Annotated in this window: 133 protein-coding genes, 1 tRNA gene, 2 pseudogenes, 1 riboswitch and 1 other annotated feature (1 of these 138 only partly in view); of the genes and pseudogenes, 15 read left to right on the forward strand and 121 right to left on the reverse strand. The window is 47.0% G+C overall.

Annotation, left to right across the window (positions count from 1 at the left end; translation table 11 throughout):
• The 46 genes from trpB to GC097_RS04370 form a co-directional block, all read right to left on the reverse strand.
• Nucleotides 1–476, reverse strand: partial view of a tryptophan synthase subunit beta gene (gene trpB / locus GC097_RS04145; RefSeq protein ID WP_171682073.1) — the 5' end (the start) only. Its footprint begins 721 nt before the window's first position; the window shows 476 of its 1,197 coding nt (coding positions 1–476); its start codon is at nucleotides 474–476; the stop codon falls past the left edge of the window.
• Complete coding sequence (locus GC097_RS04150) at nucleotides 473–1,171, reverse strand: phosphoribosylanthranilate isomerase (RefSeq protein WP_171682074.1); 699 nt, start codon at nucleotides 1,169–1,171, stop codon at nucleotides 473–475. Before GC097_RS04150 ends, trpB begins: the two co-directional genes overlap by 4 nt.
• 15 nt (nucleotides 1,172–1,186) lie before the next feature.
• Nucleotides 1,187–1,993 carry an indole-3-glycerol phosphate synthase TrpC gene (trpC, locus tag GC097_RS04155; RefSeq protein ID WP_171682075.1) on the reverse strand — a complete coding sequence of 269 codons (807 nt, stop codon included), beginning with the start codon at nucleotides 1,991–1,993 and terminating at the stop codon, nucleotides 1,187–1,189.
• Nucleotides 1,983–3,023, reverse strand: a complete 1,041-nt coding sequence (gene trpD, locus GC097_RS04160; RefSeq protein ID WP_171682076.1) for an anthranilate phosphoribosyltransferase — start codon at nucleotides 3,021–3,023, stop codon at nucleotides 1,983–1,985. The genes trpC and trpD overlap by 11 nt, the downstream gene beginning before the upstream one ends.
• 28 nt (nucleotides 3,024–3,051) lie before the next feature.
• Nucleotides 3,052–4,599 carry an anthranilate synthase component I gene (gene trpE, locus GC097_RS04165; protein WP_171682077.1) on the reverse strand — a complete coding sequence of 516 codons (1,548 nt, stop codon included), beginning with the start codon at nucleotides 4,597–4,599 and terminating at the stop codon, nucleotides 3,052–3,054.
• 291 nt (nucleotides 4,600–4,890) lie between these two features.
• On the reverse strand, nucleotides 4,891–5,277 hold the full coding sequence (aroH, locus tag GC097_RS04170) for a chorismate mutase (protein WP_171682078.1): 387 nt from the start codon (nucleotides 5,275–5,277) through the stop codon (nucleotides 4,891–4,893).
• 3 nt (nucleotides 5,278–5,280) lie between these two features.
• Complete coding sequence (gene aroB, locus GC097_RS04175; RefSeq protein WP_171682079.1) at nucleotides 5,281–6,375, reverse strand: 3-dehydroquinate synthase; 1,095 nt, start codon at nucleotides 6,373–6,375, stop codon at nucleotides 5,281–5,283.
• A gap of 1 nt (nucleotide 6,376) precedes the next feature.
• Nucleotides 6,377–7,540 (reverse strand): chorismate synthase, encoded by a 1,164-nt coding sequence (gene aroC, locus GC097_RS04180; protein WP_171682080.1) that lies wholly within the window; start codon nucleotides 7,538–7,540, stop codon nucleotides 6,377–6,379.
• A gap of 240 nt (nucleotides 7,541–7,780) precedes the next feature.
• The gene (locus GC097_RS04185; RefSeq protein WP_167053794.1) at nucleotides 7,781–7,945 is read right to left on the reverse strand and encodes a hypothetical protein; all 165 of its coding nucleotides are present in this window, start codon (nucleotides 7,943–7,945) and stop codon (nucleotides 7,781–7,783) included.
• Nucleotides 7,946–8,039: 94 nt separating this feature from the next.
• Nucleotides 8,040–8,825 carry a CheR family methyltransferase gene (locus tag GC097_RS04190; protein ID WP_171682081.1) on the reverse strand — a complete coding sequence of 262 codons (786 nt, stop codon included), beginning with the start codon at nucleotides 8,823–8,825 and terminating at the stop codon, nucleotides 8,040–8,042.
• Between the two features lie 129 nt (nucleotides 8,826–8,954).
• Nucleotides 8,955–9,398 (reverse strand): nucleoside-diphosphate kinase, encoded by a 444-nt coding sequence (gene ndk, locus GC097_RS04195; RefSeq protein WP_171682082.1) that lies wholly within the window; start codon nucleotides 9,396–9,398, stop codon nucleotides 8,955–8,957.
• Between the two features lie 170 nt (nucleotides 9,399–9,568).
• Nucleotides 9,569–10,546: a polyprenyl synthetase family protein gene (locus GC097_RS04200; protein ID WP_171682083.1), complete on the reverse strand. Its 978-nt coding sequence runs from the start codon at nucleotides 10,544–10,546 to the stop codon at nucleotides 9,569–9,571.
• Nucleotides 10,543–11,403: a menaquinone biosynthetic enzyme MqnA/MqnD family protein gene (locus GC097_RS04205; protein ID WP_312875607.1), complete on the reverse strand. Its 861-nt coding sequence runs from the start codon at nucleotides 11,401–11,403 to the stop codon at nucleotides 10,543–10,545. The genes GC097_RS04200 and GC097_RS04205 overlap by 4 nt, the downstream gene beginning before the upstream one ends.
• Complete coding sequence (locus GC097_RS04210; protein WP_171682085.1) at nucleotides 11,393–12,001, reverse strand: UbiX family flavin prenyltransferase; 609 nt, start codon at nucleotides 11,999–12,001, stop codon at nucleotides 11,393–11,395. The genes GC097_RS04205 and GC097_RS04210 overlap by 11 nt, the downstream gene beginning before the upstream one ends.
• Nucleotides 11,998–12,873 carry a UbiA-like polyprenyltransferase gene (locus GC097_RS04215; protein WP_171682086.1) on the reverse strand — a complete coding sequence of 292 codons (876 nt, stop codon included), beginning with the start codon at nucleotides 12,871–12,873 and terminating at the stop codon, nucleotides 11,998–12,000. Before GC097_RS04215 ends, GC097_RS04210 begins: the two co-directional genes overlap by 4 nt.
• 7 nt (nucleotides 12,874–12,880) lie before the next feature.
• On the reverse strand, nucleotides 12,881–13,630 hold the full coding sequence (locus GC097_RS04220; protein ID WP_171682087.1) for a demethylmenaquinone methyltransferase: 750 nt from the start codon (nucleotides 13,628–13,630) through the stop codon (nucleotides 12,881–12,883).
• A 19-nt stretch (nucleotides 13,631–13,649) separates the two neighbouring features.
• Nucleotides 13,650–14,516: a heptaprenyl diphosphate synthase component 1 gene (locus tag GC097_RS04225; RefSeq protein ID WP_171682088.1), complete on the reverse strand. Its 867-nt coding sequence runs from the start codon at nucleotides 14,514–14,516 to the stop codon at nucleotides 13,650–13,652.
• Between the two features lie 98 nt (nucleotides 14,517–14,614).
• Nucleotides 14,615–15,148 (reverse strand): hypothetical protein, encoded by a 534-nt coding sequence (locus GC097_RS04230; protein WP_171682089.1) that lies wholly within the window; start codon nucleotides 15,146–15,148, stop codon nucleotides 14,615–14,617.
• Between the two features lie 124 nt (nucleotides 15,149–15,272).
• A complete protein-coding gene (gene mtrB / locus GC097_RS04235) occupies nucleotides 15,273–15,521 on the reverse strand; it encodes a trp RNA-binding attenuation protein MtrB (RefSeq protein WP_246293933.1) in 249 nt (82 codons plus the stop codon).
• Between the two features lie 75 nt (nucleotides 15,522–15,596).
• The gene (locus tag GC097_RS04240; RefSeq protein ID WP_246293934.1) at nucleotides 15,597–16,523 is read right to left on the reverse strand and encodes a phosphatase PAP2 family protein; all 927 of its coding nucleotides are present in this window, start codon (nucleotides 16,521–16,523) and stop codon (nucleotides 15,597–15,599) included.
• Between the two features lie 92 nt (nucleotides 16,524–16,615).
• Nucleotides 16,616–16,689: transfer RNA gene (locus GC097_RS04245), tRNA-Pro, on the reverse strand.
• 147 nt (nucleotides 16,690–16,836) lie between these two features.
• Nucleotides 16,837–17,109, reverse strand: a complete 273-nt coding sequence (gene hbs / locus GC097_RS04250; RefSeq protein WP_171682090.1) for a non-specific DNA-binding protein Hbs — start codon at nucleotides 17,107–17,109, stop codon at nucleotides 16,837–16,839.
• Nucleotides 17,110–17,356: 247 nt separating this feature from the next.
• Complete coding sequence (spoIVA, locus tag GC097_RS04255; RefSeq protein WP_145655311.1) at nucleotides 17,357–18,835, reverse strand: stage IV sporulation protein A; 1,479 nt, start codon at nucleotides 18,833–18,835, stop codon at nucleotides 17,357–17,359.
• Nucleotides 18,836–19,471: 636 nt separating this feature from the next.
• Nucleotides 19,472–20,227 (reverse strand): YphF family lipoprotein, encoded by a 756-nt coding sequence (locus GC097_RS04260; protein WP_312875608.1) that lies wholly within the window; start codon nucleotides 20,225–20,227, stop codon nucleotides 19,472–19,474.
• A 25-nt stretch (nucleotides 20,228–20,252) separates the two neighbouring features.
• Nucleotides 20,253–20,609, reverse strand: a complete 357-nt coding sequence (locus GC097_RS04265) for a 2Fe-2S iron-sulfur cluster-binding protein (RefSeq protein WP_171682091.1) — start codon at nucleotides 20,607–20,609, stop codon at nucleotides 20,253–20,255.
• A 13-nt stretch (nucleotides 20,610–20,622) separates the two neighbouring features.
• Nucleotides 20,623–21,234: a nucleotidyltransferase family protein gene (locus GC097_RS04270; RefSeq protein ID WP_171682092.1), complete on the reverse strand. Its 612-nt coding sequence runs from the start codon at nucleotides 21,232–21,234 to the stop codon at nucleotides 20,623–20,625.
• 27 nt (nucleotides 21,235–21,261) lie between these two features.
• A complete protein-coding gene (locus GC097_RS04275) occupies nucleotides 21,262–21,555 on the reverse strand; it encodes a 2Fe-2S iron-sulfur cluster-binding protein (protein ID WP_171682093.1) in 294 nt (97 codons plus the stop codon).
• Nucleotides 21,556–21,573: 18 nt separating this feature from the next.
• Nucleotides 21,574–21,753, reverse strand: a complete 180-nt coding sequence (locus GC097_RS04280) for a DUF2768 family protein (RefSeq protein WP_171682094.1) — start codon at nucleotides 21,751–21,753, stop codon at nucleotides 21,574–21,576.
• 103 nt (nucleotides 21,754–21,856) lie between these two features.
• The gene (locus GC097_RS04285) at nucleotides 21,857–22,123 is read right to left on the reverse strand and encodes a stage VI sporulation protein F (protein WP_171682250.1); all 267 of its coding nucleotides are present in this window, start codon (nucleotides 22,121–22,123) and stop codon (nucleotides 21,857–21,859) included.
• Nucleotides 22,124–22,216: 93 nt separating this feature from the next.
• Nucleotides 22,217–23,260: an NAD(P)H-dependent glycerol-3-phosphate dehydrogenase gene (locus GC097_RS04290; protein ID WP_171682095.1), complete on the reverse strand. Its 1,044-nt coding sequence runs from the start codon at nucleotides 23,258–23,260 to the stop codon at nucleotides 22,217–22,219.
• 37 nt (nucleotides 23,261–23,297) lie between these two features.
• Entirely contained in the window at nucleotides 23,298–23,906 is a 609-nt protein-coding gene (plsY, locus tag GC097_RS04295; protein WP_216625632.1) for a glycerol-3-phosphate 1-O-acyltransferase PlsY, read from the reverse strand.
• Between the two features lie 14 nt (nucleotides 23,907–23,920).
• Complete coding sequence (gene der, locus GC097_RS04300; RefSeq protein WP_171682096.1) at nucleotides 23,921–25,246, reverse strand: ribosome biogenesis GTPase Der; 1,326 nt, start codon at nucleotides 25,244–25,246, stop codon at nucleotides 23,921–23,923.
• 130 nt (nucleotides 25,247–25,376) lie between these two features.
• Nucleotides 25,377–25,556 carry a capping complex subunit for YIEGIA gene (locus GC097_RS04305; RefSeq protein ID WP_171682097.1) on the reverse strand — a complete coding sequence of 60 codons (180 nt, stop codon included), beginning with the start codon at nucleotides 25,554–25,556 and terminating at the stop codon, nucleotides 25,377–25,379.
• Between the two features lies 1 nt (nucleotide 25,557).
• Nucleotides 25,558–26,463, reverse strand: a complete 906-nt coding sequence (locus GC097_RS04310; protein WP_171682098.1) for a YIEGIA family protein — start codon at nucleotides 26,461–26,463, stop codon at nucleotides 25,558–25,560.
• The gene (locus GC097_RS04315) at nucleotides 26,463–27,089 is read right to left on the reverse strand and encodes a YphA family membrane protein (protein WP_171682099.1); all 627 of its coding nucleotides are present in this window, start codon (nucleotides 27,087–27,089) and stop codon (nucleotides 26,463–26,465) included. The genes GC097_RS04310 and GC097_RS04315 overlap by 1 nt, the downstream gene beginning before the upstream one ends.
• A gap of 128 nt (nucleotides 27,090–27,217) precedes the next feature.
• On the reverse strand, nucleotides 27,218–28,276 hold the full coding sequence (fni, locus tag GC097_RS04320; RefSeq protein WP_171682100.1) for a type 2 isopentenyl-diphosphate Delta-isomerase: 1,059 nt from the start codon (nucleotides 28,274–28,276) through the stop codon (nucleotides 27,218–27,220).
• Nucleotides 28,277–28,307: 31 nt separating this feature from the next.
• Nucleotides 28,308–29,615 carry a 30S ribosomal protein S1 gene (gene rpsA, locus GC097_RS04325; RefSeq protein WP_171682101.1) on the reverse strand — a complete coding sequence of 436 codons (1,308 nt, stop codon included), beginning with the start codon at nucleotides 29,613–29,615 and terminating at the stop codon, nucleotides 28,308–28,310.
• A gap of 149 nt (nucleotides 29,616–29,764) precedes the next feature.
• On the reverse strand, nucleotides 29,765–30,346 hold the full coding sequence (locus tag GC097_RS04330) for a lysophospholipid acyltransferase family protein (protein WP_171682102.1): 582 nt from the start codon (nucleotides 30,344–30,346) through the stop codon (nucleotides 29,765–29,767).
• 1 nt (nucleotide 30,347) lies between these two features.
• The gene (gene cmk, locus GC097_RS04335; RefSeq protein WP_171682103.1) at nucleotides 30,348–31,031 is read right to left on the reverse strand and encodes a (d)CMP kinase; all 684 of its coding nucleotides are present in this window, start codon (nucleotides 31,029–31,031) and stop codon (nucleotides 30,348–30,350) included.
• A 129-nt stretch (nucleotides 31,032–31,160) separates the two neighbouring features.
• Nucleotides 31,161–31,385, reverse strand: coding sequence for a hypothetical protein (locus GC097_RS04340; RefSeq protein ID WP_171682104.1), 225 nt, complete (start codon nucleotides 31,383–31,385; stop codon nucleotides 31,161–31,163).
• A gap of 108 nt (nucleotides 31,386–31,493) precedes the next feature.
• On the reverse strand, nucleotides 31,494–32,177 hold the full coding sequence (locus tag GC097_RS04345; RefSeq protein WP_312875609.1) for a flagellar brake protein: 684 nt from the start codon (nucleotides 32,175–32,177) through the stop codon (nucleotides 31,494–31,496).
• A 73-nt stretch (nucleotides 32,178–32,250) separates the two neighbouring features.
• The gene (ypeB, locus tag GC097_RS04350; protein ID WP_171682105.1) at nucleotides 32,251–33,624 is read right to left on the reverse strand and encodes a germination protein YpeB; all 1,374 of its coding nucleotides are present in this window, start codon (nucleotides 33,622–33,624) and stop codon (nucleotides 32,251–32,253) included.
• Between the two features lie 108 nt (nucleotides 33,625–33,732).
• Nucleotides 33,733–33,888 (reverse strand): hypothetical protein, encoded by a 156-nt coding sequence (locus GC097_RS04355; protein WP_171682106.1) that lies wholly within the window; start codon nucleotides 33,886–33,888, stop codon nucleotides 33,733–33,735.
• A gap of 70 nt (nucleotides 33,889–33,958) precedes the next feature.
• The gene (gene prsW / locus GC097_RS04360) at nucleotides 33,959–34,654 is read right to left on the reverse strand and encodes a glutamic-type intramembrane protease PrsW (RefSeq protein ID WP_171682253.1); all 696 of its coding nucleotides are present in this window, start codon (nucleotides 34,652–34,654) and stop codon (nucleotides 33,959–33,961) included.
• Nucleotides 34,655–34,897: 243 nt separating this feature from the next.
• Nucleotides 34,898–35,503, reverse strand: coding sequence for a genetic competence negative regulator (locus GC097_RS04365; protein ID WP_171682107.1), 606 nt, complete (start codon nucleotides 35,501–35,503; stop codon nucleotides 34,898–34,900).
• Nucleotides 35,504–35,749: 246 nt separating this feature from the next.
• Nucleotides 35,750–36,082, reverse strand: a complete 333-nt coding sequence (locus GC097_RS04370) for a hypothetical protein (RefSeq protein ID WP_171682108.1) — start codon at nucleotides 36,080–36,082, stop codon at nucleotides 35,750–35,752.
• 163 nt (nucleotides 36,083–36,245) lie between these two features.
• Here GC097_RS04370 and GC097_RS04375 point away from each other — a divergent pair, with 163 nt between their 5' ends.
• The gene (locus GC097_RS04375; RefSeq protein WP_171682109.1) at nucleotides 36,246–37,097 is read left to right on the forward strand and encodes a polysaccharide deacetylase family protein; all 852 of its coding nucleotides are present in this window, start codon (nucleotides 36,246–36,248) and stop codon (nucleotides 37,095–37,097) included.
• A 58-nt stretch (nucleotides 37,098–37,155) separates the two neighbouring features.
• On the opposite strand, the gene GC097_RS04380 is transcribed toward GC097_RS04375, so the two are convergent.
• The 3 genes from GC097_RS04380 to GC097_RS04390 all read right to left on the reverse strand — a co-directional run bounded on the left by GC097_RS04380 (nucleotide 37,156) and on the right by GC097_RS04390 (nucleotide 39,730).
• Nucleotides 37,156–38,814, reverse strand: coding sequence for a stalk domain-containing protein (locus GC097_RS04380; RefSeq protein WP_171682110.1), 1,659 nt, complete (start codon nucleotides 38,812–38,814; stop codon nucleotides 37,156–37,158).
• 104 nt (nucleotides 38,815–38,918) lie between these two features.
• Complete coding sequence (locus GC097_RS04385) at nucleotides 38,919–39,122, reverse strand: hypothetical protein (protein WP_171682111.1); 204 nt, start codon at nucleotides 39,120–39,122, stop codon at nucleotides 38,919–38,921.
• Nucleotides 39,119–39,730 (reverse strand): CPBP family intramembrane glutamic endopeptidase, encoded by a 612-nt coding sequence (locus tag GC097_RS04390; protein ID WP_171682112.1) that lies wholly within the window; start codon nucleotides 39,728–39,730, stop codon nucleotides 39,119–39,121. The genes GC097_RS04385 and GC097_RS04390 overlap by 4 nt, the downstream gene beginning before the upstream one ends.
• 89 nt (nucleotides 39,731–39,819) lie before the next feature.
• Here GC097_RS04390 and GC097_RS04395 point away from each other — a divergent pair, with 89 nt between their 5' ends.
• A complete protein-coding gene (locus GC097_RS04395; protein ID WP_171682113.1) occupies nucleotides 39,820–40,740 on the forward strand; it encodes a hypothetical protein in 921 nt (306 codons plus the stop codon).
• Nucleotides 40,741–40,815: 75 nt separating this feature from the next.
• On the opposite strand, the gene GC097_RS04400 is transcribed toward GC097_RS04395, so the two are convergent.
• Nucleotides 40,816–41,139, reverse strand: coding sequence for a rhodanese-like domain-containing protein (locus GC097_RS04400; protein ID WP_171682114.1), 324 nt, complete (start codon nucleotides 41,137–41,139; stop codon nucleotides 40,816–40,818).
• Between the two features lie 237 nt (nucleotides 41,140–41,376).
• Nucleotides 41,377–41,609: a binding site (T-box leader), on the forward strand.
• Nucleotides 41,610–41,683: 74 nt separating this feature from the next.
• On the opposite strand from GC097_RS04400, the gene serA reads away from it, so the two are divergent.
• Nucleotides 41,684–43,264, forward strand: coding sequence for a phosphoglycerate dehydrogenase (gene serA, locus GC097_RS04405; protein ID WP_171682115.1), 1,581 nt, complete (start codon nucleotides 41,684–41,686; stop codon nucleotides 43,262–43,264).
• A 126-nt stretch (nucleotides 43,265–43,390) separates the two neighbouring features.
• Here the strand turns inward: serA and GC097_RS04410 are convergent, their stop codons facing one another.
• The 20 genes from GC097_RS04410 to GC097_RS04505 all read right to left on the reverse strand — a co-directional run bounded on the left by GC097_RS04410 (nucleotide 43,391) and on the right by GC097_RS04505 (nucleotide 62,267).
• Nucleotides 43,391–45,286: an ATP-binding protein gene (locus GC097_RS04410; RefSeq protein WP_171682116.1), complete on the reverse strand. Its 1,896-nt coding sequence runs from the start codon at nucleotides 45,284–45,286 to the stop codon at nucleotides 43,391–43,393.
• Between the two features lies 1 nt (nucleotide 45,287).
• A complete protein-coding gene (locus tag GC097_RS04415; RefSeq protein ID WP_127451191.1) occupies nucleotides 45,288–46,001 on the reverse strand; it encodes a response regulator transcription factor in 714 nt (237 codons plus the stop codon).
• Nucleotides 46,002–46,039: 38 nt separating this feature from the next.
• On the reverse strand, nucleotides 46,040–47,299 hold the full coding sequence (gene ccsA, locus GC097_RS04420) for a cytochrome c biogenesis protein CcsA (RefSeq protein WP_171682117.1): 1,260 nt from the start codon (nucleotides 47,297–47,299) through the stop codon (nucleotides 46,040–46,042).
• Nucleotides 47,296–48,957 carry a cytochrome c biogenesis protein ResB gene (gene resB / locus GC097_RS04425; RefSeq protein WP_171682118.1) on the reverse strand — a complete coding sequence of 554 codons (1,662 nt, stop codon included), beginning with the start codon at nucleotides 48,955–48,957 and terminating at the stop codon, nucleotides 47,296–47,298. The genes ccsA and resB overlap by 4 nt, the downstream gene beginning before the upstream one ends.
• 34 nt (nucleotides 48,958–48,991) lie before the next feature.
• On the reverse strand, nucleotides 48,992–49,525 hold the full coding sequence (resA, locus tag GC097_RS04430) for a thiol-disulfide oxidoreductase ResA (protein WP_171682119.1): 534 nt from the start codon (nucleotides 49,523–49,525) through the stop codon (nucleotides 48,992–48,994).
• A gap of 86 nt (nucleotides 49,526–49,611) precedes the next feature.
• Nucleotides 49,612–50,358 carry a pseudouridine synthase gene (locus GC097_RS04435; RefSeq protein ID WP_171682120.1) on the reverse strand — a complete coding sequence of 249 codons (747 nt, stop codon included), beginning with the start codon at nucleotides 50,356–50,358 and terminating at the stop codon, nucleotides 49,612–49,614.
• Between the two features lie 61 nt (nucleotides 50,359–50,419).
• The gene (locus GC097_RS04440; protein ID WP_171682121.1) at nucleotides 50,420–50,953 is read right to left on the reverse strand and encodes a spore maturation protein; all 534 of its coding nucleotides are present in this window, start codon (nucleotides 50,951–50,953) and stop codon (nucleotides 50,420–50,422) included.
• Nucleotides 50,954–50,959: 6 nt separating this feature from the next.
• Nucleotides 50,960–51,559 carry a nucleoside recognition domain-containing protein gene (locus GC097_RS04445; RefSeq protein ID WP_171682122.1) on the reverse strand — a complete coding sequence of 200 codons (600 nt, stop codon included), beginning with the start codon at nucleotides 51,557–51,559 and terminating at the stop codon, nucleotides 50,960–50,962.
• Between the two features lie 61 nt (nucleotides 51,560–51,620).
• Nucleotides 51,621–52,814 carry a D-alanyl-D-alanine carboxypeptidase family protein gene (locus GC097_RS04450; RefSeq protein WP_171682123.1) on the reverse strand — a complete coding sequence of 398 codons (1,194 nt, stop codon included), beginning with the start codon at nucleotides 52,812–52,814 and terminating at the stop codon, nucleotides 51,621–51,623.
• A gap of 118 nt (nucleotides 52,815–52,932) precedes the next feature.
• Nucleotides 52,933–53,427 (reverse strand): GerW family sporulation protein, encoded by a 495-nt coding sequence (ytfJ, locus tag GC097_RS04455; protein ID WP_171682124.1) that lies wholly within the window; start codon nucleotides 53,425–53,427, stop codon nucleotides 52,933–52,935.
• A 116-nt stretch (nucleotides 53,428–53,543) separates the two neighbouring features.
• On the reverse strand, nucleotides 53,544–54,245 hold the full coding sequence (locus GC097_RS04460; protein WP_171682125.1) for a DUF2953 domain-containing protein: 702 nt from the start codon (nucleotides 54,243–54,245) through the stop codon (nucleotides 53,544–53,546).
• A 100-nt stretch (nucleotides 54,246–54,345) separates the two neighbouring features.
• Nucleotides 54,346–54,948 (reverse strand): SMC-Scp complex subunit ScpB, encoded by a 603-nt coding sequence (gene scpB / locus GC097_RS04465; protein ID WP_171682126.1) that lies wholly within the window; start codon nucleotides 54,946–54,948, stop codon nucleotides 54,346–54,348.
• Nucleotides 54,932–55,723: a segregation and condensation protein A gene (locus tag GC097_RS04470; RefSeq protein WP_171682127.1), complete on the reverse strand. Its 792-nt coding sequence runs from the start codon at nucleotides 55,721–55,723 to the stop codon at nucleotides 54,932–54,934. Before GC097_RS04470 ends, scpB begins: the two co-directional genes overlap by 17 nt.
• A 15-nt stretch (nucleotides 55,724–55,738) precedes the next feature.
• The gene (locus GC097_RS04475; protein WP_171682128.1) at nucleotides 55,739–56,380 is read right to left on the reverse strand and encodes a site-2 protease family protein; all 642 of its coding nucleotides are present in this window, start codon (nucleotides 56,378–56,380) and stop codon (nucleotides 55,739–55,741) included.
• Nucleotides 56,380–56,850: a 6,7-dimethyl-8-ribityllumazine synthase gene (gene ribH, locus GC097_RS04480; RefSeq protein WP_171682129.1), complete on the reverse strand. Its 471-nt coding sequence runs from the start codon at nucleotides 56,848–56,850 to the stop codon at nucleotides 56,380–56,382. Before ribH ends, GC097_RS04475 begins: the two co-directional genes overlap by 1 nt.
• 50 nt (nucleotides 56,851–56,900) lie before the next feature.
• Nucleotides 56,901–58,127, reverse strand: coding sequence for a bifunctional 3,4-dihydroxy-2-butanone-4-phosphate synthase/GTP cyclohydrolase II (locus GC097_RS04485; RefSeq protein WP_171682130.1), 1,227 nt, complete (start codon nucleotides 58,125–58,127; stop codon nucleotides 56,901–56,903).
• A 32-nt stretch (nucleotides 58,128–58,159) separates the two neighbouring features.
• Nucleotides 58,160–58,831 carry a riboflavin synthase gene (gene ribE / locus GC097_RS04490; RefSeq protein WP_171682131.1) on the reverse strand — a complete coding sequence of 224 codons (672 nt, stop codon included), beginning with the start codon at nucleotides 58,829–58,831 and terminating at the stop codon, nucleotides 58,160–58,162.
• A gap of 16 nt (nucleotides 58,832–58,847) precedes the next feature.
• Entirely contained in the window at nucleotides 58,848–59,957 is a 1,110-nt protein-coding gene (gene ribD / locus GC097_RS04495) for a bifunctional diaminohydroxyphosphoribosylaminopyrimidine deaminase/5-amino-6-(5-phosphoribosylamino)uracil reductase RibD (RefSeq protein WP_171682132.1), read from the reverse strand.
• A gap of 234 nt (nucleotides 59,958–60,191) precedes the next feature.
• Nucleotides 60,192–60,374: riboswitch (FMN riboswitch) on the reverse strand.
• 462 nt (nucleotides 60,375–60,836) lie between these two features.
• Entirely contained in the window at nucleotides 60,837–61,268 is a 432-nt protein-coding gene (locus GC097_RS04500) for a peptidylprolyl isomerase (protein WP_171682133.1), read from the reverse strand.
• Between the two features lie 54 nt (nucleotides 61,269–61,322).
• Nucleotides 61,323–62,267, reverse strand: a complete 945-nt coding sequence (locus GC097_RS04505) for an NADP-dependent oxidoreductase (protein ID WP_171682134.1) — start codon at nucleotides 62,265–62,267, stop codon at nucleotides 61,323–61,325.
• Nucleotides 62,268–62,406: 139 nt separating this feature from the next.
• Here GC097_RS04505 and GC097_RS04510 point away from each other — a divergent pair, with 139 nt between their 5' ends.
• Nucleotides 62,407–63,297, forward strand: a complete 891-nt coding sequence (locus GC097_RS04510; RefSeq protein ID WP_171682135.1) for a LysR family transcriptional regulator — start codon at nucleotides 62,407–62,409, stop codon at nucleotides 63,295–63,297.
• A gap of 365 nt (nucleotides 63,298–63,662) precedes the next feature.
• Here the strand turns inward: GC097_RS04510 and lysA are convergent, their stop codons facing one another.
• The 4 genes from lysA to GC097_RS04530 form a co-directional block, all read right to left on the reverse strand.
• Nucleotides 63,663–64,994 carry a diaminopimelate decarboxylase gene (gene lysA, locus GC097_RS04515; RefSeq protein ID WP_171682136.1) on the reverse strand — a complete coding sequence of 444 codons (1,332 nt, stop codon included), beginning with the start codon at nucleotides 64,992–64,994 and terminating at the stop codon, nucleotides 63,663–63,665.
• A 163-nt stretch (nucleotides 64,995–65,157) separates the two neighbouring features.
• On the reverse strand, nucleotides 65,158–66,645 hold the full coding sequence (locus GC097_RS04520; protein ID WP_171682254.1) for a spore germination protein: 1,488 nt from the start codon (nucleotides 66,643–66,645) through the stop codon (nucleotides 65,158–65,160).
• 147 nt (nucleotides 66,646–66,792) lie between these two features.
• Nucleotides 66,793–67,212, reverse strand: a complete 420-nt coding sequence (locus GC097_RS04525; RefSeq protein ID WP_171682137.1) for a stage V sporulation protein AB — start codon at nucleotides 67,210–67,212, stop codon at nucleotides 66,793–66,795.
• A complete protein-coding gene (locus GC097_RS04530; RefSeq protein WP_171682138.1) occupies nucleotides 67,209–67,844 on the reverse strand; it encodes a stage V sporulation protein AA in 636 nt (211 codons plus the stop codon). Before GC097_RS04530 ends, GC097_RS04525 begins: the two co-directional genes overlap by 4 nt.
• A gap of 182 nt (nucleotides 67,845–68,026) precedes the next feature.
• Between GC097_RS04530 and GC097_RS04535 the strand changes: the two genes are divergently transcribed.
• Nucleotides 68,027–68,236 carry a DUF378 domain-containing protein gene (locus GC097_RS04535; RefSeq protein ID WP_171682139.1) on the forward strand — a complete coding sequence of 70 codons (210 nt, stop codon included), beginning with the start codon at nucleotides 68,027–68,029 and terminating at the stop codon, nucleotides 68,234–68,236.
• 74 nt (nucleotides 68,237–68,310) lie between these two features.
• On the opposite strand, the gene sigF is transcribed toward GC097_RS04535, so the two are convergent.
• The 17 genes from sigF to GC097_RS04620 form a co-directional block, all read right to left on the reverse strand.
• A complete protein-coding gene (sigF, locus tag GC097_RS04540) occupies nucleotides 68,311–69,066 on the reverse strand; it encodes an RNA polymerase sporulation sigma factor SigF (RefSeq protein WP_126141164.1) in 756 nt (251 codons plus the stop codon).
• A gap of 11 nt (nucleotides 69,067–69,077) precedes the next feature.
• Complete coding sequence (spoIIAB, locus tag GC097_RS04545; protein WP_171682140.1) at nucleotides 69,078–69,524, reverse strand: anti-sigma F factor; 447 nt, start codon at nucleotides 69,522–69,524, stop codon at nucleotides 69,078–69,080.
• Nucleotides 69,521–69,874, reverse strand: coding sequence for an anti-sigma F factor antagonist (gene spoIIAA / locus GC097_RS04550; RefSeq protein WP_171682141.1), 354 nt, complete (start codon nucleotides 69,872–69,874; stop codon nucleotides 69,521–69,523). The genes spoIIAB and spoIIAA overlap by 4 nt, the downstream gene beginning before the upstream one ends.
• 171 nt (nucleotides 69,875–70,045) lie before the next feature.
• Nucleotides 70,046–71,227 carry a D-alanyl-D-alanine carboxypeptidase family protein gene (locus GC097_RS04555; protein ID WP_171682142.1) on the reverse strand — a complete coding sequence of 394 codons (1,182 nt, stop codon included), beginning with the start codon at nucleotides 71,225–71,227 and terminating at the stop codon, nucleotides 70,046–70,048.
• 310 nt (nucleotides 71,228–71,537) lie between these two features.
• The gene (locus GC097_RS04560; RefSeq protein ID WP_171682143.1) at nucleotides 71,538–71,741 is read right to left on the reverse strand and encodes a hypothetical protein; all 204 of its coding nucleotides are present in this window, start codon (nucleotides 71,739–71,741) and stop codon (nucleotides 71,538–71,540) included.
• A 279-nt stretch (nucleotides 71,742–72,020) separates the two neighbouring features.
• Complete coding sequence (locus tag GC097_RS04565; protein ID WP_171682144.1) at nucleotides 72,021–73,322, reverse strand: pyrimidine-nucleoside phosphorylase; 1,302 nt, start codon at nucleotides 73,320–73,322, stop codon at nucleotides 72,021–72,023.
• Between the two features lie 83 nt (nucleotides 73,323–73,405).
• Nucleotides 73,406–73,789, reverse strand: a complete 384-nt coding sequence (locus GC097_RS04570; protein WP_171682145.1) for a cupredoxin domain-containing protein — start codon at nucleotides 73,787–73,789, stop codon at nucleotides 73,406–73,408.
• A 215-nt stretch (nucleotides 73,790–74,004) separates the two neighbouring features.
• Nucleotides 74,005–74,859, reverse strand: a complete 855-nt coding sequence (locus tag GC097_RS04575) for a purine-nucleoside phosphorylase (protein WP_171682146.1) — start codon at nucleotides 74,857–74,859, stop codon at nucleotides 74,005–74,007.
• Between the two features lie 18 nt (nucleotides 74,860–74,877).
• A complete protein-coding gene (locus GC097_RS04580; protein WP_171682147.1) occupies nucleotides 74,878–75,705 on the reverse strand; it encodes a purine-nucleoside phosphorylase in 828 nt (275 codons plus the stop codon).
• Between the two features lie 45 nt (nucleotides 75,706–75,750).
• Nucleotides 75,751–76,923 carry a phosphopentomutase gene (deoB, locus tag GC097_RS04585; protein ID WP_171682255.1) on the reverse strand — a complete coding sequence of 391 codons (1,173 nt, stop codon included), beginning with the start codon at nucleotides 76,921–76,923 and terminating at the stop codon, nucleotides 75,751–75,753.
• Nucleotides 76,924–77,033: 110 nt separating this feature from the next.
• Nucleotides 77,034–77,930, reverse strand: coding sequence for a site-specific tyrosine recombinase XerD (gene xerD, locus GC097_RS04590; RefSeq protein ID WP_171682256.1), 897 nt, complete (start codon nucleotides 77,928–77,930; stop codon nucleotides 77,034–77,036).
• A 77-nt stretch (nucleotides 77,931–78,007) separates the two neighbouring features.
• On the reverse strand, nucleotides 78,008–78,247 hold the full coding sequence (locus GC097_RS04595; RefSeq protein WP_171682148.1) for a DUF4227 family protein: 240 nt from the start codon (nucleotides 78,245–78,247) through the stop codon (nucleotides 78,008–78,010).
• A 56-nt stretch (nucleotides 78,248–78,303) separates the two neighbouring features.
• Entirely contained in the window at nucleotides 78,304–79,419 is a 1,116-nt protein-coding gene (ald, locus tag GC097_RS04600; RefSeq protein ID WP_171682257.1) for an alanine dehydrogenase, read from the reverse strand.
• Nucleotides 79,420–79,600: 181 nt separating this feature from the next.
• Entirely contained in the window at nucleotides 79,601–80,086 is a 486-nt protein-coding gene (gene fur, locus GC097_RS04605) for a ferric iron uptake transcriptional regulator (RefSeq protein WP_171682149.1), read from the reverse strand.
• Nucleotides 80,087–80,191: 105 nt separating this feature from the next.
• Nucleotides 80,192–80,833, reverse strand: coding sequence for a stage II sporulation protein M (gene spoIIM, locus GC097_RS04610; protein WP_312875611.1), 642 nt, complete (start codon nucleotides 80,831–80,833; stop codon nucleotides 80,192–80,194).
• A gap of 63 nt (nucleotides 80,834–80,896) precedes the next feature.
• Nucleotides 80,897–82,075, reverse strand: a complete 1,179-nt coding sequence (locus tag GC097_RS04615; protein WP_171682150.1) for an endonuclease Q family protein — start codon at nucleotides 82,073–82,075, stop codon at nucleotides 80,897–80,899.
• A 1-nt stretch (nucleotide 82,076) separates the two neighbouring features.
• The gene (locus GC097_RS04620; protein ID WP_171682151.1) at nucleotides 82,077–82,631 is read right to left on the reverse strand and encodes an NUDIX hydrolase; all 555 of its coding nucleotides are present in this window, start codon (nucleotides 82,629–82,631) and stop codon (nucleotides 82,077–82,079) included.
• Between the two features lie 94 nt (nucleotides 82,632–82,725).
• Between GC097_RS04620 and mciZ the strand changes: the two are divergent.
• Nucleotides 82,726–82,794, forward strand: a pseudogene (gene mciZ / locus GC097_RS35195) (Z-ring formation inhibitor MciZ); the annotation flags it as partial.
• Between the two features lie 31 nt (nucleotides 82,795–82,825).
• Here the strand turns inward: mciZ and GC097_RS04625 are convergent.
• Together GC097_RS04625 and GC097_RS04630 are read right to left on the reverse strand one after the other, a co-directional pair.
• Complete coding sequence (locus GC097_RS04625; protein ID WP_171682152.1) at nucleotides 82,826–83,950, reverse strand: DUF3866 family protein; 1,125 nt, start codon at nucleotides 83,948–83,950, stop codon at nucleotides 82,826–82,828.
• 132 nt (nucleotides 83,951–84,082) lie between these two features.
• The gene (locus GC097_RS04630) at nucleotides 84,083–85,213 is read right to left on the reverse strand and encodes a M20/M25/M40 family metallo-hydrolase (RefSeq protein WP_171682153.1); all 1,131 of its coding nucleotides are present in this window, start codon (nucleotides 85,211–85,213) and stop codon (nucleotides 84,083–84,085) included.
• Between the two features lie 75 nt (nucleotides 85,214–85,288).
• Between GC097_RS04630 and prli42 the strand changes: the two genes are divergently transcribed.
• Nucleotides 85,289–85,393 carry a stressosome-associated protein Prli42 gene (prli42, locus tag GC097_RS34080; RefSeq protein WP_167053655.1) on the forward strand — a complete coding sequence of 35 codons (105 nt, stop codon included), beginning with the start codon at nucleotides 85,289–85,291 and terminating at the stop codon, nucleotides 85,391–85,393.
• 1 nt (nucleotide 85,394) lies between these two features.
• On the opposite strand, the gene GC097_RS04640 is transcribed toward prli42, so the two are convergent.
• From GC097_RS04640 to lpdA, 4 genes are all read right to left on the reverse strand, one after another.
• Nucleotides 85,395–86,756: a dihydrolipoamide acetyltransferase family protein gene (locus GC097_RS04640; protein ID WP_171682154.1), complete on the reverse strand. Its 1,362-nt coding sequence runs from the start codon at nucleotides 86,754–86,756 to the stop codon at nucleotides 85,395–85,397.
• Between the two features lie 69 nt (nucleotides 86,757–86,825).
• Entirely contained in the window at nucleotides 86,826–87,806 is a 981-nt protein-coding gene (locus tag GC097_RS04645) for an alpha-ketoacid dehydrogenase subunit beta (protein WP_171682155.1), read from the reverse strand.
• Nucleotides 87,807–87,809: 3 nt separating this feature from the next.
• Nucleotides 87,810–88,820, reverse strand: coding sequence for a thiamine pyrophosphate-dependent dehydrogenase E1 component subunit alpha (locus GC097_RS04650; RefSeq protein WP_171682156.1), 1,011 nt, complete (start codon nucleotides 88,818–88,820; stop codon nucleotides 87,810–87,812).
• Nucleotides 88,821–88,928: 108 nt separating this feature from the next.
• Nucleotides 88,929–90,353: a dihydrolipoyl dehydrogenase gene (lpdA, locus tag GC097_RS04655; protein WP_171682157.1), complete on the reverse strand. Its 1,425-nt coding sequence runs from the start codon at nucleotides 90,351–90,353 to the stop codon at nucleotides 88,929–88,931.
• A gap of 169 nt (nucleotides 90,354–90,522) precedes the next feature.
• Here lpdA and GC097_RS04660 point away from each other — a divergent pair, with 169 nt between their 5' ends.
• Nucleotides 90,523–90,780, forward strand: coding sequence for a DUF2627 domain-containing protein (locus GC097_RS04660; RefSeq protein ID WP_171682158.1), 258 nt, complete (start codon nucleotides 90,523–90,525; stop codon nucleotides 90,778–90,780).
• Nucleotides 90,781–90,797: 17 nt separating this feature from the next.
• Here the strand turns inward: GC097_RS04660 and GC097_RS04665 are convergent, their stop codons facing one another.
• The 3 genes from GC097_RS04665 to steA are packed head-to-tail and all read right to left on the reverse strand — an operon-like array spanning nucleotide 90,798 to nucleotide 93,540.
• Complete coding sequence (locus GC097_RS04665; protein ID WP_171682159.1) at nucleotides 90,798–91,766, reverse strand: MraY family glycosyltransferase; 969 nt, start codon at nucleotides 91,764–91,766, stop codon at nucleotides 90,798–90,800.
• Entirely contained in the window at nucleotides 91,652–92,383 is a 732-nt protein-coding gene (locus tag GC097_RS04670) for a glycosyltransferase family 2 protein (protein ID WP_171682160.1), read from the reverse strand. The genes GC097_RS04665 and GC097_RS04670 overlap by 115 nt, the downstream gene beginning before the upstream one ends.
• Nucleotides 92,380–93,540, reverse strand: coding sequence for a putative cytokinetic ring protein SteA (gene steA / locus GC097_RS04675; protein ID WP_171682161.1), 1,161 nt, complete (start codon nucleotides 93,538–93,540; stop codon nucleotides 92,380–92,382). The genes GC097_RS04670 and steA overlap by 4 nt, the downstream gene beginning before the upstream one ends.
• Nucleotides 93,541–93,662: 122 nt before the next feature.
• Here steA and GC097_RS04680 point away from each other — a divergent pair, with 122 nt between their 5' ends.
• Complete coding sequence (locus GC097_RS04680; protein WP_171682162.1) at nucleotides 93,663–93,848, forward strand: hypothetical protein; 186 nt, start codon at nucleotides 93,663–93,665, stop codon at nucleotides 93,846–93,848.
• 72 nt (nucleotides 93,849–93,920) lie between these two features.
• On the opposite strand, the gene GC097_RS04685 is transcribed toward GC097_RS04680, so the two are convergent.
• Complete coding sequence (locus GC097_RS04685; protein WP_312875612.1) at nucleotides 93,921–94,109, reverse strand: hypothetical protein; 189 nt, start codon at nucleotides 94,107–94,109, stop codon at nucleotides 93,921–93,923.
• A 115-nt stretch (nucleotides 94,110–94,224) separates the two neighbouring features.
• On the opposite strand from GC097_RS04685, the gene brfA reads away from it, so the two are divergent.
• Complete coding sequence (brfA, locus tag GC097_RS04690; protein ID WP_171682163.1) at nucleotides 94,225–94,440, forward strand: ribosome rescue factor BrfA; 216 nt, start codon at nucleotides 94,225–94,227, stop codon at nucleotides 94,438–94,440.
• Here brfA and GC097_RS04695 read toward each other — a convergent pair.
• Complete coding sequence (locus GC097_RS04695; RefSeq protein ID WP_171682164.1) at nucleotides 94,433–94,672, reverse strand: hypothetical protein; 240 nt, start codon at nucleotides 94,670–94,672, stop codon at nucleotides 94,433–94,435. The two genes, brfA and GC097_RS04695, sit on opposite strands and share 8 nt — an antisense overlap.
• Before the next feature lie 100 nt (nucleotides 94,673–94,772).
• Between GC097_RS04695 and GC097_RS04700 the strand changes: the two genes are divergently transcribed.
• Nucleotides 94,773–95,039, forward strand: coding sequence for a hypothetical protein (locus GC097_RS04700; protein ID WP_127449685.1), 267 nt, complete (start codon nucleotides 94,773–94,775; stop codon nucleotides 95,037–95,039).
• Nucleotides 95,040–95,090: 51 nt separating this feature from the next.
• Here GC097_RS04700 and GC097_RS04705 read toward each other — a convergent pair whose 3' ends face one another.
• The 4 genes from GC097_RS04705 to GC097_RS04720 all read right to left on the reverse strand — a co-directional run bounded on the left by GC097_RS04705 (nucleotide 95,091) and on the right by GC097_RS04720 (nucleotide 98,416).
• Nucleotides 95,091–96,467: a cobyrinic acid a,c-diamide synthase CobB gene (locus tag GC097_RS04705; protein ID WP_216625635.1), complete on the reverse strand. Its 1,377-nt coding sequence runs from the start codon at nucleotides 96,465–96,467 to the stop codon at nucleotides 95,091–95,093.
• Nucleotides 96,468–96,499: 32 nt separating this feature from the next.
• Nucleotides 96,500–96,730, reverse strand: a complete 231-nt coding sequence (locus GC097_RS04710; RefSeq protein ID WP_171682165.1) for a hypothetical protein — start codon at nucleotides 96,728–96,730, stop codon at nucleotides 96,500–96,502.
• 103 nt (nucleotides 96,731–96,833) lie between these two features.
• Complete coding sequence (locus GC097_RS04715) at nucleotides 96,834–97,256, reverse strand: hypothetical protein (protein WP_171682166.1); 423 nt, start codon at nucleotides 97,254–97,256, stop codon at nucleotides 96,834–96,836.
• A gap of 89 nt (nucleotides 97,257–97,345) precedes the next feature.
• Entirely contained in the window at nucleotides 97,346–98,416 is a 1,071-nt protein-coding gene (locus GC097_RS04720; RefSeq protein WP_171682167.1) for an MBL fold metallo-hydrolase, read from the reverse strand.
• Between the two features lie 217 nt (nucleotides 98,417–98,633).
• On the opposite strand from GC097_RS04720, the gene GC097_RS04725 reads away from it, so the two are divergent.
• The gene (locus GC097_RS04725) at nucleotides 98,634–98,726 is read left to right on the forward strand and encodes a YjcZ family sporulation protein (RefSeq protein ID WP_171682168.1); all 93 of its coding nucleotides are present in this window, start codon (nucleotides 98,634–98,636) and stop codon (nucleotides 98,724–98,726) included.
• Between the two features lie 22 nt (nucleotides 98,727–98,748).
• Here the strand turns inward: GC097_RS04725 and GC097_RS04730 are convergent, their stop codons facing one another.
• The 12 genes and pseudogenes from GC097_RS04730 to GC097_RS04785 form a co-directional block, all read right to left on the reverse strand.
• Nucleotides 98,749–98,982: a helix-turn-helix domain-containing protein gene (locus tag GC097_RS04730; protein WP_171682169.1), complete on the reverse strand. Its 234-nt coding sequence runs from the start codon at nucleotides 98,980–98,982 to the stop codon at nucleotides 98,749–98,751.
• Nucleotides 98,983–99,170: 188 nt separating this feature from the next.
• The gene (locus GC097_RS35200) at nucleotides 99,171–99,680 is read right to left on the reverse strand and encodes a DUF2569 family protein (RefSeq protein WP_376768362.1); all 510 of its coding nucleotides are present in this window, start codon (nucleotides 99,678–99,680) and stop codon (nucleotides 99,171–99,173) included.
• A 258-nt stretch (nucleotides 99,681–99,938) separates the two neighbouring features.
• Nucleotides 99,939–100,118, reverse strand: coding sequence for an aspartyl-phosphate phosphatase Spo0E family protein (locus GC097_RS04740; protein ID WP_171682171.1), 180 nt, complete (start codon nucleotides 100,116–100,118; stop codon nucleotides 99,939–99,941).
• Nucleotides 100,119–100,466: 348 nt separating this feature from the next.
• Entirely contained in the window at nucleotides 100,467–101,249 is a 783-nt protein-coding gene (locus GC097_RS04745) for a hypothetical protein (protein WP_171682172.1), read from the reverse strand.
• 96 nt (nucleotides 101,250–101,345) lie between these two features.
• Entirely contained in the window at nucleotides 101,346–101,759 is a 414-nt protein-coding gene (locus tag GC097_RS04750; RefSeq protein WP_171682173.1) for a hypothetical protein, read from the reverse strand.
• 35 nt (nucleotides 101,760–101,794) lie between these two features.
• Nucleotides 101,795–102,248: pseudogene (locus GC097_RS04755) on the reverse strand (VOC family protein).
• Between the two features lie 60 nt (nucleotides 102,249–102,308).
• Nucleotides 102,309–102,713 carry a hypothetical protein gene (locus GC097_RS04760; RefSeq protein ID WP_171682174.1) on the reverse strand — a complete coding sequence of 135 codons (405 nt, stop codon included), beginning with the start codon at nucleotides 102,711–102,713 and terminating at the stop codon, nucleotides 102,309–102,311.
• Between the two features lie 139 nt (nucleotides 102,714–102,852).
• Nucleotides 102,853–103,215 carry a hypothetical protein gene (locus tag GC097_RS04765; protein ID WP_171682175.1) on the reverse strand — a complete coding sequence of 121 codons (363 nt, stop codon included), beginning with the start codon at nucleotides 103,213–103,215 and terminating at the stop codon, nucleotides 102,853–102,855.
• A gap of 60 nt (nucleotides 103,216–103,275) precedes the next feature.
• A complete protein-coding gene (locus GC097_RS04770; RefSeq protein WP_171682176.1) occupies nucleotides 103,276–103,602 on the reverse strand; it encodes a hypothetical protein in 327 nt (108 codons plus the stop codon).
• Nucleotides 103,603–103,793: 191 nt separating this feature from the next.
• Complete coding sequence (locus tag GC097_RS04775; RefSeq protein ID WP_171682177.1) at nucleotides 103,794–104,333, reverse strand: hypothetical protein; 540 nt, start codon at nucleotides 104,331–104,333, stop codon at nucleotides 103,794–103,796.
• A gap of 140 nt (nucleotides 104,334–104,473) precedes the next feature.
• A complete protein-coding gene (locus GC097_RS04780) occupies nucleotides 104,474–105,187 on the reverse strand; it encodes a hypothetical protein (RefSeq protein WP_171682178.1) in 714 nt (237 codons plus the stop codon).
• Between the two features lie 218 nt (nucleotides 105,188–105,405).
• Nucleotides 105,406–105,834, reverse strand: a complete 429-nt coding sequence (locus GC097_RS04785; RefSeq protein WP_376768361.1) for a recombinase family protein — start codon at nucleotides 105,832–105,834, stop codon at nucleotides 105,406–105,408.
• A gap of 444 nt (nucleotides 105,835–106,278) precedes the next feature.
• On the opposite strand from GC097_RS04785, the gene GC097_RS04790 reads away from it, so the two are divergent.
• The gene (locus GC097_RS04790) at nucleotides 106,279–106,824 is read left to right on the forward strand and encodes a recombinase family protein (RefSeq protein WP_171682179.1); all 546 of its coding nucleotides are present in this window, start codon (nucleotides 106,279–106,281) and stop codon (nucleotides 106,822–106,824) included.
• A gap of 32 nt (nucleotides 106,825–106,856) precedes the next feature.
• On the opposite strand, the gene GC097_RS04795 is transcribed toward GC097_RS04790, so the two are convergent.
• Nucleotides 106,857–107,237: a winged helix-turn-helix transcriptional regulator gene (locus tag GC097_RS04795; protein ID WP_171682180.1), complete on the reverse strand. Its 381-nt coding sequence runs from the start codon at nucleotides 107,235–107,237 to the stop codon at nucleotides 106,857–106,859.
• Nucleotides 107,238–107,514: 277 nt separating this feature from the next.
• Here GC097_RS04795 and GC097_RS04800 point away from each other — a divergent pair, with 277 nt between their 5' ends.
• A complete protein-coding gene (locus GC097_RS04800; protein WP_171682181.1) occupies nucleotides 107,515–108,231 on the forward strand; it encodes a 3-ketoacyl-ACP reductase in 717 nt (238 codons plus the stop codon).
• A gap of 969 nt (nucleotides 108,232–109,200) precedes the next feature.
• The gene (locus GC097_RS04805; RefSeq protein WP_171682182.1) at nucleotides 109,201–109,662 is read left to right on the forward strand and encodes a C40 family peptidase; all 462 of its coding nucleotides are present in this window, start codon (nucleotides 109,201–109,203) and stop codon (nucleotides 109,660–109,662) included.
• Between the two features lie 256 nt (nucleotides 109,663–109,918).
• Here the strand turns inward: GC097_RS04805 and GC097_RS04810 are convergent, their stop codons facing one another.
• Complete coding sequence (locus tag GC097_RS04810) at nucleotides 109,919–110,536, reverse strand: restriction endonuclease (RefSeq protein ID WP_171682183.1); 618 nt, start codon at nucleotides 110,534–110,536, stop codon at nucleotides 109,919–109,921.
• Between the two features lie 364 nt (nucleotides 110,537–110,900).
• Nucleotides 110,901–111,704, reverse strand: coding sequence for a sporulation transcription factor Spo0A (gene spo0A / locus GC097_RS04815; RefSeq protein WP_171682184.1), 804 nt, complete (start codon nucleotides 111,702–111,704; stop codon nucleotides 110,901–110,903).
• Nucleotides 111,705–111,755: the final 51 nt, after the last annotated feature.

Genomic DNA, 111,755 nt, shown 5'->3' on the forward strand with positions numbered 1-111,755 from the left:
ACTTCCGAACCAAGCAATTTCATGCGGAATACGTTCAATTGCTGTCTCTTCGTATCTTCTTCTCCCATGAAAACTTTGCATTCAAAACCCATTAAAGCAGCAACCGTTGCCGACGCCACACCGTGCTGTCCTGCGCCAGTCTCCGCAATAATTTTCTTTTTCCCCATCTTTTTCGCAAGAACCGCTTGTCCGATGGTGTTGTTAATTTTGTGAGCGCCCGTATGGTTCAGGTCTTCGCGCTTCAAGTAAATTTTGGCTCCGCCCAGCTGTTCAGATAGACGTTCAGCATAATAGAGCGGCGTGGGTCTGCCTGAATATTGCTTTTGCAAATAACGAACTTCGGCAATAAACTCAGGGTCATCCTTATATCGGTTATAAGCTTCTTCCAGCTCAGTCAATGCATTCATCAGTGTTTCTGGTACGTAACGGCCGCCGAACTTGCCGAATCTGCCGTGCTCATCTGGTACTTGCGTCACTTTCCGGTCACCCTCTCCACAAATTCGGTAATTTTCGCAATATCTTTCACGCCATCCGTCTCTACGCCGCTGGAAACATCTACGCCGTCCGGACGGTAAGCTTCTACGAGTTGATTCACATTATCAGGCTGCAGTCCGCCTGCTACAAGCAGCTTCACGCCTGCTAAGCGAGCCCATTCCTGATAAACGGGAATGCAGTCCCAAGCAAAGGTTTTGCCAGAGCCTCCACCATATACAGGGTCAAAAGTATCCAGCAAAACAGCGTCAACCGATCCGCTATACGGATCTAGCTGCGCAGCTACTTCCGATAAGGAAGGAACTTTATTCTCCGTTTTTGAAATGGAAACCGATTTAAATACTTGAACCCCAAAATGTTCACGCACCCAACTGCAAAATTCAGGAGTCTCCTGGCTGTGCAATTGGACAACATCCAAAGGAGCAGCAGCCAAAATTTCGGTAAGCTGCTCTTTGCTCGGATTGACGAATACCCCTACCGTAAGCGGTATGGATATGCCCCTTGACGCTTCTGTTTTCAAGTACGAAATCAGTTCGCCTGCCTTATCCGGCGTGACTTGGCGCTTGCTTGGGGCAAACACAAATCCGATATGATCGATCGGCAAATTTATGATTGATTTTAGCACTTCAACGCTTTGAAGTCCACAAATTTTTACTGTTGGAAATGTGCCTACAGCCATTCTTCTCGCCTCTTTCTACGCCATATGATTCGTTGCTTTCACTCTGGGTCCCATCAGATCATGAACCGCTTGCTCAACAACGGGCTGACGCATGAAATGTTCGCCGATCAGCACGGCTTGGGAGCCAATTTGCTCGAGATAAGCCATGTCTTGGACAGAGGAAATCCCGCTCTCGCTGACGATTGTTTTCCCTTCCGGGATGAATTGAATCAGCTCTTCCGTCGTTTTCAAATCGGTGACGAACGTTTTTAAATTCCGATTATTGATGCCAATCAACCGGGTTTCCAATTCAAGCGCACGCTCCAGCTCTTCACGGTCATGAACCTCGACAAGCGCATCCAAACCGAGGTCGCTAGCAAGCGACAAATACTGTTTCATTTGATCCGTTGTCAAAATGGCCGCGATGAGCAGGATCGCATCCGCACCAATCAAGCGGGCTTCGTAAATTTGCTTCGGATCGATCGTGAAATCTTTCCGCAGCAATGGGACACGGACAGCTTGCCGGACAGCTTGAAGGTAGTCGTTGCTGCCTTGGAAATACTGCACATCCGTAAGAACCGAGATGCAATCTGCGCCTGCACGCTCATAGGACTCCGCCAGCCGTACCGGATCAAAATCCTCGCGAATCAAACCCTTGGAGGGGGATGCCTTTTTAACTTCGGCGATCAAACCCATCGTGCGATTTTTACGCAGCGTCAACGCCTGTTCAAATCCCAGGCAAGGAGGGAGCTGTGAAATAGCTCTCTCCGCTTCTGCGATGGAAAAGGAGCTCATTTCTTCAACTTCAGCTCGCTTGGTGGCAACAATTTTATCAAGAAACATGGCATAGTTCTCCTGTATATTGGATTAATTCGTTCAATTTTTGTTCTGCACGGCCCGAATCGATCACATCGGCCGCAAACTTAACGCCCTGTTGAAGACTTCCGACTTGACCTGTCACGTAGAAACACGCGGCTGCATTCGCCAGCACAATGTCGCGATGTGGGCCTTTCTCGCCGGCAAAAATATGACGGATAATCTCTGCATTCAAGAGTGCATCACCGCCGCCTACATCCTTAATGCTGTGCGCGCGCAAGCCGAGATCATCTGGCGTGATAACGTAAGTGCCGATCTGGTCCGCTTTCAGCTCCGTCACTTTGGTTGGCGCCGAAATGCTGAATTCATCTAAACCATCATCGCTGGCGACAACCAAAGCGCGTTTCAGCCCTAAAGCCTGCAACGCTTGAGCGAGCAGTTCCGTTTTCGTTCGATCGAATACGCCAAGCACTTGACGATCCGCTCCTGCAGGATTGGTAAGCGGCCCCAGCAGATTGAATACCGTGCGGAACCCGAGCTCCCGGCGCGGAGCAGCCACATGTTTCATGGATTGATGGTACGCTTGCGCAAACATAAAGCAAATGCCCGTTTTGTCCAAACATTTCGCCGCCTGTTCCCCGCTTAGCGTAATTTTCACGCCAAGAGCTTCCAGAACGTCAGCGCTGCCGCTTTTGCTGGACATGGCTCTGTTGCCATGCTTGGCTACGCGTATCCCGCCAGCAGCCGCTACAATGGCCGCCGTCGTAGAGATGTTGAACGTCTCTGCTCCGTCGCCGCCGGTGCCGCAAGTATCCAACAGGTCATGCTGCTGCACCTCTACTTGAATCGCCTTGCTCCGCATCGTTTCCGCAAATCCTGTAATTTCTTCCAGCGTTTCGCCTTTTATGCGAAGCGCCGTCAGAAGACTGCCGATTTGCGCAGGAGACGCAGCCCCCTCCATAATGTCCGACATCACGCCGCGCGCTTCCTCGCGGGACAGATGGCTGCCGCTAATCACCTTGCCGAGCGCTTGCTGTATATGATTAAGTCCACTCATGACGCTAATCCTCCTCTACATCTTTCCCTTAAGAGTTAACAAAGTAATCTTTGTTAATATCGCTTACCGGTCTAGGCTCAGGGCTGAACATCGCTTCAGCCATACGAATCGATTTGAGCAAAGCGGTCGCTTTGTTCACCGTCTCCTGGTACTCACTTTCCGGCACAGAGTCCCAAACAATTCCGGCGCCTGCTTGCACATAGGCTTTGCCATGCTTGAAAACAATGGTGCGGATCGTGATACATGTGTCCAAATTACCCGAGAATCCTAGATAGCCAATGGCTCCCGCATACGTACCGCGCGCCTCTGGCTCCAGCTCAGCAATAATCTCCATCGCTCGCAGTTTCGGTGCTCCAGACACCGTCCCTGCAGGCATGCAGGAAAGAAACGCATCGAAGAAATCTTTGTCCTTCGCAATTTTTCCAGAAACGTTGGAAACAATATGCATAACGTGCGAATAGCGTTCAACATCCATGAAGGTATCACACTTCACCGTTCCGAATTCCGATACACGGCCGATATCGTTACGGCCTAAATCGACCAGCATCAAATGTTCAGCGCGTTCTTTCTCATCGGCAAGCAGTTCTTTTTCAAGCGCCAAGTCCTCTTCAGGCGTTTTGCCGCGAGGTCTTGTTCCGGCGATCGGACGCGTCTCTACTTTCTCCTCTTCGACCCGGACAAGTAATTCCGGCGATGTTCCGACAACGACCTCATCATCCATTTTGAGGACATACATGTAAGGAGATGGGTTCATTGTGCGAAGCACCCGATACACTTGGAGTGGCGAAACAGCCGTTTCCATTTCAAAGCGTTGTGACAGCACGACCTGGAAAATATCGCCGGCACGAATGTATTCCTTCGCTTTGTTGACGTTGGCAATAAACTTATCCTTCGTGATATTGGAGCGAATCTCACCGAGTTCCGGCTCCGAAACAATCGGATTGTGCGTCATCGTTTCCGTTCCGAGCGGACGCTTGATCTTCTCAATCGTCGCGTCGATTTTTTGGCATGTGGCATGATAGGCCTTCACAATATCCGCATCCGTAGCAAAAGGCGGCACATGCACGTTGGCAATTACTTTGATCTGCTGTTTAAAATGATCGAAAACGACGACTTGATCACAAAACATGAATTGAATGTCATTCATTTGCAAGTCATCAATTTGATGAGCAGGCAGCTTCTCATAGTATTGCAGAAGATCGTATCCAAAGAATCCGACAGCACCGCCAGTGAATCGCGGCAAGTCCGCAAGCTGAGGGCTGGAGTAGGATCTTAAGTAAGCCTTCAACACATCGATCGGTTTCTCGTCAGAAACTTTCGTCTCGTTTTGTGTTTCAACGACCGTCTTCCCATGCTTAGCCTTAATCATCAGGAACGGATCGCTTCCAATGAAGGAATATCGGGCCCATTTCACGCCGCCCTCCACACTTTCTAACAGGAACGCACGCTTTTCTTGGTACAAGTGCTGAAACACTCGAATCGGGGTTTCCGTATCTGCTAATAGATGGCGCACCACAGGAATGAGGTTATTATTTTTGGCCAGTCGAATCACTTCTTGAATTTCAGGTGTATACATGGTAACATCCCCTCTCAGCTTGAGAGCCTACCGTCGTTTGCCGAGGTTGCTCCAAACTCTAATTGAATAACAAAAAACCTCTACCGAAGTAGAGGCTGGCTTTTAGTTAAATGTAGAAGATTAAGAAGAGTATGCAAAAAGAAACTTGGGTATGTATGAGAAAACAGACGTCTCCGAATGAGTCGTGTCCATCTCCATACGATCCTTTGTTCTCTTTCTCATCTCATCTGGGCTCTGCTCTACTCAACTAAACTCTGCTCTACTTACCTAAACTCATCTAACTCCACTATACTACCGTGCAGCTTCATTTGTCAATTTAACAATATCAGGACGAAGCGCTTTAGCTTCCTTCAAATAAATATGGTTGATTTCCGCTTGGCTCTTCACTGTGTTGACTTGAACCATGAGACGGATACATTTGGGCAATGAGTTTTCAACCGGAACTTCCAACGAACACATCAACGGAACCAATTCCCAGCCAACCATCGTGCGAATGGCCCGTGCCGGAAATGTCGCCGTAATGTCTTCTGTCACTGTAATAAATACCGAACAAATATCTTCCGGGCGAAAATCATTCGCCTCTACGATGGCACGAAGCAGTTCTCCAGTCGCGGATAAAATTTCTTCCGCTTCATTATGTTCAACCGTCGTCGCACCACGAATTCCCCTACAGAACATCGGTTAACTCTCCCCTTTTAGAAGCTCGACAATTTGTCTGACTTGCTCGACGGTAACATCCTTACGAATTTCAACTTTGCCAATTTCCGTAGGAATGATATAGACCATCGTACCTTCTTTAAATTTCTTATCGTGCATCATCGCGCTCATGATGCTATCCGTGTCCAAATGAGACGGAATGGCGACCGGCAATCCGTATTTCAGGAATAAGCCTTTGGTGACTTGATGGATCTCCTCGGCATATCCGAACTGCTGGGCAAGCTTAGCCGCGCCAACCATCCCAATGGAAATCGCTTCGCCATGCAGCAGCTCACCGTAACCGGCAACAGCTTCCAAGGCGTGACCGATGGTGTGGCCCAAATTTAGAATCGCGCGCAAATCGTTCTCGCGTTCATCTTGGGACACGACGATCGACTTTACTTTACAACCTATGTAAAGCGCGTAACTAAGCGCTTCAGGATCAAGAGACAACAGCTTCTCTGCGTTGTCGTCGCACCACTGTGTGAAAGCCGCGTCCCAGATCAAGCCGTGCTTGATCACTTCGGAGAGGCCCGCTTTCACCTGGCGCGGCGGCAAGGTCAAGAGCAAGTCGATGTCGAAGAGAACGAGCTCGGGCTGGTGGAACGCCCCGATGATGTTCTTCGCCATCGGATGGTTAACGGCTACCTTGCCGCCGACAGAACTGTCGTGGGCAAGTATCGTCGTCGGGATCTGCACGAAGCGGATCCCGCGCATGAAGCTCGCCGCAGCGAAGCCGGCGAGGTCGCCGACCACGCCTCCGCCTAGGGCCACGATCGCAGAGCTGCGATCAAGGCCCGCCCGGAGGGCGTCGGTCACGATTCCCTCGAGCTGCGCGAGGGATTTGGATGTTTCGCCTGCGGGAACGACGCAGGCCGTTGCGGCGAAGCCGCCTTCTTGGAGCAGCGTCATGACGCGCTCCAGGTGCAGCGGAGCCACTTCGCTGTCGGTGACGACGAGCATCGGCGACTTGCGGCTGAGCTTCGCGCGGTCGAACAAAGACGCGATATTGTTCAGAATGCCTTGACCGATATAAATAGGATAAGACCGTTCTCCAAGCTCTACCGTGAGCTCTCTCATATTAGTAGCTCTCCACTTGTTTCAAAAAGTTGTTTAAGTTCGCACGAATCTCCTCGATGGAGTCACCGCCGAATTTATCCAAGAACGCATTCGCAACTTCCCATGCAATCACGTTCTCCATAATGACGCCAGCAGCCGGGACTGCACAAGTGTCTGAACGCTCAACCTGCGCTGTGAACACTTCTTTCGTGTCAATGTCAACGCTTTGCAGCGGCTTGTAAAGCGTAGAGATCGGCTTCATCACGCCGCGAACAACGATTTGCTCGCCTGTCGTCATTCCGCCTTCAAATCCGCCTGCGCGATTCGTTCTGCGTCTAAAGCCGGTTTCCTCTGTATATAAAATTTCATCATGCACATTCGATCCTCTACGCTCAGCAGCTTCGAAGCCAATGCCGAATTCCACGCCTTTGAACGCTTGAATGGAAAGAACCGCTTGCGCAATTTTACCATCCAATTTGCGGTCCCATTGCACGTGGCTGCCAAGTCCTACCGGCACGCCTTCAATGATGACTTCAACGATTCCGCCAAGTGTGTCGCCATCTTCTTTGGCTGCGTCGATAGCCGCGATCATTTTGGCTTCCGCGTCTTTATCCACTACACGCACCGGTGACTCCTCCGTTAAGCGAATGAGCTCATCGATCGGCAGCTCTTGACGCTGTGCTTCCACATCCCCGATACGGATCACTTGCCCGGCAACCTTGATCCCGAACTCCGCCAGCAACTGGCGTGCAACCGCCCCTGTCGCTACGCGCATGGTCGTTTCGCGGGCGCTTGAACGCTCCAAAATGTTGCGCAGATCTTTCTGATTATATTTGAGACCGCCATTCAAATCAGCATGTCCGGGGCGAGGACGGTTCACGCGGCGTTTGCCTTCGCTATCCTCTTCGACCGGCTCAATGCCCATTACGGAAGTCCAATGCTTCCAGTCATTGTTGACAACGACAAGCGCGATCGGAGCGCCTGTTGTTTTGCCATGGCGCACACCGCCTGCAATCGTTGCCGTATCTTTTTCAATCTGCATCCGACGACCGCGGCCATACCCCTTCTGACGTCTATGTAATTGAAAATTCAAATCCTCAAAGTTCAGGGTTACATTACTTGGAAACCCTTCAATAATCGCAGTGAGCTGCGGTCCATGTGTTTCTCCTGCCGTTAAATATCTCACAATCCGTTACCCCCTATAATTTGGTGAATCATTAGCCTATAAGTTCTGGCAAGCTGAACGTATTCCAATAGCAGCTTGCAGTTGCTTCCAAACGCTTTAGCGCTTTGACGCGCGATTATCTTTAAGTCATTATAGTATAGGTACTCTTGTTTGGCAACAGCACAAACGCAAAAACACGCTTTGCCTCTAAGGGATTTTCCCTTAACCGCAAGCGTGTTGGCATCTGCTCAGGAGCATAGGTTACCCGTGCATAGGCTGCTTCTGGACAACTCTCGGAAGTTCTGCCATTTGTGGGTCATTCATCAAGCCCATAATTTGCGACGAATCTACTCCCAAAATTTGCGCACATTCTTGAATGGAGATCATTCCCCTGCGATAAGCGGTAATCACTTTGCGTTTGTCCATAAGAGCCCCCTAAGAGTTTGCTTCAGTTTATTTCTAGATCTAATTAACGTCACTGAGTTATGCTACATCTTAGTATTGGAAAATATGGGATTTCTTATACACCTTTTTTGCGATAAAAGAAAGTATCCGCCGGTTCCAAGTCATATTGCCCTGGGGAGAAAATCTGCTCTGTCGAGCCCACGAACAACAAGCCACCCGGTTTCAACGCTCTTGAAAATTTTTGATACAGCACATGCTTCGCTTCTTCCGTGAAATAGATGATCACATTGCGGCATACAATCAGATCAAATCCGGTATCAAACGAATCGACTAGCAGGTTCTGCTTTTGAAATTTAACTTGCTTCTTCAGCTCATCCGAAACATGATACATCAATTGTTCTTGACGAAAATATTTCTTCACATACTTCTCAGGAACGTCTCTCAGCGAACGATCGAGATAGACCCCTTTACGCGCCTTGTCAAGTGCGCCTTCATCGATATCCGTCGCAAGCAGATGGACATCGTTCAAAGCTCCTTGCTCCGCCAGAATCATCGCTAACGTATATGGCTCCTCGCCGGTTGAACAGGCTGCGCTCCAAACCTTCAACCTGCGATTCTTTTTGAGCATCTCGGGAACAAACCTCGACTCCACAAGCTCCCACCGATTCGGGTTGCGCCAAAACTCGGATACATTGATCGTCATCCGATCCAGAAATTCATAAAAGAGTTCTTTATTTTTCATCATGGCATCAAAAAAAGAGACGAACGTTTGATAGCCACGTTTCATTCGCAATGTTGTCAGACGTCTTTTCATTTGCGCTTCTTTATAAAGAGCAAGATCAATGGACGTATGTTCTTTTACTTTTTTAATAAAAAACAAAAAATCCTGATCTTCTTCCATGCTGCCCACCCGCCTTGGTTATTGTCTAAGTACCATACATTCTTGCAAACCTTGCCAAATTCCTTCAAAACCCGACAAAAAAAAAGAAACCTGCATCCAAAAAGATGACAGGTTCTTAGGTTTTCATAGCTAGATCCACTGTTGAATGACTTTCGTATAGTCAAGGATCTCGTCCTTTTTGAAGAAATTGCCGATTTCGCGTTCAGCGCTTTCCGGTGAATCGGAGCCATGGATAAGATTTAAATTCGTATGTACGGCATAGTCGCCACGGATCGTACCCGGCGCTGCTTCCAGTGAATTCGTTTTGCCAATCAACGTGCGAGATAAAGGAATCACTTGATCCCCCTGCCACACCATTGCGAAAACGGGTCCGGACGTAATAAAATTAACGAGTCTGTCGTAAAAATCTTTTCCTTTATGCTCGGCATAATGAAACTCGGCTTGCTCTCTCGATACCATCGTCAGTTTACTGCCGATTAATTGAAAGCCTTTCTGTTCGAAGCGCTTTACAATCTCACCGATCAATCCACGCTGCACGCCGTCCGGCTTCACCATCAAAAATGTTTTTTCCATATAACGACTTCCTCCTTAGAGTTTTCTTTGGAAAACTTACATCGTAAGCATCTGCTGTGTTTTCTTTAGAAAACTTGCCTCGTAAGCCTATACTCCATAAGGTTAGAGCTATGTACTTCTTCTTAGTTTACACTTTTTGGCATATTTTCTCAAATTGCAGCGATCGCCCCTTAATACGACCGATTGCCGATGAAATGAGCAACCTCGATCAAATCTTTCTTCGCTTGGCCGCCAGGCAGCTTGTCCAAAGAAGCAATCGCTTTATCAAGGTACTTCCGGGACAACGCTTCCGCCTTTTCAATGCCGTCGCTGTTTCGGATCATATCCAGGAACCCGCTCACATCCGTTTGTCCGTCCAATTTATGTATACGTTCTAATTCGGCCAATATCAGCGGCTTCAGAGAAGGATCTTGCAAAGCGTACAGTACGGGAAGCGTGATGTTGCCTTGTTTCACATCTGAACCGGGCGGTTTGCCAATCTGCTTCTCCGTGCCGATCAGATCCAGAATATCATCGCGGATTTGAAACGTCATGCCGATGTTGTAACCGAAGCTGTACAGCTTATTGCAAATCCAATCCGGAGCGTCTGCCGCCATGGCTCCCAATTTGCAGGAAATGGCGATCAGGAGCGCCGTTTTGCGTCTTATTCGCAACAAGTAATCGCGGATCGTTTGTTCGGAATGAAAGAAAAAGCGGATTTGTTCCATTTCGCCGATAGACATTTCCACGATCGCTTTCGACATGATTTGATGTACAGCCGGTTTGTGGATTTGCGTAATGACGCCTAAAGCTTTAGCAAATATGTAGTCTCCCGTAAACATCGCAATCCGGTTGTCCCATTTGGACCGAACCGTTAATTGTCCGCGCCTTGTGTTCGCGTCGTCAATGACATCATCGTGAACAAGCGAGGCCATATGAATGAGCTCCAGCGGCACCGCGACGCACTTCATCGTTTCCAGCCGGTAATGTCCAAACTCGCCGGAGAGCAGTACAAAGACCGGGCGAATACGCTTTCCGCCAGCCTTCAATAAATGGTTGGACGTTTCTCTCAGCATCGCGTGATCGGTATATACGCTTTCTTCGAGCGCTTTTTCAATAGCAGCTATATCTTTTTTCTTTCTTGAATAAATATCGATTAAATTTTTCATTCTGTCACCCGTGCCACTTTAGTCTCAGACCATAAAGCGATACTTACCGGTTTCGGCAGGAAACCAAGCTCATAACAATACTTGTAGTAGGTAGCAAGTCCTTCCCATTGCTCCGTTCCAAAATCATAACATAACGTATGAAAATAATGATGCCAATATGTAGCCGTGCCGCCTACCGAAGCTTGCGCCTCGCTAATCATTTCCTCCGGATTGCGATGTGCTTTCGCTTTACTTGCCATGAACGCCTCAAAAACATCAGCCACCAGTTCCGGGTACATCTCAGCCGTCTCTTTGCGTATCGCCCACACGGCGAAGGAAATCCATTGGCCGGTCCATTTCGCCCATTCTTGCCCAAGATCTGTAATCATATACGTTTTATTGCGCCAGCTCTCTTTGATCGCATCATCGCCAATGAGCAGCGCCCCGTCCGCCCGAGCCATCATGCTATCAACATTCGGATGCGCATACTCATAAGTGGGCTTCCCGCCATAAAATTTCTCAAGAATGATTTTAAGCAAATTCACGGATGTAGCTGAAGTTGTCGGCAGCATAATATGCCCGTTCGCGATTTCGCGGAGCGGCTTTTCATGGAACAATAAAATCGAATTGACTTCTCCATAAGCGCTAACGGACAAATCCGGATACAACAAGTATTTCTCGAAGGATTCCCCGTAGGCAAAGGAAGAAATCGGTCCCATATCAATGTTTCCAGCAGCCATAGCTTGATTCAGTGAAGTTGGAACTTGTTCAATTATGTCCACATCCGAAGTGCTCATAAGCTCCGGAAAATAATAATAGATCGGCCAAACGTTCGTATAGTTGATTCGGCCAATGCGGATTTTCGGGTCAGCGCTCATCATGGTTATCTCCCCATCTTCGGTACAAGGAATGCTCAATCTCCATGCTGTCCAGCACTTTGCCTACCAAAAAATCGACCATCTCTTCTAAAGAGCGCGGACGATTATAAAAGGCGGGCATCGCCGGAAGCATGCGTACGCCCATTCTGGATAAGGTTAGCATGTTTTCTAAATGTATGGCATGTAATGGCGTTTCCCTTGGAACCAGAATTAATTTTCTTCCTTCTTTCAGCATGACATCTGCTGTCCGCTCTAACAAGTTATCTGACGATCCGTGCGCAATGCCGGATAACGTGCCCATTGAGCAAGGGATGACAACCATTCCTTTCGTGCGAAAGGATCCGCTGGCTACGGTCGCTCCTATATCAGCAATAGGATGATAGTCAAACGTGCCTGCTCGTCCGCCAAAGTGCTCCTGGAGCATCTCCTTGCGCTTGCCGGCATTCCAATCCAATTCATCGTGCAGGACTCTCCAGCCGGCCTCCGTAACGATCAGATGTACGTTTAATCCTTGATCCAGCATGACCTGACACAGCCTGACGCCATAAATGGCTCCGCTAGCCCCTGTAATCCCTATCACCCAATTGCCTCTGCTCATAAGTACTGCCTCACAAGCACATCAAGCAGTGTAAATACAAACATCACAAGGCTGAGCACACCGTTCATCGTGAAGAAAGCTGTATTCAGCTTAGATAAATCCTGTGGTGAGACAAGTCGGTGTTCTTTGTACAAAATAAAATACGCAATAACAAGGCCTACCAAATAGAACCAGCTTAAATGTGTGATGAAGAATAAAGTAACGAGTCCTACTGCTGTAAGTACGTGCAAGACACGCGCTGTATTAAGAGCTGCCTTAATGCCAAAGCGGCTCGGCAATGAATGAAGACCTTCGTTGCGGTCGAACTCAGCATCCTGACAAGCATAGATCAGATCAAAGCCGGCACTCCAGCACACAACAGTCAAATAAAATATGATAGAAGCCCATGTGAATTGGCCTGTCACGGCAATCCATCCGCCTAGAGGGGCTAATCCTAATGTCAAGCCGAGTACAAAGTGGCATGTCCATGTGAATCTTTTGGTATAGGAGTAAAAGACAAGAAAAAACACTGCGATTGGCAGCAGTTTCATTGACAATGTACTTAATTTTGAGGTTGCCCAGAAAAGCAATGCAAATGAAATAATAATATAGATAATAACTTGCGGGATGGAAATCAACCCCGCGGGTATTGCGCGATTTTCCGTGCGCGGATTTTTCTTGTCTATCGCTTTATCGATGACTCGGTTTAATGCCATCGCCGCGGTTCTCGCTCCAACCATCGCCAGCGTAATCCAGCCAATCTGTGCCCAACTCGGCAAATGTCCATTTAATACCACGGATCCAAGAATTGCCCCCATGAAAGCAAAAGGCAGTGCAAAAACACTGTGTTCAAACTTAATCATTTCTAGAAAAATTTTTAATTTAGTAAACATATGTGCATTACTCTCCTGATTTCGTATTCCCCTTGGTGCCAATATGCAAGGCTGCGACTCCGCCTGTTAACGGGTAAGCCTGTACATGATCTAATCCTAGGTTCGTAAAAATTGCCGCAAGTTGTTTGTGATCGGGAAAATGGATTAATGATTCCGGCAGCCATTTATACTGCTCATACTTCTGAGCAATCATTTTACCCAAGAAAGGCAGAACGCGTTGGAAATAAAAATAATAGATTGACTTGAAAGGCTGCCAGGTCGGTTTAGAGAGCTCAAGAGACACAACTAGCCCTCCTGGCTTAACGACACGCTGCATTTCACGAATGACCTGCTCCAAATCGGGTACGTTGCGAAGGGCGAATCCGATCGTTGCGTAATCAAACGTGTTGTCGTCAAACGGAAGACTCATTGCATTGCCTTGAATAAGCTCAATCTGCTTTTCCAGGTTAAGCTGCTTAATTTTCTCAGCGCCGTAATCCAGCATGTTTTGGCTGAAATCCAGCCCGACCATCTTACCGGTGCCGCTTGCCCGCGCCAATGAAATCGTCCAGTCGCATGTGCCGCAGCATAAGTCAATGGCGGTTTCCCCCGGCTTCACATTCATCTTCTTCATCGTAAAACTGCGCCACGCTTTATGCCTGCGGAAGCTCAAAATATTGTTCATTAAATCATACTTTGGCGCGATACTTTCGAAGACGGAGTGTACGAACTCTTCTTTGGATTTTTGGTTTTTACCTTGTGGTTTTGTTTTGGTCATATTCATCTGTCAGGTCACCTCAAATTTCTTCCAGCACTTTGGGCTGCTTCGCTAAAAATCGCAGGAACGGCTCTCCTATGTGAAACAGTTCACTTATTAGTTTGTCCGATTCAAGCTGTTGCACCTTCGATTGTAACAGCTTCGTTTGGGAATCCAGCATTTCATACAGCTGCGAAGTGATATGATACTTATGCAGCAGCGTGCGGACTTTGGCTTGATCCGATTCTTCCACTTGCAGCTGCTTCCGCTCATCCTTCGTGCCATGCTGCAAAATGTGCCAGAATCCCCAGCTATCCTTGAAGTTGGCCCCGGACTCCATACGGAAAATCTCTTCAAAGATAACCTCGCACTTCGCATAACTCCTCAGGATCTCAGGCCAAGCTCCATCATATACTTCAGACATGAACTCCGAGAATGACAAAAAAAGCTGAGATTTGATCTCCACCGTTTGGTGAATGTAATCTTCTGCCGATAATTTCAATTGCTTCATTTTCATGTACGTGTTCATCTTGAGTCTGTTGACTTCGCAAATTGCATTCGATAACTGCTTAATCATGTCAATTTGACCGGCTCCGGCGAGGAGATGATAGAAACGGGAGCTGAAATAATCCCCAGCAAGAACTTTTAGCTGTCTGGATCTTGCCGCTTTTTTCTCTTTGAGATCATTCGAGACCGTAACCATATCATGCGTGTCTAGCGCAAGCTGCACAAGTGAGGTTGCTAGCGTATACAACTCACTGGAAGAGCTTAATTTACTATTTCCGTTCAAGAATGCAAACAACAGACGCGTACGCAGCTCCGGGAAATCGGGCAAGTCTGTGTGAATTTGGATCATATCATACTCCGTGTACTGCTTGGCGATCTCTGGGATCCGATAAGAATTCATGCAAAAGCCTCCGTAACCGTGTGCCAAATCTCAAATATGTTGGTCTAAGTTTCAATTCAAATCATTATATCATAACACGTTAACAGAAGCACATCTAATTATAAAGGATATCTTTGCTGCCATTTGGAGGTATACGTGATGCGGAACCGATTCTGCAATTCCTGTTCTAGCTGAATGAGGCTGAGCTCGCTCGCGCTCTTATCCATATCCTTCCCAGATTCACGTTCGGCAACCATGGCAAGGACAAGCTGCGTCGATGCATTGTCTGACACGCCCGAATAATCGATCACTCGCACCCATACTTGATTCACATTCTTGGTTTTCATCAGCATGGTCTGCGCAATCGTGTATAGATCGCGATATACGGAGGTTGAATCGGCGTTTTTGGGCAAACTCAAATCAAGCGACATGCGGGTGCTGCTCAGTTCCACCTTGCGAATCCGCATTTGCAACGGAACTTGCACGAGTAAATCCGGCAAATTATTGTCCGTGACCTGGCCTATACGGTTACTTGGCCAATGATAAGGCGAATTGATCCCAATTGAACTATCCATTTTTGGCAGTAAAGACAAACAAACGGCAATGACAAGAGATATCGTTAACGTCATGACGATGCGCATCGACCATTTCATATCGTATTGCACCTCCTGGCTATTCGGCAAGAGCCAAACGGGCTGTGGAAGCCGATGATTACAAGCTCTATACACCATTGTACAAAGAAAAAAAGCAGGCTATGCCTGCTTTTTCAATAATAAATTATTCTTCTGTATCGACTGTGCCGTATTTCGTAATAATGAGCGCCTTGCCTCTCACTTTAACGGCGGATGTGTGCTCTGTGAACTGGGCGATCATGACCTCGCCTTTGTCCAATTTTTCCGTATGATGAAAGCGTGTGTCTTGACCGCGCGTTAATCCAATCACATGAACACCGTTGTCTTTGGCTTTAATAACGAAATATTCATTGCCGTTTGAATTCGGTTGATTCATTTTGTTCGTATCGTCCATTTCCATCCTCCGTTCTTGCATTACTCCATGTCCATATCTAATGATGCCAAAAAAAGCATCCCCAAGTCAACTAACCTAAATGGAAACTTCGCCTGAGGTTGTCTGTTGTCCCTTTTGATAAAACTGTTTGAATTTAGCAGGCAGTACCCGCTGTGACCCTAAACGAATAAGGAAATCCGATAGTTTCACCGTTCCATAGGCAAACAGCATGCCTGCGAATACGTCAATTAACCAATGAATTTGCAGGTATAGAGTTGAAAAAATGATGGAAGCGCAGTACGTGACCATCATCGTTTTGAAAATACGGTCCTTCTCTCTTAACGCCAGAAGAAGCATCGCAAAAGAGATTGAGGTGTGCATGCTCGGAAAACAGTTCATCGCTGCAACAAGCAATGCGTTCTGATCGGCAAATACGCGGTGCAATAAATCTGGCTGTTTGTTTACGTACCAAACCTCGTGCAGCAAAATCAAGTTATAGAAAGGCAGGATCAGCGGAAATTGCAGCATGTGACCGGATAGTGCGTACGACAGCATTTTTTTGATGCTGCGTGTCCAGAAGCTTCTTACGATACAGATCCATAAAGATAAAACAAATCCGTAATTATAAATCCAAACCATCGCTCTATCCAAAAAAGGAGAGGCGATCCACCTTGCCCAGCGGCCGTTATTCAGTGGAATGGCGTTCATATAATCGTCCCAATGCCAAGGATGGCGGTTGTTTTCAAACATCCAATTGGCGATTTTCCACCAAAAGCCGTTTCCGGTTCCATAGAAATAATAGAATACGCCGAGCAGCGGAATGCCGAAGATAAAAAACCGCTTCCAATCCACGTCAATTTGATCCTTGCGGACACCCAGCAAACAAACTAACAGCAGGATCCAACACTCTTTGCTCCAGTTCCCCACCACGCCAATTCGCCATACTAAGTAAATTGAAGCAATAATACCGAACATCGTCCAATCTTGAGACTTTACCAGCTCGTTCAGTTTCAACTTATTCAAGACTGTTCCCCCTACATCATCTAAGAAAGCTTCTATTGGAACAAGCCTCTTCAAGAGAAAAAGACATCGGACTATCGATGTCTTTTTCATAATCGGAGTAACACGATTCGAACGTGCGACCTCACCCACCCCAAGGGTGCGCGCTACCAGGCTGCGCCATACCCCGTCTGTAGCTCACTTATTCACTTTGTAATTATAGTAGGAGACTTTGGAATTGTAAAGGCATTTTCTGCTAATCATAAATAAAGCCGCGACAGCAAAAAGCGGTCACGGCTTTATTGATATATAACGTTCAATAGTATGTACAACGCAATTATTGAATGCCATCTTTAAGTGCTTTACCAGGTTTGAAAGCTGGAATTTTGCTTGCTGGAATTTCGATTTCATCACCAGTCTGTGGATTGCGTCCTTTACGAGCAGAACGTTCACGAACTTCAAAGTTACCGAATCCAACTAATTGTACTTTATCACCGCTTTGTAGCGCTTCGGAAATTGCTTCAAAAACAGCATCAACTGCTTTTGTTGCATCTTTCTTGGAAAGCTCAGAGGTTTCAGCAACCTTGTTAATCAATTCAGATTTATTCATGCCATTCACCTCCCCCCAAGATTTCTTACTTCCGTTACTTCCTGTTTTCACCGTTTCCTTAGAAAATATACATGAATCAATGAAAAAACGTTGATTTTCTTAGTAAAAATGAACTTCGAAAGCAGACGAATAAACTCATAGTAATATACTACGTCATCAATTTCAAGTATCGATTTCCATTTTATGTGGGTATTTTTGCTATAAAACGACAAAAAACACTCTTTTGAGTGTTTTTTTGTCTACTTTCTTACAAGATAATGGCAATTAAACCGCCGGAGCCTTCGTTAATAATACGGCCAAGCGTTTCCTGCAGCTTATACCGCGCGTTGTCCGGCATTTGGGCCAGCTTGCCTTGAATGCCTTCGCGCACAATGGAATGCAGCGATCTTCCAAAAATATCAGACTCCCAAATTTTGAGCGGGTTATCTTCAAAATCCTGCATCAAATAGCGGACAAGCTCTTCGCTCTGTTTCTCAGTTCCGATGATCGGCGAGAATTCAGACTCGACATCCACGCGAATCATATGGATAGACGGCGCTGTAGCCCGCAGTCGGACCCCGAATCTGGAACCTTGACGGATGAGCTCAGGCTCATCCAGCGCCATTTCAGCAAGCGTAGGAGGCGCAATGCCGTAGCCCGTCGTTTTGACCATTTCCAGCGCTTCAGCGAATTGATCGTATTCTCGTTTCGCATGCGTGAAGTCCTGCATCAGCTGCAGAAGATGATCCTTGCCGCGAATCTCAACGCCGACCACTTCCACCAGGATACGATCATAGAGCTCATCCGGCGCAAAGAGGTCGATCTCGGCAACGCCTTGCCCCATACTGAGTCCGGCCAGCGCCGCCCTATCAATAAACTCATATTCCGCAAACTGGCTGACGACACGATCCACGTCGCGCAAGCGTCTAATATCTTGAACCGTATCGCGTACGGAATTTTCGAATTGCGTACGCAGCCAGTGATTCTCATCCAGAACCATGACCCAGCTCGGCAAATTCACATTTACTTCATGAACAGGGAACTCATAGAGCACTTCGCGCAGAACAGAGACCATTTCTTCTTCGCCTGCACTTGCCACGCTCATCGTTACGACAGGCACGTCATAGCGGCTTTGCAGCTCGCTGCGCAGTTCAAGCGCCGGCTCGCTGTTTGGCTTCTGCGAGTTAATGATGACGATGAAAGGTTTGCCCACTTCTTTCAGCTCATTAATCACTCTTTCTTCTGCAAGCACATAAGAGGAACGAGGAATATCCGAGATCGTGCCATCGGTCGTCACCACGACACCTAACGTGGAATGCTCTTGAATGACCTTGCGCGTTCCGATTTCCGCCGCTTCCTGGAAAGGAATCGGTTCATCGAACCATGGCGTATTGATCATCCGCGGGCCGTTCTCGTCTTCATAGCCTTTGGCGCCATCAACTGCATAACCTACACAATCAACAAGGCGCACATTCACATTCAGCCCTTCGGCCACGGAAATTTGAACCGCCGTATTCGGCACGAACTTTGGCTCCGTTGTCATAATCGTGCGGCCAGCAGCGCTCTGCGGGAGTTCATCGGTAGCCCGGATCCTATCCGCTTCGCTTTGAATGTTCGGAAGCACTACAGATTCCACAAAACGCTTTATAAAGGTTGATTTGCCTGTACGGACTGCTCCAACAACCCCTAGGTAAATGTCCCCTCCCGTTCGTTCTGCAATGTCCTTAAAGATATCCACTTTCTCCAAGAGAATCCCTCCTACAGTTTGGTCGTCAACTGACTTTGAGACGGTAACAATTGACTACTCGTACATTCATTTGGACTAGTAAGAAATATATGTACTTTCGATAGAAATATGATAGATGCGCCATATCTTTTTTTTGCAGCTCATATTTATTAAGCACATATATGGCTTTCCTCACCACATTGAAAAAATATATGATTGCAGCGGCGGTGATATTCTGAAAATTAAAAAAAGCGTGCTCCTTAAGTGACTTATTAAAATGAAAAAGGAGTTAAGCCGCTTGTACGTGCTTAACTCCATTGTATTTGGCCTCTATATACTGCGGCCTTTAGTTAGGTTGTGGAAACCCCTCGGGCATTGTGTTTGTGGGAACTATGATCCTCTATTTTCGATAAAATCAACATTTCTGCAAACTGAAGAGAACTACGATCCCCTATTTGATGTAAATTGGACAAAATAGAAGTTTTTCAATGCTATTAAGACCCTGTAGTTCCGTCTGCAGCCTAAAACAGTCCATTTTGCTCAAATAGCGCCTGTAGTTCCCTCCAGCTAGATCATGCGTGCCTCTCGGCACGCCTATACACAAAAAAACTGCCCCTCCGGCATCTACGATGGCTTTGGGACAGTCTTGGTATCTTATTAAGGCGAAACCTGAGGAAGAGGCTGATTATTCTGCCAATGATAAGCAAAGCTGCGTATAGGAACGAAATACGATTTGCTCACAAGAATCTCTCGCAAATCCTCCTCCGGTTTTAACGAACCGGCTAAACCCTGATCTTGGATATACTTCATAATATCCATTGCGTAGTCAATTGCTACATCACCCGTTTGCTTATTCACCAAGTAGGTTACGAGGTTTTGGCGATTGTACACCGACTTGATTTCAGGCGCTTTCATCCCTAGTTTATTGAAATCGACATAATCAAACGCTTCATTGATCGCAATTCCGGGAGGCAATTTCCCATCATGGCTCGCTTTGTAATCATTTATTTTCTTCTGGACATCCTCGACACTTTGATACGCCGATAGATCCATCAATTTCACGGTCGGTTTCGTTTCGGCATCCACGAGGACATAGATAAAGATGCCTCCGCTTTCGAAAGCATTCGCCGGTACCGCGCTTAAATAGTTCGCTTTTTTCAATTTTGCAAAATCAATGACATACTTCTCATAGAGAGGCGTTGACATATCACTATTTTTTATCGGCAGAACACCGCTTTTCTCGTGGAAAAGATCGACAGCTTGCTGCACAACGGTTATAAACTCAGCAGGGTTGATTTGATTCTCCTTGCGCAATTCCTTAGGATAAGCGCACCCACTTAGCACCAGAACCAAACTAATTGCTATAGCTATACCTATCCATCTGCCTTGTATAAGGCTTGTACCTCTATTCACGCTTCCATCATCCTATCTATATGCTTTAAAATAAATCGTCATCTCCATCCGTTTGCCTCGCAAGCTGAGCGCGAATAGCCGCCTTTAACGGGTCCTCCGGTATCGTTACCTGCACGGCACCTGTCACACGAGCCTGACAGGCAAGGCGGAAGCCTTCATCCGCTTGCGATCCGAGCTTCAAACGCTCATTCACATTCATTGGCGCGAGTCCTTTGGAGCCGGGATCGTTTACTTTCACTTTGCACATCAGACAAGCTGCTTTGCCACCGCAGCGCGTACGAATGTTAACTCTCGCCTTTCGGCCGGCATCCAGCAAGGTTGTGCCCGGCCTAACGCTTATTTTTTTGTCGTCCGGATAAAAATGCACTTCCGGTCCATTCATCAGGATCACCTACTTATCTGCCATCATCCGGGACGTTACGGCGAATCGAATCTATTAAACACTCAAGTTTTCTTTGGAAATCTAGTCCCCAACGATTCCTTTGCAATAACACATGCAAGGTCTGCATGTGCCTTTCCGGAGAAGCCAACATCGTTCTATAAATAGCCTCATATCGATCAGGCCGATCACGCAATAGGTTAAAGATAAGTTCATGCGCCAGCGGCATGACTTTCACTTCTTGCTTACCTATATCAGCCAAATGACTATGGTGCTCCCATAGAAACCCTACTTCCACTTGATATGCAGAATCAAGCGCTTGAACTTTGAAATCTCCTACCACTTCAACCATATCTCCATGAATCTGATAATGGCTCAAGATGGAAGCATACATCACGGTTTGACTTAACACAGGCGTGTCTACGGAGTAATCTTGCAAAGACGTATGTATCCCGGCCACATCGCTCAGGTCTACATAAATATCCAGATCTCTCGGGCTTCTTCCGATATCTACGTTTTGCATAAGCAGTCCACAGCTGCCACCGATGAGCCATCGTACGCTAGGGGCTTGCAATAATTGTGTATGAATGGTCGTAATCGTTGGTACTAACGGTTCCAGCAGGACCAAGTTGCCCACACCTTTCAGGCAGATTTTTTAGAAATAAGGCTTATGCGTGACGGAAATCGCGCCGGATTGCTTCACGATGCACTGACAAGCCAGCCGGTACCCCTGTTCAATCTCCTCAGGCTCCAGACGGCTCTCCTCTTCGTCAGAAGGCAGAGAAAGCAGATCCCGGCCTTCCGCTATATAACAGCGGCACCGGGCACATGTCCCGCGCGTACACGAGAACCCCCACTCTACGTCATTTTTAAGCGCATGGTCTAAAATACTTAAGCCTGTTACCGGCTCCATCGTTTTCTGAGTTTTACGCGTTTTTAATTCCAACATCGATGACTTCCCTCCATGTTAAAACAATGATAGCAGCATATAGAGCAAAATCGGTACAAACAGGAAAAAGGCAACGGTCGAAAGAACGACGCGAATCCAGCCTTGCGTACGCGTTCTCGCATACGAAATCAACAATGAAGCGACAACCATCAGGCCAATCGCCACAAAAGACGCCCACATTTTGTCCAAACTTGACATATTTTTAACTCCTTATGTATATATCTTTAAAATTAATCACCAGTAAGTATAGCATAGGATGAGAAAAAAAGCATAAAGGGCAGCAAGCTCCCCTTCATGCTTTTTATTTTTTGCCCATCATCATGTTCATAAGCTGCTGCATGTTATTGGTGTCCAGTTTCGAGCTTTTAACAGCCTGGATGATATCGTTGACCGTTTCTTCGGATACCTTCACATTTACTAGCCCGGAGACTTGTTTGATCAGCTGACGAAGCTGAGTCTCACTTTGCAGTGTAGAAGGTTTAACACCGCTGGCAATTCTCTCAATATCTTTAGGTGTAACGGATTTACCCGTTTTTTTCTTTACCACATTCAATACGTCCTTGGACATATCTTTGTTTGCCAAATGCGCCGCCTCCCATACCTGATATAAACTAAAAAGCTTATACGGTATAGTATGAATGCGGCTAGAATGTGGTGTAGGCTACTTCAGCACATTTGTAACGGCACCTGTAGCCACTTCTTCGATCTCGTGAGTTCTGACGCGTCCCATAAGGTCCTGAGCGGCAATCTGAGGCGATTTCCCATCGAAAAGCACCTTATACAGCTCATCGGTAATCGGCATCGTCACTTCATATCGGCGCGATAATTCGTAAGCGGCTTTCGTCGTTTTCACGCCTTCGACGACCATCCCCATCTCTTGAAGCACTTCTTCCAGCGGAGTGCCCTTCGCGAGTTTATTGCCGGCACGCCAATTTCGACTATGTTGACTTGTACATGTCACAATCAGATCGCCAATTCCGGCTAATCCGGCAAAAGTCAATGGACTAGCCCCCATACTAGCGCCTAAGCGTGCGATCTCTGCCAGTCCTCTCGTGAGAAGCGCAGCTTTTGCATTATCGCCAAAGCCAAGACCGTCTGTCAGTCCTGCACCGAGCGCGATGATGTTTTTGAGGGCACCGCCAACTTCGACACCGGCAACATCCGGGTTCGTATATACACGGAAATAGGAGTTAATCATTAAATCCTGTGCAGCCTCTGCCGCCTCAAGGTCTTGTGCCGCGACAACGACCGTTGTCGGACATTTCCGGATTACTTCTTCGGCATGGCTAGGACCCGAGAGCACTACAAACCTACTCGCATCCGCTTCCGGCAGCTCATCTGCCAGAACTTCCGTCATTCGTTTGAGGGTTCCGGTTTCAAACCCTTTGGTTGCATGAATAACCAAAGCATCCTTTTTCAAATAAGGTCGCATGAGAGCCGCTACCTCACGCATCCCGGATGAAGGGACGACCATAATGATCGCGTCTGCCCCTTCAACCGCCTCCTGCAGCGAGTTTGTCGCCACAATGAGCGGCGATAGTTCCACATCTTGGAGAAAACGGCTGTTCCGGTGCTGTTCGTTGATCTCTTGCACTTGCGACGCATTGCGGGACCATAACAGCACCTGCTTCCCATTATCCGCCAGTACCGAGGCGAGTGCCGTTCCCCAGCTGCCGGCTACCAGAACCGATACTTTATTTGACATGGTTACCTCCTAAACGTTTGGCATGGGACAAATCGGGCTATGCCCTTTTTTGCCCCAGCTTGTTCTCTTTTCCCTGGATCAGCTTCACAATATTCGTACGGTGCCTCATAAAGGCAAACGCGCACAGCAAAATGCTAATCCACAAAACAGGTAAAGGCCGATCCATTCCCCAAATAAGAAAAGGTAAAAGTGCGGTTAACACAAGGGAACCGAGCGATACAAACCGAGTTATGGCAATAATGGCGATGGCAGTCAGTCCTGCGATTAACGTTGGGATGAAGCACAGCGTGGCCATTACGCCGATCGTAGTGGCAATGCCTTTGCCGCCACGGAAACCGTAATACACCGGCCAATTGTGTCCAATGATGGCAGCAAGTCCGCATAGTACGCAAACCCAGATGTCATCGGGACCGGGAGCTGCCCAGATGCCGAGGCAAACGGCAGCGACTCCCTTCAAGCCATCCAAGATCAGTACGAGGATGGCCGGGCCCTTGCCCAGAACGCGGAGCGTATTGGTCGCCCCCGCATTGCCGCTGCCGTGTTTGCGGATATCGATGCCTTTGAACCATTTTCCAAATAAATAACTAAAGCTTATGGCCCCTAATAAATAACCCGCTATGATTGTTATTATGGAAATTGAAAGCAAGCTGCAACATCTCCTTATTCTTTGTCCGAAGTCTTTCTGCGGCTTAAGATACGAATCGGGGTTCCTTCAAAACCGAAGGCTGCACGAATCTTATTATCCAAATACCGTTCATATGAAAAGTGCATGAGCTCAGGCTCATTCACAAAGAGCACAAAGACAGGAGGCTTCACCGCAACTTGCGTGACGTAGTTAATCCGCAGGCGCTTGCCTTTATCCGTCGGAGGCGGATTGTAAGCTACCGCATCGGAAATAACATCATTCAACACATGCGTTTGAACACGAAGGGCATGATTCTCTGCCACTTGAACGACAACCGGCAACAGCTTATGCAAGCGCTGCGTTGTTTTCGCCGATACAAAGACAATCGGAGCGTAGCTCAAGAACAAGAAATGATCACGGATCGTCTGTGTAAAATGCTGCATGGTCTTATCGTCTTTCTCCACGATATCCCATTTATTTACGACAATGACAACCGCTTTTCCTGCTTCATGCGCATAGCCCGCAATGTGCTTGTCCTGATCAATAATGCCTTCTTGACCATCGATAACAACGAGCACAACGTCTGCGCGTTCTATCGCTTTCATCGCGCGCATCACGCTATATTTCTCCGTGTTCTCGTAAACTTTGCCTCTCTTCCGCATACCAGCGGTATCGATGATGACAAACTTTTGATCGTCGCGCTCAAATGGCGTATCAATCGCATCGCGCGTCGTGCCGGCAACATCGCTTACAATAACCCGCTCTTCTCCGAGAATCGCATTCGTCATGGACGACTTGCCGACATTCGGACGGCCGATCAGAGCAAATTTAATGACTTCATCTCCGTATTCATCGTCCTTCTTGTCAGGGAAAAGCCCGCACACAACTTCTAGCAAATCTCCGATTCCGATACCATGAGACCCTGAAATGCCAACTGGATCTCCAAATCCTAAAGAATAGAACTCATAGATATCATCTTGACGCGCCAGGTTATCTACTTTGTTTACCGCAAGCACGACCGGCTTCTTAGAACGGAACAGCAGTTGAGCCACTTCTTCGTCCGACGGGGTTACTCCCGCTTTGGCATCTACCATGAAAACAATAACATCCGCCTCTTCGATCGCAAGCTCGGCCTGCACACGAACGGATTTGAGGATGGCATCCTCACCGTCAATTTCAATACCGCCTGTATCAATCACGCTGAATGACGTATTCAGCCATTCTCCCACACCATAGAGTCGATCACGTGTTACACCCGGTTTATCTTCCACAATCGCCATACGATCGCCAACGATCCGATTGAAAATAGTGGATTTGCCGACATTCGGTCGGCCGACAATTGCAAGTACTGGTCTAGCCAATTCTCATTCACTCCTCCTGATTCCATGATCAGCCATGGAAAAATACGCAACTTACATCATAACAAAAAAGACACGGATTGGCTAATCTCTTTTGAGACTTTGCCAAATTGATCGCTGCATACCCACCGCACTAGGTATGTTTGACCAAAATCATCGTGCCATTTTTCAAATCATGCGCGTTCGCATCCAATATCTTTTCCAAGGAAAAAGAAACTTTTTGCAGATCCTCTTCCTGATCCACGACAAAAATTGGAGCGCCGCCGCCAACCCGTTCCTTCGTCATTGTCACGACAGCAACGATTTGCGTCATTTTAAGCCTCCTTTTCTTTATTGACAGCTGCCTCGGACGGCATGCGTACAGCACTTTCCAGTACAGGAATTCGATGCAGGCCGACAAACGTCTTATTCGCATCCTTCTCTTGAGGCAGGAGAAGCAATCCAAGCGTTCCGGTGTTCATATCCAGCTTGGCCATTGGCCTCAACGAGGGCTCGCCATCATCTCGGTACACGCCAAATAACGTAGAGATATCATGAAGAATAGCCTGTCTTTGGCCCAGATTTGCCAAGGTTACGCGAACGTTGCGATTTTTCGGTTTAACCAGAAAACCAATGCCATGCTCTTGAATCTTGCTGCGGGTGTCTTCCAGCCCCACATTCATGATATAGATGTGACCGACAAACAGATCAGGTCCTTCCATCCGGATTGGTACGAGTTCTATCTCCGCGATATCCCCCAACTTTTTGCCTGATTTAAAAAAGTTGGCAATCCAAATGGAAATAATTCCGGCTAAAGCCCCCCAGTACCAAGCGAATAAAATACTAAATAGAGAAGCAAGGAAGGACGTGAATATGACGAGGTAATTTCTCCCCTCGAATACCATGGCGATGCCTTCGATATAAGCCGCTCCTCTGGGAACAAGCTCCAGCTCATCAACCTTCGTTAAGCTTTGTCTTTCCATATTGCGAACATCCCGAAACTGCTGCGCGGCCAACGATAAAAACGTAACCGCCGTATAGTTTTTTTCAAGCAAAGCAGGCACAGCTACCGCCCCCAAGCCGGCGGCAATGACGCCAAGGGAAATATGTATGATTTTTCCATGCGGGTAAGTCGGGTATTGCCTGTAGTCTGTCCTGAGCATATTGAGCCGCGCTGCTATCCCAAAAACAACACCTACGACGATACCTATCGTATACCGGTGCGAATACAACCAGTCCATTACTTTCTCCAGCCTCCTTTTCGCTCCATCCAGCTGCGTATCAGGCTTCGACAACCGTTATAAGCCGATTGCAGAATAATCGTCATCGTTCGAGCCGTGAAGACAGAAAGCCACCATTGGTCTTGAAATGTCGAATGCCCGAGATGATGGTAGCCGGCTACGGGATGAATGCCCGCCAAATACATATCGCCAAGCAAGTAGCCGATCGAAATCGCGGCAATTTGCTCCAAAGCATTCCGCTGCAATAGAACGGCCAGAATGGCGAGCAGTATGGCAACATCCCAATCTGAATTCCGCACAATGAGAATCGGATCCATCTCCAGCAGCTGCTGCAGCAAGAAATGAAGCGAACCCAGCAGAAGCCCGATCGAAAGCAAATGAAGCTTATGTATGAAGCCTTGGGTTACGTGAAGAATAGCGATGCTCATGAGAAAAATAAGGACATAGACGAGTTGAATATGCACTTGTTTAATCGTTATGGAAAAGTTCGAACCTATCAACCACAGGGCAAAAAAAAGAAGCATGCCTTTATGCGATATACTTCTGATGTACAGTTCCTTCCATCCGCTGGCAAACAAGATCAACGTGATGCAAAGGAGAATGAGAGACAAATAACCGGAGTTCATAATCTGACCACCCTAGGCTGCATAAGCTAGCTGATGACGCGAATCATCGCTTGCCTGCGGATCTTCAGGCTTCCGCTCTGTACTGATGAGGGAAGCACTACCTGATCCTTAGTATGGCAATCTTTCGATTATTTACTCCGATTGGTTCTATCTGCGTATGAAGTTAAATTTATCCCGCGGGCGCGGCACCATTCTGCTGTTTCTCCCAGAATGACGACCGGGCATTGTCCTAATGCCTTTATCGTCGGGGCGCCTAACGCTGTCATAATTAAAATAAGTCCTTGATGAAGCTCGTCTGCAAAATGATGCATGCTTTCCGCGCCTTGCTCGCGCAGCACTCTCAAAAACGCTCCCGCCATACCGACGGCCGAGGCGCCAAGAACAAGCGCTTTGGCTGCTTCCAAAGCATTCGTAATGCCTCCCGAGGCGATCACTGCGCCTTGCTGATACACCGACAACGACTCCAGCAGCGAGATGCTGGTCGGCGTGCCCCAATCGTTCAGCCACTCCATCGCGGCTGGACGTCTTGCATTCTCAATGGCGGCGAAATTCGTGCCGCCCGAGCCGCCGACATCCAGGATACGGACGCCAATCTCCTGCAATTGCTTGGCATTATCCTTCAGGATGCCGAAGCCGACTTCCTTGACGATGACCGGCACCTGAACATGCCGGACAATCGCTTCAATTCGTTTCAGCATGCCAACGAAGTTGCGATCCCCTTCCGGCATGATCAATTCCTGCATAACATTCAAATGTATTTGCAGTGCATTAGCTTCAATCATCTCTATTGCCCTAACCGCTTGATCCACGGTAGCCTCGCTGCCTAAATTCGCGAACACGATCCCTTTAGGGTTCTCGCGCCGCACAACTTGGTAACTTGATGCTACCTCGCTGTTCTTTATAGCAGACATTTGGGAGCCGACAGCCATCGCCATCCCCTTCTCCCGCGCCATAATGGCTAGTTCGCGGTTGATGCTCTCTGTCTCCTGGGCGCCACCGGTCATGGCATTAATTAAAATCGGCGAGCTCATAATGAGATCGCCGATTTCAGTCGTTAATGACATATGATCCGTTGAAGTCTCAGGCAGACAGTTATGCACAAGCTTGATATCCGACAGCCCTTGCTGTCTAGATTGACCAAGCTCCAGCGCGTAATGGACATGCTCCATTTTGCGTGAGATGCGCATTCCTATGGTCCTCCTAAAATCCAAGTATCAATTATTTTTTAAATTTGGAAAGTTTGTCGCCAAAACGCTCGCCAAGAGTCATGGATAGACCTTGGTTGCTTAAGGACACGTTCTCGTTGCCAGCGATCTCTTTTTGATGACTAGCGCTGTTACCGCGATCACGATCGCCTCTTGGTTGTCTTTCTCTTTCTGGCTTGCCAGCGGATGGAGCAGCTGCAGCAGGAGCTTCCGGAGCTTCTTCTGTTTCTTTGATGCTTAGGCTAACGCGTTTCTCGGACGCATTGATTTCCAAGATTTTCACTTGAACTTCTTGGCCTTCTTTCAATACTTCGTGAGGCGTGCCAATGTGACGGTGTGCAATTTGGGAAATGTGCACAAGACCTTCAACACCAGGAGCTACTTCAACGAATGCGCCGAAAGCGGCAAGACGTTTCACTGTACCTGTTACGATATCGCCAGCTTTGAAATCATTTTCCACATTGGACCATGGGCCTGCTTGTGTAGCCTTGATGCTAAGGCTGATTTTATCGTTGGAAGGATCAAGTTTAAGGATTTGCACTTTCACTTTGTCGCCTTCTTTGACAACGTCGGAAGCTTGCTCAACATGGTGCCAAGCCAGCTCGGAAATGTGCACAAGGCCATCGATACCGCCGATGTCAATGAACGCGCCGAATTGTGTCAAGCGTTGAACCGTACCGTCAAGTACTTGTCCTACTTGCAGACCTTCGATGATTTTCTTTTTGTTCGCTTCGAACTCTTCATCCAATACATCTTTTTGGGAAAGGATGACTTTGTTTTTCTCGCGATCGATTTCTTTCACACGAAGACGCAATGTGCGGCCTTTGTAAGAAGAGAAGTCTTCAACGAATTGACGCTCAACCATGGATGCCGGTACGAAACCGCGCACGCCGATATCAACAACCAAACCGCCTTTGACAACTTCAGCTACGGAAGCTTCGATAATTTCTTTGCTTTCCAGTTGACCTTGCAGGGTTTCCCATGCTTTCTCGCTATCCACAACACGCTTGGATAGTACCAAAGTTTCTTTGGCATCGTTGATAGAAACAACTTTCAATTCTACTTCTTGTCCAAGCTGAACTGCTTGACCCGCATCGTCTAAGCTAACGGAAGACAATTCGCGCACCGGGATGACACCATCGTATTTGTAACCGATATCCACGAAGGCTTGATCTGCATCTACCTTAACGATTTTGCCTTTTACGGTAGCGCCTTTCTTCAGCACAGCAACATTGTTCATGGCATGCTCCGCTTCTGCTTGCGATACGGCTGTTTCTTGAGCTTCTTGCGTTTGATCTTGAACTTTTACTTCATCTGACATGAGATTAGCCTCCTCTAATTACAACCAACAAGAAATAATTTATAAGTCACAAAGCAGTATGTAAGCTTCTACTCTGTTTCAAACAAAACAATAGTATCATTCGCTTTAAAGATAGTATAATTCCAAGCTTTCATTTCCATACATTTGGCTTATGTCTTGCTATATGTACGGTGCAAGCGGCGAATTTCTTTCATAATGGCTTCAGTCGCAAGCTCCAAATCTTCGGAACTGGCTCCCGCATAAGCGCTAAGATCAAGCGGTTTGCCATACACGATGGTCATGCGGCGGAATAAGGAATAATTGCCGACAATCGCAACGGGCACGACCGCAGCGCCGGATTTCAATGCAAGCGAGGCAGCGCCCTTCTTGCCCATTCCCCCCGCGTTATTGCGCGAACCCTCCGGGAAAACGCCTAACATATTCCCGTCACGGAGCAATTGCACCGCCAGACGGATTGAATCTCTGCTCACGCCTCCGCGTTTGACGGGAAAGGCGCCTACTTTCGAAATGACAGAGCCCAAAACAGGAATATTAAACAGCTCTGCTTTCGCCATAAAGTGTACCATACGTTTAAGCGGAGTTCCTAATAATGGCGGATCCAATAAACTTGTATGATTGCCGCATAGCACTACTGCGCCATGTTTAGGGACATTCTCCATGCCGATGGCACGCATTCGGAAAAATAAGGTGAAAAAGCAGCGAAACAAGGCCCTGCCGATGCGATACAGCATCTTATTTGCCACCTCCGACTTTGTTTTTACAAAGCCCAAGTATCTCGTCAACAACTTCTTCGATCGTCATAGAGGTACTGTCCATTAACACAGCGTCATGAGCGCGCCTGAGCGGAGAAATCTCTCGATTCTGGTCCAACTGGTCCCTGCGGGCGATGTCCTGTTCAAGCTCGGAGAGTGTCAGCGTACAAGTACCGTTGTTCTGCATCTCCTTGAAACGCCGTTCTGCACGTTCTTTCACACTTGCTGTCAGGAACACCTTGATTTCTGCATCCGGCATGACATGGGTGCCAATATCTCGGCCATCCATGACGACACCTTTGGATATCGCCATTTGTTTCTGAAGCGCGACCAGCAGCTGGCGTATCGCGCCATAACTAGCGATTTGGGAAACATGGTCTGTAATCGCTGTGGTACGAATAGCTTTCGTCACATCGACACCATCAACGTAAACCTGTTGCCCTTCTTCTCCAGGTACGAGCTCAATTTGCATACGTTCCGCCAAAGCAGCCACTTCTGTTTCTTGATCAGGTAGCAGCCCCTCTTGCTGTACTTTCCATGTTACTGCCCTATACATGGCTCCTGTATCCACGTAAATGAATCCAAGTGCTCCGGCTACAAGCCGAGCGATGGTACTTTTACCGGCTCCAGCAGGTCCATCAATGGCAATATTGAACTTATCCAAGCTGCTGTTCCTCCCAACGATACCTTACGAACAAAAAAGCAGGCACTGCCTGCTAATCGATTCAAATTATACCACACTACCTAGGCATATGCAAAACTTGGACGCATAATAGATTGCATCAAGACGTGCTTAATAGCGCTCCCCCTTCCCATTCTGAGGCGTCATGTAAGGCTTTCCTTCAAGCGGCTCCACACGCGTAAAATGCTTGCGAATGTAGGGAATTTGGAGAAGCAGCTGCACGCAAATAAGCACAATAATACAGAAGAATGTAGTGCGAATTATCACCTTCTCAACCTTTGCGGAAAAGAGGATAAACAATTGCTCGTAGGACTTCGCTTCCCGATCGTTGGACATGAGCGTTCACCTGCTCGAATAGGCATTTTGTCTGGTAGTATACCCATACGAGCGGACTCTCATGCTTACAAGCAGAGAGACTTTTGATTTCGTCAAAAGATCCCTATATTATCTTTTCCGGAAATCCATTTGGCGTTCGAAACAAAAACGAATTAATTTCTGGCGCTCCCGATCGAGAATGTCAACAAATCTGAGCATAGCAAGCTGCTTGCCGGTTTCCAAATGCTTGACGCGCACTATCTCGCCGCTAAAAGAAATATGCTCAATATTGCCATTCTTAAATGGAACCAGCAGCCAACAGGAAATAGCCATGTTCACGCCGAGCGGAATTTGCCCGTCATAAACAAAGGAAATCCCGCCGCCGCCGACATCGTCAGTTACGCCGATAAATTGAATCTGGTCCGACACTTTGACTGCGATTTCAAGTTCAGCCGGCACCCTCAGAAAACTTCTGCGCTGAACTTGCGTAATGGCTTCAGATTCAGGCTTGTGTAGCTCAATCAGGCGAATGACATCTTCACGATAGCCGGTGACAGACGTGGTGAAGTAATGCTTCACACCACCTTGACCGACATAATAAGTGTTAAGCTCATCGCCGTAATACAACTTCTTAAGTCTGCCCGTCTGCTCATTCATCGGAATTTCAATCACAATGGAAAGATCCGTCACATCCGCAATTCTGGATCTGTACTCGATTTTGGATTCTTCATCATCGATACTGTTTACTTGTATATGTAAAATTTGGTTAACCTTGGGCAGCAATTCCTGCACCTCCGAAACATAATATGACACAATTATACCACGCCCCTCTCATTTGAATAGCAAAAAAAAGAAGCCGGCTCCAAACCCGCTTCTCTTCCTGGCTCTATTTTGCCGCTCCGGCGGCTGCTTCTGCTTGATCTGGGCGAATAGTCTCGATTTTCTCCTCGATGCCCAAATCGCTATTGACGTATACCCGGTACATCGTATTGTTCATTTTCCCGATAAATTCGTGGCAGAGAACCTCTTCATCCAGCTCATTTTTAATGATGGCCAACGTTTCGCCCGTTACTTTCATATTCGGACTTAACTGCTTGCGTGCTTCAGCCGCAGTAATTTTGGGCTGTCCGATATTGCGCTGTACTTGGCCGTAAATATAATCGCCTGCTTGAAGCCCAAGCACTTCCAACGTGTCCAGAGCAACCTTAACGCTGATTTGTTGAGGATACACGATTACGTCCTTCTCGCGTTTAGCGAAAATGATATTTGCGATATTTTGATACTGGTCATAACTTACGGCGCTCATGTCCTTATATTCATGTTGATCCAAAAACTCATTCGCGATATCCCGTGCTTGCCGGAGATCGAATTTCGACGTTTTGACATCCCGCGGTTTCATAAAATAAATCAATTGGCCGCCTTTTTTCGTATAGTCCATCTGCACCTGATCGGAGCCGCCTTTGCCGCCTGGAATGACAACGCTATAGCTTTGATTTTCGGGCGCATTGCCGCCGTTTTCTACAACCTGCATATTCGAGGTATCGCTTTGTCCCAAAAATTGTGCGGCTTTTTGCTTAATTTGCTCAGCGGTCATGTCATTGTCTGACAACATGCTAATTTTATTTTTGGACAATGAACTCATGCTGCCCGGGCCCCAATTCAACTCTTCATAGGCGCCTACTTTTTTGTCCACGGAGGAGAAGCCGTCGATAATGGCGTTGTCGTGATTTTCTTTTTCCGAAGCCAATGCCAGCTCAACGTCCATCCATCGCAAATTGTTCGTCATTACCTTGTCCTGAACACCCCTGATTTCCTTCGTAATCTCAGCGGAGTGATCGTAAAGCGCGCTTAGCGTTTTCATTTCGGTTTCCGTCAAAGGCTGCTTGGCCATGTCGCGAACGGACATCCGGTAAGAATAATTAGCCATATTCGCTAAAAAATCCCCTGTTTTATTAAATGGCAGCATCGTTAACGGAAGCTGTGTGATGTCGCTTTGCGCCTGACTGGTCAGCCGCCACACATTCACCAGCCCTTTCCGGTAAGAAGGTTCCGATACGCTGTTTACTGCAAGTGTGTTTCCAAGCTCCGTATGCAGCTTATCCATATGGAAAGAGAGATCGTGGAACGCCCGCTGGTATTGGTTCTCTGCTTTGATCAAAATCGTATTTTTCTCCTGATGCTCCAAATACCCCCAAACCGAGGCGCCGATCAAGGCAAGCAAAAGAAAAGGAAACATGACAATACTCAATCTTTTATACACGTGCATACTCCTTTCATTCCCTAACTTGCGCTTAGTTTCTGCTCGGAAAGACAGGTTTATACAAGATTGACAACAAAAAGAGGCCTATTCTTAAAGAATGGCCCCTCATTATTCATCGGTCTCTATTTCAAAATCATGCTCGTTACTGCAAATACATTGCCTAAATCCTGTTTCAATCTTGCCTTTTTCTTTTTTGCCTTTGAGCACGAACTTCTCTCCGCACTGCCGGCAGCGAATCTTCACTTTCACACGTGTTATGGACATGTACACCCTCCCGGTAGTTCCAAGCCTATCATGCCAGGAATCGCCATCTATACTGTCCAGTATTGCCAAATTAACTCATTTTAATCTTCTCTTCTGCTGCCGCAACACGCAGCGGAGAATGCGCATTCGCGCGGTCAACCCGCCAAATCGTACGAATCCAGAGAAATGTCATGACCGGTATCATGACCCATATCCAATTCGATTTAAATATAAGCAGGATGTAGTCGAACAGCCCATGCCAGAAAATCGGGAGCAGGAGCGAGAACCAGAGATACTTTTGCATTTTGTTTGGTACGAACTTGGCTTTTCCCAAATAATAACCCATCATGACGCCGAAGAGCGCATGCGCCGATACTGGCAGCAGAGCACGGATCATGAGGGCGGAGAAAGAACTTGCATGCAGGAAAGCGTAGATGATATTTTCTAATGTCGCGAAACCCAAGCTTACCGAAACCGCGTATACAATCCCGTCATATGGCTCATCAAAGGCTGGATGCCTTAATATTAAATGATACAGGACGAACCATTTCAGGAACTCCTCAATACCGCCTGACAGAAGAAAGGAGGTGATGAAAGTCCCCTCGCCCACCTCTTGAATTAAGGCGTTTTGAAGCACCATCGTGGGATATACGAGCAGCACACCGAACAAGAACATGCGGATAACCAAATGGATTGGTTCCGTTTCGTAGCGGTCCTTTAGATAAAAGTAGGCAAGCAGTGAGAGTCCTGGGGCTACGGCTGCAAGAACAATCGGCAATATTTGCAAATGCGGCTCCCCCTTTTGGCGATAAATCATGAAATATCGTCAGATACTTTCATGTCATCTTACATTATAGACATTTTCAAACGACTTATCTATGATTTATTCGGTGAACAGGTGCGATCATGATGGAAAACGAGTGTAATATTGCCTATTGTCCTTTTTGGACAATAAAAAAAGCATCAACAAAAACGAATGTTTTTGAAGATGCTTGTTTCATTCAACAACAGAAAACTAAGAAGATGGCCTTTATTTAAAGTGCTGACATAGCACTTTTACCGCGTCGTCGGCAATAATCGTCTTCCCATACTCCTCAAGCACCGCTTGTGTAACGGAAGCCGCTTCTCCGAATTCAGACAGAACCGCGATTAACGCTTGGTACTTCGTATCTTCAAGGTCAACAGGTTCAAGTTGCAAAATATATTTCCCTTTGTACGAATAAAGGGTGCCGCCTTCTATGAGAAGCGGATTAATTACTTTAGAGAGACGCAGCAGGTCTTCAAAATCACGGAACGCATAGGAGACTAAATCGCTTTGTTCAAGCGTTACTTCCATCTCGTAGACTTCTTCAGCTTCATGATCGTCATATGCGTCTGAATTCGCATACAAGTCAAGCTTTCCTCTGGTTACAATAACAACCATTCCTTGTGCCGGCAGCGCGAACACTTCGACAGCAAGAGGGCCGGACGGGTCAAATCCGAGCTCTGAATATGCTTGATCCATCATTTCACTGAATAAATCGTGTACTTTGGGAATTTCTCTCCACATGTCGTCCTTTTGAATACCGCGTTCAGTTAAGTCATCGAATGTTAGGAAAATCCGTATCTTATCCTGACTTAAGCGTTCTATTTTCATGATAGGATCCTCCTTTGAGCTTCCCTACCGGAAAGCTTGCATCGAAAGCATGGTCATCTTATTAAAACAGAATATGATGAAAAAACAAAAATGTGAACCTTGAACAACGAATTGGACAAGTATTCTTTTACGTTTTCACCTACCATGTTAACACTAATTGATTGCAATTGCACGCGCAAGTTATGTATAAATAGAAAAAGCACAGCCGGCCCCGTGGGTTTGCCTGACTGTGCCTGTAGCGAGCTTTTACTGAATTGACGATGTATTTTCCTTATTGGCTTCCAAAATCTCGCTAACGGTCACTCGCAAATGCGGATCTTCTTTGACGATTTTTTCCACTTGATTCAGTCCGCCGCCGGCGCTTGCGCCACTATTTGTGCTGCTACTAGAAAAGTTTCTAACGGTCTTGTCACTGGATGATTTGCTCGCGAAAGTATCCTTCGCTTTATCCATTACTTTCCCCATCGATTCACTAGACGAGCTGAAGGCGGAGAATAACATTGATTTGCTTTTGCGGTTTAAATAGATGACAGCTGCAGCTCCCGCAATGCCACCTAACAAAAATGTGCCTATTCTCATTGGGTCTCCCTCCATGTAAATTTAGTATGAATCCTTCATAGGTTGTGCGAGTTGCTTAGAGGGCATACGTTCATTCGGGAGGAAAACAAAGGAGATATGTTCTCGGTGAAATGTGGTACTATATGTAGAGAGCAAGAAGTTAAACTGTCCGAGGAGAACGAACATGACGAACAAAGCCAGTTTCCTGTTGATCAGCATGATGATATTTTTAGCGGCCTGCAGTCAGAGCCAATCGGCCAAAAGCCCTATTGCTACCGCAAGTGCAACACCGAATTCAGCCGAGGTGTCGACGCCGAGCCCTGCTCCTTCGGCAGCACCTACGCAAGCTCCTACGCCAGTTCCCACTCCTGAGCCGACAAAGCCGGCTGAGGTGAAGAAGGACTATCATATGAACAAAAATTATGATATCGTCCCGAATGACCCGAACGGAAACAAGAAAGTCGTTCTTCTAACTTTTGATGACGGACCGAAAGAACAAGCAATGAATCAATCCTTAATCGATATTCTCAAAAAACATAACGCAAAAGCGATTTTCTTTATGAACGGCTATCGGATCAAACATAAGCCTGAGCTCGTTAAACTCGTTCATGACAGCGGCAATATCATCGGCAACCATGCCTGGGACCACGATAATATGAAAGACATGACCAATGCCAAAATTGATCAGCAAGTGGACGATGTCCAAAAAATCATTAAAGAATTAACCGGGCAAGCTCCGCAATTTTTCCGGCCGCCTTTTGGGTCGGGCAACGACTACTTGAAAGCCAAAGTGAAAGAGAACAAGATGCTCTATATGACATGGTCAAACGGTTCATTAGACTGGGAAATGACGAACCAAAAAAACGATTCCGGCAAAGTTATCGAAAATGTCATGAAGCAGCTGCACGGCGGCAGCAATATTCTTATGCATGAACTGCCTTGGACGGTCAAGGCATTAGACTCGCTGCTTACACAGCTTGAGGAAAAAGGATATTCTTTCGTCGATCCGAATGCGATCGAGCTTGAGATGAGATAACCAAAAAGAGCTTTGCGAGACCCCTCCTTATCCGGAAGGTCTTGCAAAGCTCTTACTTTTAATAACTGATATTTACCGTTCTTGTACTTTCCACGTAGCTTACTTTCGCGCCAAGCGTCTCAGACAACAAACGAACTGGAATCATCGTTGTCTCGTTAATCAGCTTTGCCGCCGCATCCGTTTGATACTCCACGCCATTCAAGCTGTAGGCATTACGGTTAGTGTAGAACATAACCGTCGCATCTTTCTTCTTATAAACCGCGGCCTTTTGTTTGTCGTCCCACTCCACGGTTGCTCCGAGAGCCGCGGCGAGATCTCTGATATAGAGGTACGAAGTTCCCTCTTGAATATACGGTTTTTGTTTCATTGGATAAGGTAGAAGATCCAAAACATATTTATCTCCGTCTAAGCCAAATGAAACGAGATGATTTCGGTTTAGTCCGAAATTGCTCATTTGCAGCGTGTAGGTTGCCGCATCTTGATGCAGCTTGAGTACGCCTAATCCAGCACGAGGCTCGGTGCGGAACGACCATTCCTTCGTATACGGCCTCTTAGTCCCATCCTCCATCGTTGCCGTTAGTTTGATTTTAGCTTTATACGTCGTGTCCAACTCTAATGGCTTCGCCGGCATAATAATAACTTCCGTGTCCAGGTGATCATCCTGCCCGGGCTCATTCTTCAACAAGCTCACTGGTTTTCCGAACTCGTCCTCTAATTTTGCCTCATCCAAGCTTACTTTCTTCACACCCGGTCCATAAATGGAAGCCATAATCGGATAGCCGACAGGATATTCCGCTCCAGAGTGATTGCGAATCGGGTCAGGCGACTCATGCCCGTCAAAAACAGTAGGCACATATACATCGTTGCTTCCCGGGGAGACGACCAGTTCCGGCGCAATCCCGTCTGAGAACCCGAATTCAATGACATGATAAGGTCCTTCCCGGTATACACCTACTTCCACTAGTCCTGGCACCATGAAGGGCGCTCGATGATAAGGCGCGTCAAACAAACTGTCGATTGCTTCAACCAGCGTCGTTGGGTTGTAAGCCACATCCTCGGCAGTCGCCTTGACGTAACCTATATATTGCGCCCGTTCTTTTAAAGATTTGCCGATATAGCCGGGCAGCGAGGGATCTTCATCGTGCAAGGACACCGAAGTTTTAATCGGATCGATCTTGTTTTGCGACAAATATTGGGCATGCTTCTGAGCTGCTGTATTCAAGGCATCGCTAAACTTCACCTTCGGCAAACCCAGCTTTGCCCGGTAATCGTTGATCGCCTGCAAGCCTTCCTGCTGTTCTTTGGTTGTCTCCGACGACAGCGTTACGGCATTGTTGACAACTGTAAATTTCCAAGTAATCTGAACAGGCTCATACCCGCTGAAACTAAACATTAAACGCGCTGAGTATGTCCCTGACGCCATGTCCGCTTGGGGCCGGTACACATATTTAACAGAAACAGGATCGTAATTAGCTTTCACTTCCTGCTCATTGACATACAAATGATAGCTTTCCGGCGTCATGCCTTCGCTTAGCTCTAGATTTACCCCGATTTCCGGGCGTGAAAGTCCCACATTTCCTTGCGGATATGTCAAATAACCGTAAGACAACGCGTACGACGGCTTCGCCGACCAAATCACACTCGATAACAAAACAAAAAGGATAGCGATTATTTTTAAAGCTGCAGCCCATTTCTTTGGTGATTGAATCACATTCATTGCGAAAAATCCTCCTATAACAAAGTGTCCAGAAAATAAAAGAAGCTATGAATCTATCATAGCTTCTCGAATTCGTTTATACAACTTTGCTCCATTGAGAGATTTTATGTGTAGTACTTGATCCCCCACACCGTCAAACTAATGACAAGAATAATAAACAACCACAGCAATGTGACATAAAAGATATGGGTCCATTTTCCCCGTTCAGAGGGATGCACCTCGTTCCGCGGCGGTAAGTAGGTGTCATCTTCCTCCCTTTCAATTGGCTTTCGCTGTGAACGAGAAGGCAATTTCTCTCCTGCATTCATGTGCTCTGTTCTTCCTCCTCCTTGCTGAACCGAAGTATGCAGCCCATGACGAAATCAATGATAAAGTGGGCGATAATCGGCGTCCAAAGGCTTCCTGTTTGTATATAAATCCAGCCAAGGCCATAACTAATGCTGAACACCATTCCGGTCATGAGCCAGTGCTGCAAATATCGGATATGGATCGCCGCGAACAAAATACTAGTCCAATAAGGTCCCAAAGCATGCTGGATGGCTCCCCGGAACAGTACTTCCTCACACACGGCAACAATGAATGAAATGAGCGCGATATGCCAGAGCGGGCGCTTTCCAAAAATCATCTCATTAATGCCGCCGTCATCCGACACTTCTTTGGGCACCCAACGCGAGATCAGCATATCGATCCCGAGTACGGCCAATGCAAATACAGTTCCCCAAATCGGTATTTTCCAACCGCCTTGAAAAGTGAACATAGAAATAATCTTGTGATTGCTCTGAAAAAAAATGATAATGATTCCGATAATAAGCGTAAGCACTTGGGTTATGTACAGATTGAGCAGTAAAGTTCGGTCATTCAGATCATTCACATCGACTTTTCCGAAGCGGATATTCTTAAAATCGAATTTTTTCATGGATGCAGCCTCTTTCCTCGCATATTCCCTTTTATACCTATTTCACCTATACTAAGTTAAAAGAAAAAGAGAGAATAAGGAGCTTGATTATGGATAAGCGTCTTACCCGCACTGATTATTTATTTGCCCTCATGTTTATCTTTATGCTTGTTTGTATACTCGGCGCCTTCTTCTACGGATTGAAAATCGGCCAGGAAAAATCGGACCAGAAGTACGAGAAAATCTTACATGCTGACAAGGCGGTCACCCAAGAGTTGGGAGCCTATGACCAACAAGTTCTCGTTTCTTATTACCATACCATCTTTTTGCCCTTTAGGGAATTTCAGAATAAATGGTTTGAATTGATGAGTCAAATCGAGCTTGGCCACTCCACCGTCGACGCCTCAGCGGTGCTGAAAGAATTGTACAAGCTGGCCGATGAGAAATATGGCGCTCTGCAAAGCAAAAATATGCCGGCGTCCTCACCGCTCCTCGTGCAATCGCATCAAGGATATCTCAAAAGTTTAAAGCTCTTTGCAGATACGCTTAAAAGTTATCAAAGCAAAGCCAATAGCCTTAGCGCACCTCAACTGCTCGATGCTATCCAGAAAGATGCGTATATCCTAGAGGCGAAGACCCAGGCACTGACGGCACAAAAAAACTACTTCGATTCCATCGTCGCTTGGAACGGTACGATCGATCCCGACATTGAGTATTTCGATCCGGCCAACAATGCCAACCTGGATCAATGGCGCGCAATGAACTTGAATGTCAAGAATCAATATATCACGGCAAAGCTTTTGAAAAACAAATCATTCTCTCCTTTTTACCCGCAGGATATGACGATTCGCATTGACGAATTTATCGCGTCCGGGCAAGCCAAGAAAATGAGTGTCAACGATGTGAGTCAAACGATGGACCTCCTGCTTAATACGAACGCAGTGCGATCCGGCGATTTTGTGAAAGGCAAAGCAAAATGGTATCCGAATGAGCAGCTTCCGCAGCTCCCTTTTTTCTCGGATATCAATTAATCCCGTTATTGGAATAGGTAAAGGAGTTAAGCGACCCAAGTTGCTTAACTCCTATTTTTGTTTTAGAAATCACTCTCAGTCGTACTGAAAACCGCGCAGCATCGCAACCGCGGCCATGCCGCCATCCACATTAATGACGCGCTCAATGCCGTTCTCCTGTAAATACTCGGCAACACGGTAGCTTCGCACGCCATGCGCGCATACGAGATAAATATCCCGGTCCTCCGGCAGTTCGCCTAAACGATGGGGGATTTGCCCCATCGGAATAAGCGTTGCTTCGTCCAAATGATAATACTCCCATTCATGCGGTTCTCTTACATCAATGATCACACTATCCTTCAAAGCTTGTCCTTCCAAGGCTTCCATAAATTTCTGCGGATGAATACTGGATATGTCCATGATGGCCTTCCTTCCTCGCCTGCTGCTAAAGCAATTCTTATTTATTCAGTACAATAGCGAAAAACCAGCCAAAATACAAGCAAAAAGAGCATTGCTTTCTAAGCTTCCTTGCTTTAGAATAAACAAAAATGCTTGCGGTCCCTGTCAAAAATGACTTTCATGTAAAATTGATGAAAATGGTTCGACATGTATTGACACGATTTCAACCGCATGGTAATCTAATGAAAATTCTATCACAGTAAAGCGTTGACGGAGCCAAGCAAGTAAAGTAGTTTTCAGAGAGCCGATGGTTGGTGTGAATCGGTAACGAACATTTTGCGGAGCACTCCAGAGTTATTGCATTGAATATAAGTAGATGCAGTCGGAACAGGAACACGTTACAGTTCCAGGTCGCAAGACCGATTGAGGCTTCCCGTGCGAATGGGCAGCGAACTAGGGTGGTACCACGAAAGCAATCTCTCGTCCCTTTGGAAATAGACATACGTGTCTCTTCCGGAGGGTTGGGAGTTTTTTTTATGTTCATATTCTAAGGAGGGTTCGAATGATGTACAAAGTTCTAGTATCCGATCCAATTAGTGACATGGGAATTCAAATGCTTTATGATGCAGCTGATGTTGAAGTGGTTAAACAAACCGGTCTATCCGAAGATGAGCTAGTTTCCATCATAAGCGAATATGACGCACTCCTGGTTCGCAGCCAAACCAAAGTAACAGAGAAAATCATGAACGCGGCGGCTAAGCTTAAAGTCATCGGCCGCGCAGGTGTCGGCGTCGACAATATCGATCTGGAAGCAGCGACGAAACGCGGTATTATCGTCATCAACGCACCAGACGGCAATACAATCGCAACTTGCGAGCTTACTTTTGCCATGATGATGTCCACAGCCCGTATGATCCCTCAAGCGTATAAGAAAACAGTCGGCGGCGAATGGGACCGTAAATTCATCGGCGTTGAGCTTCGCAACAAAACACTTGGTATTCTCGGTATGGGACGTATCGGAAGCGAAGTGGCGAAACGCGCGAAAGTTTTCGGCATGGAAGTTATCGGCTATGACCCGTTCTTGACCGAAGAGCGTGCCGAGAAACTCGGCGTTACGCTTGGAACGGTGAATGAAATCGTAGCGAAAGCTGATTTTATCACGGTTCACACACCGCTAACACCTGAAACGCGCCACTTGATTTCCAAACCGCAATTCGAAATCATGAAACCCGGCATGCGCCTGATCAACTGTGCACGCGGCGGTATCATTGACGAGATGGCCATGGTTGAAGCGATCGAACAAGGTATCGTAGCCGGCGCTGCTTTCGACGTATTCGAAGTAGAGCCTCCTCAGAACGATCACCCGTTCTTGAACAATCCTAAAGTCATCGTAACGCCTCACCTTGGTGCTTCTACCATTGAAGCGCAAGAAAACGTAGCGATTGACGTTTCTGAAGAAGTTCTTCATATTCTGCGCAATGAACCGTTCAAAAATGCGGTCAACTTGCCGCCGGTACCGGCTAATGTGTTGAACAAACTTCAACCGTACTTTGGACTCGGTGAAAAAATCGGCTCCATCCTCGGTCAAATCTCACAAGGCGCCGTCTATGAAATTGTTGTCAACTATGCCGGGGATCTGATTGATGTAGATACAAGTCCTCTGACTCGTTACATTGTAAAAGGTGTCTTCGAGAACCAACTGGAAGGCATTAACATCGTGAACGCCATGCACTTGGCCAAATCGCGCGATGTGAACATCGTTGTTCAGAAGTCCAACACATCAAGCTCCTTTACAAACCTTGTGACCGTTACGGTAAAAACGAAACAAGAAGAAAAAACGCTTGCCGGTACACTGCTTGCCGGTTACGGAGAGCGTATCGTTCGGATCGATCAATATCCGGTTGACTTCTCGGCGGAAGGGAATCTCCTGCTTATCTCCCATAACGACAAACCAGGTATTATCGGTCGCGTCGGAACGCTTCTGGGAAGCAACAATGTTAACATTGCTACAATGCAAGTAGGACGTAAAGTGATCGGCGGTTCCGCCATCATGGTTCTGACAATCGACAAATCCGCTCCTGCTGAAGTGCTGGCCGAACTGGCGACACAAGCCGAAATCGTAAATGTTCGAGCACTTACGGTGTAATTCGCACTTGCTAAGGTACAAAGTGTTTCACGAACAACAAGATTTTGTCTGAATATTCTACAAAATGAAAGGCGATTGCTGTGAGATTTCATAGCAATCGCCTCTTTTTGTGTCGAAATTGTGACATTACTGGGGCTCGCAAGGGAGCAGCAATGTGAATGTCGTTCCTTGTCCCACCATGCTTTGGGCCGTAATAACCCCGTAATGCGCTTCTACGATGTTTCTCACAATCGCGAGACCCAATCCCGTGCCTCCGGACGAACCGCGCGTACGGGCTTTATCCGCTTTGTAGAAACGTTCAAAGATGAACGGCAAGTCGTCGGCAGGTATCCCCTGCCCTTGGTCGGATACCTCAATGCGAATCGCCGGCTTATTCTTATATACAGCCGGCTCCGCCTTCATGGCAATACTGGCCCCTGAGGCCGTATGCCGGAAAGCATTGTCGAGCAGGTTCGTCAGCACCTGCTCCAACCGATCCTCATCCCCTCGTTCGAGGGTGAGGGGCTCATCCGGCAGCGACACGCTCAGCGCGATGCCGCGCTCTTTGGCCAGCACCGCGAATTTGCGGTGCATGCGCTTCACCAGGGAGTCGACTTCGACCTCCCTGAACACCAGCTCGAGATGGCCGGCTTCCATCCGCGCCAGATCGAGCAGGTCACGGACGAGACGCCCCATGCGGAGCGACTCGTCGTGGATGACCTGCACAAGCTCCATGCGCTCCTCCGGCGTGGAGGGGATATCGTCCAGCAGGGCTTCGCTGTAGCCCTGCAGCATCGAAATCGGCGTGCGGAGCTCATGCGACACGTTAGCCACGAAATCTTTGCGGAGCTTATCGAGAAGCTCCTCCTCCGTGACATTCCGGAGCACAGCCACCGCTCCGCGCACTTCCTCGCTATGCTCGCTCATATATAACGGCGTCATGGCGACAGACCATACGCCGCTCTGGACGTGCAGCTTGGTGGCGGCTTCCGCGGACTCGTCCACAACCGCTTCAAAGAGCGGAATGAGCGGCACCGGGATCGGGATCGAAAACGGATTGGTGTAGCTCGTTAATCCCCAATCGCCGAGCGCTGTATCCGGTTTGCGGTAGCGCTTGGTCTCCTCATCATCCTCCGACCATTCGATCGAGTTCCACTCCTGCACAATTTTCTCGCCCTGCGTATTGGTGAGCATAACCGATCCGTTTGCATCCAAGGTGATGACCGCATCGGTCATACTGTGCAATATGCTGGATAAATGTTCCTTCTCCTGAGAAAGCGCACGGATGCTTTCCTGCATTTTCTCCCCCATATGATTGAAGGTTTTGGCCAGCTCGCCGATTTCATCCTTGGATACAATAGGCACCCTGGTTCCATATTCACCCATCGTGATGAAGTCTGCTGCTTTTTTCAACTGCTGCAGCGGCCTCGTAATCCGCGAGAACAAGAAGAAGGCAAAGAAGGTTGTCATCAAAAAGCCTACGATGGACACATAGATAAACAATCTGAGCATGTACGACTGCGTTGCTTCGAGCGACTGCAAGGATTGGTAAATCAGGGTTGCCCCGACAATAGTGCCCTGCAGACTTTTCAACGGTACAGCTACAACCAGATACTCTTCTCCAGTCTTTAATCGTCCTAATTTGGACTTGTTAATCGGTTTTCCGATGGTTTCACCTGCAAATACGCGTTGCAGCTCTGCATCCGTATAAAAGTCAGTGGCATGGAAACCACTTAGTGGACTTCCTTGTGTAGATGGCATGGTGATTTCCTGCAGATCCTTCGAGATGACCTGCATTTTGGCATCCTGGAAACTTAACAGTTCGTTGCTCAATTGATAAAACTGCTCATTATACATATGATGAGAAGCTTCATCCGAAAAGTTCCTGGCCAACTTCTCCATGTTCGCGGTTTGATCCTTCGCTTGCGAGAAATAATTTTCCATATAATTCACAAGAAAAAGACCTAGTATGAGCAGTACAACCCCAACTAGGCCAATAATTGTCAACCAAAGCTTACCTACGACGCTTCTGAATATAAACACGTTATTTAGGCACCTCTAGCTTATAGCCTACTCCCCATACCGTCGTAATCATAGCTGCAGCATCCGGGGAAACTTTGTTTAATTTTTCACGGAGTCTTTTGACATGCGTATCCACGGTCCGTAAATCTCCAAAAAACTCATAGTTCCAAACATCCTTCAAAAGTTCCTCGCGCGAGAATACTTTATCCGGCGATACAGCCAGGTAATGCAGCAGTTCGTATTCTTTCGGAGTCAGCGCAACTTCCTGTCCGCCTGCCGTTACCCGATGGGCGTCATGTTCAATGATCAAATTTGGAAATACAATATTGTTGCTGGAGCTGGCATCCTTCGACAAATAAGCGGTTGCCGATGAACGGCGCAAAATCGCTTTCACCCGGTAAATGACTTCACGAGGCGAGAACGGCTTCACAACATAGTCATCCGCCCCAACTTCAAACCCGCTAACACGGTTCGTCTCTTCTCCTTTGGCCGTCAGCATGATAACCGGCGTTGACTTCACCTGACGAAGACGCGCGCAAACTTCAATCCCGTCAATACCCGGGAGCATGACATCGAGCAGCACTAAATCATAGTCTGTTTCTGTCGCCATGCGCAGGGCATTCTCACCGTCTTCCGCCTCTTCAATGATATAGCCCTCTTTCTCCAAGTACATGCGGAGCAATCGGCGAATTCGTTCTTCATCATCAACTACGAGTATGCTGGCTTTCATTTCCATGGAGCTTCACATCCTTATCTGAATTAAGTTCGATTGAGTTATACACCTGCATAGGAGTGCAGCCCTGCGATAACAAGGTTTACCCCGACTAACGTAAACATAACCACTATAAATCCGATAACGGTTAACCAAGCTGATTTCTTGCCCTGCCATCCCTTGGATAGGCGAAGATGTAAGAATACCGCATAGAACAACCAAGTAATCAAGGCCCATACTTCTTTGGGATCCCAGCCCCAGAAACGTCCCCACGCTTCCTGCGCCCAAATCATCGCAAAGATCAACGCGCCTAAGGTGAAAATCGGGTAGCCGATCGCAATCGCCCGGTAGCTGATTTCATCGAGATCCTCTGGGTCCATGCCTTTCACGATAGGCCCGATTGAAGCGCCTAATGGTTTGCGGGCGACCAATCGTGCGAGCCAATACAGCACAAGTCCTCCGATAATGGACCAAATCACGGTGTTCAGTTTACGACCTGCGCTCGCGCCTTCCATCCAGGACGGTGCCGTAAACAGCGGTTCCTTCATGCCCAAGAACGGCTTCATTTCCTCAAGCTTCGTACCGTATGGCTTCACAATAGGAGGCAGTACATACGTTTCGTTTTGAATGCTCGTTTGCTGTTGTCCTTGCGTATCCATGACAGTGACTTCTTTGGAGAAAACGGCTTTATAGCCTGTGCCGTTGAATGTAAAAATCGAAGCAATAAAGGCAACCAGCATGAGTATGAAAAAGAGGGTGAGCTCTACGCCTCTTTGCTCGCGTTTATCTGCTTTGGAAGTGCCTTTATAATCCACCGTACGCATAAGATACATAAGTCCGCCAGCGAAGCCGACTCCAAAGAATGCTTCACCCGTTGCTGCTGTCGTTACGTGAATTTTCAGCCAGTAACTTTGCAGTGCCGGAATCAATGGCTGAACCTCGCTCGGGAAGACTGAGGCGTAAGCAATGATAATAAAACCGATCGGCAGTGCGAACACGCCAAGCACAGGCGTACGATAAATGAGGTAGACGATCAAGAAAGCGAGCATGATCATCATTCCCAGGAAGGTCATGAATTCGTACATATTAGAAGTTGGAATATGGTTGCCTTCCGCCCATCTGGTAAAGAAGAACGTTACTTGACAGGCAAACCCGAATACGGAAGTTAGGAAGGCAACAAAGCCCCATCTCTTCTGATGCTGCTCCGGATCCCGGTTGCTCCACTTTTTCCCTGTAATCGAGAGGACAAAAAGCAGAAATGCTGCCAGGTATACAAAAAACGCTATAAGTAAAAAGGTGCTGCTGACTGAATTGACATTCACCCCTGGTTCCCTCCATTGTCTAATGATTTCGGCGATACTTCGATGTTATTTTTCTTTAAGGCTGCTGCAACTTCATTGCGCAAGCCGAACCAGTTTTTATTCGTATGGCCGCCTAACGTAAGCTTGCCTTCGTCAATACGAATCCAAATACGACGGTGCTGCCAATAAAAGCCCATAATGACCCCGATCATAAATATGGCGGAGCCAACCCAAATGTAAGGCATTGCTTTATCGATACGAATGTTCAAGTAAGTTGTGTAGTTGGCAAACTGCACGCCTTCCATAGATCCGACGGCCAACTTCAGCTTCTGGCTAAGCGGTCCGTTGATCGTATCTTGAGAGAACGCTTCTTTATCGATTTGTCTTGGGAAATACAAGTACGGTTCGCCGTTTGCAGCAAGTCCAGGCCCTGTAATGCTGAAAATAAACGCCGGAGCTTTCGGTTCATTCGACTTGGAGACAGGTTGTCCCTTCTCTAACCCGAACTCAGGGAAGAACCCTTTTAAGGTCAACTTATAGGGGCCGACTTGATAAACGTCCTTGGGATTATTCATCGGCAAATCGAAACTGCCATACGTTTCGCCCGTTGCGGGATTGCTCAATGTCGGTTTAACCGAGATCAGCAGCGGTGTGGATTTATAATCGAATTGATACGCTTGCAAACCTTTGTAATCCATAGGGTGATTCACCAGAATATTAGCTTTGTGCACTTCTTCCAAGACGGGCTCTTTCGTGGAATCGTCACAATTCGCCGAACAATGATACAAGACAGCCTGAGTTTCATACGTTTTTGGAACGATTTGCCCCTTTGACTTAATGCTTTCAGGCAAATCCTTATCGTCGTAGAACTCCAGCGAGAATTTTTCATTTTTAATAAAATAGGAAGTATGTGGGATAGCCTTGGTTTCGCCTTCCAAAATGCCCATATACTCATCCATATGCCAGCCGGGAATGCTTCTCATCAAAACGCCAATCAGAAAAATAATAAGCCCAATGTGGTTAATGTACGGACCCCAACGGCTAAAACGGTATTTCTCGGCAAGCAGCGCCGTGCCATCCTTATGTATGCGGTAATTTTTCTTGCGTAAAAGCACGCCAAGCTTATCGGTCCACTCCGTTTCATCGGTTCCTGGTGACAAATCAGTCACCAGAGTCACCTTTTGCCGAGTCAAGAAGTTGATATGCTTGCGGATTTGCTGCTTGGATAAAGCCCGGTAGAGCGGCAATACCCGATCCAGACTGCAGATGACCAGCGAAGTTCCGATCATAAACAGCAGGGTGATGAACCACCATGAGTTGAACGTGTGAGATAAGCCGAGAAAGTGATAAATCGTTCCGAGCTTCCCGTACGTTTCCGAATAATACTGCGCTGGATCCATATCCAAGAACGTATTCTCTTGTGGGTAAATGGTTCCTACCGCAGATGCAAGCAGCGTAAAAATAATAATCCATACCGCTATTTTAACCGAGGAAAAGAAATTCCAGACTTTGTCTAAAATAGAGGGGTTTGATTTCTGTGAGCGGCGGGCCATACCGTCGTAGCGCATTTCGAGTATATCTCTGCCATCCGTATCGATCAGCGGATTCCCGCAGGATTCACAGAGCGTAGTTCCTGTGGGATTCTGATGCCCACAATCGCATTTGGTGTTGTAGAACATGATGACCTCCTGAAAACTCTAAGCATTCAACCATTTAGGACTTGCCGGCAAGCTTGGAAAGCGTTTCATCGATAAAAGATTCTGTCATTTGGCCGATTTTTTTCACAGCTACTTTACCGTCCGTTCCGATGAAGAAGGTCGTCGGATAATCCATGACGCCATATTGCTTCCGTACAACTTCCTTCGCATCCAGCAGAACTGGCATGTTTAAGTTATACTGATCCATGAAGCTCTGCACGGTCACTTTATTTTTGTCGACGTTGACTTCAAGAAAAATAACGCCTTGCTTGCTCCATTTGTCATACTGCTTTTGCAGCGCAGGCATTTCTTCCTTGCACGGCGGGCAAAAAGTACCCCAGAAATTAATCAAAATCGGTTTACCTTTGTATTCCGAAAGCTCATGCGTCTTGCCATCTAAACCGACTAATGAGAAATTTGTCGCTTTGTCGCCAACTTGAGGATATTTTTTACTGTCCGAAGCCGACAAATTCGTAATAATGGTAAATACGCCAATAATAAGCACGATCGCGAAAATCCCGATCTGTACCCATTTTTTTCTCGCACCCACGGTTAATCACCTTCACTTTTTCTTTAGCTATGTTAGTTTTTTCACATAGGGTAATACCTTTATTATAACGAAAAGAAGGCCAATTCTTATTGGCCTTTTTGAACGTTATGTGTCTTGAGAGCCTCGTTCCTAAGCTCTTCAACCTCTTTTGGCGTCAAGTGGCGATACTTCGCTCTTGGCAGACCGGTAAGAAAGATTGGACCGAATTTAATCCGTTTCAATCTGATCACGGGGAAGGAAATCGCCTCGAACATCCGTCTGACCTGCCGGTTCCTGCCTTCGTAGATCGTGATCTGAATGATGGACTCATTCTTCTCTAAATTCACGTCGGCATACTCAACCTCAGCTGGGGCTGTCATCCCGTCTTCTAACTGTATGCCCGTTTTGAGCTTATCTAATAACGTTCCGTGCGGCACCCCTTTGACCGTTGCTTGATACGTCTTCGGTACGTGATGCTTCGGATGCGTGAGCAAATGCGCAAATTCACCGTCATTCGTTAAAATGAGCAAACCTTCCGTATCATAATCCAATCGACCGACTGGGTACACACGCTCTTTAATTCCTGGCAAGAAGTCTGTTACGACTTTACGTCCCTCAGGGTCCGTCGCGCTTGTAATGACACCCTTCGGTTTATGTAAAATGACATAAATCTTCTTCTGTTGGCCGATAGCTCGTCCATCGACTTTTATTTCATCTTCAGCCGGATTTACCTTAACGCCAAGCGTGGTGACAACTTCACCGTTCACTTGCACACGTCCGGCAAGGATGATTTCCTCACATTTCCGGCGGGATGCGACACCCGCTTCTGCTAATACCTTTTGCAGTCTTTCCATTATCCGCTTTCACCTCAAGTTAATGATAACGGAGTTGACCGTAAATCACAAGAGCGCCCCCTCAGGTAAACACCAAATAACAGATGACAATGGATGCGACGAAGCCGACGAGATCCGAAATCAGCCCTACTTTCAGCGCATAACCCGCCTTCCGTATGCCGATCGCGCCGAAATATACCGTAATCACATATAACGTTGTGTCCGTGCTGCCTTGAACGGTCGATGCGATCCGGCCAATCATTGAATCCGGACCAAACTGTTCGATCAGATCTGTTGTAAAAGCTAGGGAGCCCGCTCCTGTAATCGGCCTTAAAATCGCGAGCGGAAGCACTTCGGTAGGTACTCCGATGCTTTCAAAGAAGGGGCGCATCCAGCCGATCAACAGATCCATCGCTCCCGATGCGCGAAATACAGAAATAGCTACCATCATCCCGACCAGATGGGGAATGATTTTAATCGCTGTATCAAAGCCCTCCTTGGCTCCGTCGACGAACGATTCGTAGACAGGCACTTTCCGGTAAGCTGCATATAAAGGGATGAAAACGATCATGACCGGGATGGCCCAAGATGAGATGAGTGAAACGAAGGCATACATGCGTAATCATCCTTTCAAAGGAGGGATGGGAGAGCGTGACCTTCGGTACCATCGATCCACAAAAATAGCGACAGCTGTCGAGATGATCGTTGCAATCAACGTCGTGCCCACGATTTCCGCGGGGTTGACCGAATTGTAATTCATCCTTATGGCAATCAGAGTCGTCGGGATTAACGTAATGCTGGATGTATTTAAGGCTAGCAGCGTACACATTGCTGTGCTTGCGGTATCTTTATCTGCATTCAACTTTTGCAGTTCCTGCATCGCTTTGATGCCCATCGGCGTTGCTGCGTTGCCAAGACCGAGAATGTTTGCGCTCATGTTCGACATGATATAGCCGATCGCCGGATGGTTTTTGGGGACGCTCGGAAATAGAAATCGTACCGCCGGCTGCAGCAATCTGGCAAGCTTGCTCAAAATGCCCGCATCCTCTGCCATCCGCATCATGCCCATCCAAAACACAAGGACGCTAATCAATCCAAAGCAGACCGTCACGCCGCTCTTAGCGCCATCGAAAGCAGCTTGCGTTACCGTTTCGACATTCCCGTTCAAAGCAGCAACGACGAAGCCGATGACAATAAAAAATAACCATATCCAATTCACCATTCCGAGGGCCTCCTTCTCATTTTGCTAGAGTGGCATCATCAGCATCCTAAGTGTGAGTCCTCTAGTCCGCCCACTTTGATTTAGAGATCGAAAACAGCTCCTGTACCAACATCCGGCAAACCAAGCTGTATTGTGACAACAGCGTTTCTTGATAAGGTTTTCCTTCCTGGAAGGAGAATGCGGACTTGCTCTGTGCCTGCAGCAGCGGACTCGATTTATCGTAAATCGGCACCGTTTGAATCAGATTCTGCTGGAGCGAATACTGCAAGGTCCCCCGCTCCGCCAGCCGGTAGTCCGTAGATGCAGGATCGACTAGCGTCACCTTATGAGTCAGCTTCGCCGCTTCACCATCCGCTAACGGATACGTAAACGTTCTGCCCGCCACCCACGGCGTTCCCTCGACGGCATCGCCTTTCTTGACAATCGTTTGCAAGGGGAAATAGGTAAACCCATACTGGAGCAGCCTCGCATGATCCGCCCAATCGTCGCCATCATTGAGCGTGACGACAGCCAATTGCTGCCCGTTTCTCGTCGCCGAGGACACAAGGCACCGTTTAGCCAACTTCGTATAGCCCGTCTTCACGCCATCGGCTCCTTCGAAAAGAGAGAGCATCTTGTTTTTGTTCAGCCACGAATAGTCCCAGGCTTCATTCGGATTCGGCACCTTTTTCAGCTTGGTGGATACAATTTCTTTAAACACAGGATTTTTAAGTGCATAAGCCGTCAGCTTCGCCATATCATTGGGACTGGAACGGTGGCCTTCCCCTTCATCGAGACCTGACGGATTCGTAAAATGCGAATGATCCATGCCAAGCATGCGCGCCTTCTCATTCATCAAATATACGAAGCCTTCCACGCTTCCACCAACATATTCAGCAATCGCTGTCGCCGCGTCATTCCCTGAGCGAAGCATTAAGCCGTACAACATATCGTGCAGCCGCATCTCTTCTCCCAGCTTGAGATAAATCGATGAGCCTTCTTTGCCAAAAGCCGTTTTGCTGACCTTCACTTTATCGTTCAATTTCCCTTGTTCAATCGCGATAATCGCGGTCATGATTTTGGTCAAGGAAGCAATCCGCATAGGCGTGTCCCCTTTTTCGCTATAGAGAATACGTCCGGATTCTACATCAATAAGCGAGGCGCCAACCGCGTTGGTATGTATGCCGGGAGGCGCGGCTTCCACTTGCGCCCAAGGTGCTAGCAACAGACTAATGAGTGCACTGCACATCATGATGAACCTGACACTTTTCTTCATCGTTATCCCCCTACGTACCTAATAGACAAGACGAAACTTTGTACAAGTATATGCTTATGAAACGGGGATATGTCCAAATAGAAAAAGCTGCCATAAAGGCAGCTCCAACGAAAACTCGCTATACGATGAAATTTTGATTCTCAATATTCGTAACATTATTGCCGCTAGGTGTTCCGACTGTGCTCGTCTTCGTATTAAAACCTTTTATCATACTTTGAATTCTGTCTACTACTTGCGGGGCAGAATCGATGAGGCGTTCAATAATATGCGTTTGATTGTCGAGTGGAACAACCTTCACGCCATTTTTGCCTACGACGAGGAAGGCGATAGGCGTGATTGATACCCCGCCGCCGCTGCCCCCGCCGAACGGAAGTGACACTTTCGCATTCAGCGCGTCATTTTTGCCCACTGAGCTGCCATCAATTTCAATTTCGGAATCAGTAACAAATTCGCTGCCTCCTGCGGCAAATCCGAATCCTACTTTGGAAATCGGCATAATGACGCTGCCATCCGGCGTTTCAACCGGGTCGCCGACAATCGTGTTCACGTCGACCATTTCTTTAATATTTTCCATGGCGACTTTCATGAGACCTTGAATCGGGTGTTCTGACATGATAATATTCCTCCTTCGCGTTTTTCGCCATTCAAAACTGGCATCGGAAGCTTAAACGTCTATGACCAATATTGGTTCTTTTTTAGAGTACCCTTAGAGGAATATCGTTATGTACATCACGAAGCGGTTTTCAGCTTTGATCTTGCTTTAAGGAATATTTGGATCCATATTCGAAGGCCGCCTTTTACTTTAGCCGCCCTGGCTATCAGACTGACGCTTGCCAACACTACGTACCACACCCGAATACGTCCTGCAAAACGCACTTCCGTTGAGAAATGCTTCTCATTAAACTGAGGAATCACGTCCACCCGCGGAGTTGCCTTCACCTGCACATAACGCATCGTAAAACCAAGAAGGGATGATTTAATCCCCCAAATCGCTCCCGTCGTGATTGCCGTTTCCGGTGCATCGCCAACTCCAACGCGCGTGATCCATTTCAGCTCCGTACATTCGATCTTGGCTAAGGTCTTTTTCATCCATTCATACAGTTTGACGGTATGTACAAGAGCTTCTCTTGCCTGTTTATAAAAAAGGATCACTTTATCTTTCGTAATATGATCTTTGCTTTCATCTCTAAGTTTGGCATAGGTGTCGCTCAAAATTTCGGATTTGATCAAGATCCCTTTGGTGAACCCTCTGAATTGGATAATGGGAATGACGTAACGATAACGGATGATTCCAAATAACGCACGAAACTCCACAGTTAGTGTGTCATTATCTTTCACACGGGAGAAATAAAATTCTCCCCGAATATAGCTGACCGCCACCAAGATAATGGCAAGGATGACGACGAGAAGCACGAGCCCTACCCATAACAACCCCATTCTCCCCCTTAACAAAAAAACTCCACTGCGAGAAGTAATCTTCCGGCAGATGGAGTTAGTATGAGCTAATTTAGGAAATGAAATGCATTTTGCATTACTCGTTTTCTTCCGACACATCATCCAAAGTAATCTGCTTCTGATCCCCGCCGATCCGGTCAAATAACATGCGGGTTTCTTCCTCCAGATCAAAATTCCCCTGAAAATCAGCCGAGTCCGGCAGTTCCTGAATGGAGCTGAGGCCGAAGTATTCTAGAAATTGCTTGGACGTTCCGTACAAGATCGGTTTCCCGACTGCATCTGCGCGCCCGACTTCCAGAATTAAGTCTTTTCCTGTCAGGGTCGCCAAAGCCCGGTCACATTTTACACCGCGTATTTCTTCAATTTCTACTCTAGTAATCGGCTGTTTATAAGCAACAATGGACAAAGTCTCAAGTGCAGCTTGAGAGAGCGATGAACGTGATGGCGTATAGGCGAGACGTTCGAAATAAGGCGCATGTTCAGCCAAAGTCGTTAGCTGGTACGCACCGGCCACCTCGACAATCTGAACCCCTCTGCCCTTGCGTTTAAATTCAGTTCGCATATCTTTCAGCAAATCACGAACCAAATACAAATCAAGCTCCATAACCTCAGCAATTTGCTTGGCATCCAATCCTTCGTCACCAGAGGCAAAAAGCAGTCCTTCAATAATTGATTTCATCTGTGGAAAATTGAGCGTCAATGTCGGAAACCTCCTCTTTCGCTTGAATGACGATATCTTCAAATAGTTGATATTGATAGCAAACGACTTTTTTCATTTTCATTAATTCGAGAATGGCCAGAAACGTGACGACAACTTCTTCCCGCGTCATCTCATAATCGAACAACTTGGAGAAAAGCAGTTTGCCGCCCTTTAATTTAAGCAAGTCAACAACCTCTCTGATCCGGTCTTTGACGGAAATTTCATCTCTTCGAATTCTAGTAACGATATTGCGGTTGGCCAGCTTCCGCAGCGTTCGCTGAAAAGCGAATAACAAATCGGCCACATCCAGCCCTTCGACAGGGTTCTCCTGCACATGGGGCAGGAACGGCGTCAAATCCTCAGGCTCACGCGTATAAACCATGCTGCGCTCTACTTCTTTATCTCTTAACATATCGGCAATAGACTTGTATTTCCGGTACTCAATGAGTTTGGCAACAAGCTCTGCACGAGGATCAAACTCGTCTTCCATATCGTCAAAATATTCATCAAATTCAATAACAGGCGGCTTAGGCAGCAGCATTTTGCTCTTGATGGAAAGAAGCGTGGCAGCCATGACAAGAAATTCACTTGTAATCTCCAGCTCCAACTCCTGCATCGCTTGTACATACGCTAAGTACTGATCTGTAATTTCTTTGACTGGAATATTATAAATGTCAAGTTCATTTTTATCGATAAGATGAAGCAACAGATCAAGGGGGCCTTCAAAAGCTTCTAACTTATAGGTAACTTTCATTTATTCTCCCCCTTGTCATAGTGAAAATATATTCATAACAAACTGCGCGGCTAACGGATAAATATGCTCCAACGCCCATTGGCCGATAGGTGTAATCATTAGAACGATAACCAGAATAAGTGCATAAAGCTGATTGCGGTCCATCCAACGTTTATTTGTAGAAGGAACAAGGCCTTTCAGTATATACCAACCATCGAGCGGATACAGTGGCAATATATGTATAAAACAAATCATGAGATTAACAATGACGCCGTACTGCAAATAGACTCGCCACTGTTCAACAACGATCGACTCGGATGCTCCTCCTGCCATCAAGGAAGGAAGAAAGAAATAGAGCCACCAGAAGAACAAAGCGAGCAGCAGATTAATAAAAGGACCGACTGCAAACACAAGTGTATTATACAGCCTAGGCCTCTTAAAATTCAAAGCCTCAACCGGCATTTTCTTCGACCAGCCATACGGTCCGAAAACAATCATAGCCAACCCCAAGGCATCTAAATGTACCAAGGGGTTAAGCGATAATCGTTTGCCGTCCCGGGCCGTCCGGTCTCCGAGCAGCCAAGCGGCTCCTGCATGCGCTGCATCATGGAGCGTCATAGCGATCAGGAAAGCGACCAGCCTGGGCAGCAGTGTTTCCAGATGATAATAAGAAAGCATTATGAAGTGAATTGCTTCGTCAAATTAGCCATTTCAATCGCCGTTACTGCCGCTTCCCAGCCTTTGTTTCCAGCTTTCGTACCTGCGCGCTCAACGGCTTGTTCGATGGAATCCGTCGTCAGTACGCCAAAAATCGTAGGTACGCCCGTTTTCAGGTTAATCGCAGACACGCCTTTTGCAACTTCGCTGCACACGTAGTCAAAGTGAGGCGTTGATCCACGAATTACGGCGCCAAGGGTAATCACAGCGTCATACTTCCCGCTTTCCGCCATTTTTTGAGCGATGAGAGGAAGTTCGAATGCGCCCGGTACCCAAGCGATATCCACTTCATTGTCTTGTACGCCGTGACGTTTTAGAGCGTCTTGTGCGCCGCCAAGCAATTTGGATGTAATAAATTCATTGAATCGGCCTACGACAATACCATATTTTAAATTCTGCGATACTAAATGTCCTTCATAAATTGTAGCCATGTTAGGATTCTCCCTTTCTATATGAAAACAGTTCTTTGTGTGATACTCTTTTAGATCCCGCTGCCGGAATCGTGGAAACTCAGCATATGGCCAAGCTTTTGCTTTTTTGTTTGCAAATAATTCAGATTGTCCGCTTTGCTGTCCATTTGAATCGGAACGCGTTCAACGACTTCAAGGCCGTAACCTTCCAGCCCTTTAATTTTACGCGGGTTATTCGTCAAAAGGCGAAGCTGCGTAATGCCCAGATCTTTCAAAATTTGCGCGCCAATTCCGTAATCACGAAGATCCGGAGCGAAGCCAAGCTTAATATTCGCCTCTACGGTGTCGAATCCCTGCTCCTGAAGCGCATATGCTTTCAATTTGTTGATTAAACCGATTCCGCGGCCTTCCTGACGCATATATAATAATACACCATTGCCCTCTTCATCAATCTGTTTTAATGCGGCATCGAGCTGCGGTCCGCAATCACAGCGGTGGGAATGGAAGACATCTCCCGTCAAACACTCCGAATGAACGCGTACCAAAGTTGGTTTAGAAGGGTCAATTTCGCCTTTAACAAGGGCGACATGCTCTTTATTATCAAGCTGATTCGTATAGGCTATCGCTTTAAAGGTGCCGAAATCCGTAGGAAGCTTAATCTCGACTTCGCGCTCAACCAGCTTTTCCTGCTGATTGCGATAGTGAATCAAATCTTGAATCGTAATGATGCACAAATCATGTTTCTGCGCGATTTCCATGAGATCCGGAACCCGGGCCATCGTGCCGTCTTCCTTAATGACTTCGCAGATGACAGCTGCTGGATAGGAACCGCATAGAACAGCTAAATCAACAGCTGCTTCCGTATGTCCAGCCCGGCGGAGTACGCCGCCTTTTTTGGCAATCAACGGAAAAATGTGGCCAGGTCTGCGGAAATCCTGCGGTTTCGTTTGGGGATCGATCAAACCCATCACCGTTCGTGAACGCTCATGCGCGGAAATTCCTGTGCTTGTGTCTACATGATCCACAGAAACCGTAAAGGCGGTGCCATGATAATCCGTATTTTGGGCAACCATCGGCGGCAGATCGAGCTCCCTTGCCCGCTCTTCCGTAATCGGCGTGCAGACGAGCCCGCGGCCTTCCTTAATCATGAAGTTGATGACTTCCGGCGTCGATTTATCCGCCAGTGCGATGAAATCACCTTCGTTCTCACGATCTTCATCGTCCACCGCAATGATGACTTTCCCTAAACTGAGATCCTTCAATGCCTCTTCAATGGTACTGAATCGTATTTGTGTCATATTCACCTCTCCTAAGAAAAACAGACTTCCTTCTACATAAAGCCATGATCAGCCAAAAAGCTCGCCGATAACGCACTCTGCTTTTTGCCACTGCCTTCCGATGCTTCAGCAGGACCGAACTTTAACAGTCGCTCCATATATTTTCCCAGAACGTCGCATTCCATGTTGACCGTATCCCCTGCTTTTTTATCATGCAGAACGGTTTGAGCGAGCGTATGCGGGATAATCGAAACCGCTACGTCACGTTCCGTGACATCGACTACGGTTAGCGAGATGCCATCGATCGTGATCGATCCGCCACCGATAATATATCGGAAAATGTTTTTGTTTTCCGGTTCGAACCGGTAAACCACCGCATTTTCTTCAGGTATGCGGGAAAGGATCGTAGCCGTAGCATCCACGTGACCTTGCACAATATGACCGCCGAACCGGCCGTTCGCAGCCATGGCCCGCTCCAAATTCACACGGGTGCCGGCTTGCAGCTTGCGCAGGTTCGTCTTCCGGTAAGTTTCCGGCATAACGTCTACGGAGAAGGAGTCGCTATCAAAGGAAATGACCGTCAGACAGACGCCATTCACCGCGATGCTGTCTCCCAAATGAACATCTTCGAGCACTTTCCTCGCACCGATGGTTAACACCATCGCTTGACCTGCGCTATGAATGCGGCGCATGTGGCCGATTTCTTCAATAATGCCGGTAAACATGACAGCCCTCCATTCGTCAGCTCTTATACACCGGATAGCCGGTTATGCACACATCCGGTCCGAATTGCTCGACCTTTAGCCGGTCGAGCGTAATTGCATCATCCATCTTCGCGAAGCCTTCGAAGGAGATGTTCCCCGGTGCTGCCTGCCCGCCGCCGATAATTTTCGGCGCAAACATCAGCACCAGCTTATCCAACAGGCGCCGCTCCAGCATGGCGCCATTGAGCCTGCCTCCACCCTCCAGGAGGATGGAGCCGATCTCGCGCTCGCCGAGCTGCCGCATGGCGAGCGTCAGGTCCACCTGCGGGCCGTCCCCGCAGGTGAGGACCGTGATGCCGCGCGCTTCCAGCGCGGCACGCCGCTCTGCGGGCGCCTGTGCGGTCGCGAGCAGGATCGTCGGCTGAAGATCCTGCTCCGTGAGCACCCGGGCGCCCAGCGGGACTCGCAAGCGCGAGTCCGCGACGATCCGTACCGGCTGCACAGCCGGTACGTCGCCGCGCGCGCTTAAGAGCGGATCGTCGGCGATGACGGTGTCGACGCCGACCATGATCCCCTGATGCCGATGGCGCAGGGTATGCACAAAAGCGCGCGATGCAGGCGACGTGATCCACTTGCTGTCGCCTGTTCTCGAAGCGATCCGGCCATCCAGCGTGCTGGCCGTCTTCATCGTCACGAAGGGCAGGCGCGTGACGATATATTTATTGAAAGCCTCGTTCATCTCCGAGGCTTCCTCCGCCAGCAGCCCGACGGATACGTCGAGGCCATGCGCACGCAGCTTGGCGATGCCGCTGCCCGCAACCTGCGGGTTCGGGTCGGTGCCGGCAACGACGACGCGGATGACGCCCGCTTCGATGAGACGGTCGCTGCAGGGTGGCGTCTTGCCGAAGTGACTGCATGGCTCCAGTGTGACGTAAGCTGTGCTGCCCCGGGCTTCTTCGCCGGCCATCTGCAAGGCAAGAACCTCAGCATGGCCATGTCCGCGCTTGAGATGCGCCCCCATCCCAACGATGCGTCCTTCTTTCACCAGAACGCAACCTACAACAGGATTAATCCCTGTTTGACCAAGAGCGCTCCCGGCCATCTGCAGAGCAAGCCTCATATAAGCTTCATCATTCAAGACATGCATGTATGTTCACCGCCTTCCCAAGCCCAGTTGAAATAGAATGCAAAAAGACCCCTCCGCATATCGGATAGGGGCCAGAGATTGTTTAGGTAGCACGAATAAGCTTCTGCCATCCAAACTTGCTGCATTTTTGATCAAATCAAACAAGCACGGCGAATTTGTGCTAAAGCACAGACCTGCCGAATTTTTGTTCTCGTGAAAAAATGAACAAGTATGCACAGCGAATCTCACGTTCGCGTTTTCCTTCTCCCATCCAGACTATACTGTCGGTCCCGGACTCTCACCGGGTCAGCCGTAGCGAAGCTGTATATCAGGTACCGCTAGCTTCAAAACGGGTCACGGACTAATCGTCAGCAGGCAAATAAGCCTGGCTGTCGAATCACCGCCGGTGTGGAATTTCACCACGCCCCGAAGGTTTGCACACATATGAAAAGTAACTTATGAAAAATTTATCACTCAGTCATCGAAAAAGCAAGGTCTTTTTTGTCTATGGACCGGCATAAGCAAGCAAAACCGTAGGAGAAGTTCACCCTGACGGTCGTTTTTAGGTTTGACGAACTCCGAGTACCCAACACGTTGCAAGTAGTCTCCTACTGGCTCTCATTGGACGAATTCCAATGTAAACGCCTTGATCACGTGCTATTTGTTCATTTCGTTGGATGTAATCCAGCACGAGCCGCTAAAAAGGCGCTAAAACCGACAAAATTCATCACTCCGTTGGATTTTGTCCATGTGATTGGCATTTAAGCATCCCAAATCGCCTGTTCGTTGGAAATCATCCAACGCGCCTGAGGCTCCTCTGGCGTAGCTCCCCTTAGCCCAACATGAATAGGGGGTAAGCTTCGCTTACCCCCTAAAACATATAAATTCTATTTCAAAAAATTATACTTCTACAACTTCAACTTTTTCCATCAAATCTCTGCCTTTGAAAGCATCGACCAGTTCCATACCTTTGGAAACTTTACCGAAAACGGTATGTTGTCCGTCAAGGTGAGGCTGCGGTTGGTAAGCAATGTAGAATTGGCTTCCACCTGTATTTCTGCCGGCATGAGCCATAGCTAAGGAGCCGCGCTCATGTTTGTTCGGGTTGATTTCACAGTTGATTTGGTAGCCTGGGCCACCAGTTCCTGTGCCGGATGGACAACCGCCTTGTGCGACGAATCCTGGAATTACGCGATGAAAAACAAGTCCGTTGTAGAAACCGGAGTTTGCTAATTTTTCAAAGTTGGCAACCGTGTTAGGCGCGTCTTGTTCGAAAAGATCGATAAGAACTTCGCCACCGCCTGCTAGTTTAATTTTTGCTTGTTTGGCCATTGTGGTCCACTCCTTTAGACAATAATACCTTATTCTACTATGAAAACATTCATTTCACAAACTCGGCTGAATTTCCAGGACAATTCTTCCCTGCCCGTGGCCGGTTTGACTGCGGAGCTGCGCCTCCGAAGCAGCGTGAAGTGGATAAGTGTGACCGATGACTGCTTTCAAACTCCCTGCTGCCATCAGCTGTGCGATTTCCTCCATCGTCTCGGATGTCAGCAAAGCATTCGAAAATTCAGCCCGAATCCCCAAATCCCTTGCTTTTTCTTGAGAGGGCTGCCCGGCTATGGAGAGGAGCATACCGCCTTTTTTTACTACATCATAAGAACGCTCTAGTGTTTCACCGCCAACTGTATCTAAAACTAGATCCATACCCTCAGCGAAATCTTCAAATCTATTCGAAGTATAATCAATAACCTCTGCAGCTCCCAATGACTTAACCCGCTCAACATTTGCCGTGCTGCAAGTCCCTATAACATGAGCTCCTTTCCACGCTGCCAACTGAACCGCGAACGAGCCTACGCCGCCGGCTGCTCCATGAATCAGTACCCGCTGATCTTTGTGCAAGTTCCCATTGTTAAATAAAGCTTGCCAGGCTGTTGTGGCCCCACCGGATATCGTTGCCGCTTCTGCGAAGCTAATGCCGGAAAGTTTGACCGCTAACCGTTCGACGTCTGTGATGATGTACTCGGCATATGCGCCATTGGAGCTGCGACCGAACACTTCTTGCCCCTTCCGAAACTTCGTGACATGCGCACCCACTTCTTCAATCACACCCGCAATAGCCGACCCTGGAATATACGGGAACGTCGTTGGGCGCATTTGCTTGAACAATCCTTGACGTATTTTCCATTCGATAGGCAGCACGCCAGCCGCATGTACACGCACGAGCACTTCCTTATCCCCAGGCGTCGGTCGATCCATCGTCTCCACTTGCAGCACTTCAGGCCCGCCATACTGATGCACCATAATTCCTTTTATCTTCAAGCTGTCCATTTAGGGGGTCCCCTCTCTCGTTTATAGCTGGGTTGCAACCTGTTTTCCTCCATTGTAGAATGTATTTTACATAAAATAAAATATATCTTTTTGTATATATACATAACTTCAAGTATATGAATGAGAGGGGATTATAAGGATGGAACTGCTGCAGCTTTATTATTTTCAGGTCGTTGCCAAGCTTGAGCATATGACGAAAGCGGCTGAGATGCTGCGAATCGCGCAGCCGGCTCTCAGTAAAACCATCTCACGCCTGGAGGCTGACTTGGGAGCTCCTTTGTTTGACCGTCAAGGCAGACAAATCAAACTGAATGCTTATGGCAAAGTCTTTTTAGCTAAAGTGAACGCAGCTCTTGGTTTGTTGGAAGAAGGCAAACGTGAGGTGGCAGACTTGGCAGGACTCGAGCATGGGCAGGTTTATATTGCTACTACCGCGATCAACCGTTTCTCCGATCTCTTTGGTTCTTTCGCGTCTACGCATGCTGCAGCAAATTTTAAACTGACCCAAACAACCTCCGAAGAGTCTAAAATGCAGCTGCTTCTCAGTGGAGAAGTGGACTTCGCGATCACGTATTGCTTGCCTGCGGACTTTAAAAGCCAAGGAATAGCGAGCATTCCCTTTCTGACGGAGCAAATATGGCTAGCCGTTCCACCCGGTCACCGGCTGGTAGGCCGCGAGAGCATACATTTGCATGAAGCTGCCAGCGATGCGTTTATCGTCATGAAAGAAGGACATCGTTTCCGTCAAAAAACGGATGCCTTGTGTCAACAAGCCGGATTTACACCGAAAATCATTTGCGATGTGAATGACTTTTCAGCTATTAGCGGCCTTGTTCAAGCTGGGATGGGCGTTTCCTTAGTCACTTCCGCACCCTCGCCGCGAAAAGACAGCACGCCCCACCTGCTTCGCATACATGAGCCGGTAAGCGAACGCACCTTTCAGCTTGCCTGGTTGCAGAATCGATACTTATCGCGTGCGGCGCAAGCTTTTCGCGATTATGTCACCGCTTTTTTTCCGGATAACAAGTAAGGAAGTTGAAATTGAACAGCCAGTTGGCGGATGCCGATTTTTTAACACTGCGATCTTGTTCTCGGCTACCTTATGGGAACTACAGGACGCTATTTCAGCCATATGGGGTGAATCATGGAGCTTGGGGGAACTACAAGGCCTTATTTGCCCACAAAGCCCTTCAACATAGCTTGAAATCGGGAAATAACGGATCACTGTTCCCTCTATTTCGCCAAACGGCAGTTTTCAATGTTAATAGAGGACTATAGTTCCACTCATGCAAGCACTGCATAGAAATTGAACAAAAAAGAGACTATCCCCCAGGTCATTCCTGACCAAAAGAGACAGCCCCTATTCCGATTCAGCCCGGAAATCCGGGCTTTTATCTATACCGTATTACTCACATGTTTCATTCTGGCTGGAATCAAATCGTTGCCGACGATGTTATCGAACGTTTCCCGTTTCACGACAAGGTCGCTTTGACCTTCGCTCACAAAAACAACACCTGGACGGCGGATACGGTTATAGTTGCTAGCCATCGCATAGTTGTAAGCACCTGTACATGATACGGCAAGCACATCGCCTGTGTTCACTTGCGGCAGCTTCAGGTCCCAGATGAGCATATCGCCGCTTTCACAGCATTTGCCGGCAATGGACACGACTTCAGTCGGTTCCTCTGTCGCACGGTTTGCGAGCATCGCTTCATACACCGCCTCGTACAAAGCAGGACGCGGGTTATCCGTCATTCCGCCATCGACGGAGACGTATTTGCGCACGCCGGGAATTTCTTTCGCCGTTCCCACCGTGTATAGCGTTGTTCCTGCATCGCCGACAATGCTGCGGCCCGGCTCCACCCAAATCTCTGGCAGCGGATACTCGTTTTGTCCGAAATTCTCTTTGATCGCATCTGTTATTGCCTTCACATAGACGGATACCGGCAGCGGCGTATCTTCGCTCACATAGCGGATACCGAAGCCGCCGCCAAGGTTGATTACCTTGAATGTGACGCCGATTTCTTGGCGAACTTGAACGGCTAAGCCGGCCATTTTCTCAGCAGCCAGGCGGAAGCCCTCTACTTCGAAAATTTGCGAACCGATGTGGGAATGAATGCCCAGAAGCTCCAGGTTGCTTAGCTGAGAAGCTTCTTCAATCGCACGGAATGCCGAGCCGTTGCCAAGGTCGAAACCGAACTTGGAATCCGTCTGGCCTGTAGAAATATATTCATGCGTATGCGCCTCAACGCCAGGCGTGATGCGCAGTAAAATTTTCACCTTCTGGCGCTTCTCGCCGGCAATGGCGTTCAACATTTGAAGCTCGATAAAGTTATCTACGACGAAGCAGCCGATTTTCGCATCAATGGCCATTTCGATTTCATCGATTGTTTTGTTATTGCCGTGAAAATGAATCCGGTCGGCCGGGAATCCGGCTTGAAGAGCCGTATATAACTCGCCGTCGGAAACGACATCAAGGGACATTCCCTCTTCTTCCACAATGCGGCACATGGCCATTACACAGAACGCTTTACTGGCGTAAGCCACTTGGAATTTCAACCCGGATGCTTTGAACGCATCAACGAACTCGCGGCAGCGTTCACGCACGAGCGCTTCATCAAACACATATAACGGCGTGCCATATTCGGCAACCAGCTTCGTTGCATCGACACCACCGATTTCAAGGTGACCTTGACCGTTTATTTTACTTGTACCATGCAAATACATAGCTTCATTTCCCCCTCACCCTGAACCTGCTGCTACACCTTTCCGCTCTAACGGCCGAATGTGCATTACTATTTAAAGTACCATAGGAAAAGCGCATTTGACAATATCCTTCCTGCCTGTAATCGTAAAAAGGACAAGAAGAATCCCTTGTCCTTTGCATGGATTACGGTTTGGGTTGACGCGTGCCGTCAATCGGTTTTGTAAGGCTTAAACGCGTTTTGGCTGCCAGTACCGGCCGGCGAACAAGGATAGAGAAGAAACTTTTGGCGTTAAACGGTATCATCGGCCACATGTACGGCGCATTGTAGGATTTTCTTGTCGCCAGCAAGATCAGCCACAGGGTCGATCCGATGATAAAGCCGGGGACATGGAAAATCGCGACAGCCAAGAGCAAACCCAGCCGGATGATGCGGTTGGCGAGACTCAATTCATAGCTTGGCGTAGCAAACATCCCAATAGACGCCAGAGCCAGATACAGGATAACTTCATTAATGAACAACCCTGTCTTGACTGCGATATCGCCTACCAAAATCGCCGCCACCAAACCCATTGCAGTGGCCAGCGGGGTCGGGGTATGGACCGCGGCCATCCTCATCAAATCGATCCCGATATCGGCAATAAGAAATTGGACGAGCAGCGGAAGGTTCCCTTCTTTCTGCGGCCCGAGGAATTCTAAACCTGCCGGCTTCAGGGAGGGATCCATCACCATCATAAACCATAGCGGGAGCAAGAAGATGGAAGACATGATGCCGGCAAAGCGCACCCACCTTAAATAGGTGCCGATGAACGGCGTTTGCCGGTATTCCTCGGCATGCTGCACATGGTGGAAGAAAGTCGTAGGCAAAATCATGACGCTCGGAGAAGTGTCTACGAACAGACAGACGTGACCTTCCAATAGATGCGCGGAGACAACGTCGGGACGCTCCGAATACCGTACCATCGGATACGGGTTCCAACCTTTGTTGACGATAGCTTCCTCCAACTGTTTTTCCGCCAGCGGGAGTCCGTCAATCTTGACTTCGCTTATTTTTTCCTTTATGGCATCCACCAGATCTGCGTTTGCGATATCATTGATATATCCGATACAGACGTCCGTTTTGGTCCGTTTGCCGATTTGCATAATTTCAAGCTTCAACCGCTCGTCTCGCACTCTTCGCCTGACAAGTGTCACGTTCAAGAGCAAGGTTTCCACGAAACCGTCCCGTGAGCCGCGTACGACCCGTTCCAAATCAGGCTCGCCTATCGATCGAACCGGATAGCTCTTGACATCGACGGCAAGTGCTGTCGTCTCTCCTTCAATGAAGAAGGCTGTGCCTCCCATCAAAACCTGCCCTACGATTTCGGACATTTTTTTGTAGGACTTCACTTGAATATGGGGGATTAGCTTCTCCATGAAAGTTTCAAGCGTACGGTGCGTTACGCTCTCCTCGCTGGCGTAAGAGAGACGTGTCAAAATATCGGTTAGAACCGTATCCTTGGCGAATCCATTGCAAAAGAAGACCCCCACCCGCTTAGAGCCGAACACCATTTCTCTAAACACAAGATCGAAGCTGCGGTTAAGGCCGACGCGCTCCTCCAGTACTCTTTTTAATTCTGGCAAATTATCGGGGATCTCTTCCTGAATCTTCAATTCCTTTTCCTCAGGAGTCATATCCGTAACGGGATTATACTCGGATAAATTCCCCTCTTCATCGATCGCTAGTTTATCCAGATTTTCCTTAGATTCGTTTGCATCGTCTTTTTCGTTGTCATGTCCGGTTTTCACAATTACTTTCACGCCGTGCGCCCCCTTCAAGCCTTAATAAAACAACCACTCAAACAAGGATCCAAACACTTTCCCGAAAATCATCGCCATAAGCAGCAAAATCATATAGGAACCCATGCCCACCCTTTTGGCGAGGATCGGCAGCACATTAATGATTTCGGTGAGTGCAGCCGCCAGCATACCGACAAAACAACCGGCAAACAATCCGACAAAGGCTGCTCCCATCGGGAAGAGATGTATTTTCGCATCGCTAAAATCAACCCATGTAAACAAAAGTGAGCCCAAGACAACGGCCGCTTCATAGGCACGTATCTTGGAGAATGAACGCGTGATTTGCGCAAGCCGGGGTATGATATCCAGCACGACAAGGAACGCGACCATACCGCTCCCGACGGCAATCCCTCCGGCTAATCCGATAAAAGCGATCAAAAGGACTTCCCCTAGGAAAGTCATCCCTTCGACTCCCTTTCCTCGTGAATTTTCATATACTCTTCCGTGATCACATAATGGTTGACATTTTCTTGGTACATGAACATTTCCACTTCCAGCGGACTTGGTTCTTCATTAAATTTCTTTTTAAACAAATGATTAAAGAAAATGACCATCCCTACACCGATGCCAAGCGAATACGGAATTTGCAGAATGAGAGGATGTTCTACCTTTTTGCCCGTCATCAGCTCATAGATCCTTTGATGAACCTCCATCATGGACACATCCGCATGGAAATTCATAATTGCCAGCCCCGAACCAATGAACAATAAGAGCCACACCAAACCAATCAGCACAGGGCTCACTTTTTTATAATCAGAATAAATTTCAAGGAGCACATGGGGTTCGCCAAAATGTTCAATTTGCAGTTCCGGGTAGATCGCCTTCACTTTTCGTACAATCAGCATCATATCAATCAGGACGCGATTGCCATCCTCCTGCTGCGGCTTATGAATAATCAGCTGATTCAATGCTGTTTCATATTCAGGCTCCACAAATACTTGAGCGATATGTCGAAGCTGTACGACGCTTCCCTTGCGAACGCGGGCTCTTCGTCTGAGCCGGATATACAATTGCGGAGCTCCAGTCTTCACCATGGCATGGGCTCACTCCCTTCAATAGGTACGGGTATCATCCATGTATAGGGGTAGTATGCAAAATGTTTCCTCCCCATAATCGCCTGCTCCAATGGTAAATTCTCCAGGAATAAAGCTGCCCTCCTATTGGCATAGTAAGAAATGAATACCGATAACTTATTCCATATAAAGAAGGTGATAACATGGCAAAACTGGCGTTAACACTAGTTATTATTGGTGCGCTGAATTGGCTTTTAGTTGGGCTCTTCGAATGGGATTTAGTTTCAGCTTTACTGGGTGGGGATTCCCATCGGGAATCTTCGGTTTTAAGTCGCATCATCTATACCATTGTCGGCTTATGCGGAGTTTACTGCGTAAGATTCTACTCCGACACCCGATATTCGGCCAGATAGATGCGTAGGACAATAAAGAAAGCCGCCATACCCAGCAGATTCATGGGTAAATAGCGGCTCTTTTTCATGTTTAATTATTGGGCAATCTGATCTTTAATCGATTGTAAAATCTTCTTTTCCAACCGCGATACTTGAACTTGGGAAATGCCCAGCCTGCTGGCTACCTCAGACTGTGTCTGATCCCGGAAATAGCGGAGGTACACAATGAGTCGTTCTCGCTCAGAAAGCGTTCCGATAGCCTCGTTAAGCGCAAGCTTCTCGAACCATTTTTCACCGGTTTCATCGGAGATTTGATCCATTAACGTGATCGGGTCTCCGTCATTCTCGAAGACGGTCTCGTGAATCGATGAAAGCGGCTTATTGGCTTCCTGCGCGAAAACAACTTCCTCCGCCGTGATCATAAGCTCTTCTGCCACCTCTTTAATCGTAGGAAGCCTGCCAAGCCGTTTGGATAACTCGTCCTTCGTCTTACGAATCTTATTGGCCAGTTCTTTGAGCGAACGGCTAACTTTGAGTGTTCCGTCATCCCGAAGGAAGCGCTGGATCTCGCCGATAATCATCGGCACCGCATAGGTTGAAAACTTCACATCATAGGACAGATCGAATTTATCAACGGATTTCAGTAATCCGATGCAACCGATCTGGAACAAATCTTCGGCTTCGTATCCCCGGTTCAAAAAGCGTTGAACCACAGACCAGACCAAGCGGATATTGCAGCTGACGAGTGTTTCTCTGGCGAGTCCATCTCCGGATTGGCTGAGGGCGATTAACCGTTTGACTTCCGAATCGTCTAAATAACTGTGAGAAGCATGCTTCAGATCGACATCCATAGATCAAACCCCTAATTGTATAAAGCTTTTTTAGATTCAATTCGCTTCAACATGTTTATTTTGGTTCCGATTCCGACGGCCGTCACAACTTCCACTTCGTCCATGAAATTTTCCATAATCGTGAATCCCATTCCGGAGCGTTCGAGTTCCGGCTTGGATGTGTAGAGAGGCTGTTTCGCTTGTTCCAAATCATCAATGCCTGAACCCTTGTCCTCAATCGTAATTCGGACCACGTCATCATCAATTTTCGTAGTAATGGTTATTACACCATCCGGTTTATTGTTATAACCATGAATAATCGAATTCGTCACAGCCTCGGATACAACCGTTTTGATATCGGTTAATTCATTCAAAGTTGGATCTAATTGCGATACGAAAGCAGCAACAGCTACACGCGCAAAGGCTTCATTCTCCGAACGACTGGCAAACTGAAGTGTCATAAAGTTCGGCTCGCTCATAGTGCAACCTCCAGACTGGACATTGCATTACGCTCGTTATCCTGTATCGATACGATTTTGAACATGCCGGAAAGCTCAAACAAGCGGTAGACTGCAGGTGAAACGTCACAAACGACCATCTTGCCGCCTTTGCTCGTAATTTGCTTATAGCGACCGAGAATGACGCCTAGGCCTGAGCTGTCCATGAAAGAAAGATCCTTCAAACTCAGGATCACGTGATGCGTATGCTCTTTGGCAATCGCTTCCTCCATCCTTGCCTTCACAACATCGGCAGTATGGTGATCCAGCTCGCCTTTCAATCTAACAATCAGCGCTCTTCGGCCTTGCTCGAATTCAATTTGCAGGCTCAACCTGTTCACTCCCCTCAGCTGAGAGACTTTGAGCTAACACTCAAAGATCTCTATAGTAAGTCATGAGACTTATGTTTCTACAACTGAGTTGGGAACTCCTGCCCCCCGACAAAACTAGAAGAAAACCGCTAAAACTAGAAGAAAAGTGTGATTATTCGCGGAATCTCACCCTTAATCCGTATGGAACATGTGTGACGTAGTCCGTTTGAAAAGCATCCACCATGACGCTTTATCTACGGCAACTGGGGACTCCAGCGGATACTCGCTTAGCACAGCATCGCCGCTGTAAACAACAATTTTGCCGATTGGCTGGCCCAATGAAATTGGCGCTCGCAAGTTTGTATCCAGCTGCAGCTCATGTCGAATGTTATCCGTAGCCGTTCCCTTTTTCATCAAAATACTGTAATTTTGCTTCGCAACTAACGGAACTGTCGAAACCTGCCCCTTATTTACTGTGAAATTTCCGAGGCTATCGCCTGATTTGAATAAAGGATAGTTCATATATTGGGCAAAAGCGTAGTCAAACAGCTTCGTAACCTCAGCGTTCCGCGTTTTGGTGTTCGGTTCTCCAAGCACCACGGCCACGACACGCAAATTATCCCGTTTGGCCGTTGCCGATAAACAGAACTTCGCTTCGCTTGTGTATCCCGTTTTGAGGCCATCTGCACCGCTGTAGAAACGCACAAGCTTATTCGTATTCACCAACCAGAACGGTTTTGGCGAATCTTTTCGCAGATAGTCCTGATAAACGCCTGTAAATTTCGTAATCTCTTCATGTTTAAGCAGTTCTCTGGACATGACAGCAATATCGTTTGCTGTTGTATAGTGATTAGCGACTGGCAGTCCGTTACAGTTTGAAAAATGTGTGTTTTTCATACCTAACTGCTGCGCGCGCTCGTTCATCATTTGCACAAAATTTTCCTCGGATCCTGCAATTTTCTCCGCCATAGCCACGGAAGCGTCATTGCCGGAAGCCATTGCAATACCTTTCAGCATTTCTTGGACCGTCATTTCTTCGCCTGGCTCCAGAAAAATTTGCGAGCCGCCCATGGAGGCCGCGTACTCGCTGACACGAACTTTCTCATCCATTTTAATATTGCCTTTGTCAATGGCTTCCATGATTAACAGCATCGTCATAATCTTCGTAATACTAGCTGGCGGGAGCTTGGTATCCTTGTTTTTTTCAGCGATGACCGTCCCCGTATCCGCATCCATCAAAACCGCAGACTGCGCATTCGGCGTTAAATCCACCATCGGCGCTTTCTTCTCTTCCGCATAAGCTGCCGGTAAGATCAGCATCGCACATAACTGTAAACAGATTAAACTGAATAGCCCTTTTTTTCTAATAGCCATTGTACCCCTCCTGTGAGATATGAAGTGAAATCCAGATGCTTGCAGCTTGAATGACTGCTAATCAGTGTTGACGATTTTCCTTCAAAATATTCCAAAGCAAGGAAATAAAGCATAAACAAAAAATGCAAACTCAGGTGTGCCAACTTAACGCTGAAAAACAAGCTGAAAATAGCTAGTTCTGCCTGAGCTAAGGCTATATAAGAGCGTTAATTTTACAGCGCACACGCTGATGCAGGTCCTCATCCCTCGCCAAGCGGTATATCCGCTGCGGGGCCGGTTTTTCACCCACGAGACGTCCTTTTCGGACGTCTCACTGCAGTTCCAGGCCATCTCGGCTACCGAGAAGGCCTTTTTCGCCTTCTCGCGCGGCATATCCGCAGCGCGGCCGGCTTTCGGCCCACGAGACGTCCTTTTCGGACGTCTCACTGCAGTTCCAGACCATCTCGGCTACCGAGAGGGCCTTTTTTGCCTTCTCGCGCTGCATCCCCCGCTGCGCGGCCAGCTTTTCACCCACGAGACGTCCTTTTCGGACGTCTCGCTGCAGTTCCAGACCATCTCGGCTACCGAGAGGGCCTTTTTCGACTTCTCGCGCAGCACATCCCGCCGCGGGGCCGGCTTTTCACCCACGAGACGTCCTTTTCGGACGTCTCGCTACAGTTCCTGGCCATCGCGGCTACCGAGAGGGCCTTTTCCGCCTTCTCGCACGGCATATCCCGCTGCGCCCATTCTTATATGCAAAAAAGCTATCCCAAAGGTCAGAATGACCTGAGAGATAGCTCCATTTAGCAGATATTTAAACAATCACATCATAAATCAATTGTACGGGAGCAGGCTTGCCAGACTCAATGCGATAAGCCCCTTGGATCATGGTGGTAACTTCCGCTACATTCTCCCGATTCGCATGAATGGTGCAGATGGATTCACCGGCTTTGACAGCGTCGCCGATTTTCTTATTCAGCGTGAGTCCTACTGCATAGTCGATCTGATCTTCTTTCTTGGCGCGTCCCGCTCCGAGAAGCATGGCGGCAATCCCGATTTGTTCCGCGTCAATCTGATTGACATAGCCTTCCTGCTCCGCCGGCACCTCGAAATGATACGCAGCGGTCGGCAGCAGTTCCGGCTGATCCACCACATTCGGATCGCCTCCCTGACTCGCCACAAAACGTTTGAACGTGTCCAGCGCCTTCCCTGTCATCACAATGTTGCGAACAGCTTCCTGCGCCTTGTCAAAGCTCTCAAAAACTTTACCGAGGAGCGACATATAGGCCGCTACAGAAATCGCGACTTCCGTCAGCTCCTTGTCGCCGGTGCCGCGCAGCACCTCGATGGATTCGCGGATTTCATTCGCGTTGCCGATTTCGCGCCCGAGCGGCTGCTCCATATCCGTGATCATCGCAATCGTGTTGCGGTTCAATTTGACGCCGATATCGACCATGGTGCGGGCAAGCACTCTTGCGTCTTCCACGGTTTTCATGAAAGCGCCTGAACCGATCTTCACATCAAGGACGATCGCATCGGCGCCGGAAGCAATCTTTTTGCTCATAATGGAGCTGGCAATCAGCGGAATAGAATCAACCGTTGCGGTTACATCCCGGAGGGCGTACATCTTCTTATCCGCCGGAGCCAAGTTGCCGCTCTGACCGACGATAGCGATTTTATTCGTGTTCACAGCGGTAATAAAATCTTCTTTCGACAACTCGATCTGAAAGCCCGGAATGGATTCCAGCTTATCTACGGTTCCGCCCGTATGGCCAAGGCCCCTGCCTGACATCTTGGCAACAGGAACACCGAGAGAGGCCACGATTGGTCCAACAATCAGGCTAATTTTGTCGCCTACCCCGCCCGTGGAGTGCTTATCTACTTTGATGCCGGAAATCTCCGATAAATCGATCATTTCTCCTGAGCCTGCCATAGCCATCGTAAGCGCGGAAATCTCTTCGCTGGTCATGCCATTGAAGAAAATGGCCATTAACAGCGATGACATTTGATAATCCGGAATATCTCCTTTTGTGTAGCCATTTACGATAAAGTTGATCTCTTGCTCAGTTAACACTTCACCCGACCGTTTCTTATGTATTAGATCTACCATTCTCATTACAAATTCCTCCCAAGCATTATCATCATGATAGAAATCGAAAAAAGGGAGCTGCCAGAGCCCCCTTAGAACTATTATTCCGTTTATTGAACTACTAATTTTGCTTTCATCTTAGCATGGCCTTCGCCGCATGGAAGTATGCAATCAATCTCATATTCTCCGGGCTTGTCAAACGTAATTTCTTTGGATGGGTTTTCTTTATCCAACTTGATATCCAGTCCTTTGATTTCGATAGCGTGTACGCCTTCTTTCAAAGACAAGGAAACTTTCGTAGGCTCACCCTTTTTGATCGTGTAGTCAGTTGAATCAAATTGCCAGTTGGAAGCGGCAATCTTAAGCTGTTGCATCTTGCTGCCGGCTGCCTCTGCTGCTTTCGCGTCTTGGCGTTCAGAGATATCTTGAAAAAGGACTCCCAGCCCCAATGCGCCCGCAAGTATAAATAACACAAAGAAAATCCACTTTTGCATGCATATCCCCCTCATAATGTGTTCACTTCATCTATTCTACCTAACATCGCGAGACAATCCCATACAGGTTTAGTGGCAAATCTTTGAATATTTTGTGACGGAATTGTGAATGCCCCTTCGTAAAAACATCCCCCTTACCGGGGGATATTCTTCTTACTATTTCCCATCGTACCGCAAATTACACACCATTCCGCCTGTACCGAATTTGGAAGCCTCTATCCCAACTGCACTTCGCGCACAAAGGCTTTGACCAAAGCGATAAACTTCGGCTTCGTCCGATTCGCAACCGCTACAACCTGCTCATGCGTGAGCGGCTCCAGCTCCTCGCCGACCGCCATATCTGTAATGCAGGAGATTCCCAGCACCTTAAGTCCTGTATGACGCGCTGCAATAACTTCACCCACTGTAGACATGCCAATAGCATCTCCGCCAATTCGAGCGAGCATCGTCAGTTCAGCCGGCGTACAATACGTTGGTCCTGTAATGCCCGCATAAACGCCTTCCTGCAGCTTCAGCGGCACGCCATCCTCGCCTACAACCGTTTCTGCCAGCTTATGAGCCAACGCCCGGTATTCGCGGTTATACGCTTCGGACATATCCGGGAAACGAACGCCCAGCTCGCTGTGGTTAGGTCCGATTAGCGGGTTATCGCCCGTCATGTTGAGATGGTCGCTAATGACCATAAGATCGCCGGCTTTAAAACCGCGATTCATACCGCCTGCCGCGTTCGTCATCACGACGGTTTGAACGCCGATGGCTTTCATGACATAGACAGGGAATACGACTTTTTTCATATCATAGCCTTCGTAGTAATGAAAACGTCCCTGCATCACGATGACTTGCTTGCCTTCTAATGTGCCTGCGACAAAGCGTCCTTCGTGCCCTTCCACTGTAGAAACAGGGAAATGCGGCACATCGCTGTAATCAATCGCAATCGGATTTTCCACTTGATTGGCCATATCGCCAAGACCCGAGCCCAATACAAGGCCGATAGCCGGCGCGACATTGCCTAGTTTTTGCTTAATAAACGCTGCAGCTTCATTAATTTTCTCTATGTAAGTCATTTCCATGGTGATCTCCTCTTCTAATTAAATAGCCTCAATAATGCCCAGGACTAGTTTCAAAAACTTTGGTTTTACTTGCTCTGTCGTCTCCATCACTTCGGCATGGGAGAGCGGCTGATCCAAAATACCGGATGCCATATTGGAAATGCAGGAGAAGCCCAGCACTTCAATTCCCGCATGACGGGCAACGATGACCTCAGGAACTGTGGACATACCGACGGAGTCTCCGCCTAATGTACGGAACATGCGAATCTCAGCAGGGGTTTCATAGTTAGGTCCAAGCAGACCGACATAAACGCCTTCTTGCAGTTTAAAATCTTGGGAAGCCGCCACCTCATGCGCCAATTTGCGCAGACGTTTGCTGTAAGCTTCCGACATATCCGGGAAACGCACGCCCAGCGCAGCGTCATTCGGTCCGGTCAGCGGATTGCGGTAAGTCAAATTCAAATGATCGCTGATCACCATCAAATCGCCGACTTGATAGGACTCGTTAATTCCGCCCGCAGCGTTCGTAACGATTAACGTTTCTACGCCTAATTCTTTCATCACGCGAACCGGGAAAGAAACAGTTTCAGCGCCATAGCCTTCATAAGCATGGAAGCGGCCTTTCATGACTAATACCTGTTTGCCTTTAATTGTACCGACAACCAGCTCTCCGGCATGGCCTTCTACCGTGGATACCGGAAAATGCGGAATGCGCGAATAATCAACGACGATCGGCTGCTCAATAAGATCAGCAAGAACACCAAGGCCTGAACCTAGAATGAGTCCGATTTGCGGTTTGATATTCGTTTCCTTCGAAATAAAGGCGGCCGCCTCTTGAATCTTTTGAATCATGGATGTTTCTGACATTTGAAAATTCCTCCTAAGCTAATTGCTAATTTGCTTCCGTCCTGTTTATTTTAAAAGATGCAAGAAACTTTCCCCTTGCTCGGTAGGCTTCACACCGAAATTATCGGCAATCGTAGCCCCAAGATCGGCGAACGTACCGCGAATACCCAAAGAAACAGGCTTCTCAAAGCTCGGGCTGTACAATAAAATGGGCACGTACTCGCGCGTATGATCCGTTCCCGGATGTACGGGGTCATTGCCATGGTCAGCCGTCAGAATCAGCAGATCTTTCGGACCGAGCGTCGATTTAAGTTGAGGCACGAAGCTGTCGAACTCTTCTAGCGCACGGCCGTAGCCCTCAGGGTCCCGGCGATGGCCATATAAGGAATCAAAATCCACCAGGTTCGTAAAAGCCAGCCCTTTGAACGGCTCGCCGAGCACCTCGATGGTTTTGTGAATGCCGTCTAAATTGCTTTTTGTCGAAGAAGCTTTCGTGACGCCTTCGCCATCAAAGATATCGTTGATTTTGCCGATAGCGATCACATCGAATCCGGCATCTTTCAAATGATTCATCACGGTCGGAGCCGGCGGCTTCACAGCATAATCATGCCGGTTCGGCGTGCGTTTGAAAGCACCCGGCTCGCCAAGGTACGGCCTTGCAATGACGCGGCCAACGGCAAACTCGCCTTGGGTCAAACGTCTCGCGATTTCACAAGCGCGATACAGCTCTTCCAGCGGAATCACATCTTCATGCGCCGCTAATTGGAACACGCTGTCAGCAGATGTGTAAACAATCCAAGCTCCTGTTTTCATCTGCTCTTCGCCGAGCTCATCTAAGATTTCTGTCCCGGAGGCCGGTTTATTGCCAATGACCTTGCGCCCCGTCTCCTGCTCGAATTGCGAAATCAGTGCTTCCGGAAACCCATCCGGATATACGTTAAATGGCGTAGAAATACGAAGCCCCATCAATTCCCAGTGCCCTGTCATCGTATCTTTTCCAACCGATACTTCGGCCATTTTGCCATAATAAGCTTCCGGCGCCTCAGCTGCTGGAATTCCTTTTATCTCTGCTATGCTTCCCAGACCCATACGCTGCAAGTTAGGCAGCGAGAATCCGCTAACCCGCTCAGCAATATGTCCAAGCGTGTGGCTGCCTGTGTCGCCAAATTCCTTCGCATCCGGTAATTCGCCGATGCCTACGCTATCCAATACGATTAAACCTATTCGTTCAAAGCGCACGATTGTCCCCCCAAAATGTTTCTCAATGTTATCCACCCCTGATTATCGCATTTCTGCTCTATGAATGCAAAACAGCAGCTTCTCCTTTTGGAAAATGCCGCTGTCATCCTTTACATATTCGCTCTCGGATGAGCGCGATCGTAAACATCCTTCATTTTGAGCTTGGTGACTTGCACATACATCTGGGTGGATGATATATCGGAATGCCCCAACATTTCCTGTACGGATCTCAAATCCGCACCATTTTCAATCAAATGGGCGGCAAAAGAGTGCCGTAAGGCATGAGGAGTAATCTCGCTTGCAATATTCAGCTCAGCAGCATATCTTTTTAAAATTTTCCAAAAGCCCTGTCTCGTCATCCTCGTTCCCAAATGTCCGATAAATAAGGCCTCTTCATCCGCCGACTTTTTCAGCAATTTCTTGCGATCTTTGTATATATAGGCGGTTAAACACCGGATGGCAATGGAACTAAGCGGTATGTTGCGCTCTTTATTCCCTTTTCCCATGCAGCGAATGAAGCCGAGCTGCAAATAAACGTCCTCTACGTTCAGAGAGATTAGTTCGGTGACGCGGATTCCCGTGCCATACAGCAGCTCCAGCATCGCTTTATCCCGCGAGCCGCTTACAAGCTCGGACTCAGGGGCATCCAGCAGTTTGCCAACCTCTTCAACGGAAAGCACTTTAGGCAGCTTTCTTTCCAGCTTGGGCGCTTCAACGTAAAGAGACGGATCTGAATCCACCAGCCGCTCTTTCACCAGATACTGGTAAAAGGCCCGTATTGAAACCAGATTCCGGGACAAGGTTGCCGAGGCACGGCCAAGCGATTTCAACTGGGACAGGTATCCCGCGATGTTGGTTTTGCTTGTTTCCTTCCATGTTGTAACGCCTTGGCGCTGCAAATATTCCGTAAATTGCTGCAGGTCTCTTGTATAAGATTCCAGCGTGTTCTTGGATAGTCCGCGTTCTACCGATAAAAACCGGATGAAGGATTGCAGATCAACCGTCATCATGCTATTTGGCCCCTTCGTTATCATGCCATCTTTCTACCTTTTAGCATTCAACGGTCCAATCTCGAACTCCTCTTTTATTCGCCATACCAATAAAATAAACGCAGCCTGTCGCTCATTTTGCCTGACTCCGGAAGCACGGAACGCTCATTCTGTCCAAACACTTTCACGGAATTGCCTGTTGGCGTACGGTACCGGTTCACAGGCTCGATCCAGCCGGAAAGCACTAGCATCACTTGATATAAGACAACGGTCAACGTCATGAAAAGCAGCATAAAGCGTAAACGAACAATTAATTTGCGATAGGAAAATATCATTGGCCAGCCCCATTTCTGTCCTTTCTTTAGGACAGGATATGAGGCTCAGGCCCCTATTATGACAAATCGGACAACTTCACATATGGCTGTCCAAGCGCTTCTGCTACCGCAGGATGCGTAACGCTGCCTTGGTACGTATTTACCCCCAATTGCAAAGCGTAATTGGCTGCGATCGCTTCTGTTAATCCTTTATTGGCAAGCTCCAGCGCATAGGGCAGCGTTACATTGGTTAAAGCCAGCGTCGAGGTTCGGGGAACCGCGCCCGGCATATTCGCTACGGCATAATGCACGACGCCGTGCTTCTCATACGTAGGGCTGCTGTGTGTGGTTACACGGTCGATCGTTTCGATCGAGCCTCCTTGATCCACCGCGACATCAACGATGACAGCGCCTGGCTTCATGGTTTTGACCATCGCTTCCGTCACTAGTCTAGGAGCTCGCGCTCCCGGGATCAGAACGGCCCCGATCAAGAGATCCGCTTTCGCCGCGGCGCTTGCTATATTAAAAGGGTTCGACATTAAGGTATTCAATCGGCCGCCGAAAATATCGTCCAAAGCACGCATCCGATCCGCGCTCCGTTCGATAATAACGACATTGGCGCCGAGGCCAAGCGCCATTTTGGCCGCATTGGTGCCTACAATGCCGCCGCCGAGAATCACCACATTGGCAGGCGGAACGCCGGGGACGCCGCCCAATAAAATACCGCGCCCGCCATAAAACTTCTCCAGAAAGTGCGCGCCGATCTGGACCGACATGCGACCCGCAACCTCGCTCATTGGCGTGAGCAGCGGAAGCGATCCACTCGGCAGCTGAATCGTTTCGTAGGCAATCCCCGTTACCTTCTTGCTAAGCAAATGCTCCGTTAAGTCGCCAGCCGCAGCCAAATGCAAATACGTGAACAGCAGCTGCCCTTCACGGAAATAGCCATACTCGGCCGGAAGCGGTTCCTTCACCTTCATGATCATTTCGCTGCGGGCCCACACCTCAGCTGCTTCCGGAATGAGAACGACGCCTTCCTTGGCGTAGTCCTCATCGCTGAATCCGCTGCCGGTGCCAGCGCCGGTTTCCACCAGCACTTGATGCCCGGCCGCCAGAAGCATACTGGCTCCGCCGGGCGTCAGGGCGACGCGGTTTTCGTTATTTTTGATTTCCTTCGGGACGCCGATCACGATCGATTGCTGAGTCATTCGCGTCTACCTTCTTTCTCCTGAACGTTAGTCATAATGTACCCATGCTTCCAGTCCAATTATGTGAAAGGAGATTCTTCTTTCTACTTATCCAGTATATGAAAACAAAGCAAAAATGCCTGTACGCACAATCTGTGGCACAGGCATTTTCTTTGTATAAACAGCTCTATTCAGACGCTGTTATTTTGGATTTGTCCAATGAGTCCGGTTTCCCTCGTTCGTTGCAGCGATAGCATATACCCTGAAAATCAAGTCGATGATCTAACACTTGAAAATGAAAATTCTGATCCAGCCTTTCTTCCAAAGGTCCGAGCCAGTCTTCCATAATTTCATCTACGCTCCCGCATTGAACGCAGATTAAGTGATGGTGGTGGTGACGCGTGCTGTCATCCCGCAAATCGTAACGGGCTACACCGTCGCCAAAATTCATTTTCTCCAAGACATGCAGCTCGCTAAGAAGCTCTAATGTTCGGTAGACGGTTGCCAGACCGATCTCCGGAGCTTTGTCTTTGACAAGCATAAACACATCTTCGGCGCTTAAATGATCTTGTTCATTTTCTAAGAGTACGCGTACAGTCGCTTCCCGTTGAGGGGTAAGCTTGTACCCTTGGGATTGCAACTGCTGCTTAATTTTCTCAATCCTTGCTTCCATGTGCCTCCCCCTCAGAAAGGTGGGCATCCAAGCCCAATTTTAGCCACTCTTTTCATTATAGGGGGAGCTTGCTGACAAAGTCAAACAGAAACATGTTGATTCGTGTCAACCATAGAGCGGAACGAGCATCGGCGTGACCCATTTCATCATTAATTGCGACATATATCCCTCCCAAAGCGCTGCGCCTAGCAGGAAGACAGCCATTACAAGGGTCAATGTTGTAAACCGCATAAAAGGCTGGTACATGTTGCCATTCCGGCTCATAAAGCGATTTTTGATCATATAGATAGAAAATGACATCGCAGCAACACTACAAAAGAGAATCGCCGGAATGACAATCAAATTTTGCGGCGCCACAGAAACGAGTGCGAACAGCATGCCCTTCCAGGACATTTGCTGGACGAGATATCCAACGGTAAAGCCGATCAGCACTCCCTTGAGAAAATCAAGGACCAGAATGAGCGGCAGTCCAATTACGGACAGTCCAAACAGCCAGATCAGCAAAATCCATTTCATATGCATGCCAAAAGCTTGAACGAACGACTGCCTGCTGTCAAACTCGGCACCATCGTTGACTTCCTGAAAGAAGCTGCCCAAATGCCTCGTCATTTCTTGCTTTTGTTCCAAGGAAAGCGCCCCTACCATTACAGCGCCGAACACAACACCAATGAGAAAGAGCACGGAGACGAATATAAATAGCGGCAAATTGTCCTTCATATATTGTTTCATCGTTAGGTTCCTATTCACTCCCGCAGCTCCTTCCTTGTAAATAACCTCTACAAAGACAAGCTTATGAGAGAGCGCCGGAAACTATGAACGATTTTTCACTTTACCGTATCTTCCTCCGCCTCCAACCTCTAAAGAAAGCGTACCTTCACGCGCACTGACAAGGCAGGCAGCAATTTCTTCTCCCACCTCGCGCGCAAGTTCTTCCTGCGACGTGCGATGCAGCACATTCATTTCCGTACCAAAGCGCCCCAGCAATTGATTCAGCTTCTTAGGGCCAAGCCCCGGGATAAACTCCAGCGGCACTTGAAAATGATAGGGCGGACGATAGGAAGGCAAATACGGCGCCTCACGATCCGCCAAATCCAAGATCCGGTCCATGACGCCTCTGACGATTTTATTGCTGCCGCAATCTGCGCAGCGCTCCACCGTGCCCTTCGCGTCATCGAGTACCGCTTCGCATAAGGAGCAATACGTTCGGTGGTATTTGCCTAGCCGGGGATTTAGCCCGTAGTTCGCCGCTATGCCCCGCCCTTCTTGGCGATGCAGCGCTTTTACGAGCTCTTCGTAAGTAGGAGCAGCTAAACGCATCTCGTTATACTCACGCCCTATTTTACCCAGGGAATGGGCATCTGAATTGGTCACGAACGTAAATGGATCCAACTCTGAAATCAAACCGGCCATCTCAGAATCGGAGCTCAGCCCGAGCTCTACGGCAGAGATGCCTTCCAAGTCAAGCAGATGTTCCATCTTGCTTGACGCGCTGCCGTACACGCTTTTGTGAGGCGTGAAAATATGAGCTGGAATGAGGATGCCCCCTCTTCCCAGCACCTCTTCCTGAAGCACTCGCGCAGGCACATAGATACGCTGGGAGCTAAGCTCCACATTTTTCATGTGGCCCTTCATCCATTTCGTAAACCCCTGCATCGTGTCCAGATTCGGCATATAGGCCAGCAAATGCGCAGGTCCCATACCCGGCTCCCTGACTTCAATCTCGCTGCCCAGCAGGATGGTTGTATCCCGGTAGCCAATGCCTCCGCCAGCCTGCTCCACCATCTCCCCCCGGTCCAGATACGTCATGATATCGTCTTGCACGGAAGGGGAGTGGCAGTCGATAATGCCGATGATCTCCATCCCTTTTCGAACAGCCGCTTCATGGGCAATATTGAAAAAAGTGAGATTATTCGCGGCGCTAATCTTCACGGCTTGGCCGCTCTCCGTTCGTCCTATGTGAATATGAAGATCTGCGTAGTAAGACTTCATCTCAAATCTCGCCCGTTAACCGGTATAGCTGCCATGCATAGACTGCCATAATGGTTTTCGCATCGCTAATACGCCCGTCACGCATGTATTGCTTCGCTTGCTCCAGCGTGATGGCTTCACATTCCAAAAACTCATCCTCATCCGGATGGGCATTCCCTTTAATCAAATTTTCGGCGATGTACAAATGGATAATTTCGTCCGCAAACCCAGGAGACGTAGAGAAGGAGCTGACCAACCTCACATGCTCGGAACGGTATCCCGTCTCTTCCTCCAACTCGCGCAAGGCGGCTTTCAGAGGTTCTTCGCCCTTATCCAGCTTGCCTGCAGGAATCTCGACTTGGCTTTTCTCCAGCGGCTTACGGTACTGTTCCACGACGATCATTTTATCCCCGATTAAAGGGATGACCGCCACCGCTCCCGGGTGCTTCACAATTTCTCTTGTTGCCGTCTCCCCGTTTGGCAGCGTAACGGTATCTACCTGTAGGGAAATAACTCTCCCTTTAAAAATGGACTCCGACTTGACAGTGACCTCTTCAAATTTCTTGTGAACGGACATATAAGCACCTCAACGATTCAAAATGGAATAACTTGTCCAGCTTTTGCATATCGATCATTATATCAAATTTTAACCGGAAAAGAGGAAGATCGATATGAAGAGCTATGTGACAGATCGTCAAATTCGCCTTGTAGGCAAAGCATGGGAAATCAAACGCCAGCTCAAGCTCATGCTGCAGCAAGGCGGTCAGCACATCACATTGATGGATTATGCAGCCGGATTGCACAATCCACAGCAGCGCAAACTCCCTGGAAGTAAGCAGGATCCTGCCATAATCCCCTTCCCATCGAGGTGATCGGCTGCGGATAGGAAGCAAAGGCTTCCGCTATCTCCTCCGGCAAGACAGCAGGCATCAGCATCATCTGATGGCGCTCCAGCGTATTCGCCTGCTCTTCAATTACGGCGTATTCGTCTCCCACCAACTGCGGCAAAGGCAAAATAGCCGGGCATCTCGCTGCGAGACCAAGCGCAGTTAACGTATGATGGCTGATCCCCCGGTGACGGGACCGAGGATCGGCAAAAGAAATGCGCGGGATCACAACCGGAATCCCTCCCAGTGCGTGTACGGCATTGACCAGCTCGCCGATTTCAATGCCGGAATAACCATACCGCGTCCCTGTCCCTACAATCCCCGGACCCATCGTTACCATGCAAAGCTCCGCTTCGGCCGCATGCTTAGCGGCGATTAAAGCGCTAAACTTGTTCACAGCCTCCAGTTTGCCACCATACGCCTGACCATAAGTAATAGTGCTCTGAAGCCACCTTATCTCCTCCAACTGAGCGATATGCTGACTCCAAGCAAGCGGGAGCGCTCCTCCATCCGTCATAATATAAGCCAAATTCATTGACGGCATTGACGGCTGTTTCCGCCGCTGCTCGCGATACCGCAGCCAGCTCACCGCCGCAGGCAGCATACTATGCAATTCCCCAAGCAAAACAGGCATGCCCTCCAAAGTCTTCTCTTCTTGAAAAACAGAATGAAAAAGGCTGCTCTCTTCTTCCACAGCCATCACACTCCGCTGCAACGGGGTATATTTGAGTTTCATCACGTGACCGCTTGATGGTCGGCTTGCGAATGCATGCTCGCTATCATACAAATGCGAAGGCAGCACGATGTGATAGCCTCCTGAGCCTAATCCCAGCTCCTCGGCAGTTACATTTACAACAACACAGTCTCCGGGATGAAGCAAGGGGGAGGTATCGGTATAATGGACGGCACGCTTCTCCTCGCCACTGCCGCTCATTTCAACGCATACAACCTGCAGACCCTCCCTGACGGAAATAATGCTCCTCACCGTTCCAGCTTCCCGCTTCATCATCCCCGCTCCTCCTTTTGAACTCGCCTACTTGCAGGATATGTGGAAGAACGCCGAATTAAACTCCCTTTTGCCAATAAAAAAACCGACTAGCATGCCACCATTCGGGCATGAACTAATCGGTTGTCATACATATTATACGTTTGCAGCTTCCTTCACAAGCGCAACGACCAATTCAGCCGTTTTGACCAAATCACTGATCGCAATATGTTCTTTCGTCGTATGAATCTCATGATAGCCAACAGCCAAATTCACTGTCGGAATCCCCATCCCGTTGAAAATATTCGCATCGCTGCCGCCGCCGGAGTGGAATGTGCGAGCTGTCAGCCCTAATGTGGACAAAGCTCTGGACGTCAGCTGCACGATAGGTGCGGAATCGTCATGCATGTAGGAAGCATATACGATGTCTGCGTTAAACTCGCAAGTCGTTCCGGCGTCTGCCGCCGCCGACTCGCACGCTTCTTTCATCGCAGCGATTTGCGCTTCCAGCTTGTGCTGCACGATACTCCGAGCTTCCGCTTCCATTCTCACTTTGTCGCAAACGACATTAAGCGGACCTACACCGGAGAAACTGCCGATATTCGCTGTAGTTTCACTGTCGATTCGACCGAGCGACATGCGCGAAACAGCTTTGCTTGCGACTTGGATGGCACTGATGCCATCTTCCGGATTTACGCCGGCGTGAGCCGATTTGCCATGGAAAATAATTTCAATTTCCGCACGGCCAGGGGCAGCGGTAGCAATATCGCCGATGGCGCCGTTGGAATCCAGCGCAAAGCCGAACTCAGCTTCCATAACGCTGCGATCCATGGCACGAGCGCCTTTCAGACCGCTTTCCTCGCCAGCCGTAATAACGAACTGTATGCGGCCATGAGGAATATTTTGTTCTTTGAGCACTTGGATGCCCTCGATCATAGCTGCGATTCCGGCTTTGTCGTCGCTGCCCAGAATCGTTGTTCCGTCGCTGCGGATGTAGCCGTCATCACCGATTTGCGGCTTAATTCCTTTACCGGGAGCTACCGTATCCATATGCGACGTAAAGAAAATCGTCGGAATCGCGGCATTGCTGTCCGTCGCTTCCAGCGTACAAATCAAATTCCCTGATCCGTGACCGCTTTTGGCCATCGAATCATCTTCGACAACCGTTAAGCCTAAACGGGTGAATTTCTCTTTCAGAACGACACAAATTTCTTGCTCGAAACGAGTCTCGCTGTCTACTTGGACAAGCGAAATGAATTCTTCCACCAAACGAGTTTGCTGAATCATGCACTTTCCTCCGATGCTCTGTATGGGTTACAATAAAGTCGTACAAGCTTTTTTACGATAAAGGAGTGACTTTTCGTGTTACAGAATAGACGTTGGTTTAAAGTCGTGATTTACGTAATGCTGATCACAATGCTTCTCTCAAGCCTATTGTTTACTGCCGGATTATTTTTTGATTCCTAGTTTAATAAATTTTCGTATCCGCATTATAGCTTTCTAGATTTTCTTTGACTCTCTGCAGGAACCTTCCGCAGATGACACCGTCCAGAATCCGGTGATCCAGCGACAAACACAGGTTAACCATGGAGCGGACAGCGATCATATCTTGAATAACGACAGGCTTCTTCACAATCGATTCGAAGGTCACAATCGCTGCTTGCGGGTAGTTGATGATCGGATAAGACAGAATCGAACCGAAGGAGCCTGTATTATTAACGGTGAACGTTCCGCCCACCATATCATTCAACGACAATTTGCCGGCACGTGTCTTCTTCGTCAATTCATCAATTTCCCTGGCCAGTCCGGCGATATTCTTTTGATCCGCTTTTTTGATCACCGGCGTCATAACCGAATCTTCCGTTCCTACGGATAGGGAGATGTTAATATCGCGTTTCACGATGATTTTATCTACCGCCCACACCGAGTTGATGATCGGATAATCCTTAATCGCATTGACCACCGCTTTCAGCATGAAAGCCAAGTACGTTAAATTAATGCCCTCGCGGCGCATGAAGTCGTCCTTCACTTTATTCCGCAGAACCACTAGATTCGTTACGTCCACTTCAATCATCGTCCAAGCGTGCGGAATTTCCGTCACACTTTGCTTCATACGGGAAGCGATGGCATTACGGATTGGCGTTACGTCGATGAAATGTTCATGCCGCGAATCCAATGAATGGCCTTCCGCTTCAATCAGCGGCGTTTGCGGATTCGCAGACAAATGGATGCCGGAGCTGCGAACCGGCAGATTGATCGGCTGCGCTTCCGCTTGCGGAGCAGGCACACTGCTTATGGTTGCCTCCCGGGCTGCAGGTTGATTCGTATGTACAGCTGCTGGAGCTACGCTTGATCCGCCTCCTGCAAGGTACTGCTCGACATCCTTACGGGTGATTCTACCGCCGAGACCCGTACCTGCAACGCGTGACAGGTCGACATTGTTGTCCTGCGCAAGCCGCTGAACAGCTGGCGAGTAACGACCGCGCATGCTTTGGTCGGCGCCTTCCGGTGCAAACGCACCCGCGCTGCTGGCCGTTTCTGCTGCTGAAGTAGGCGAACCAGCAGCCGCACCCGCAGACTCTTCGATCAAGCAAATCGCCTCGCCGACAGCCGCCGTTTCTCCTTCGCCGACAATGATTTTCACCAGTCGGCCTTCAATCGGAGAAGGCATCTCCGTATTCACTTTCTCTGTAAAAAGCTCACAAATTACGTCATATTGCTCGATATAATCGCCAGGCTTCTTAAGCCATTTGCCGATTGTAGCCGAAACGAGGCTCTCCGCCAGATGGGGAACTGTAACCTCAGTAAGTCGACCGTTCGTTTGGTTCATGGGTGTACCTCCTAAGTTCAGGAAATGATCAATGGCTTGAAATCAGACCAAAGGAATTTATGAAATGGATTAAAACATGGCAAGCTGTCGCATAGCTTCCTTCAGCTTATCGCTATTGAGCAGGAAGAACTTCTCCATAGGAGGATTGCTTCCCACGGCCGGAACGTCCGGCCCGCAAAGTCTGGCAATCGGCGCATCGAGTTCAAAAAGCAGCTCTTCCGCGATGATGGCAGACACTTCAGCGCCAACCCCGCCTGTTTTGTTATCTTCATGCGCGATGAGCACTTTGCCCGTTTTTCTTGCTGCTTCCAGTATCGCTTCTTTGTCCAGAGGCTGAAGGGAACGCAGGTCGAGCACGTGGCAAGAGATACCTTCCTTCGCAAGTTCCTCCGCTGCTTGCAGCGCAAAGTTCACGACCATCCCATAGGCGATGACGGTAATATCTGTGCCCTGGCGCTTCACGTCAGCTTTGCCGATTGGCACGATGTAATCCTCTTCCGGCACATCGGCAGACAGTGCCAGATAAGCCTTCTTGTGCTCAAAGAAGAGCACAGGATCCGCATCGCGGATCGCTGCTTTGAGCAGCCCCTTTGCATCATACGGATTCGAAGGGGCAACGATCTTCAGGCCCGGCGTACCGAAGAACACCGATTCCGGACACTGGGAATGGTACAAGGCGCCTGCGCCGGTCGCACCGTAAGGCGCACGAATTACAATCGGGCAAGACCAGTCATTATTGGAGCGATAGCGGATTTTCGCCGCTTCGCTTAATATTTGATTCGTCGCCGGGAAAATGAAATCGGCGAATTGAATTTCGGCAATCGGCTTCATGCCGTACATGGCAGCGCCAATAGCTACGCCGACGATTGCGGATTCCGCAAGCGGCGTATCCAGCACGCGGTCTTCGCCAAAAAGATCGCGCAGCCCTTTGGTGGTGTTCAAGACACCGCCTTTGCCGACATCTTCTCCAAGAACGAAGACATTGTCGTCGTCTTGCATTTCCTCCTGCATCGCAGAGCGGATTGCTTCCAAATAAGTAATGACTGCCATATTTTAGTTGTCATCTCCTTCTGCGTAAACGTGGCGAAGCGTATCTTCCGGCTTCGGATAAGGAGCCTGATCCGCATACTTCGTTGCTTCGTTGATCTCTTGCTTGAGCTGTTCCTGAAGTTCCTGATCCTGCTCCTCGCTCCAAAGGCCGCATGCCATTAAATACTCTTTAAATTTCACAATGCCGTCCTTCTGACGGTTTTCCTCAACTTCTTCTTTGGTCCGGTACAGCATGTCATCATCCGAAGTGGAGTGCGGCATTAGACGGTAGGACATCATTTCGATCAACGTCGGTCCTTCTCCGCGAGCGGCCCGGTCTCTTGCTTCCTTCGTAACGCGGTACATTTCCAAGACATCGCTGCCGTCGACTTGCACGCCTGGGAAGCCATATCCCAGCGCACGATCTGAAATTTTGCCGGCCACTTGTTTGTGCAGCGGAACAGAGATCGCATATTGATTATTTTCGCATACAAAAATGACAGGCAGCTTATGTACACCGGCGAAATTACAGCCTTCGTGGAAGTCCCCTTGGTTGCTGGAGCCTTCACCGAAGGAAACATACGTAACGAAATCTTGTTTTTTCATTTTTGCGGCAAGGGCGATGCCTGCGGCATGCGGAACTTGTGTCGTTACCGGAGAAGACCCTGTCACGACATGATTTTTGCGGTCGCCGAAATGTCCGGCCATCTGTCTGCCGCCGCTGTTGACGTCCTCAGCTTTGCAAAAAATGGCAAGCATTAAATCCTTCACCGTCATACCAACCGCAAGAACAAACGCATAATCACGATAATAAGGCAGGAAATAATCCTTCTGCGCTTCCATAGCGAAAGCCATTCCTACTTGACCTGCATATTGACCCATTCCTGAGACGTGGAACGGGATTTTGCCCGCACGCTGAAGCATAAAAGCCCGCTCATCGTATTTAGCCGCAAGACACATGACTCTATACATTCGAATAACGACTTCGTCGGATAACCCTAATGTTCTATGCTTATAAAGCTGACCAATGGACATGGAGGTTGCCTCCTTAAAGATAGTTTGAGTTTTCTAATATTATTACCTGGTCCTAAGACTTGACTCTATAAGCTTATTATAAACGCAAACGCGTATGATTACAATTTTTTATCCGCTAATCGCAATTCCGTCCACAGCAAGCATCGCTTCCCCTAAAGCTTCAGACAATGTAGGGTGTGGATGAATCGTTTGTCCCACTTCCCAAGGCGTTGCGTTCAGTACCTGAGCCAGAGCGGCCTCGGAAATGGAATTCGTCACGTGCGGCCCGATCATATGAACCCCGAGAATGTCATTCGTCTCACTGTCCGCAATCACTTTGACAAAGCCGTCGGTATCGCCATAAACGAGCGCTTTCCCGATCGCTTTAAAGCTGAACTTGCCGACTTTCACTTGATGTCCGAGCTCAAGCGCTTGCTGTTCCGTATAGCCTACGCTCGCAATTTCAGGTCTCGTATACGTACATTTAGAAACGAGGTGCGCGTGCAGCTCATGAGGCGTTTGGCCTGCGATATGTTCAGAAGCCAATATGCCTTCATGCCCGGCCATATGCGCCAGCATCAATCCGCCAATCACATCGCCAACGGCGTAAATGTGGGATTCGGTTGTTTGCATGAAGCGATTCACGCGAATGACGCCTTTGTCCACTTTAATATCGGTATTCTCGAGTCCGATGCCTTCAATATTCGCTTCCCGGCCAACAGAAACAAGCACTTTTTCCGCTTGCAGCTCTACGATTTCACCCTGCTTGTCCGCTTGCAAGGCAACCGTTCCTTCCGCCACTTTGACGGAATCAGGAAGCACTTTCGCGCCGGTCACCAAGTGAATGCCCCGCTTTTTGAACAAGCGTTCCAGTTCTTTGGAGACATCCGCGTCTTCCAGGCTTACGAGCCGCTTTTCATATTCAACGATGGTCACTTCGACACCGAAATCACGCAGCATGGAAGCCCATTCCACACCGATGACACCGCCTCCGATGATGATGATCGACTTCGGAAGCTCTTGCATGCGCAGCGCATCTTCGCTCGTCATAATGTGCGTGCCGTCAATCGTAAGTCCCGGTAAGCTGCGCGGTCTGGAGCCTGTTGCGATGATTAAGTTGTCCGAAAGCAGCGTATCGATGTCCCCATCCTCCTTCTCAACGGAAACCGCTCCGCTGCGCGGAGAGAAAATGGATGGACCGATAATGCGGCCATTCCCCTTATGTACGGTAATTTTATTTTTCTTCATAAGGAACTGCAGCCCTTGATGCAGTTGATCGACAATGCGCTGCTTGCGTGCCAGCACATTCTCAAAGTTGAGTTCAAGCGAGCCTGACGTGATCCCGTATTCCTCGCTCTTCTTCATCGTGGCGTACACTTCTGCGCTCCGAAGCAAAGCTTTGCTCGGAATACAGCCTTGGTGCAAACATGTGCCCCCCAGCTTGTCCCTTTCCACGACAGCAACCGTTTTTCCAAGCTGGGCAGCACGAACAGCAGCAGTGTAACCGCCGATCCCTCCGCCTAAAACAACGACATCATATCTATGTTCACTCATTATATGTTTCCTCCTTATGAACTCTCAGTACCTTCATATGTATACGCATGTCTCTACTATATTACCCTTTTTTGAATGGGAAATCATAGTCTTATTTGTGAATTAGACAGTCTAACCGATTCAGAGTATGATGATAGAAAAACATGATTCTTAGATGTAAGGAGCAGCTATGAAAGCAACATTTTACCGATTTATCGCCATTCTTCTACTCGTTATTCCCGGTTTGACGGCAACCTACGGATTTCTCTCCATGAAAGACGCTTTTTTCGCACAATTCGATACGGGCGGCCACATCTTGTGGGGAAAATTTTTTCTAGGCTTTATACTTTTTCTAATAGGTGTTGCCTTTATTGGGGGATGGACCTTTTTCCGTGACCGCAAAAGAAACTATGTGGCCCCCCGTTTTAAAGCAAAACGGCGCAAATAAGCCGGACCCTCAATCGCTCAAGTCCGGCCTAGGCGGTCTAGCCAATTTAGAAATCGGTTCCGCTCAATCATGGCGGTAATGGAACTTACTTCAGCCTGTTGATGCAAAAAAACGAGCACAGCGATCATAAAGCATTGCATCTCCCATGGCAGGGTCATGATCACGGCGTAGCCAAGCGTAAACCCAAGCAGGTTCGCTCCGGCATCGCCGAGCATGCCCCTTCCCCGGACGTCCGTCCGGTATATCAAAAAACCGCCTATGCACACTGGCCATATTGGAAACAACCAACCGCCCCCCGTAAAGAGCAAGTCGAGCAGCGCAACCGTCAGCACACCAGTGAAAAAAAACTTGAACGAACGCCCCGGGCGCACATCCAGCAAATTCAAGGCATTCGTCATCAGCATAAGCAAAATCAGTTGTCCCCCCAGCCACCAGCTGGGGGTTTGCTCGCTCTGGACGGACAGCACCAACCAGCCGGCGGCCGTCGCGATGCCTACCGCCTTGACGGCCCCCATGGAGAAAACCTTCGATTCCTTCCAGTACCGATAATGTCCTCTCAGCCCTTTTACCTCTTTGCTCCCGATTAAATCGTCCGTCCAGCCAAGCAAGAAAATAATGGTAGCAGCAAGCGTAAACAACCGATGATTCGTCTCCGGCAAGTTGAGTAGCGAAGGCGAGATTATCCCCACCCATTCATTTATTCGCAGCGCCGATTGCAAAATAAGCTCCTGCAGCCATAGAAGCAGCCACAGTACGCTTCCCACTCCACGGGGAACCTTATAGCCTGCATAGTTGGCTTCTACTTGACCGTGGCCCTCCAGGAATCTATGAACTTGCGGCAGCAGCCACCGCCCTGCCGCTGCAAGCAAGATCAGATCGAGGATCGATCCGACGAATACCATACCGGCTTCCTCTCCCTCCAGCGAGATAGCAGCGTCATGCCAACCGCGGCAAACTGCTTGCCGCGGTGCACGAACCCGTGCCAATCCCGCCCCGTCTCCCGGTGCGTGATCGGCACGTCCAGCTCAACGATGCGCAGGCCGCGCCGCGCCGCATCGATGGTCAGCGCGACTTCCACGCCGAAGCCGCGCCGAAGCTTCCCAAGCTCCCGCAGCCGGTCCGCGCGCACCGCGCGCTGTCCGGACAAGGGAGCTTCGGTCTCGTAGCCGCTGAGCCGGCGGATGCCGCGGCGGGCTAAGCCCTTCACCAAGCCGAAGCCTGCTTTGGTTCGGGATGGCGGCAGCTTCGCGATCGCCATGTCCGCTTCGCTCCGCAGCAGCGGCTCGATGAGCACAAGCGCCTCGCCGGCCGTGGCCTGCAGATCGGCGTCCAGAAAGAGCAGCAGATCGCCTCTGGCCTCGGCGATGCCCGACTGCATAGCCGCCCCTTTCCCGCAGCGGCGGCTATGCTTGATCAGCTTGTCCGCCCACGGCCAAGCGACCTCATACGTGTTGTCCCTGCTGCCGTCGTCCACCACGATAATTTCAAACCTCATAGCCGGACTCCACAGTAAGTCTGCTTGCTCTTGCAAATATCGAAGCGTATCCTCAATATGTCCCCCTTCATTCCAAGCTGGAATAATAATGGATAAGTACGGCTTCATCCTTCACCTCCGAGCTTCCACACCACATGAGCCACCCGCTTCACGATCCAATGCAGCTGAAATAAGCCCAATGCGATAAAAAAAAGCGAGAGAAAAAGCGTTGTACCTGCCTCTTTCGTCCATCCCTGCCGCTTATACAGGAGGCCAATGCTCTTAATATCCACGAGTCGCGCCCCAATTTTCATTCGCACAAGCAGCGTGCTCCCCATGCCTGCTCTTCCTTTTTCCAGAAAATCAATCATGTGCGTGCGCGCGCCAACTGTAACCAGCACTTCGCACCGTTTTTCATACGCCAATAAAAGCGCCGCATCCTCGCTTGTTCCAAAACACGGAAGCACGTGGGCTCTCAGTCCCAACGCATTCGTGCGCAATAACCCCGGAGCTTCTCCATCGGCATACGCATGCACGACTAGTTCCGCGCCACAGGCGAGCGCTTTATCCGTTACGCTGTCCATATCGCCAATAATCAGATGAGGCCGGTAGCCGCATTCCAGCAGGGCATCTGCGCCCCCATCCACACCGATAAGAATCGGTTTGACTTCGGCGATATAAGCTTTGGCGGCAAGCAAATCCTTTTTGTACCCTTTTCCTCTTGAGACAATCAATACATGCTTATCCGTCAAATCCGTTTGAAGGAACACCTGCGGCAGCGGCTCCATGATGGCGTGCATGTCGCGCATAGCGTAAGTCAACGTGTTTTCGATAAATTGCTCCATCAGCTTCGTCGTCCGCTCATTTGCAAGCTGCTGCATGCCGAGCCACTTCTCGCGCGTAAAAGAGCTGCAAGGAATCTCCCGATCCCCCAAGAAGATCCGGTCCTCATAAACGGCAATTTCCGCGTTGGTCGTAAAACTTTCGAATGCGGCTGCATCCGCTTCCCAAATCGGAATCTGCTGCTGAAGGAGCATGAGGGGGCCGTGGGTCGGGTATGCGCCGCTCATCGTTTCTTGACAATTAATAACAGCTTTTACTTTCTGGTCGATAAGCTCTTGAGCGGCTACTTCATCGAGGTCGCGATGCTGGAGAACGACAATGCGGCCAGGGGGTAAATCACGAAGCAGTACTTTCGTAATCGCCCCTACGCTAATCTTCCCTTTGCAGAGCGGCAGCGGCTTAGAGGAAAACAAGGACAGCGAGGACCAGTTCAAGATAGACACCGACTTTCCTTTCGTCTATAGATGGTTGTATTTTGTCCTTCCCCATGAAATTCTATGTATATTTTACCAAGCTAATGGCAAGCCTTGAGATTATATCCTTGTGGAAAGGAGAGACACCATCCATGGAGCTAAACATGAGTGCAGAAGAAGTGCTGGGCCAAATTGTGCAGCTTCACAACACAGGGGAATCGCTTACTAAAAAAAATGTGAAGAAACTGCATCCTGATCTGATGAAAAACGCCCTGTATTATTACCCAAGCTGGGAGCACGCCTTGCAAAAGACCGGAGTAGGTACTATTGTTCACTAAACATACATAGAGCATACAAATGAAAAAGCTCCGAAGGCGTACAGCCTTATCGGAGCTCTTTTTTTATTGCCGCTATTCATCGATAACTTCCCATTCCACCTGAATCATCCGGTCGACCCAAGTGCGGATTTTAATTTCAATGGCGCTCTCTATTTCCTCGTCTGTCATCTCACCAAGCTTATGCTCAGCAATTTCCAGCACATCCCGCTTAACCGTTTCCCCGTCAACTCCTAATTGAATGCTGATACGCAACTCACTCACCCTTTTCTGTCAAAGCATCGTTAAATTTATAAGAAAACTTTCCATTGCGGCCGATCTCTTGAATATCTAAAATAGAGAGTGTAATCCATCTTCCAAATGAAATGAGGAACGCCACATGTCCAAATCGCAAGCGCAAAAACTGCGGCAGCGCCATTTACGGGAAGGCAAGCCTGATCCCGCAACGTATCGTTTAAACTGGAACGGAGTGAATCCCGTCTCTAAGAAGACCCCAAGTTTGAAAGAACTGCAAGCCAAACAACAAAATAAACATAAATCAAGGAATTCGAACCATTGGCATGGGGACGATTCCTTTTTTCATGCTGCTATTTGATGATAATGCCCTGCTCGGCCGCATAATGAATTAAGGCTTCTTTCTCATGGGAATGGAAGTTGTACTTGCAATCAAACCCGTTGAAAAACAACTTCCACTCCAAAACCTCTCCGTTATTATCCACAGCCAACTCGGCTACGTACAAGGAATCAGGCTCATCTTCAAATTGCAGACCTATATGGAGCTGTATCTGCCCATCCGTTTTTTGCTGCTCACAATAATCGATAATCACGTAAAAGGCCTCCTATTGAATAAAATCTTTTTTATTTATATAATATACTAACGCGCCCAAGCTAATAAAGATAAGGGCATGCTTTTAGGAGGAATTTCAAATGGCTTATGATCCGCAAGTAGTAGATGCAACAATTGTTAGTGATAATAAAAAAAATGGTCTGTTCGAAGTCGTTGTGTCGTTGAAAGACCGTAACAAATGCCGTCTATTCTTTGAAAGAGACTCCGAAACCGGCATCGGCAGAGTTACCGATTTGAACAGATTGATGAAAGAACCTTGCCCGATCTGCCGCAAAGATTACCTCTGCAACTGTTTAGACCGTTATAAAGAATCCATTGCAGATCAAGCTCTAACACTCATAAAATAATACATGAAGCAAAATGGTTGGACAGGAGGTATCCTGACCAACCATTTTGCTTTATGTGCGTTTATACCGCTCGCAAGCGTGAATCCAATTGCTGACAATCCCCGGATTCGAGGCAAAATGCAAATGCGTGTAGCCCGCTACAAGATTGCCTTTGGCATAACCCTCCTCGCTCACACCCAATCTGCCCTGGGATTGAAAAGCAGCCGGTATCTCCGCTCCCTCTCTAGCTTGGAACGTGGAATAATGGAACTCATGACCCCGAGCTTGATCTCCCGCTGCGAGTAAATAGTTGTCGTTGCTTGTTACTTCACGGTATCCCAGCGCAGCTAACTTCTTCTGCATGATGACCTTGCCGGGAACAATGCCTACCATGCTGAAGCTGTTTCCTGTTGTATCTACAATTTGCTCCGTTAAATACATGAAGCCGCCGCATTCCGCAAAAGTCGGCAGGCCTTCCGCGATGCGGCTGCGAAAAGATGCTTTGACCTTCTCATCTCTGCTTAGCCGCTCCGCAAACTCCTCCGGAAATCCGCCTCCAATATATAATCCGTCCGCATCTGCGGGGACTTCCTCACCTGCAAGCGGCGAGAAGAATATGCATTTTGCGCCTCCAGCTTTCAGCAGCTCCAAGTTTTCAGGATAATAAAAGTGAAAAGCGGCATCTTTGGCGACAGCAATCTTGACGCGCTTTGGCGATGATTCGGAAGTGCCGGCAAACAACACCTGACGACTTTCAACAGGCGGTGCCACCGCTACTGTAAGCAACTGATCCAAATCCACATGAGCGGCCGCTTGATCGGCCAACCGGTCAAAAAAAGGCTGCAGCTCGCCTCGCTCGATCGAAGGCACGAGCCCTAAGTGCCTCTCCGGAACTTCGATTCCCTCATCGCGCGGCATATATCCGAGGACAGGAATTCCGCATTCCTGCTCGATCGCTTGCTTCACCATCTTGTAATGCCCTTCGCTGCCGGGGCGATTGGCAATGACTCCGACGATGTTGTCCTCTTGCCCGAATTGCTGAAAGCCTTTGACAATGGCTGCCACACTTCTTGCCATGCTCGCGACATTCAGGATGAGGATGACCGGCGCGCCCAGAATACGGCCAATATCCGCCGTACTCCCCTCATCGGTCAGCGGATCTTTGCCATCGAACATGCCCATGACACCTTCGATAATCGAAATGTCGGAGCCGCTGCTGCCGCGAACAAACAGCTCTTTGACACCTTCCCGGCCAATCATCCATGAATCCAAATTGCGGGAAGGTCTCCCGGTAACGGCCGTATGATAGGTCGGATCAATATAATCGGGGCCGCACTTGAAGCCCTGCACCGATAGTCCCCTCTTTTGCAATGCGGCCATAATCCCGATCGTTAACGTTGTTTTGCCGACACCGCTGCCGGTTCCGGCAATAACGATTCTACGCTCCATTCCGATCCCCCCAGCAAATGCTTGTCACGCACTTATTCATAGATTGCCCTATATAGCCCTTCTAGCAAACTTTGATAGCTGCTAGATTCATAAGTTATCTCAGAGAATGAGACATGAATCACTTTGTTGCTTGTCCTGACTACAAAAAAGCTATCCTCCGAGCGTTCCGGATCGATATAAGTATAGCACTCAAGCAAGCTGCTTCCCGTTTTTTGACGTAAAAAATCAGTAGCTTCCGCACTAGCATTTGCATATTTAGGCATGTATGTCTTCCTCTCAATTTTATTCATCTCATCTTGAAAAGAGGCTGTCCAACAAGTCATACAAATGACTGTGGACAGGCCTCCCATGTATAACCCTTATTCATTATAATCGCGTCTTGTTTCTCTTTAGAGCCAGATAACCGCCTAGCAGCGAAACCGGGACAATGGCAAAAAAGCCGACAAGCTCATACCATAATGGAACACCGGTGTTTCTTAACATCGAATCAAACCCGATCGCCGCGCCAATGACACCGATGCATGCCGCATTAAAATATTCAGCTCGCTTTGCAACTCTAGCCGCAACATATCCGCCAAGAAAAGACCAGAACAGGCCTATGACCAAAAACAACAAGATCAGTCCTGTGTTCGAATACAGTGCATTTACATCCTGCTCACTCACCGGGCTATTTCCGAAATATAAACTGCCGAATACCGCCGTCGATACGAGTGTACCCAAATTATCAACGGCTACTCCGAGCAGCACGCCCAGAAAATGAAATTTTCTTCCACTTTTTTGCTCAACCATAAATTATTCTTCTCTCCTGATTCCTTATCTAGATCCCTACCCATCATATCATGCAGATAAGCCAGTATCCAGTTTCTGCTATTCCCCCGCTATTTCCACCAGGCTGCGGTCGGAATTTGCTCTGCATGAACAGTCACAGTTTGACCGATTTTCGGCGTTGCAATGCGGACATGATGCAGGCTTGCCGCTTTTGCCGCGCGCTCCACCGGATCAAACCAGTCGTGCACCGCTAAGGTGAATGCTCCCCAATGAATTGGAATAAGCAGCTTGCCTTTGACATCCATATGAGCTTGTACGGTCTCTTCAGGCTGCATATGAATATCTGCCCAACGCATGTCGTATTGGCCGCATTCCATCAACGTCACGTCGAAGGGACCGTATTTCTGCCCAATCGCTTTGAAATGAGGCGAATACCCGCTGTCCCCACTGAAAAAAACGCTTGACTCCATGCCTTTAATCACCCACGAGCACCATAGCGTAGCTCCGCGATCGGTCAAGCTTCTTCCTGAAAAATGCGTAGCAGGCGTACACGCAAATGTTAGGCCATCATACGCAAACTCATCCCACCAATCGTACTCAGCGATCTTCTCGGGAGGGACTCCCCACCTCTCCAAGTGGCCTCCAACTCCAAGCGGGACCAGAAACTTATTTACTTTATTTTTAATTTTCATTATTGAACCATAATCCAAATGATCGTAGTGATCATGAGACAGCACGACGGCGTCGATGACAGGCAGCTGCGCAATCTCAAAAGGCAAACCGCCGCTGTACCTCCCCTTCCCGAACCAAGGGAATGGCGACGCTGCTCTGCCAAACATCGGATCAAGCAAGAGCGCTTTGCCATCGATCATCAGCAAAGACGCCGAATGTCCGAACCACGTAACCCGCGTTTGGGAAGCCTTTTGCAAAATAGGGGCATCCATCGTTAACGGCTTCCTTGGACGACGGTTCGGGCTGCTCTTCGCGAAATCCCGCAGAATGCTTAGCGTCGTTTTTAAGCCCATGTCCATCATCGTCGGCACAGGATTTTGAAATTTCCCTTGAACAAACTGTGGGGATCGGGATAAGGCCTGCTGCCTTACTTTGGAAGGTCTTCGCCCGAAAACCGGATATGCATACATAAATAGAACAATCACAACAGCAAGCCCTACAATAATCATGAATGAAAGTAACAACTTCTTCGCAGCCTCCAAGCGTAACCTTACGGTGATTAAAATGATTTGACTAGATGTATAACGTAAAACTACAGAGGTTGGTTCCAATTTTTTTATTCAATCGGGACACTAGCACAATCTATCATTTCGCCCAAACATTATTGAAAAATAGTCATATGCTATCTTGAAACACAAACCAATTCTCTGTTGGAGGTTGATTAGAATGAGTTATGGTACTGGTGGGTACACTTCTTCGGCAGCAATTTTGGTACTTTTCATTTTGCTGGTAATCATCACAAGCGCATTTGTGTGGTAATTTAACTGTACGGAAGGGCTACCTATCCGATAGGTAGTCCTTCTGCATTTGGAATCAATTCATATAAATCCTTTACTTCACATCCCAGGGAGTCAGCAATACATATCGCCGTTTTCAGCGGCATAATTCTTTTATTTTCCATAAAATCGTTCAGCCTCTCCGGCTTATAGCGAAGGGCTTGGGCTAGTTCATCCAATGTCATACCCGAATTTTGTAAACGCTCTCTTAGCAAACATCTGCCTAGTTCATATTTCATTTTTGATAATTCCTCCAGCATTCGTAGTTGGTGTAATACATAATAAAACCCAATAAACCAAAGCGGTTATTGGGTCAACCAGCGCGATAAATTCGTTATACTACAACACGATTATCCCCTATCCCTTAAAAACCTATCCTTTATTAAAATACGGAGACAGTTGTATTGGTATATTTACTTTTTGAAACTTAATGGACAAACGTTTGCTTTACCCGCTTTGACATTAGGAAGTAGCATACCCATAGTCCAATCCAAATTACCTTGACTGATACACCTGTCATAAGAGAACTTTGAATAGCACTCTCATATGACATAAAAAAATTAACGCCAAATGGAATTAAATTTAGAATTTCTAAGCCAACAATGACCTTTGGAGCATATTTTTTCTTTCTACAGATCAATATTAGAGTAGCTATCAGACAAATTAAATGCATTACGTTGTATGAGCTTAAAAATACTAGTTGTTTCGTCCATTCAACATTCGATATGCCAGCTCGGATAATTAGATAATACGAATAACAGATTAAGAATACAGAGATTATGCATGTTGCATTGTAAAATAGCAGCCATCCTCTTATTGGTATTGAATCAATGCTATTCTCACTATTAAATTCAAATTCCACAATTTCATTCTGACATTCAGGACAATGCTTATATCCTGACTCAACTTTCGCTTCACACCAAGGGCATTCAATCATATGTGATTTCTTCAAGTTGTAACCTCACTCTCAATGTTAAAGCCAACCTTATTAGAAGCATTCTTGTATTTCTTAACGTCTCTAGCGTACAAAACATAAGTATCTGCTAAAATATCTCCAATTCTTTTCTTGTCCTTTTGTCAAATTCCTTTATATCCCATCATTATACAATAAAATCAACATAAAAAAGCTACCCTTTTACGGCTAGCTTCCTAGTATTCATACTGCCATCAAGCTATATGTGTCATATTCCTAACACTAACTAATTAGCTTCATTTTGAGATTTTTCAGTAAATACTTTTGATAAACTAAAATATAGCGATCCAAGAGTTGACTAACTTTAACAACTTTTTCATGTGTAAGACTTCCGTGAATCCATGCCTGTTCAATCATCTCGGAACGTAAAGCTTCGATTTTTGCTTGAAGGGTTGATTCCATATTATCATTCTCCATTCAATGAGAAGTTTTTCGTAAAGTATCTAATAGAGAAATATTAGCATGATTTTATTAGGAAAATATTAGAAGATCATTTAGATTAATGAATTTATTCAGCAAGATGTTAGGCAAGGCATGTTTGGTATCGTGCAAATTGTTTTGTGAAATTCTTGCTTTGGCAAAATAAAAACCCAATAAACCAAAAAGGTTTACTGGGTGAGTTGTGAAATGTTTATAGGCTTCCAAACAAGTCTATCGGTTTTATCCCTTACCACAAAAATATGACTAAATCACAGTTACTTCTTACAAGCTACTCCATCTCCATCTTTACTTTTACAATCTTGGATACCACTATCTAATTTCTTGTCCTCTTAAATACCCATCTGGAATTTTTATTCTTAGAGTAGGGGGGAAATTGCGATTAAAAGCTATTAAACAACCTAATGATGTAACAACTGATAATATGCACATGGAAAATAGACCCTGCTTATTCCCTAAAAATTGTGGTATGATTCCTGTAAATATATACATTAAATACAATAATAATGAACCTATTAACAACAGTATAGCCGCGTATTGTAAACTTATTTGTCCATTTAAAAAGAAAATTTCCCCACATTTTCTTAAACCCTCTTTTTTTATTCCAATAACTGATCCTTTACTACTCTCAGTCATCTTAGGAGATTTATGATATACCTGAATCCATACACCATCATTAGGATTTAAATAATCAAATGAAATATATATTATATGATTTTTTTCTACGATACATTGAAAATTATTTGCTTCATTAGTTTTTTTAAATATTGTCACATCAATAATCTCTGTATTAGGAGCACACTCTATTCTTAAGCGATCCGCTACAGATACATCAGATCCCTTAATTACTTGATTACCTGAGTTCCAAATAACGTAAAAAGTTCTTCTAATATCATTGACTCTATTACCCTTGAATAATAACGGATTATTAATACTCATTTTCCTATGAATATAGAAAGGGAACGTAATACGTTGATAGGAAATGTGCTTTCTTCCAGAAAAATAATAACTAACAATAGTAGCAAATAATGCACCAAAAATAAAACTCACAAAACCTTTATCAAAAAAATGAATCGCCATTTCAAAAAAGGTCATTATAAATCCCCTAAAATCACTCTTAAATGTTCTCAACTTATAGCAATTCTAGATGTCTTGACTTACATAAACTTCTCTTTTAATGAAACCTATATATCATAACAATAATTGATCTTTATATTTCATTTTCAATTGCTCAGGAAATTGATTATAAATATGTAATGGTATTCCACACGCGCTCTTTAATGCTATTTCTTGACCATCTTGATATTTGTCAACAAACTCCCAGTAAGCAATAAATACATCATCTTCGTGTATAAATTCCATCCACCCATCAGCAACAGATTCATCATTAGCATTAAAAACCATGATACTAGAGAAGTTCTCTACCTCACCATCTAAGTATTTGGTTCTATGCCCTTCTATACAGCAATCAGACCAATCAAATCGATATTCACTTTGAATTATTCCATACCACTTCAAGTCCTCAATTAACTGCCTTTCTACTTCTGATTTCAATTTAATGCCCATGCAGTCAGCAAAACTTAAATTTGTATAATCTGGTTTCACCTGACTTCCTCCTACTCATAAATTCCATGTTTTACTTAGATATTTCTTTTGTCTTCCCACTCATTTAAATACATAGATTGAATTTCCTGAGATGAATCAAGTTCGACAGGGCAAATAAACTCGATTGAATTTCCATCTGGGTCATGAAAGTAAATAGCGGCATGAGCATGTGGTGGATTTGCTAATATAATTGGTCCAGTTGGTTTAAACCCAAACTCTCCACGTACTACCCTTTTCTTCCAGCCACTTCTTTGCTTGCTTAATCCCATCATAGTCCACTTGAAATGCAATATGTCTTAACGGTGGATGATATGGGGTATTAACTTCTTCTCCTTCCCATAACCCTAACCAGCTTTTTCCTTTTTCTATCCAGAAAAATGTAACCTTTTTACCCACATGTGCAAGTTCTAATCCGATATTTTGATAAAAATCAATAGAAAGTTTTATATCCTTTACTGGCAAATGGGCTTCGTACAGACCTTTAATCATAAAACCAATCCCCCTTATCAATGAACTAAGATAAAATTGCTCTTTTATCTGTTCTTTGCATTAGTCCCACCAAGCGTATAAATTTCCTTTCATTTCAAACTCATTAGGTCTAGTGCAGAACTCAACAAAGTCTTGTTTCAATGTCATTGTTACATGTGATTTGGGTACAAAAAGCGTATCTAATGACACACGATAATCTCTACGCAAAGGGCTAGTAGCATAGCCTTTAGCTAATACCCTAGGGTATTTGGTCATAAAGTTAAATATTTTTTCTATGCTAGGAGAACTATTATGGCTTTCATCTGGATCAATGAATCTATCATCAACTAACTGTTTTAAGATACCAATGTTAATGAAATCAAACTTTCTAACACTTTTGAATCCACTTCCTACTTCCCATTCACCAGAGATACCTAACAGTTTATCTCTTTCCTCATAATTCATATTGTAAATGAAGTCCCCCATAACATTGTCCTCCACAATCTACAAAAATCATTCTTTGCTATCAGCGGCTCACCATAGGCTACATGAAAATCTGATAGATTGGTTAATATACGACATGCACCAGTTTTAGCTTTTATGTCCGCTGCTAAAATTCGCTCCCTTAGTCGAAACTTCTATTCATATATAATCCAGTCCATTCTTCAGAACACCAAAAGCCTTCTCCACCTGTTGATACATTATAGTAACCGTAGAAAGGATGTAGTTCTGATATTTGTATTTTGTAAGCATGACCTGATTCAAGAAATTCATATAACTGGTCTACTCCATGTTCCTTTAACAGCATTATAATACGACCAAGCTTACTACTATCATCCACAATATAATCTGCATCAAAAGCAATAAGGTCACTTCTTTTGCACTTTGATAATGGATACCAGTAATGTCGCAAATTTATGTCCCATGTATTCTCCATTTTCTTTCTCAATTCTATAGAAACTTCGTCAGGAATCTGCTCTTTTTCCAATTGAACCTCCTTTAAGACTGTGAATCAATCCATGTTTTAGTTCTTCCTGCGTCTAATCAGTTAGCTTAAGTCAAATGTAGTCCAGCCAACGTCAAGAATTTTCATTTGTAAGTCCCTGAAATGTTTTTGTGCATAAAAATTAGTAAACTCAATTTTGGTGAAAGGTCTTGTGAAAAATTCGAAATAGCATGGTTTCCCACAAATATCCCGTTGACCTACACACTTACTCTTATTGCGAAATTCCGCCACTTCATCTTCTGACCAATTCTTTTTCCTTTTGTTATACATTACCCAGTTTTCATTACACTCTTTAAAATCAATGAACTTAGTCATACTGTAACTATCAACAAAAGTGATACCAGTTGACGTTACCTCTACAATTTTCAAAACCTTCCCTCCATCCTTGTTGAACATAACAGTCCTTTATCAAATCGTGAATTTATCGCTCAAGTATTATTTGATCTCTCTAAATATGTCTTTCCATGAGGACTAAACTCTCAGAGCCATTGGTAAGTTTGATTATTACTATTTCAAGTGATCTTCTTAAAAATTGAATATCTTTTTGTCATGATCTATATTTAATAAAGTCTCTTGTAAGCATCCTCTCCTCTTAACGAAGAAATAATAGTCCATAAAATGAAGTGAAAATTATATTTCAAAAGAATTTTTTTGTTCATTGAATCAAAAATCTTCGTTTTTTCGTTAAGTCCAGCTAGTTGATCTAAAATGCACCAGAAAAGTTCAATCTCTGAAGTTCTCTGCATATTTCCTTTCCAATCCTCGTGATAATCAAAGTATCTTACATTATGAAAAGCTGATATGACCTGAGGAGTGCCATACATAAGATTATCAGTTATATGTTTAAGTATTTTTTCTTTAATCACACTGACATCTATACCATTCTTTATATCGTGCGATCTTCTGAATACTGTTTCTACGTCAAGATAAACGTATAAGTCAAAAAGAATAGGTGCATACATCTTTTGATATACTTCTTTATTATACTTAATATTTTCACGCTTCTTAGTAAACCAATGAGAAATAATTTGAGCAACTACTGCAGCGGTAAATGCAACAGATGCAGTTATTATTGAAGTCATATAAGGAATACTATTCATTTTTAGACTCAATCCACCCTTTTATTAAATCAAACTAACAAGTCCAGACGAACACTTAAGTATTGAAGCGACCTTTCAGTGAACATTAGATAAAAAGCTTAAGTTATATTGATCTCCCTTTCATTTGATCAAGAAAACCACTATTCACTAAAGTAATTGTTATTGAGTAATTCATCCCTCATGGCATTTATATGTTGTGTATAGCCATACATGGTGTCAGTATATACATCAGTTAACAAAAAGCATGGGAAATTCTGATTAAGAGTAGCAGCCATATTCATGAATCCAAAGCAAGTATCAGCAATAAACCATAATCTTTGCTTTGTTACTTCTTTGGGTTCAATGTCAAAAAAATGAAATGTGAATTTGCCATCTACTAATGTTGAGTTCAGTACAGTAGGCAAAAAGTTGCCATGCGCAAGAGTATCGCTAATTGTGTCCTTCCTGATTTTTAAACTATCAGCAAAACTAGGTGATTGTTCTTTTAACCAAGTCATTACCATTTTTGTCGTTTTAATGGATTCTATTGTTCCAGCAGCATTATATTTTCTATATATATCCTCATTCTTTTCATACATGCTATAGAGTGCTAATGCCATTGATTCAAGAGAATATCTAAGCATCATACCTGTTTGAACGTCATGTCTCCTTAAAGCAGATAGAAAAGCAAGGTATAGACACTTTTGCACTTGCGTGGTAAAACGAAAAAACAAATGTGCTTCTTGCTTTGGACTGTGGAAAAATTTTGTTAGGAATTGAAGAATGCTGTGAGTTACTTCAAAATAAAAGCCATATTCATACTCCGCTATATTTATCAAACTTGATTCTTCATAAGCTATTTGTGTTATGTTCAATGTTACAATCACCCCTATTCCCTTTTTATCCCTATTGTACCATTTGACTTATCGCCGTAGTTGATAATTTATTGTTCGAATTAAGTTTATTGGCGCTGGTCTAGAGCGCACAGGGGGGTCTGGGGAAAAAGCGAATATCCAAAAGGTTAAAATATGCCCCCACCCCCTTGCAAAAGAAAAAACACCCCTCATGCAGGATGCTTCACCTATACCAGCTCCTATGAAATTATCTTCCGCTTCTCCAACTCGCGATATAACGTAGGCTTGGACGTTCCCGTTAGGTCAACAATCTCCTTTAGAGAATACTCTTTGCTATCGTATAGCTTCAAAGCCTTTTTGACCTTCTTATCATCCAGCAGAGGTCTACCACCTTTTCTTCCTCTAGCTTTAGCAGCCGCGAGTCCTGTCATTGTTCTTTCGCTAATAATATCGCGTTCAAGCTCAGCAATGACAGCTAACATCTTGAACATAGCCCTGCCTACTGCTGTGGTAGTATCTATATTGTCTCGTATGCTAATCAACTGAATCTTACGTTTCTCTAAGACCTCAGTCAATTCAATAAGCTTCTTCGTTGATCTTGCAAGCCTGTCAAGCTTGTACACAACCAACGAGTCTCCCTCACGCAAATATTCAAGTGCTTTTGCCAACTCAACGCGGTCATCATTCTTGCCTGAATCATTTTCTTCAAATATCTTGATGCAACCTTTTTGTTTTTAATGCGTCTGTTTGCAAATCAAGATTTTGCTCACTGGTACTAACACGGGAATAGCCTATAAGTGCCATACTTTTCGCCCCTTTCGATGTATTACCAGTTCCATACTGTATTATCAAAAACGGCGAAAAGCCAGAGTTTATTTACTTTGATTTTAATATGAGTTTTGTACCATGAGTTGCATATAAAAAGGGCATTTTACCGAACCAAGCCAAAAGTTCTCAAAAACATTCGTTTTTGGAACGAACACAGATCGACTGTATAACGGCTGGTTTAGCCATCTATTACCGTTCCAAAACTCGTCTCAAATTCATCGCTGCATTAACGTCCGTTTTATGTTATCCTCGACGCATACCACAACGAGAGGAACGATACATACATGAAAATCGGGTATGCACGAGTCAGCACCGCCGACCAATCGCTGGACATGCAATTAGACGCATTGAACACTATAGGGTGCGAACGCATCTATACGGAGAAGGCCAGCGGTGCAAAAGATGACCGCAACGAATTGGAGCGGGCGTTGGATGCGTTACGATCGGGGGATATATTCGTTGTTTATAAGTTGGATCGGCTGGCGCGGTCGACGAAAAAGCTGATCGAGGTATACGAACGGTTAGCCGCGCTGGACGTGGAGATGGTAAGCGTGTGTGACGGCTTGGACACGACAACGCCGACTGGCCGCGCTATGTTCAAGATGATCGGCGTCATAGCGGAGCTAGAGCGTGAAATGATCGTCGAACGCACAAAGGCGGGACTAGCAGCGGCAAGAGCGCGAGGACGAAACGGAGGACGACCTAAGAAGGAAGCTAAGGCGGTGTCTCAGGCGGTTAAGCTGTATGACGAAATAACCGCTCTGACTGGCGTTACAAAGGCGACATTATACCGCGCAGTGAATGAACGGAAGGAAAACGCCCAAGCATAATAGAAAACGCCTCAATGATTTCATTATTTTTCTTATTCAAAATAATCGTTTTCTAGTTTGATTTGATCTATTCGTTTTTTCCCCCACTCATACATCATTTCTACGATTGGTAATAACGTCATTCCAAGTGCAGTCATCGAATATTCTACTTGCGGTGGAATTTCTGGAAACACTTCTCTATGAACAATTCCATCTTCTATCAGGTCACGTAATTGGTTTGTTAATATTTTATGGGATATTTTCGGGAAAAGTCTTTGAAGTTCGCTGAAGCGATATGGCCCTTCTACACCTAAATGCCACAAAATAACAACTTTCCATTTTCCGCTAATAATCGATAAGGTAAGTTCTTTTTCGCAATGATAATCATGATTTAATATTCTCTCTTTGATCTCTTTTCTTAATGTATCTAACATGGAATATTAACTCCTTTTCTATAGTAGTAACCGTTTGGTAACCTCCGCTCAAAAAAGTGCGTTCTTCACAATGTAGAGAATCGAAGGTAGAATGAAGTTAGTCTTAAAGTCAAATCTTTATCTATTTAAGGAGGCAAGCATTCCTGAGTAAAACAGCGTATTTAATTATACCACTATAGCTGTTTTATCAAACGCACCAGACTTAATTATTATTATTTAGTTTAATACACTTTACTTCGTCAATAATAAATCTATCTCATCCAGAGGAGCGAAAAAAATGCAAACAATCACAGGGAAAGTGGCATTAATCACAGGAGCAGGTCGTGGAATTGGACGTGCAACAGCAAAAGCTTTTGCGCAGGAAGGTATTCACGTAGGTCTTGTTGGCCGTACGCTTGAAAACTTACAACAAGTTGCAGAAGAACTTAAACAGTATGATGTGAAGGTAGCAATCGCTGCAGCGAATGTAGCGGATTTAGGCTCTATCACAGCAGCGGTTGATTCCATTCGTGGCGAGCTTGGTGCAATCGATATTTTAGTGAATAATGCCGGCATTTCAAAATTCGGTAGCTTCATGGACTTAACACCTGAAGAATGGACAAATATTATCGATGTCAACGTAAAGGGTGTGTACTACGCAACGCGTGCGGTATTACCAGAAATGTTAGAGCGTAACACAGGCGATATCATTAATATTTCATCAACAGCTGGTCAAAAAGGTGCACCAATTACAAGTGCATACTCGGCTTCAAAAGCTGCAGTTATCGGACTAAGTGAGTCATTGATGCTGGAAGTGCGTAAGAAAAATATTCGTGTTACAACGCTAACACCGAGTACGGTTGCAACAGATATGGCTGTTGAGCTAAATTTAACAGACGGCAATCCAGAAAAAGTGATGCAAGCAGAAGATTTGGCAGAATTAATGGTTGCACAGCTAAAACTTCATCCACGTGTTGTTTTAAAACATGCTGGACTTTGGTCGACCAACCCTTAATAAAAATATTCGAAATATCAAGAGGCTATCCGATGTATTTTGGATGGCGTCTTCTAAGCTATTATGAGATGTGATTTTCTCTTCAACTAACGAGGTGCTATAGTTCAATATGGCAGAAGTAAATATTGCTAACAAAGCGTCCAGTACGCGTATTTCAACGTTGTAAGGGGTGACGGTCGTTATGAACTGCTTGCGAAGTCTAGTGTCAAAGAAGACCGTTCCCGCTTCCGTAAATTAATATCGATTTACGATGGAAAGCTTACCGAAAATGGGGCGCGTGATACGGCATTATCAAAGAGTTGGTTTGAACGATAGCACAAGAAGCCGCCGCTTATTGATGAGGCGGTTTTTTCTTTGCGCTTAACAATGCGTGAACTCTCCGTCATGCACCCGCAATCTCCATTATTCCTGATGCGATTGCAATTGATGGTGAGGCGACTCTATCTGATCAACACACATTCGTATTAAATCGAATTTATTCCGGCGGAGACGGCTTGAGCGTTTAGTTGCGTCGATGTCCGATTATGATGCGCATTGGTCGGCTAGAGTGACGCCTGACAAGGATATGCGCCATTTCGCTACCTCGGAATTAGGACATTATCTAATAGATTCCATGCTCGGTACTTTTATATGACAGACGTTTTCCATTCGTGGGGAGCGTCTATTTTTTTCAGCGAGTTGGTGTAACGAAATCCGAGTTCTAACGAATCATTGACGAGGTTCAAACTATCGCGATAAATAAACTGACGTGAAGCGGGTATAATCCGTGGGGGTTTTTGATTGCAACGCCGCTAAAGTCAATAAGATTCGTCTCATGCAGTTCTCAGCAAACTCTAATAAAGTCGGTTGAATCGTTGCAGCGCGTACAATAACAGACTTAGCGGTAAATTTTCGGATGTAAAGCGTGTGTTATAGTGGTCACAGGTCAACAAAACACAGGCCATTGAGCCAACAAGGGAGGATACATTCATGAAAAAAGCCACTAAAACTATCGCGACTTTTGCTCTGAGTTTATCCGTCTTTATAGGCGGCGCCATGGCGATCACACCAACAACAACTCACGCAGCTTCGATTTCGAATAACGTAATTTCTACCGGTGAACACTATATGCACACACCGTATAAATTCGGCTCAGCATCAGGAAACACACGCACTTTTGACTGTTCTTCGTTCACTCAATTTGTTTTCAAAAAGTACGGAATTAACTTGCCTCGTTCTTCAAGCGCACAATCGCAAGTAGGAACATTCGTGCCGCGGAATCAACTGCAGCCCGGCGACTTGGTGTTCTTTTACTCACCGATTCACCACGTAGGTATCTATATTGGTAACGGTAAAGTCCTGCACACTTACGGTAGTCCTGGCGTTACGATCACTGATATGAACAGTGGTTGGTGGAGCAACCATTACTCAACGGCACGCCGCGTATTATAATGAAACACAAAATAAACGTCACCTTAACAGGTGGCGTTTTTATGCGGTTTGGAACACATTACCACATACCTCATTCTAGTTTCTTATTCATACGTTACTTGGAAAGTTATGAGGTTGAGAACTGCTTAATAATAACGAAGCTTGACCAACGTGAAGAAGCATAGTGGTCTTAACCATCATTGTATTATTTGTGAACCGACCTTCGAAGGCTACACGGTAAAGTATACATATGAAATCATCTAAGTCGAAGCAAGCTTTATCGCAGTTTGTTTCTTGCTCGTTGCAACCACTGCATGTAAAGATAAGTTCTTCCAGGTTGAGTTATTCGAGACATCTCATAAATCTCTGCACCTAATCTAGCCCGATCCCAAAGCTCAATATTGGTACGTTGCGCAAATTGTACGGCTTGCTTCGTAAAGTAACTATTAGTTATCACCTTTGATTTACCGCAACCATAATAGTCGCGTCCCCCTAAAACTTGCTGCAGTGCATCTACACCGACTTTTCCAGTATACCGCTTTGCTTGAACCGCTATACTCTTTCTATCCTTCTTTAGAACAAGATCGGCTCCAAAATCGCCTGATGGAGGTGTTATGGTCACCTTATAACCTTGAGCGTTAAAAAAACGCCCGAGGAATTGTTCAAACTCAATACCTGTCATTCTGTCCAAATCATCAATACTTGCATTTATCACAAGATTACGGCACCTCTTGCTTGCTCTCCATAGGAAATAGCTTATGCCAATAACGAGAACTGCGACTAAAATCATCTTCCAGTACAACTGAATCATGACTAATGCAACAAATCCCAAGGCTACTAAAAATGAAACATCTGTTTTGAATTTCTTTCGAGACTTACTTTTTCTTCTAACCAACTGCTCTCGCCTCCAACTCAGCTTGAAAATTAATTTTCCCTTGATGAAGACTTATTATTTAAGTTAATCCGATACTCCAAAATACAGAGCGACAAATCAAGAAAATAACGTTTATTTCACCTTGAGATCCCCCTTCAACAAAATGCTCGATCAAACGAAAAAGCCACCTCGCGGAATAATCCGAAGGATGGCCTTTACAAGCTTCAATTCGCCGGTTAAAGTAATGATTATTTAACCGTCCAAAAACTGCAACAATTTATCGTAACGGCGACGAAAAGTTTATTGGAACGATGATGAAAAACGACCCCTTGTTTGTCAGAATTGTCGAGATCTTCAAGTCCGTAAACCCTTGCCCCGCCTACTCTCAAGAAACCTTATGCTCAATTCTGAGCTTATCCGCCACCATCGCGATAAATTCGCTATTCGTCGGTTTAGATTTCGAGATATTAATCGTGTAGCCAAAAATAAAGGAAATGCTGTCGATGTTGCCGCGCGTCCAAGCGACTTCAATCGCATGACGGATAGCACGTTCGACGCGGCTTGGCGTTGTTTTGTACTTTTCGGCAATGGCCGGGTACAACGTCTTCGTAATAGCACCAAGAATTTCGATATTGTTATACACCATCGTAATCGCTTCGCGAAGATACTGATATCCTTTAATATGTGCAGGAACGCCGATTTCATGTATGATGCTTGTAATATTTGCGTCCAAATTTTTTCCTTTAGGCATATGTACGACATTTGCGCGAGGTGTTGAAGAAGTAGAAGTTGTTGCGGCGGATTGATTGTTGCCAACCAACTGGCGAATGCGATTCGTTAACGTTTCCATATCAAAAGGTTTAAGTATGTAATAGGAGGCTCCAAGCTGTACTGCCTTTTGGGTAATGTTTTCCTGGCCGAAAGCCGTCAGCATAATAATTTTCGGTTGTGTAGGGAGGTTCATTTCACGCATTTTTTCAAGCACGCCCAGACCATCCAAGTGAGGCATAATAATATCTAAAATGAGTACGTCAGGCAGTTCGCGCTGTTGTTCGATAAAACGAAGAACTTCATTGCCGTTGTACGCGACACCTACGATCTCCATATCCTCCTGTTCACCAATGAACTCAGATAACAAATGGGTAAACTCGCGATTATCGTCGGCTAGTAAAACTTGAATTTTTTGCAACGTAATATCCTCCTTTAGCTACTAGGCAGTTTGTTAATTTCTCTCTTAAGA

Source organism: Paenibacillus planticolens, from assembly GCF_013141725.1.
In the GTDB taxonomy this organism is placed as follows: Bacteria; Bacillota; Bacilli; order Paenibacillales; family NBRC-103111; genus Paenibacillus_E; species Paenibacillus_E planticolens.

What these genes read in the sequence shown, in the direction of transcription:
- GC097_RS04150 (WP_171682074.1), bottom strand. Translation starts at nt 1,171, where the DNA reads ATGGCTGTAGGCACATTTCCAACAGTAAAAATTTGTGGACTTCAAAGC.
- trpC (WP_171682075.1), bottom strand. Translation starts at nt 1,993, where the DNA reads ATGTTTCTTGATAAAATTGTTGCCACCAAGCGAGCTGAAGTTGAAGAA.
- trpD (WP_171682076.1), bottom strand. Translation starts at nt 3,023, where the DNA reads ATGAGTGGACTTAATCATATACAGCAAGCGCTCGGCAAGGTGATTAGC.
- trpE (WP_171682077.1), bottom strand. Translation starts at nt 4,599, where the DNA reads ATGTATACACCTGAAATTCAAGAAGTGATTCGACTGGCCAAAAATAAT.
- aroH (WP_171682078.1), bottom strand. Translation starts at nt 5,277, where the DNA reads ATGTTCTGTAGGGGAATTCGTGGTGCGACGACGGTTGAACATAATGAA.
- aroB (WP_171682079.1), bottom strand. Translation starts at nt 6,375, where the DNA reads ATGAGAGAGCTCACGGTAGAGCTTGGAGAACGGTCTTATCCTATTTAT.
- GC097_RS04185 (WP_167053794.1), bottom strand. Translation starts at nt 7,945, where the DNA reads ATGGACAAACGCAAAGTGATTACCGCTTATCGCAGGGGAATGATCTCC.
- GC097_RS04190 (WP_171682081.1), bottom strand. Translation starts at nt 8,825, where the DNA reads ATGGAAGAAGATCAGGATTTTTTGTTTTTTATTAAAAAAGTAAAAGAA.
- ndk (WP_171682082.1), bottom strand. Translation starts at nt 9,398, where the DNA reads ATGGAAAAAACATTTTTGATGGTGAAGCCGGACGGCGTGCAGCGTGGA.
- GC097_RS04200 (WP_171682083.1), bottom strand. Translation starts at nt 10,546, where the DNA reads ATGAAAAATTTAATCGATATTTATTCAAGAAAGAAAAAAGATATAGCT.
- GC097_RS04205 (WP_312875607.1), bottom strand. Translation starts at nt 11,403, where the DNA reads ATGAGCGCTGACCCGAAAATCCGCATTGGCCGAATCAACTATACGAAC.
- GC097_RS04210 (WP_171682085.1), bottom strand. Translation starts at nt 12,001, where the DNA reads ATGAGCAGAGGCAATTGGGTGATAGGGATTACAGGGGCTAGCGGAGCC.
- GC097_RS04215 (WP_171682086.1), bottom strand. Translation starts at nt 12,873, where the DNA reads ATGTTTACTAAATTAAAAATTTTTCTAGAAATGATTAAGTTTGAACAC.
- GC097_RS04220 (WP_171682087.1), bottom strand. Translation starts at nt 13,630, where the DNA reads ATGACCAAAACAAAACCACAAGGTAAAAACCAAAAATCCAAAGAAGAG.
- GC097_RS04225 (WP_171682088.1), bottom strand. Translation starts at nt 14,516, where the DNA reads ATGAATTCTTATCGGATCCCAGAGATCGCCAAGCAGTACACGGAGTAT.
- GC097_RS04230 (WP_171682089.1), bottom strand. Translation starts at nt 15,148, where the DNA reads ATGAAATGGTCGATGCGCATCGTCATGACGTTAACGATATCTCTTGTC.
- mtrB (WP_246293933.1), bottom strand. Translation starts at nt 15,521, where the DNA reads ATGGACGATACGAACAAAATGAATCAACCGAATTCAAACGGCAATGAA.
- hbs (WP_171682090.1), bottom strand. Translation starts at nt 17,109, where the DNA reads ATGAATAAATCTGAATTGATTAACAAGGTTGCTGAAACCTCTGAGCTT.
- GC097_RS04265 (WP_171682091.1), bottom strand. Translation starts at nt 20,609, where the DNA reads ATGAATGGACCGGAAGTGCATTTTTATCCGGACGACAAAAAAATAAGC.
- GC097_RS04275 (WP_171682093.1), bottom strand. Translation starts at nt 21,555, where the DNA reads ATGTTGGAATTAAAAACGCGTAAAACTCAGAAAACGATGGAGCCGGTA.
- GC097_RS04280 (WP_171682094.1), bottom strand. Translation starts at nt 21,753, where the DNA reads ATGTCAAGTTTGGACAAAATGTGGGCGTCTTTTGTGGCGATTGGCCTG.
- GC097_RS04285 (WP_171682250.1), bottom strand. Translation starts at nt 22,123, where the DNA reads ATGTCCAAGGACGTATTGAATGTGGTAAAGAAAAAAACGGGTAAATCC.
- GC097_RS04290 (WP_171682095.1), bottom strand. Translation starts at nt 23,260, where the DNA reads ATGTCAAATAAAGTATCGGTTCTGGTAGCCGGCAGCTGGGGAACGGCA.
- GC097_RS04305 (WP_171682097.1), bottom strand. Translation starts at nt 25,556, where the DNA reads ATGACGCAAATCGTTGCTGTCGTGACAATGACGAAGGAACGGGTTGGC.
- GC097_RS04310 (WP_171682098.1), bottom strand. Translation starts at nt 26,463, where the DNA reads ATGGACTGGTTGTATTCGCACCGGTATACGATAGGTATCGTCGTAGGT.
- GC097_RS04315 (WP_171682099.1), bottom strand. Translation starts at nt 27,089, where the DNA reads ATGAACTCCGGTTATTTGTCTCTCATTCTCCTTTGCATCACGTTGATC.
- fni (WP_171682100.1), bottom strand. Translation starts at nt 28,276, where the DNA reads ATGCGCATCTCACGCAAAATGGAGCATGTCCATTACGCGCTGGAGCTT.
- rpsA (WP_171682101.1), bottom strand. Translation starts at nt 29,615, where the DNA reads ATGTCAGATGAAGTAAAAGTTCAAGATCAAACGCAAGAAGCTCAAGAA.
- GC097_RS04330 (WP_171682102.1), bottom strand. Translation starts at nt 30,346, where the DNA reads ATGCTGTATCGCATCGGCAGGGCCTTGTTTCGCTGCTTTTTCACCTTA.
- GC097_RS04340 (WP_171682104.1), bottom strand. Translation starts at nt 31,385, where the DNA reads ATGTCCAACGATCGGGAAGCGAAGTCCTACGAGCAATTGTTTATCCTC.
- GC097_RS04355 (WP_171682106.1), bottom strand. Translation starts at nt 33,888, where the DNA reads ATGTCCATAACACGTGTGAAAGTGAAGATTCGCTGCCGGCAGTGCGGA.
- GC097_RS04365 (WP_171682107.1), bottom strand. Translation starts at nt 35,503, where the DNA reads ATGAAAATAGAACGCTTAAGTCAGGATAAGATACGGATTTTCCTAACA.
- GC097_RS04370 (WP_171682108.1), bottom strand. Translation starts at nt 36,082, where the DNA reads ATGAGAATAGGCACATTTTTGTTAGGTGGCATTGCGGGAGCTGCAGCT.
- GC097_RS04375 (WP_171682109.1), top strand. Translation starts at nt 36,246, where the DNA reads ATGACGAACAAAGCCAGTTTCCTGTTGATCAGCATGATGATATTTTTA.
- GC097_RS04380 (WP_171682110.1), bottom strand. Translation starts at nt 38,814, where the DNA reads ATGAATGTGATTCAATCACCAAAGAAATGGGCTGCAGCTTTAAAAATA.
- GC097_RS04385 (WP_171682111.1), bottom strand. Translation starts at nt 39,122, where the DNA reads ATGAATGCAGGAGAGAAATTGCCTTCTCGTTCACAGCGAAAGCCAATT.
- GC097_RS04390 (WP_171682112.1), bottom strand. Translation starts at nt 39,730, where the DNA reads ATGAAAAAATTCGATTTTAAGAATATCCGCTTCGGAAAAGTCGATGTG.
- GC097_RS04395 (WP_171682113.1), top strand. Translation starts at nt 39,820, where the DNA reads ATGGATAAGCGTCTTACCCGCACTGATTATTTATTTGCCCTCATGTTT.
- GC097_RS04400 (WP_171682114.1), bottom strand. Translation starts at nt 41,139, where the DNA reads ATGGACATATCCAGTATTCATCCGCAGAAATTTATGGAAGCCTTGGAA.
- serA (WP_171682115.1), top strand. Translation starts at nt 41,684, where the DNA reads ATGTACAAAGTTCTAGTATCCGATCCAATTAGTGACATGGGAATTCAA.
- GC097_RS04415 (WP_127451191.1), bottom strand. Translation starts at nt 46,001, where the DNA reads ATGGAAATGAAAGCCAGCATACTCGTAGTTGATGATGAAGAACGAATT.
- resB (WP_171682118.1), bottom strand. Translation starts at nt 48,957, where the DNA reads ATGTTCTACAACACCAAATGCGATTGTGGGCATCAGAATCCCACAGGA.
- GC097_RS04435 (WP_171682120.1), bottom strand. Translation starts at nt 50,358, where the DNA reads ATGGAAAGACTGCAAAAGGTATTAGCAGAAGCGGGTGTCGCATCCCGC.
- GC097_RS04440 (WP_171682121.1), bottom strand. Translation starts at nt 50,953, where the DNA reads ATGTATGCCTTCGTTTCACTCATCTCATCTTGGGCCATCCCGGTCATG.
- GC097_RS04445 (WP_171682122.1), bottom strand. Translation starts at nt 51,559, where the DNA reads ATGGTGAATTGGATATGGTTATTTTTTATTGTCATCGGCTTCGTCGTT.
- GC097_RS04450 (WP_171682123.1), bottom strand. Translation starts at nt 52,814, where the DNA reads ATGAAGAAAAGTGTCAGGTTCATCATGATGTGCAGTGCACTCATTAGT.
- ytfJ (WP_171682124.1), bottom strand. Translation starts at nt 53,427, where the DNA reads ATGTCAGAACACCCGATTCAAGGTCTCATGAAAGTCGCCATGGAAAAT.
- scpB (WP_171682126.1), bottom strand. Translation starts at nt 54,948, where the DNA reads ATGAAATCAATTATTGAAGGACTGCTTTTTGCCTCTGGTGACGAAGGA.
- GC097_RS04470 (WP_171682127.1), bottom strand. Translation starts at nt 55,723, where the DNA reads ATGAAAGTTACCTATAAGTTAGAAGCTTTTGAAGGCCCCCTTGATCTG.
- GC097_RS04475 (WP_171682128.1), bottom strand. Translation starts at nt 56,380, where the DNA reads ATGCTTTCTTATTATCATCTGGAAACACTGCTGCCCAGGCTGGTCGCT.
- ribH (WP_171682129.1), bottom strand. Translation starts at nt 56,850, where the DNA reads ATGGCTACAATTTATGAAGGACATTTAGTATCGCAGAATTTAAAATAT.
- GC097_RS04485 (WP_171682130.1), bottom strand. Translation starts at nt 58,127, where the DNA reads ATGACACAAATACGATTCAGTACCATTGAAGAGGCATTGAAGGATCTC.
- ribE (WP_171682131.1), bottom strand. Translation starts at nt 58,831, where the DNA reads ATGTTTACCGGCATTATTGAAGAAATCGGCCACATGCGCCGCATTCAT.
- ribD (WP_171682132.1), bottom strand. Translation starts at nt 59,957, where the DNA reads ATGCATGTCTTGAATGATGAAGCTTATATGAGGCTTGCTCTGCAGATG.
- GC097_RS04500 (WP_171682133.1), bottom strand. Translation starts at nt 61,268, where the DNA reads ATGGCCAAACAAGCAAAAATTAAACTAGCAGGCGGTGGCGAAGTTCTT.
- GC097_RS04505 (WP_171682134.1), bottom strand. Translation starts at nt 62,267, where the DNA reads ATGGACAGCTTGAAGATAAAAGGAATTATGGTGCATCAGTATGGCGGG.
- GC097_RS04510 (WP_171682135.1), top strand. Translation starts at nt 62,407, where the DNA reads ATGGAACTGCTGCAGCTTTATTATTTTCAGGTCGTTGCCAAGCTTGAG.
- lysA (WP_171682136.1), bottom strand. Translation starts at nt 64,994, where the DNA reads ATGTATTTGCATGGTACAAGTAAAATAAACGGTCAAGGTCACCTTGAA.
- GC097_RS04520 (WP_171682254.1), bottom strand. Translation starts at nt 66,645, where the DNA reads ATGACTCCTGAGGAAAAGGAATTGAAGATTCAGGAAGAGATCCCCGAT.
- GC097_RS04525 (WP_171682137.1), bottom strand. Translation starts at nt 67,212, where the DNA reads ATGACTTTCCTAGGGGAAGTCCTTTTGATCGCTTTTATCGGATTAGCC.
- GC097_RS04530 (WP_171682138.1), bottom strand. Translation starts at nt 67,844, where the DNA reads ATGGTGAAGACTGGAGCTCCGCAATTGTATATCCGGCTCAGACGAAGA.
- GC097_RS04535 (WP_171682139.1), top strand. Translation starts at nt 68,027, where the DNA reads ATGGCAAAACTGGCGTTAACACTAGTTATTATTGGTGCGCTGAATTGG.
- sigF (WP_126141164.1), bottom strand. Translation starts at nt 69,066, where the DNA reads ATGGATGTCGATCTGAAGCATGCTTCTCACAGTTATTTAGACGATTCG.
- spoIIAB (WP_171682140.1), bottom strand. Translation starts at nt 69,524, where the DNA reads ATGAGCGAGCCGAACTTTATGACACTTCAGTTTGCCAGTCGTTCGGAG.
- GC097_RS04555 (WP_171682142.1), bottom strand. Translation starts at nt 71,227, where the DNA reads ATGGCTATTAGAAAAAAAGGGCTATTCAGTTTAATCTGTTTACAGTTA.
- GC097_RS04565 (WP_171682144.1), bottom strand. Translation starts at nt 73,322, where the DNA reads ATGAGAATGGTAGATCTAATACATAAGAAACGGTCGGGTGAAGTGTTA.
- GC097_RS04570 (WP_171682145.1), bottom strand. Translation starts at nt 73,789, where the DNA reads ATGCAAAAGTGGATTTTCTTTGTGTTATTTATACTTGCGGGCGCATTG.
- GC097_RS04575 (WP_171682146.1), bottom strand. Translation starts at nt 74,859, where the DNA reads ATGGAAATGACTTACATAGAGAAAATTAATGAAGCTGCAGCGTTTATT.
- GC097_RS04580 (WP_171682147.1), bottom strand. Translation starts at nt 75,705, where the DNA reads ATGTCAGAAACATCCATGATTCAAAAGATTCAAGAGGCGGCCGCCTTT.
- xerD (WP_171682256.1), bottom strand. Translation starts at nt 77,930, where the DNA reads ATGACGGTTGATCTGCAATCCTTCATCCGGTTTTTATCGGTAGAACGC.
- GC097_RS04595 (WP_171682148.1), bottom strand. Translation starts at nt 78,247, where the DNA reads ATGATATTTTCCTATCGCAAATTAATTGTTCGTTTACGCTTTATGCTG.
- fur (WP_171682149.1), bottom strand. Translation starts at nt 80,086, where the DNA reads ATGGAAGCAAGGATTGAGAAAATTAAGCAGCAGTTGCAATCCCAAGGG.
- GC097_RS04615 (WP_171682150.1), bottom strand. Translation starts at nt 82,075, where the DNA reads ATGAAGTCTTACTACGCAGATCTTCATATTCACATAGGACGAACGGAG.
- GC097_RS04620 (WP_171682151.1), bottom strand. Translation starts at nt 82,631, where the DNA reads ATGTCCGTTCACAAGAAATTTGAAGAGGTCACTGTCAAGTCGGAGTCC.
- GC097_RS04625 (WP_171682152.1), bottom strand. Translation starts at nt 83,950, where the DNA reads ATGATGAAGCGGGAAGCTGGAACGGTGAGGAGCATTATTTCCGTCAGG.
- GC097_RS04630 (WP_171682153.1), bottom strand. Translation starts at nt 85,213, where the DNA reads ATGATTCAGCAAACTCGTTTGGTGGAAGAATTCATTTCGCTTGTCCAA.
- GC097_RS04640 (WP_171682154.1), bottom strand. Translation starts at nt 86,756, where the DNA reads ATGAACCAAACGAACGGTCGACTTACTGAGGTTACAGTTCCCCATCTG.
- GC097_RS04645 (WP_171682155.1), bottom strand. Translation starts at nt 87,806, where the DNA reads ATGGCAGTCATTACTTATTTGGAAGCAATCCGCTCTGCGATGCAGGAG.
- GC097_RS04650 (WP_171682156.1), bottom strand. Translation starts at nt 88,820, where the DNA reads ATGTCCATTGGTCAGCTTTATAAGCATAGAACATTAGGGTTATCCGAC.
- lpdA (WP_171682157.1), bottom strand. Translation starts at nt 90,353, where the DNA reads ATGAGTGAACATAGATATGATGTCGTTGTTTTAGGCGGAGGGATCGGC.
- GC097_RS04660 (WP_171682158.1), top strand. Translation starts at nt 90,523, where the DNA reads ATGAAAGCAACATTTTACCGATTTATCGCCATTCTTCTACTCGTTATT.
- GC097_RS04670 (WP_171682160.1), bottom strand. Translation starts at nt 92,383, where the DNA reads ATGAAGCCGTACTTATCCATTATTATTCCAGCTTGGAATGAAGGGGGA.
- GC097_RS04680 (WP_171682162.1), top strand. Translation starts at nt 93,663, where the DNA reads ATGGAGCTAAACATGAGTGCAGAAGAAGTGCTGGGCCAAATTGTGCAG.
- brfA (WP_171682163.1), top strand. Translation starts at nt 94,225, where the DNA reads ATGTCCAAATCGCAAGCGCAAAAACTGCGGCAGCGCCATTTACGGGAA.
- GC097_RS04700 (WP_127449685.1), top strand. Translation starts at nt 94,773, where the DNA reads ATGGCTTATGATCCGCAAGTAGTAGATGCAACAATTGTTAGTGATAAT.
- GC097_RS04705 (WP_216625635.1), bottom strand. Translation starts at nt 96,467, where the DNA reads ATGGAGCGTAGAATCGTTATTGCCGGAACCGGCAGCGGTGTCGGCAAA.
- GC097_RS04710 (WP_171682165.1), bottom strand. Translation starts at nt 96,730, where the DNA reads ATGCCTAAATATGCAAATGCTAGTGCGGAAGCTACTGATTTTTTACGT.
- GC097_RS04715 (WP_171682166.1), bottom strand. Translation starts at nt 97,256, where the DNA reads ATGGTTGAGCAAAAAAGTGGAAGAAAATTTCATTTTCTGGGCGTGCTG.
- GC097_RS04720 (WP_171682167.1), bottom strand. Translation starts at nt 98,416, where the DNA reads ATGATTATTGTAGGGCTTGCTGTTGTGATTGTTCTATTTATGTATGCA.
- GC097_RS04725 (WP_171682168.1), top strand. Translation starts at nt 98,634, where the DNA reads ATGAGTTATGGTACTGGTGGGTACACTTCTTCGGCAGCAATTTTGGTA.
- GC097_RS04730 (WP_171682169.1), bottom strand. Translation starts at nt 98,982, where the DNA reads ATGAAATATGAACTAGGCAGATGTTTGCTAAGAGAGCGTTTACAAAAT.
- GC097_RS35200 (WP_376768362.1), bottom strand. Translation starts at nt 99,680, where the DNA reads ATGATTGAATGCCCTTGGTGTGAAGCGAAAGTTGAGTCAGGATATAAG.
- GC097_RS04740 (WP_171682171.1), bottom strand. Translation starts at nt 100,118, where the DNA reads ATGGAATCAACCCTTCAAGCAAAAATCGAAGCTTTACGTTCCGAGATG.
- GC097_RS04745 (WP_171682172.1), bottom strand. Translation starts at nt 101,249, where the DNA reads ATGACCTTTTTTGAAATGGCGATTCATTTTTTTGATAAAGGTTTTGTG.
- GC097_RS04760 (WP_171682174.1), bottom strand. Translation starts at nt 102,713, where the DNA reads ATGGGGGACTTCATTTACAATATGAATTATGAGGAAAGAGATAAACTG.
- GC097_RS04775 (WP_171682177.1), bottom strand. Translation starts at nt 104,333, where the DNA reads ATGAATAGTATTCCTTATATGACTTCAATAATAACTGCATCTGTTGCA.
- GC097_RS04790 (WP_171682179.1), top strand. Translation starts at nt 106,279, where the DNA reads ATGAAAATCGGGTATGCACGAGTCAGCACCGCCGACCAATCGCTGGAC.
- GC097_RS04795 (WP_171682180.1), bottom strand. Translation starts at nt 107,237, where the DNA reads ATGTTAGATACATTAAGAAAAGAGATCAAAGAGAGAATATTAAATCAT.
- GC097_RS04800 (WP_171682181.1), top strand. Translation starts at nt 107,515, where the DNA reads ATGCAAACAATCACAGGGAAAGTGGCATTAATCACAGGAGCAGGTCGT.
- GC097_RS04805 (WP_171682182.1), top strand. Translation starts at nt 109,201, where the DNA reads ATGAAAAAAGCCACTAAAACTATCGCGACTTTTGCTCTGAGTTTATCC.